Source organism: Collinsella sp. CLA-ER-H9, assembly GCF_040092295.1.
Lineage (GTDB): Bacteria > Actinomycetota > Coriobacteriia > Coriobacteriales > Coriobacteriaceae > Collinsella.
The window spans coordinates 57672-170123 of record NZ_JBBNLV010000004.1 but is presented as its reverse complement, the minus strand read 5'-3'; the positions used below and the strand labels follow the sequence as shown (position 1 = coordinate 170123).

Annotated in this window: 94 protein-coding genes and 4 tRNA genes (1 of these 98 cut by a window edge); 41 read left to right on the top strand and 57 right to left on the bottom strand. The window is 60.2% G+C overall.

What is annotated here, in order from left to right:
• From AAAX73_RS04490 to AAAX73_RS04470, 5 genes are all read right to left on the bottom strand, one after another.
• Window positions 1-1413, bottom strand: a 1413-nt coding sequence (locus tag AAAX73_RS04490; RefSeq protein WP_349125151.1) for a GH25 family lysozyme, incomplete at its 3' end; no start/stop codon positions are given.
• Between the two features lie 226 nt (window positions 1414-1639).
• Window positions 1640-4774, bottom strand: coding sequence for an NlpC/P60 family protein (locus tag AAAX73_RS04485; RefSeq protein ID WP_349125150.1), 3135 nt, complete (start codon window positions 4772-4774; stop codon window positions 1640-1642).
• A gap of 12 nt (window positions 4775-4786) precedes the next feature.
• Window positions 4787-7924 (bottom strand): C39 family peptidase, encoded by a 3138-nt coding sequence (locus AAAX73_RS04480; RefSeq protein WP_349125149.1) that lies wholly within the window; start codon window positions 7922-7924, stop codon window positions 4787-4789.
• 151 nt (window positions 7925-8075) lie between these two features.
• A complete protein-coding gene (locus AAAX73_RS04475; protein ID WP_349125148.1) occupies window positions 8076-8765 on the bottom strand; it encodes a hypothetical protein in 690 nt (229 codons plus the stop codon).
• Window positions 8762-10057 carry an AAA family ATPase gene (locus AAAX73_RS04470; RefSeq protein WP_349125147.1) on the bottom strand — a complete coding sequence of 432 codons (1296 nt, stop codon included), beginning with the start codon at window positions 10055-10057 and terminating at the stop codon, window positions 8762-8764. The genes AAAX73_RS04475 and AAAX73_RS04470 overlap by 4 nt, the downstream gene beginning before the upstream one ends.
• A gap of 253 nt (window positions 10058-10310) precedes the next feature.
• On the opposite strand from AAAX73_RS04470, the gene AAAX73_RS04465 reads away from it, so the two are divergent.
• Window positions 10311-11411 carry a glycosyltransferase gene (locus AAAX73_RS04465; RefSeq protein ID WP_349125146.1) on the top strand — a complete coding sequence of 367 codons (1101 nt, stop codon included), beginning with the start codon at window positions 10311-10313 and terminating at the stop codon, window positions 11409-11411.
• Window positions 11412-11415: 4 nt separating this feature from the next.
• Window positions 11416-12561: an acyltransferase family protein gene (locus AAAX73_RS04460; protein ID WP_349125145.1), complete on the top strand. Its 1146-nt coding sequence runs from the start codon at window positions 11416-11418 to the stop codon at window positions 12559-12561.
• On the opposite strand, the gene AAAX73_RS04455 is transcribed toward AAAX73_RS04460, so the two are convergent.
• On the bottom strand, window positions 12558-13724 hold the full coding sequence (locus AAAX73_RS04455) for a hypothetical protein (protein WP_349125144.1): 1167 nt from the start codon (window positions 13722-13724) through the stop codon (window positions 12558-12560). The two genes, AAAX73_RS04460 and AAAX73_RS04455, sit on opposite strands and share 4 nt — an antisense overlap.
• 405 nt (window positions 13725-14129) lie before the next feature.
• On the opposite strand from AAAX73_RS04455, the gene AAAX73_RS04450 reads away from it, so the two are divergent.
• Window positions 14130-15149, top strand: coding sequence for a glycosyltransferase (locus AAAX73_RS04450; protein WP_349125143.1), 1020 nt, complete (start codon window positions 14130-14132; stop codon window positions 15147-15149).
• A gap of 9 nt (window positions 15150-15158) precedes the next feature.
• Here AAAX73_RS04450 and AAAX73_RS04445 read toward each other — a convergent pair whose 3' ends face one another.
• The 5 genes from AAAX73_RS04445 to AAAX73_RS04425 all read right to left on the bottom strand — a co-directional run bounded on the left by AAAX73_RS04445 (window position 15159) and on the right by AAAX73_RS04425 (window position 20198).
• Complete coding sequence (locus tag AAAX73_RS04445; RefSeq protein WP_349125142.1) at window positions 15159-16955, bottom strand: AAA family ATPase; 1797 nt, start codon at window positions 16953-16955, stop codon at window positions 15159-15161.
• Window positions 16956-17157: 202 nt separating this feature from the next.
• Window positions 17158-18936 (bottom strand): hypothetical protein, encoded by a 1779-nt coding sequence (locus tag AAAX73_RS04440; protein WP_349125141.1) that lies wholly within the window; start codon window positions 18934-18936, stop codon window positions 17158-17160.
• Between the two features lie 128 nt (window positions 18937-19064).
• Window positions 19065-19484, bottom strand: coding sequence for an HI0074 family nucleotidyltransferase substrate-binding subunit (locus tag AAAX73_RS04435; RefSeq protein WP_118079706.1), 420 nt, complete (start codon window positions 19482-19484; stop codon window positions 19065-19067).
• Window positions 19471-19758 carry a nucleotidyltransferase domain-containing protein gene (locus tag AAAX73_RS04430; protein WP_118079703.1) on the bottom strand — a complete coding sequence of 96 codons (288 nt, stop codon included), beginning with the start codon at window positions 19756-19758 and terminating at the stop codon, window positions 19471-19473. Before AAAX73_RS04430 ends, AAAX73_RS04435 begins: the two co-directional genes overlap by 14 nt.
• Window positions 19759-19766: 8 nt before the next feature.
• On the bottom strand, window positions 19767-20198 hold the full coding sequence (locus AAAX73_RS04425; RefSeq protein ID WP_118079701.1) for an Rrf2 family transcriptional regulator: 432 nt from the start codon (window positions 20196-20198) through the stop codon (window positions 19767-19769).
• A gap of 222 nt (window positions 20199-20420) precedes the next feature.
• On the opposite strand from AAAX73_RS04425, the gene sufC reads away from it, so the two are divergent.
• Genes sufC through sufU form a run of 5 tightly spaced genes read left to right on the top strand, consistent with a single transcriptional unit; the run spans window position 20421 to window position 25666 of the window.
• Window positions 20421-21221 (top strand): Fe-S cluster assembly ATPase SufC, encoded by an 801-nt coding sequence (gene sufC, locus AAAX73_RS04420; protein WP_006235561.1) that lies wholly within the window; start codon window positions 20421-20423, stop codon window positions 21219-21221.
• Between the two features lie 12 nt (window positions 21222-21233).
• Window positions 21234-22646: a Fe-S cluster assembly protein SufB gene (gene sufB, locus AAAX73_RS04415; RefSeq protein WP_117640948.1), complete on the top strand. Its 1413-nt coding sequence runs from the start codon at window positions 21234-21236 to the stop codon at window positions 22644-22646.
• Complete coding sequence (locus tag AAAX73_RS04410; RefSeq protein ID WP_349125140.1) at window positions 22646-23917, top strand: SufD family Fe-S cluster assembly protein; 1272 nt, start codon at window positions 22646-22648, stop codon at window positions 23915-23917. The genes sufB and AAAX73_RS04410 overlap by 1 nt, the downstream gene beginning before the upstream one ends.
• On the top strand, window positions 23914-25239 hold the full coding sequence (locus AAAX73_RS04405) for a SufS family cysteine desulfurase (RefSeq protein WP_349125139.1): 1326 nt from the start codon (window positions 23914-23916) through the stop codon (window positions 25237-25239). Before AAAX73_RS04410 ends, AAAX73_RS04405 begins: the two co-directional genes overlap by 4 nt.
• Window positions 25232-25666, top strand: coding sequence for a Fe-S cluster assembly sulfur transfer protein SufU (gene sufU, locus AAAX73_RS04400; protein WP_117821356.1), 435 nt, complete (start codon window positions 25232-25234; stop codon window positions 25664-25666). Before AAAX73_RS04405 ends, sufU begins: the two co-directional genes overlap by 8 nt.
• 76 nt (window positions 25667-25742) lie before the next feature.
• Here sufU and AAAX73_RS04395 read toward each other — a convergent pair whose 3' ends face one another.
• A complete protein-coding gene (locus AAAX73_RS04395; protein ID WP_349125138.1) occupies window positions 25743-26552 on the bottom strand; it encodes a transposase in 810 nt (269 codons plus the stop codon).
• Between the two features lie 403 nt (window positions 26553-26955).
• On the opposite strand from AAAX73_RS04395, the gene AAAX73_RS04390 reads away from it, so the two are divergent.
• From AAAX73_RS04390 to dinD, 4 genes are all read left to right on the top strand, one after another.
• Window positions 26956-27690 (top strand): nitrogen-fixing protein NifU, encoded by a 735-nt coding sequence (locus tag AAAX73_RS04390; protein WP_006235554.1) that lies wholly within the window; start codon window positions 26956-26958, stop codon window positions 27688-27690.
• 18 nt (window positions 27691-27708) lie between these two features.
• Window positions 27709-28713: a GGGtGRT protein gene (locus AAAX73_RS04385; protein WP_022094815.1), complete on the top strand. Its 1005-nt coding sequence runs from the start codon at window positions 27709-27711 to the stop codon at window positions 28711-28713.
• Window positions 28714-28964: 251 nt separating this feature from the next.
• The gene (locus AAAX73_RS04380) at window positions 28965-30491 is read left to right on the top strand and encodes an FAD-binding protein (RefSeq protein ID WP_349125137.1); all 1527 of its coding nucleotides are present in this window, start codon (window positions 28965-28967) and stop codon (window positions 30489-30491) included.
• A 161-nt stretch (window positions 30492-30652) separates the two neighbouring features.
• Window positions 30653-31513: a DNA damage-inducible protein D gene (dinD, locus tag AAAX73_RS04375; RefSeq protein ID WP_118079689.1), complete on the top strand. Its 861-nt coding sequence runs from the start codon at window positions 30653-30655 to the stop codon at window positions 31511-31513.
• 193 nt (window positions 31514-31706) lie between these two features.
• Here the strand turns inward: dinD and AAAX73_RS04370 are convergent.
• The 3 genes from AAAX73_RS04370 to AAAX73_RS04360 form a co-directional block, all read right to left on the bottom strand.
• Window positions 31707-31782 (bottom strand) — tRNA-Lys (locus AAAX73_RS04370).
• 42 nt (window positions 31783-31824) lie between these two features.
• Window positions 31825-31900 (bottom strand) — tRNA-Lys (locus tag AAAX73_RS04365).
• Window positions 31901-31922: 22 nt separating this feature from the next.
• A tRNA-His gene (locus AAAX73_RS04360) sits at window positions 31923-31999 on the bottom strand.
• A gap of 165 nt (window positions 32000-32164) precedes the next feature.
• Between AAAX73_RS04360 and AAAX73_RS04355 the strand changes: the two genes are divergently transcribed.
• Window positions 32165-33346: an aminotransferase class I/II-fold pyridoxal phosphate-dependent enzyme gene (locus AAAX73_RS04355; protein WP_349125136.1), complete on the top strand. Its 1182-nt coding sequence runs from the start codon at window positions 32165-32167 to the stop codon at window positions 33344-33346.
• 141 nt (window positions 33347-33487) lie between these two features.
• Entirely contained in the window at window positions 33488-34378 is an 891-nt protein-coding gene (locus tag AAAX73_RS04350) for an ROK family protein (RefSeq protein ID WP_349125135.1), read from the top strand.
• Window positions 34379-34491: 113 nt separating this feature from the next.
• On the opposite strand, the gene AAAX73_RS04345 is transcribed toward AAAX73_RS04350, so the two are convergent.
• The 4 genes from AAAX73_RS04345 to argS all read right to left on the bottom strand — a co-directional run bounded on the left by AAAX73_RS04345 (window position 34492) and on the right by argS (window position 42026).
• Window positions 34492-34941, bottom strand: coding sequence for a VanZ family protein (locus tag AAAX73_RS04345; RefSeq protein WP_118079683.1), 450 nt, complete (start codon window positions 34939-34941; stop codon window positions 34492-34494).
• Between the two features lie 7 nt (window positions 34942-34948).
• Window positions 34949-36400: a hypothetical protein gene (locus AAAX73_RS04340; RefSeq protein ID WP_349125134.1), complete on the bottom strand. Its 1452-nt coding sequence runs from the start codon at window positions 36398-36400 to the stop codon at window positions 34949-34951.
• Window positions 36401-36715: 315 nt separating this feature from the next.
• On the bottom strand, window positions 36716-39259 hold the full coding sequence (rho, locus tag AAAX73_RS04335) for a transcription termination factor Rho (protein WP_349125133.1): 2544 nt from the start codon (window positions 39257-39259) through the stop codon (window positions 36716-36718).
• 913 nt (window positions 39260-40172) lie between these two features.
• On the bottom strand, window positions 40173-42026 hold the full coding sequence (gene argS / locus AAAX73_RS04330; RefSeq protein ID WP_118079679.1) for an arginine--tRNA ligase: 1854 nt from the start codon (window positions 42024-42026) through the stop codon (window positions 40173-40175).
• A 342-nt stretch (window positions 42027-42368) separates the two neighbouring features.
• Between argS and AAAX73_RS04325 the strand changes: the two genes are divergently transcribed.
• Together AAAX73_RS04325 and AAAX73_RS04320 are read left to right on the top strand one after the other, a co-directional pair.
• Window positions 42369-42854 (top strand): CarD family transcriptional regulator, encoded by a 486-nt coding sequence (locus AAAX73_RS04325; protein WP_006235480.1) that lies wholly within the window; start codon window positions 42369-42371, stop codon window positions 42852-42854.
• A 116-nt stretch (window positions 42855-42970) separates the two neighbouring features.
• Window positions 42971-43570: an HD domain-containing protein gene (locus AAAX73_RS04320; protein WP_349125132.1), complete on the top strand. Its 600-nt coding sequence runs from the start codon at window positions 42971-42973 to the stop codon at window positions 43568-43570.
• A gap of 71 nt (window positions 43571-43641) precedes the next feature.
• Here the strand turns inward: AAAX73_RS04320 and AAAX73_RS04315 are convergent, their stop codons facing one another.
• On the bottom strand, window positions 43642-44928 hold the full coding sequence (locus AAAX73_RS04315; RefSeq protein ID WP_349125131.1) for a glutamate-5-semialdehyde dehydrogenase: 1287 nt from the start codon (window positions 44926-44928) through the stop codon (window positions 43642-43644).
• A gap of 113 nt (window positions 44929-45041) precedes the next feature.
• On the opposite strand from AAAX73_RS04315, the gene AAAX73_RS04310 reads away from it, so the two are divergent.
• Both AAAX73_RS04310 and AAAX73_RS04305 read left to right on the top strand, forming a co-directional pair.
• On the top strand, window positions 45042-46013 hold the full coding sequence (locus AAAX73_RS04310) for an alpha/beta fold hydrolase (protein ID WP_349125130.1): 972 nt from the start codon (window positions 45042-45044) through the stop codon (window positions 46011-46013).
• A 36-nt stretch (window positions 46014-46049) separates the two neighbouring features.
• A complete protein-coding gene (locus tag AAAX73_RS04305) occupies window positions 46050-46460 on the top strand; it encodes a hypothetical protein (RefSeq protein WP_349125129.1) in 411 nt (136 codons plus the stop codon).
• 287 nt (window positions 46461-46747) lie between these two features.
• Here AAAX73_RS04305 and proB read toward each other — a convergent pair whose 3' ends face one another.
• From proB to AAAX73_RS04280, 5 genes are all read right to left on the bottom strand, one after another.
• Complete coding sequence (proB, locus tag AAAX73_RS04300; protein WP_349125128.1) at window positions 46748-47875, bottom strand: glutamate 5-kinase; 1128 nt, start codon at window positions 47873-47875, stop codon at window positions 46748-46750.
• A gap of 68 nt (window positions 47876-47943) precedes the next feature.
• The gene (locus AAAX73_RS04295; RefSeq protein ID WP_349125127.1) at window positions 47944-49449 is read right to left on the bottom strand and encodes a nicotinate phosphoribosyltransferase; all 1506 of its coding nucleotides are present in this window, start codon (window positions 49447-49449) and stop codon (window positions 47944-47946) included.
• Between the two features lie 82 nt (window positions 49450-49531).
• Entirely contained in the window at window positions 49532-49990 is a 459-nt protein-coding gene (locus AAAX73_RS04290) for a hypothetical protein (RefSeq protein WP_349125126.1), read from the bottom strand.
• Window positions 49991-50055: 65 nt separating this feature from the next.
• Window positions 50056-50128 (bottom strand) — tRNA-Ala (locus AAAX73_RS04285).
• Between the two features lie 151 nt (window positions 50129-50279).
• A complete protein-coding gene (locus AAAX73_RS04280) occupies window positions 50280-51218 on the bottom strand; it encodes a radical SAM protein (RefSeq protein WP_349125125.1) in 939 nt (312 codons plus the stop codon).
• A 527-nt stretch (window positions 51219-51745) separates the two neighbouring features.
• Between AAAX73_RS04280 and AAAX73_RS04275 the strand changes: the two genes are divergently transcribed.
• Window positions 51746-52945, top strand: coding sequence for an MraY family glycosyltransferase (locus tag AAAX73_RS04275; protein WP_349125124.1), 1200 nt, complete (start codon window positions 51746-51748; stop codon window positions 52943-52945).
• A 156-nt stretch (window positions 52946-53101) separates the two neighbouring features.
• Window positions 53102-54151, top strand: coding sequence for a tryptophan--tRNA ligase (trpS, locus tag AAAX73_RS04270; protein ID WP_118079659.1), 1050 nt, complete (start codon window positions 53102-53104; stop codon window positions 54149-54151).
• 393 nt (window positions 54152-54544) lie between these two features.
• On the opposite strand, the gene AAAX73_RS04265 is transcribed toward trpS, so the two are convergent.
• The 6 genes from AAAX73_RS04265 to AAAX73_RS04240 form a co-directional block, all read right to left on the bottom strand.
• On the bottom strand, window positions 54545-54865 hold the full coding sequence (locus AAAX73_RS04265; protein WP_349125123.1) for an MGMT family protein: 321 nt from the start codon (window positions 54863-54865) through the stop codon (window positions 54545-54547).
• Window positions 54866-55002: 137 nt separating this feature from the next.
• Window positions 55003-55857 (bottom strand): DegV family protein, encoded by an 855-nt coding sequence (locus tag AAAX73_RS04260; protein WP_349125122.1) that lies wholly within the window; start codon window positions 55855-55857, stop codon window positions 55003-55005.
• Between the two features lie 119 nt (window positions 55858-55976).
• A complete protein-coding gene (locus AAAX73_RS04255) occupies window positions 55977-56426 on the bottom strand; it encodes a MarR family transcriptional regulator (RefSeq protein WP_118079653.1) in 450 nt (149 codons plus the stop codon).
• 173 nt (window positions 56427-56599) lie between these two features.
• On the bottom strand, window positions 56600-57319 hold the full coding sequence (locus AAAX73_RS04250) for a phenylalanine--tRNA ligase beta subunit-related protein (protein WP_349125121.1): 720 nt from the start codon (window positions 57317-57319) through the stop codon (window positions 56600-56602).
• 227 nt (window positions 57320-57546) lie between these two features.
• Complete coding sequence (gene pckA, locus AAAX73_RS04245) at window positions 57547-59217, bottom strand: phosphoenolpyruvate carboxykinase (ATP) (protein ID WP_349125120.1); 1671 nt, start codon at window positions 59215-59217, stop codon at window positions 57547-57549.
• 275 nt (window positions 59218-59492) lie between these two features.
• A complete protein-coding gene (locus AAAX73_RS04240) occupies window positions 59493-61064 on the bottom strand; it encodes an L-lactate permease (protein WP_349125119.1) in 1572 nt (523 codons plus the stop codon).
• A gap of 179 nt (window positions 61065-61243) precedes the next feature.
• Between AAAX73_RS04240 and AAAX73_RS04235 the strand changes: the two genes are divergently transcribed.
• Entirely contained in the window at window positions 61244-62818 is a 1575-nt protein-coding gene (locus AAAX73_RS04235) for a lipopolysaccharide biosynthesis protein (RefSeq protein ID WP_349125118.1), read from the top strand.
• A 317-nt stretch (window positions 62819-63135) separates the two neighbouring features.
• Here the strand turns inward: AAAX73_RS04235 and AAAX73_RS04230 are convergent, their stop codons facing one another.
• Window positions 63136-63975, bottom strand: coding sequence for a metallophosphoesterase (locus AAAX73_RS04230; protein ID WP_349125117.1), 840 nt, complete (start codon window positions 63973-63975; stop codon window positions 63136-63138).
• A gap of 321 nt (window positions 63976-64296) precedes the next feature.
• Between AAAX73_RS04230 and AAAX73_RS04225 the strand changes: the two genes are divergently transcribed.
• Entirely contained in the window at window positions 64297-65898 is a 1602-nt protein-coding gene (locus tag AAAX73_RS04225) for a potassium/proton antiporter (protein ID WP_349125116.1), read from the top strand.
• A gap of 115 nt (window positions 65899-66013) precedes the next feature.
• Here the strand turns inward: AAAX73_RS04225 and AAAX73_RS04220 are convergent, their stop codons facing one another.
• Entirely contained in the window at window positions 66014-66220 is a 207-nt protein-coding gene (locus AAAX73_RS04220) for a hypothetical protein (protein WP_349125115.1), read from the bottom strand.
• Between the two features lie 115 nt (window positions 66221-66335).
• Here AAAX73_RS04220 and AAAX73_RS04215 point away from each other — a divergent pair, with 115 nt between their 5' ends.
• The 4 genes from AAAX73_RS04215 (at window position 66336) to AAAX73_RS04200 (ending at window position 70926) form a co-directional block, all read left to right on the top strand.
• Window positions 66336-66692: a nucleotide pyrophosphohydrolase gene (locus AAAX73_RS04215; protein WP_349125114.1), complete on the top strand. Its 357-nt coding sequence runs from the start codon at window positions 66336-66338 to the stop codon at window positions 66690-66692.
• Window positions 66685-68427 carry a DNA/RNA helicase domain-containing protein gene (locus tag AAAX73_RS04210; RefSeq protein WP_349125113.1) on the top strand — a complete coding sequence of 581 codons (1743 nt, stop codon included), beginning with the start codon at window positions 66685-66687 and terminating at the stop codon, window positions 68425-68427. The genes AAAX73_RS04215 and AAAX73_RS04210 overlap by 8 nt, the downstream gene beginning before the upstream one ends.
• A 141-nt stretch (window positions 68428-68568) precedes the next feature.
• Complete coding sequence (gene serC / locus AAAX73_RS04205) at window positions 68569-69693, top strand: 3-phosphoserine/phosphohydroxythreonine transaminase (protein ID WP_349125112.1); 1125 nt, start codon at window positions 68569-68571, stop codon at window positions 69691-69693.
• 69 nt (window positions 69694-69762) lie between these two features.
• Window positions 69763-70926, top strand: coding sequence for a phosphoglycerate dehydrogenase (locus AAAX73_RS04200; protein ID WP_006235446.1), 1164 nt, complete (start codon window positions 69763-69765; stop codon window positions 70924-70926).
• Window positions 70927-71275: 349 nt separating this feature from the next.
• On the opposite strand, the gene AAAX73_RS04195 is transcribed toward AAAX73_RS04200, so the two are convergent.
• A complete protein-coding gene (locus tag AAAX73_RS04195; RefSeq protein WP_349125111.1) occupies window positions 71276-72082 on the bottom strand; it encodes a hypothetical protein in 807 nt (268 codons plus the stop codon).
• 396 nt (window positions 72083-72478) lie between these two features.
• Between AAAX73_RS04195 and AAAX73_RS04190 the strand changes: the two genes are divergently transcribed.
• Both AAAX73_RS04190 and AAAX73_RS04185 read left to right on the top strand, forming a co-directional pair.
• Window positions 72479-72919, top strand: a complete 441-nt coding sequence (locus AAAX73_RS04190) for a hypothetical protein (RefSeq protein WP_349125110.1) — start codon at window positions 72479-72481, stop codon at window positions 72917-72919.
• 79 nt (window positions 72920-72998) lie between these two features.
• The gene (locus tag AAAX73_RS04185; protein WP_349125109.1) at window positions 72999-73679 is read left to right on the top strand and encodes a DUF1015 family protein; all 681 of its coding nucleotides are present in this window, start codon (window positions 72999-73001) and stop codon (window positions 73677-73679) included.
• 127 nt (window positions 73680-73806) lie between these two features.
• On the opposite strand, the gene AAAX73_RS04180 is transcribed toward AAAX73_RS04185, so the two are convergent.
• From AAAX73_RS04180 to AAAX73_RS04170, 3 genes are all read right to left on the bottom strand, one after another.
• Window positions 73807-74442, bottom strand: coding sequence for a histidine phosphatase family protein (locus tag AAAX73_RS04180; RefSeq protein ID WP_349125108.1), 636 nt, complete (start codon window positions 74440-74442; stop codon window positions 73807-73809).
• A gap of 17 nt (window positions 74443-74459) precedes the next feature.
• The gene (locus AAAX73_RS04175; protein WP_349125107.1) at window positions 74460-75002 is read right to left on the bottom strand and encodes a histidine phosphatase family protein; all 543 of its coding nucleotides are present in this window, start codon (window positions 75000-75002) and stop codon (window positions 74460-74462) included.
• Window positions 75003-75084: 82 nt separating this feature from the next.
• On the bottom strand, window positions 75085-75756 hold the full coding sequence (locus AAAX73_RS04170; RefSeq protein ID WP_349125106.1) for a nitroreductase family protein: 672 nt from the start codon (window positions 75754-75756) through the stop codon (window positions 75085-75087).
• Between the two features lie 263 nt (window positions 75757-76019).
• Here AAAX73_RS04170 and AAAX73_RS04165 point away from each other — a divergent pair, with 263 nt between their 5' ends.
• Together AAAX73_RS04165 and AAAX73_RS04160 are read left to right on the top strand one after the other, a co-directional pair.
• Window positions 76020-76622: a DUF308 domain-containing protein gene (locus tag AAAX73_RS04165; RefSeq protein ID WP_117770193.1), complete on the top strand. Its 603-nt coding sequence runs from the start codon at window positions 76020-76022 to the stop codon at window positions 76620-76622.
• Entirely contained in the window at window positions 76623-77105 is a 483-nt protein-coding gene (locus AAAX73_RS04160) for a DUF188 domain-containing protein (protein WP_329738982.1), read from the top strand.
• A 168-nt stretch (window positions 77106-77273) separates the two neighbouring features.
• On the opposite strand, the gene AAAX73_RS04155 is transcribed toward AAAX73_RS04160, so the two are convergent.
• Complete coding sequence (locus AAAX73_RS04155; protein WP_349125105.1) at window positions 77274-78362, bottom strand: putative manganese transporter; 1089 nt, start codon at window positions 78360-78362, stop codon at window positions 77274-77276.
• Window positions 78363-78533: 171 nt separating this feature from the next.
• On the opposite strand from AAAX73_RS04155, the gene AAAX73_RS04150 reads away from it, so the two are divergent.
• The 4 genes from AAAX73_RS04150 to AAAX73_RS04135 all read left to right on the top strand — a co-directional run bounded on the left by AAAX73_RS04150 (window position 78534) and on the right by AAAX73_RS04135 (window position 82519).
• Window positions 78534-79502 carry a 3'-5' exonuclease gene (locus AAAX73_RS04150; protein WP_329738984.1) on the top strand — a complete coding sequence of 323 codons (969 nt, stop codon included), beginning with the start codon at window positions 78534-78536 and terminating at the stop codon, window positions 79500-79502.
• Between the two features lie 336 nt (window positions 79503-79838).
• On the top strand, window positions 79839-80186 hold the full coding sequence (locus tag AAAX73_RS04145; RefSeq protein ID WP_349125155.1) for a metalloregulator ArsR/SmtB family transcription factor: 348 nt from the start codon (window positions 79839-79841) through the stop codon (window positions 80184-80186).
• A 63-nt stretch (window positions 80187-80249) separates the two neighbouring features.
• Complete coding sequence (locus AAAX73_RS04140; protein ID WP_225093724.1) at window positions 80250-80468, top strand: heavy metal-associated domain-containing protein; 219 nt, start codon at window positions 80250-80252, stop codon at window positions 80466-80468.
• A 98-nt stretch (window positions 80469-80566) separates the two neighbouring features.
• Window positions 80567-82519: a heavy metal translocating P-type ATPase gene (locus AAAX73_RS04135; RefSeq protein ID WP_349125104.1), complete on the top strand. Its 1953-nt coding sequence runs from the start codon at window positions 80567-80569 to the stop codon at window positions 82517-82519.
• A gap of 279 nt (window positions 82520-82798) precedes the next feature.
• Here the strand turns inward: AAAX73_RS04135 and AAAX73_RS04130 are convergent, their stop codons facing one another.
• From AAAX73_RS04130 to AAAX73_RS04090, 9 genes are all read right to left on the bottom strand, one after another.
• A complete protein-coding gene (locus tag AAAX73_RS04130) occupies window positions 82799-83188 on the bottom strand; it encodes a metal-dependent transcriptional regulator (protein ID WP_349125103.1) in 390 nt (129 codons plus the stop codon).
• A 213-nt stretch (window positions 83189-83401) separates the two neighbouring features.
• The gene (locus AAAX73_RS04125) at window positions 83402-84172 is read right to left on the bottom strand and encodes a Cof-type HAD-IIB family hydrolase (protein WP_349125102.1); all 771 of its coding nucleotides are present in this window, start codon (window positions 84170-84172) and stop codon (window positions 83402-83404) included.
• A gap of 6 nt (window positions 84173-84178) precedes the next feature.
• A complete protein-coding gene (locus tag AAAX73_RS04120) occupies window positions 84179-86038 on the bottom strand; it encodes an ABC-F family ATP-binding cassette domain-containing protein (protein ID WP_349125101.1) in 1860 nt (619 codons plus the stop codon).
• A gap of 205 nt (window positions 86039-86243) precedes the next feature.
• Complete coding sequence (gene pstB / locus AAAX73_RS04115; RefSeq protein ID WP_349125100.1) at window positions 86244-87116, bottom strand: phosphate ABC transporter ATP-binding protein PstB; 873 nt, start codon at window positions 87114-87116, stop codon at window positions 86244-86246.
• Window positions 87113-88039: a phosphate ABC transporter permease PstA gene (gene pstA / locus AAAX73_RS04110; protein ID WP_349125099.1), complete on the bottom strand. Its 927-nt coding sequence runs from the start codon at window positions 88037-88039 to the stop codon at window positions 87113-87115. The genes pstB and pstA overlap by 4 nt, the downstream gene beginning before the upstream one ends.
• Window positions 88032-88940 carry a phosphate ABC transporter permease subunit PstC gene (pstC, locus tag AAAX73_RS04105; RefSeq protein WP_022094994.1) on the bottom strand — a complete coding sequence of 303 codons (909 nt, stop codon included), beginning with the start codon at window positions 88938-88940 and terminating at the stop codon, window positions 88032-88034. Before pstC ends, pstA begins: the two co-directional genes overlap by 8 nt.
• Before the next feature lie 24 nt (window positions 88941-88964).
• Entirely contained in the window at window positions 88965-89903 is a 939-nt protein-coding gene (locus AAAX73_RS04100) for a phosphate ABC transporter substrate-binding protein (protein WP_118079605.1), read from the bottom strand.
• 293 nt (window positions 89904-90196) lie between these two features.
• On the bottom strand, window positions 90197-91633 hold the full coding sequence (locus AAAX73_RS04095) for a M20 family metallopeptidase (RefSeq protein ID WP_349125098.1): 1437 nt from the start codon (window positions 91631-91633) through the stop codon (window positions 90197-90199).
• Between the two features lie 54 nt (window positions 91634-91687).
• Window positions 91688-92350 (bottom strand): HAD hydrolase-like protein, encoded by a 663-nt coding sequence (locus AAAX73_RS04090; protein ID WP_349125097.1) that lies wholly within the window; start codon window positions 92348-92350, stop codon window positions 91688-91690.
• Window positions 92351-92506: 156 nt separating this feature from the next.
• Here AAAX73_RS04090 and AAAX73_RS04085 point away from each other — a divergent pair, with 156 nt between their 5' ends.
• On the top strand, window positions 92507-93367 hold the full coding sequence (locus AAAX73_RS04085) for a DegV family protein (protein WP_349125096.1): 861 nt from the start codon (window positions 92507-92509) through the stop codon (window positions 93365-93367).
• Window positions 93368-93974: 607 nt separating this feature from the next.
• On the top strand, window positions 93975-96959 hold the full coding sequence (locus AAAX73_RS04080) for a DEAD/DEAH box helicase family protein (protein WP_349125095.1): 2985 nt from the start codon (window positions 93975-93977) through the stop codon (window positions 96957-96959).
• 64 nt (window positions 96960-97023) lie between these two features.
• On the opposite strand, the gene AAAX73_RS04075 is transcribed toward AAAX73_RS04080, so the two are convergent.
• The 5 genes from AAAX73_RS04075 to AAAX73_RS04055 all read right to left on the bottom strand — a co-directional run bounded on the left by AAAX73_RS04075 (window position 97024) and on the right by AAAX73_RS04055 (window position 100890).
• Window positions 97024-97332, bottom strand: a complete 309-nt coding sequence (locus AAAX73_RS04075; protein ID WP_118079595.1) for a type II toxin-antitoxin system YafQ family toxin — start codon at window positions 97330-97332, stop codon at window positions 97024-97026.
• 2 nt (window positions 97333-97334) lie between these two features.
• The gene (locus tag AAAX73_RS04070; RefSeq protein WP_117637361.1) at window positions 97335-97634 is read right to left on the bottom strand and encodes a type II toxin-antitoxin system RelB/DinJ family antitoxin; all 300 of its coding nucleotides are present in this window, start codon (window positions 97632-97634) and stop codon (window positions 97335-97337) included.
• A 113-nt stretch (window positions 97635-97747) separates the two neighbouring features.
• Window positions 97748-98506, bottom strand: a complete 759-nt coding sequence (locus AAAX73_RS04065; RefSeq protein WP_118079593.1) for a TIGR00730 family Rossman fold protein — start codon at window positions 98504-98506, stop codon at window positions 97748-97750.
• A gap of 133 nt (window positions 98507-98639) precedes the next feature.
• Complete coding sequence (gene tgt / locus AAAX73_RS04060; RefSeq protein ID WP_055285790.1) at window positions 98640-99779, bottom strand: tRNA guanosine(34) transglycosylase Tgt; 1140 nt, start codon at window positions 99777-99779, stop codon at window positions 98640-98642.
• A gap of 310 nt (window positions 99780-100089) precedes the next feature.
• Window positions 100090-100890, bottom strand: a complete 801-nt coding sequence (locus AAAX73_RS04055; protein WP_349125094.1) for an SDR family oxidoreductase — start codon at window positions 100888-100890, stop codon at window positions 100090-100092.
• Between the two features lie 294 nt (window positions 100891-101184).
• Here AAAX73_RS04055 and AAAX73_RS04050 point away from each other — a divergent pair, with 294 nt between their 5' ends.
• A complete protein-coding gene (locus tag AAAX73_RS04050) occupies window positions 101185-102948 on the top strand; it encodes a hypothetical protein (RefSeq protein ID WP_118079589.1) in 1764 nt (587 codons plus the stop codon).
• Window positions 102949-103306: 358 nt separating this feature from the next.
• On the opposite strand, the gene queA is transcribed toward AAAX73_RS04050, so the two are convergent.
• The 3 genes from queA to AAAX73_RS04035 form a co-directional block, all read right to left on the bottom strand.
• Window positions 103307-104518: a tRNA preQ1(34) S-adenosylmethionine ribosyltransferase-isomerase QueA gene (gene queA, locus AAAX73_RS04045; RefSeq protein WP_349125154.1), complete on the bottom strand. Its 1212-nt coding sequence runs from the start codon at window positions 104516-104518 to the stop codon at window positions 103307-103309.
• Between the two features lie 70 nt (window positions 104519-104588).
• A complete protein-coding gene (locus AAAX73_RS04040; RefSeq protein WP_349125093.1) occupies window positions 104589-105164 on the bottom strand; it encodes an epoxyqueuosine reductase QueH in 576 nt (191 codons plus the stop codon).
• A gap of 35 nt (window positions 105165-105199) precedes the next feature.
• Complete coding sequence (locus tag AAAX73_RS04035; protein ID WP_349125092.1) at window positions 105200-105769, bottom strand: DUF3267 domain-containing protein; 570 nt, start codon at window positions 105767-105769, stop codon at window positions 105200-105202.
• A 132-nt stretch (window positions 105770-105901) separates the two neighbouring features.
• Between AAAX73_RS04035 and AAAX73_RS04030 the strand changes: the two genes are divergently transcribed.
• The gene (locus AAAX73_RS04030; RefSeq protein WP_349125091.1) at window positions 105902-108052 is read left to right on the top strand and encodes a class I tRNA ligase family protein; all 2151 of its coding nucleotides are present in this window, start codon (window positions 105902-105904) and stop codon (window positions 108050-108052) included.
• A gap of 150 nt (window positions 108053-108202) precedes the next feature.
• Window positions 108203-109306, top strand: coding sequence for an RsmB/NOP family class I SAM-dependent RNA methyltransferase (locus AAAX73_RS04025; RefSeq protein ID WP_349125090.1), 1104 nt, complete (start codon window positions 108203-108205; stop codon window positions 109304-109306).
• 21 nt (window positions 109307-109327) lie between these two features.
• On the opposite strand, the gene AAAX73_RS04020 is transcribed toward AAAX73_RS04025, so the two are convergent.
• Complete coding sequence (locus AAAX73_RS04020; RefSeq protein WP_349125089.1) at window positions 109328-109498, bottom strand: hypothetical protein; 171 nt, start codon at window positions 109496-109498, stop codon at window positions 109328-109330.
• Window positions 109499-109690: 192 nt separating this feature from the next.
• On the opposite strand from AAAX73_RS04020, the gene AAAX73_RS04015 reads away from it, so the two are divergent.
• Window positions 109691-110782 (top strand): hypothetical protein, encoded by a 1092-nt coding sequence (locus AAAX73_RS04015; RefSeq protein ID WP_349125088.1) that lies wholly within the window; start codon window positions 109691-109693, stop codon window positions 110780-110782.
• Window positions 110783-110890: 108 nt separating this feature from the next.
• Here AAAX73_RS04015 and AAAX73_RS04010 read toward each other — a convergent pair whose 3' ends face one another.
• Window positions 110891-111781, bottom strand: coding sequence for a DegV family protein (locus tag AAAX73_RS04010; RefSeq protein ID WP_349125087.1), 891 nt, complete (start codon window positions 111779-111781; stop codon window positions 110891-110893).
• 319 nt (window positions 111782-112100) lie between these two features.
• On the opposite strand from AAAX73_RS04010, the gene AAAX73_RS04005 reads away from it, so the two are divergent.
• Window positions 112101-112452, top strand: partial view of a fructose-1,6-bisphosphatase gene (locus AAAX73_RS04005; protein ID WP_349125086.1) — the start only. The gene runs 1565 nt beyond the window's last position; the window shows 352 of its 1917 coding nt (coding positions 1-352); it begins with the start codon at window positions 112101-112103; its stop codon lies beyond the right edge, outside the window.

Here is a 112452-nt window from a genome sequence, read left to right as displayed (position 1 = left end):
GGCGTCGCCCTTCTTGACGAGCCTGATCTGGACGGCCTCGACGCTCCTGCCGAAGCCCGTGGTGCCGGCCTCCTCGCCGTCCTTTGCCCAGGACATCCAGCCGATGTTGGAGGCGTGGACGCGGTAGTAGACGTCGTAGTCCTTCGCGAGGGAGCCCGTGAGCCTCAGGCGCACGGCCTCGACGGCGCGGCCCTGTCCGGTGGTGCCGCCCTCGGACGCCGAGGGGGTGTCCCATCCCTGCCAGCCGATGCCCGAGACATGGGCGTCGATCTGGACAGAACCATCTTCCTCGGGATTCAGAATACTGACTTTAAGATCTTCCACGGCCTTCGACTGTCCCGTTGTGCCCGCAGTTGATCCATCTCTTTTACTGCTCATCCAGCCTATATTAGAAACATGTGCTTCATATTGGATATGCATCTTACCGTCATCAACGTTGAGAAAAGACCCATTAAAGCAGTAGTTCATGTCGCAGCGTCCGTTAACGCCCGGGACATTACCGCTGCTTGAGTACTGCCAGAAACTGTAGCTACCGGCATAGTCACAACGCCAATTGTACTGAGCGACCCAATGGTCATAACCGCTCAGCGACGGAGAGTTCAGATAGTTGTTAAACCAGTTAAGGTTTGCATAAATGCCAGATTTAAAGCCAACGGCCTCCATACGGTTACAAAAAGTCTGCGCAATCTGAGCGAGCTTATCTTTGCTGAAATTCGGATCCTGCAAGATATAGTTATCCTCAAGATCGTAATAAACGGGAAGCGACGGATGATGGCCACCGAGCCAAGCAAGCGTTCGATCGGCTTCTATATTTGCATCCGCTACAGAACGAGCATAGGAGTAATAGTAGACACCGTAAGGAATCCCGAGACGTTCGCATTCGGTAGCGTTTCGTTCAAACGTTAAATCGGGTTTGCCGTAAACAGGGCCGACCTTGAGAATGGCAAATTCTATTCCAGCGGCTTTAGCCTGATTCCAGTCAATCGTCCCCTGAAAGTTGCTGACATCGATACCACGTGCAACGGCACCATTGGGCAAAGCTTCGTCAGCCAAAGACTGTGCATCGATGCCATCGGAGACAGCATCGATAAGCAAGCCGTTCTCGTAACGCCAGGAATTCGGCTCCAAAGAGTCAGCTTCAGGAAAATCCGCCTGTGTGAAATCATCCGCCGAGGCCTCGCCAGCAGAATCGTCAACGTCCGACTCATCAGTCCCGATTCCAGACTGATCATCAGAAACTGAGCCTGAGTCCCCATCTGGACGAGCGGCGTCCGCATCGTCACCATACCATTCGGTTACACCCTGAGAACCCGAAGCGTCGCCCTGCCCATCCTGAGAACTTTCACCTTGAAATCCGCAGTCGTTCGATGATTGCTGTACCGACTGTGAAGAAGCGACGGATTGGGCAGACAACGCGTATGCATAGTAAGGCTGAATGATTTGCGACCAAGCTATTAAAAGCGTTCAAACCAAAGCTGCAGACGCTTTGAGACGATTCATATATCCCCCGAGACATTGACTACTTTCGAAGACACCAAGTTATATTACCGCACTTCTAAACAAGCATTTAAGGCTTAAGGCGCAACGGTAGCATTCAGACAAAAAGAGGCGCTCCCGTTACGGAGCGCCTCAATTGGCTCTATGCAAAAGGCCTTGCGGCACCGATTACACGACCAGGAGCATAGACTGAGCGCTCGGTGACTCCAATTCCCGGCCACGAATCGATAATTCGACCGTTTCCGATGTAGATTCCAATATGACCCTGGTAGTAGACCACATCTCCCCTCTGCATAGCAGAGGTGCTAACCGGCATAAATGTGTTGTTGCGATACCAATTCATGGAGTTATAGGTTTGCTCGGGCAACCAACGATGGTTATAGGGGTTATACCAAGCCATATCCATGCCGGTCGCATACAGACATTGCAGCACCAAGCCCGAGCAATCAACTGCATCCCCCGGCCAAGAAGACCAAGGCTCGATATAACGAGTTCCAATGTATTCACGAGCACGCTGAATGAATGCATTGATGCAGTCCTGGCGCGAAGCGTTATAGGGAATGCGGGAAGGCGTGACGTATGTAAAGTATCCGGTGCAATATGAGGGAAGCTGCACGCTGCTGCAATTAACCTTTGGGTAGGATCCGGGAGTCTGGTAGCCCATATAACGATAGGTCTCAAAATACGAATCAAACGTAGACCCCGGTGCGGAAGCGCCCTTGGGGACAATCTTTACCTGTAAGGCCTGAACAGGAATGCCAAGCTTCGTGGTACCCGCCGGTGATCCATTTTTGGTCCAGCCAAGCCAACCATAATTTGACACATGAACGCGATACCAGACATCAAAGTAATTGGAAACATCGCCGGTCAAGCTGATCTTTACGGCTTGAATTTGCTCCCCTTGACCAATGGTCCCTGATGCAGCCCCATCAGAAACAGCAGATTGCCAGCCGATATTGGATACGTGGGCAGAATACGAAATGCCGCCACTTATAGAGCTATCAGAAAGCGACAGCTGCATGGCCTCCATGGCGCGATTCTGCCCAACCGTGCCAGCAACACCATCATTATCAACAACCGTTTGCCAACCAAGCCCAGAGCAGTTTGCCTTAACGGAAAGCCCAGGGAGCTGAATCAAAGCCGCCTGATCTTGGGCGGGCGCGTCAGAAGAGCCCTTGGCAACTAACTTAATTTGAATTGCCTCAGCCTGCTTAGCCAAGCCTACGGTGCCGGCTGCAGCGTCATTCTTAGCCCAACCAAGCCAACCATAGTCTGCAGCATGAATGCGATAATAGATATCGTATTTTGAGGCATCGTTGCCAGTCAGCCTTAGCTTGACTGCCTGAATTGCGAGATTCCTGCCAACAGTGCCAGCATAGTCGGCACCCGAAACGTATGGCTGCCAGCCAATATTCGCAACATGTGCCGACACTTCGACGGAGGCATCGATGCCCTGCGTTGCGACATACAACGCCTGCAGGGAGCGGGCCTTTCCAGTCTGACCGGCAGTTTCACCATTGCCAACAGGAGCCAGCCAGCCCGCAGAAGCAACGTGCGCTTGAGAAACAAGACCGACTCCAGACGCCTCGATAAACGCATTGTCAGTGGAGCCGGGCGAAGACTGACCCTTATTAACAAGAGCTATGTCAATGCCACATAAGCCGGAAGTTCCGCCGGAAACACCACAAGGTTGACCATTTGAGGTCCATCCGGTCCAGCCATTGCTAGAATCGTAAACCCTATACCAGATGTCGTAATTGGCAGCAAGCTGACCGCTCAATGACATTTTTATCGCTTTTATGGGCGCCCCAGATACTGCCTTGGCAGGGCCGCCATCCGATGAGGAAGAACCCCAGCCCGAATACCCGTCCATAACGGCATAGGAAATAGAGCCGTCATCAGTCTGTCCCGCAACGCTTAAGGCGATAGAGTTCAACAGCTTGGAGTCTTTGCCTCCAATTGAAGCCTTTTGACCAGAGGAAGAACCTAACGTTTGCCCAGAAATAGCCGATCCGGAGACCGTAACAGCATCAAGATCTCCGATAAAAACCTTATCCGAAGAGCCGGGCGCAGATCCGCCCTTCTCTACAAGAACCACTTTGACCGCCTCGATGGCCTTGCCCTTGCCGGCAGAGCCAACAGCTGCGCCATTGCATGCCCAATCAAGCCAGCCTATGCCCGAGACATGGGCGCAATACCAAACGTCATATTTTTCAGACGCCTCACCAGTCAAGCGAATCTGAACGGCCTCAAGGCGTTGCGCCTTACCAGTCGTACCGCAACGACCTTCGGACCACTTCTGCCATCCAATATTCGACACATGGCCACGAAGTTCAATAGCACCCGAATGACCATACCAGTCAAGCTGGGCCTCAAGAGCCTCCATAGGAAGGGCCCTGCCGGTCGTTCCTGCAATAGCCCCGTTCCCCACGGGGGACATCCATCCTATGTTAGCCGTATGCGAGCGGATAGAAATCGAAGCGGGATCATCAACACGGTTCTTGAAGGGCGTGGCGGTGTCGCCCGGGGCGGGGTCGCCCTTGGGCAGGACCGCGACCTGGACGGCCTGGGCGGCGCGGCCGTAGCCCGCCGATCCGGCCTCTGCGCCGTCGCACGCCCAGCCCAGCCAGCCGAACTCGGCGGAGTGGACGCGGTACCAGACGGTGTAGCGGGCAGACAGCCCGTCGGACAGCCTGACCCTCAGGGCCTCGACGGCGCGGGACTGGCCGGTCGTGCCGGCGGTGCCGCCGTTGCCGACGGCGGGCTGCCAGCCGATGCCGGCGACGTGGGCCTCGACGGACAGGGCATTTGCAACCTGCTCTTGAGAGGAAGGCCCGTCCACTTCAAGTGAGATTTTAAGTGCCTCGAGATTCAAGCCCCTGCCTGTCGTTCCGGCAACCTTGCCCGAACCAACTGGGTTCATCCAGCCAATATTCTGCACATGGGCAGAAACGCTTACGTTTTTGACGGTCAGCAGATTGCTTTCGGCTGAATCGGCAGCAATGGCTCCACTAGCCTCTTCGGAGGAAGCTAACTGCACGTTTTGGGACTCAATATTCTCGGGAGTACCATCCGATTTTTGTTCCTCGGACACCAAGCCGTCTTGCGTGGCAGCCGAACCATCAAGGACGGAGTCATTTGAGCTAGCAAATCCGTTAATTGAATAATCAGCATATGCAGCGGTCACAGCCCATGTTTGGCTCACGAGCAACACGGCAGCCATGAGAATAGAAACGGACACATCAAAGAGACGTCTCACGATTCCACCTTCCTTCATCTATTAACGGACCTACTTAAGGACAACCGCTTGGGCTCCTCGTTGCGAGTATAGCGAAGCGATGCGTTCAGCAGAGTTAGAGACATAGCCGGAGAGCGAATCGGCAATGTAAACGGTACCCAGGGAACGATTAAAGCCTCTTAAAACAACGGTATGAGAGTTGGTATACGTACGATAAATCCTTCCGCCGTATCCCTGAGTCGCATAGCATCGACCCAAATTCTGCATGCCTATCGTCGACCAGATAATAACGGGATGTCCGGCTTCCAAATAGGAATAAAGATCATAGAAACCAGTGCCCGTGACGTCATACGCCCGCAAGCTGCTTCCACGACTAATCAAAAAAGAATTAGCCGTGTTGGTCAATCCAGGAGCGGATATGCAGTTTCCGTTCGAAGCGCTATGCGGATTACCCCAAAACGCCGTCACAAAATCCCAGCTGCTCTTAGGCATATACGCATCTGCAATGACGGTTTTACCCAGCCCAAATCCGTAATAGTTGAGCGCATTGGTCAATGCAACGGACTCGCAACCAGTAGGAAGCTCGGGATTCTGCATTGTGCAAGGAACGTTGAGGACAACCGAATTCGGGTGCAAGGGGCGATCCCTGTACGCGCCCTCCGTGGGACCCGGCGCCGCCGAGCCCTTCGCGAGGATGCGGACCTGGAGCGCCTCGACGCGGTAGCCGATGCCGGTCGTGCCGGCGCGGGCCCCGTCGCTGGCCCACCCGAGCCAGCCGTAGTCCTGCACGTAGGCGCGGTACCACACGTCGTAGTACTCGGAGAGGCCGCCGGTCAGGCGCATCTTGACGCACTCGACCGCCCTGCCCTGCCCGGTGGTGCCGGCCACGGCGCCGTCAGAGACCTCGTCCTGCCAGCCGATGCCGGAGACGTGGGCGCTGTAGGACAGGCCGCCGGAGACCGGCGAGGAGACCTCGGCCGAGATCGCCTCCACGGCGCGGGCCTGGCCGGTGGTGCCGGCGGTGCCGCCGTTGCCGACGGCGGCCTGCCAGCCGACGCCCGAGACGTGGGCCCTGAGGCTGAGCGAGGGGACGGAGAGCTCGGCGGGGGCGCCCGACGATGGGGCGTCGCCGCCCTTCTCGACGAGGACGACCTGGAGCGCCTCGGCCTGGACGCCGAGGCCCTCGGTGCCCGCGGCCTCGCCGTCCTTGGCCCAGCCGAGCCAGCCGTAGCCCGCCGCGTGGACGCGGTACCAGACGTCATAGGAATCGGAGACGGGGCCGGAGAGGGACACCCTCACGGCCTGGACGGCGCGGCCCTGCCCCACCGTGCCGGCGTAGGAGGGGGCGGAGGCGGCGTCCTGCCAGCCGATGCCGGCCACATGGGCCGCGACGGAGACGGAGCTCCCCTCGCCCGCCCCCTCGAGGGAGGCGCGCACCGCCTGGAGCGCGAGGCCCCTGCCGGTCGTGCCGACGTCCTCGCCGCCGCCCACCGCCTGCAGCCAGCCGCGCTCCGCGACATGGCCCTGCAGGACGAGCGCCGGGCCGGAGGCGGCGCCGGAGACGAAGGCCCCCTCGGTCGGGCCGGGGGCGGCGCCGCCCTTCGCGACGAGGGCGACCTGGACCGCGGTGAGGCCCGAGGCGCCCGACTCGACGCCGGAGGGCTCGCCGGAGCTCGCCCAGCCGGTCCAGCCGCGCGCGGAGTCGAAGGAACGGTACCAGACGTCGTAGCGCTCGGCGAGGCCGCCGGACAGCCCGAAGCGGACGGCCTTGAGCTGGAACCCGCCGCCCGCGGCGGCGAGCTGCGCCCCGTCGGAGCTGGACTCCCCCTGCCAGCCGGAGCCGAGCAGGAGGCCGCGGTAGCCGACCGACCCGTCGGACTCGAGGTTGTCGACAACGGCGGCGACGGAGCCCAGCACGGGTCCCTTCTCGGAGCCGAGCGTCAGGACCCCGCCGGAGAACGACGAGCCCGCCGGCGAGCCGGAGACGGAGAGGGCCGAGCCGGACAGGCGCTCGCCGGCGCCGCGGAAGGCGCCGCCGGCCGGTCCCGGCGCGGCGCCGCCCTTGGGGACGAGCACGACCTGGACGGCCTGGACGGCCTTCGACAGGCCCACCGTGCCCGCGGACGCGCCGTCCTTGGCCCAGCCGAGCCAGCCGTAGTCGGAGCAGTGCACGCGGTACCAGACATCGTAGGACGAGGCGGCCTCGCCGGAGAGCCTGAACTGGAGCGCCTCGACCGCCAGGGAGCGCCCGGTGGTGCCGGCGGCGCCCGAGGTCCAGCCCTGCCAGCCGACGTTCGAGACGTGGGCCCTCACCTCGAGAGAGGAGGAGCCGTGCCCGTACCAGGACACGGAGCCCGAGAGGGCCTCGAGGGCGCGGCCCTGCCCGGTGGTGCCGGCCACGGCGCCGTCCGAGACGGCGCCCTGCCAGCCGATGCCGGCGACGTGGGCGCGGTAGGAGACCGAGGGGGGCTCGGAGGACCTGTCGACGAAGGGCGTGGACGTGTCGCCCGGGGCGGGGTCGCCCTTGGGCAGGACCTCGACCTGGACGGCCTGGACGGCGCGGCCGTAGCCCGCCGAGCCGGCGTCGGCGCCGTCGCACGCCCAGCCGAGCCACCCGAACTCGGCGGAGTGGACGCGGTACCAGACGGTGTAGCGGGCAGACAGCCCGTCGGACAGCCTGAACCTCAGGGCCTCGACGGCGCGGGACCGGCCGGTGGTGCCGGCGGTGCCGCCGTTGCCGACGGCGGCCTGCCAGCCGACGTTGGAGACGTGGGCCTCGACGGATATGGCGTCGGCGCCGAGGGGCTCGCCGGTCGACGCGTCGGACAGGACGAGGCGCAGCGCCTCGAGGGGGAGCCCCCTGCCGGTCGTGCCGGCGACCCCGCCGCCGGCGACGGCGCCCATCCAGCCGATATTGGAGACGTGGGCGGAATAAGACAGCGAGACGGGCGCGGCCTCCTCGGCCCGGGCGGGCTCCGCCTGGCCCCCGTCGGCCTGGTCCGGCTCGGCCTGCGCGGCCTCGGCCTGGGCGCCGGAACCCTCGTCGCCGGGCTGCGCCTCGGCGGGGAGCGGCTGCGCGTCCCCCGCCGCGGCGGGGGTGGCGTAGGCCGCGGGCCCGCACAGGGCCAGGGCGGCCGCGAGCGCGAGCGCGGCGGCGGCCCCGGAAACTCGTTTCACGGAGCGTCTCATGGAAAATCCCCCTAATCTAGCAACGGTTTAGAGTCTACTAGATTGGGGGGACGGGGGCCAAGCCCGTACAGGCCGACAAACTATCAAATCAAATTGCTAATTGGGGAAATCTAATCCACATCGTGAGCAGCAACGGCTAAACCCCGAAAGGCTAATCTGAGTCAAATTTAGAGACAAGCTTTCTAGCCACGAAAAGCTTGGCTCCCAAATACTCGTCCTTCATATCCGTTTGGCTTTCAAATTTCTTAAGGATTTTCAGACAAATCATCTTCTTAGCGCTGCGATTGTCCTCAATCCGCCTACGCTTGATTGTGCTGGCCACAACCTTTTCAATTGTCCTCATGGACTCAAAGCGATCAGCACAAAGGTTGGTGTGGGAATTATTGAGACCAAGCGTTATCTGAATATCGTGCTGAACGGATTCATCTTTAGCATCAATACGCCCGTCGCGGTGGTAATAAATAGTTTCAAGTGTATGGCGCCTGGTCGGATCAACCGTCATTGATGCATTGCCACGTTGCTTGTCGCACGTCTTCCCACCCCTGCCGTCGCAGACAGCGACCATATTACGATATGAAAGGCTCAGCTCTCCATCTGCCGCAGAATCAGTAGGGTGCTGAGGGATTAGATGCTCGATCGTAGCCGGATGCCCATCCGTACCGATCCTGCACATACAGTAGGCGCAAAGATGCCCCTGTTCGGCAAGCAACGCCTCAAGAAGCTTGCGCTTTGACTCCCCTCGAAGTGATTCGTAACAAAAAGTTGCATCCGGAGTATTGCGGATGATCCTCTTCGCCTCAGCAAGTGCCGCAGGCTCGCATCCCTTTACGATTGGAATCACGACAGCAGCTCCTCAAGTTCAAGGGTTGTCCTTGCTGCAACCACATCCGGGTCGTCCGCCCCAACGAATGCCTCAAGTTTCTCGAGCCCTACCCTAGCGTCGGCGTGGCGCCCCTCGTCTACGGCACGGTTAAATGCATCGAACAACTGGACCGCTTCCTCGGGACGCGAGGAAGCATCTAAAACAGTGTTGAGAATGTCTCCCGCATCACGTCCGCGTGTCTCCGTCGCAGGAACCGACACGGCCTCGCCGTCAAGGACGCGAATGTTGCCGCGAGGCACTGATGCCACAACGACCGGCGAATGCGTGGTCACGATAAACTGCACGTTGGGGAAGATGCGAACGAGGTCCTCCAGAATTCGTGCCTGCCAACGAGGGTGCAAATGAAGATCGATCTCGTCAATCATTACCACGCCCGGCGTCTCGAGCACACGATCTCCTAGTGCGGGATTCAGCATCGCCATGCGATATGCGATGTCCGCAAATAGGCTCAACGTGCCACGATATCCGTCGCTCATTGAATGAATCCTATCGCGATGGTAACTACCATCGGCAGTGCTATATGTAAACACCAGCTGGCCGAGTTCGGCATCAAAATCGACCATCGCATCCACGGTAGAAGCAGCGGCATCAAAACATGAGGCCAGTGCCTTTTTAACCGCAGAGAACAGTGCGCTGTCACGCCTATTCTGCCACTCCCAAATGGATTGAGATTTAAACCATGCATTCATACGTGCATCGTTCGAAGATGCCTGTAGGGCACCTTCGTACCCACGCGTCCTGTTGGGCAACGATTGGTCTTTAGGTTCAGTCCGCATCCACAATCGATCGGTCCTATAACGAGCAAGAATGGGAAGGACAACCGTCTCGCCACTGCGGACAAGTTTTTGCAGCCGAGCGCCGGCATCCACCACAGCCGCAGCATCTGCAATAGTAGTGCGGCCCTTGGCAGTATTAAGCGAACGCGACCAGTGCACGTTCTTGCCAAGAACAATTCCGTCAGCACCTATCGTCACCGGGTACCGCGACTGAACGTCAAACATGTCTCCTTGCTTAATAACGGCACCGCGGGCATCGTCAGGCGTAATGCCAGGTGCTTTCGCATTCTCAATCTTTTGGAATAAAGTGCCCAGAGCAATGCTTGCGGCATCAATAAGAGTACTTTTTCCCACACCGTTATCGCCAACCAAAACCGTTAGTTGACGCTCAAAACTAACTGAGATGGATTCAAACTTGCGAAAGTTGCAAACTTCGAGCTTGTTAATCAAGTAGCTATTATTAGCAAACCCCACAACAGTCTCCTCAAATTGCATATCAACAGGAAAATCGATACGTTTATTACCTTATAAAGAATTCTATTCCGATGCAATCAAATCAAGTTGGACGAATATCCCGCTAAGACGTAACGCAGCCGTTAGAGCTCTTTCAAGAAATCATCATGCATTGATTAGCAACCCTTACCGTTGCCTTCACCCAAATGCAACTAAAACCGTTGCAAACGCAATTAGGTATAATTCTTCCAAATCGCCTAGAGAAAGTGTTTGAATGCTGACCGTAATCGTGCCTACTTACAATGCCGAGCCGTATCTTTCTCAGGCTATAGGCAGCCTATTAAACGAAAACAAAATCAACCTGGAGATCCTCGCCATCAACGACGGATCCACCGACAACTCGCTCGCCGTTATGCAAGATTTCGCTGCGCGCGACTCACGCGTTCGAGTGATCGATAAGGCAAACCAGGGTTACGGCGCAACCTGCAATCTGGGCATTCGCGAGGCAAAGGGCGACTGGATTGCCATCCTCGAGCCCGATGACTGGATCGAGCCCGGAATGTACTCCGACATGCTTGCCTTTGCCAAGCGCGAATTTGGCGATCCGAACAAGCTCGATATTATTGAGACCCCGTATTGGATCATTCGCAACCCCGATACCCCCCAAGAGGTCAAACTTCACTGCGCATATCGCGGTCGCATTAAACCGCCTCGGCAACCGTTCACCATTCACGACGCTCCACACCTGCTGGCCCATCATCCGTCCATTTGGTCGGCAATCTATCGTCGCGACTTCCTGTTGCAAAACAATATCTGGTTTAAGGAAATCCCCGGTGCGGGCTGGGCCGATAATCCATTCCTTGTCGAAACGCTCTGCCAGGCAAAGGCGATCGCTTACTGGCCCAAGCCGTATTACTGCTACCGCGAGGAAACACCCGAAAAGGCAGCCACTCTGGCCAAGCGCGACCCCTTGATGCCGTTTAATCGCTGGAACGACATGGTCGATATTCTTGAGCGGCTCAACGTCACCGACCCCGCCGTTTGGACACCGCAAATCACACGCGGCTTCACCTATATGGGCATCATGATCGAGCACACCGGAATTGAGGGGCACCCCGAAATCGAGCGGGCGATCCACAGGATGTTCGAACGCATGCCGCAAGAGCTGGTATTTGCCAATCCTCGCGTTACTCCCGCGGCCAAAAAGCTCTATGCCGAGTATATGGGCATCGCCGACCCTAAAATCAGCTACTGCGCATACGCCAAGGACCTCGTGGGCGAGGGCTTGTATAACGTATGGAATAAGGGGCCCAAGCAAACTCTAAAAATGATCGCATCGCACTTTGGTTCATACAACGCGCGCGCTGGAAAATAGTCTGATGGGCAGAAAGGCAAGCAGAAATACCTCCATCGAAGCGCTGCGCTTATTCGCGGTCGCCGGGATTGCCATATTCCACACGTTTCAGTGGACCTTCCAGGCGACCTGCGTCGGCTTGCCGGATTACGCGACTCTCGCCCTCTTCCCTTACTCCGGCGCGCTCGGCTTTATCAACCTGCTGGGCTGTTGGGCCAACGAGGTCTTCTTTATGATCTCGGGCTACTTCCTTATCCCTTCGGCGGTTCGTTCCCTCCAAAACGGTTCATCCGCGCTGGACCTCGCTAGTAAATCGTTTACGCGGTTAAAGAAGATCGTCTTGCCCACGCTCTTTTATTGCGCCACCTGCCTTTTTGTTTCGATGTACGTGTATCCCCTACCAGAAATCTCGCTGCATGAGATTGGCTGGCTCACGTTGGGCATCGAGTTTATCTGGGTCTACGCGGCATCAGTATTGCTCGTCCCAGTGATTGCGTTGATGCGGCAGCGAATCGGCAGCAAAAGAGCCCCGTTTGTCGTAGCACTTCTTGTGCTCGCAACATTTGGAATCAACTGCTACATCGCGGCGACGGCAAACGAAGCGGCCGGTATCATTTTGTGGCGCAAACTCATGAGCGCCGTTACCTACCTGGTCGCGTTTATTGCAGCTGGAGAAATGCGCTTTGTCCTCGAATGCCACGGCAACGCATCCGGCGCTCAAAAATCCAAGATCGTACTCATCGGACTCGTTGCCGCCACCATCGCGCTCGAGCTTCTGCTATCGGCAAACAGCCAGTACAACACGCTCTGGAAGCTCTCCTACAAGTCCACTTCCGTCATATCCTTTATCTTGGCCGCCGCATCCGTTGCCGCCGCAGCACTCCATCAGCCGCGCCACAAAGTCACTGCTGCAGACGAGACAATCATATCTCTCGCCGCAGGAACGCTCGCTTTCTACACCGTGCAGTCGTTTACCTGCAACGTCTGGCGACCCATCTTCGACAATGCAATCTACACCATGGCAACAGGCATCCAAACGGGAACGCCCCGTCCAGCCGCCGCCATTTTGCTCGGAATCCTTATGAGCCTTTGCCTCGCGCTTTCCCTGCTCCTCGTGGACATCGTGCGCAGGGCCGTAGTCGAGGCCATCAAGGCCCGTATGAACGGCTAAGCGACCTTCTGACTCCTCAGACCACGAAGCGCGCTTACACCCGAAACAAATAAAATCGCAAAGACAATCGCCCAATTCTTGCAGCCAAATACCGGAATATGAACGATCGCATGGTCATGCATAACAACAAAATAACCCAGAACAACAACCAAGGGCAGCGCCATGAGCAGCGACTGGATCAACACCTTTCGACGACGACCGCCTTGTGCGCCGCCCCGTATCGAGCAAACGAGCACGGCAACCCAAATCGCCAATACGGCAGCAAGCGAAACAAGGCAAACGACGTTCGAGATCATCGCATAACCGGCAGTTGAGCAAATGGCGAACAGCTGCGGGCTCATGCAATAAAACTCCTTCAAAATCTGAGGCCAGTCAGCCTGGGGCAACAGTGACGAAGTCCCATGCGCAGACCAAAGGCCCATCTCGCCCAGAACGTTCGAAAAGACCTCGTCCCAGCCCAGCACAAATACCGCGACAACCCATTTCATCGCCCAGGTAAACACAAACGAAAGCCCAAACCCAAAGAGCGCCTGCAGCATCGTGACGACGCAACGCTTGGGGCGCTCACCCTTGGGGAGCGCAATGAAGGCGAAAAAGCAATGCAGGGCGACAACTGCGGCAGGAATCGTTAAAAAGTCAAGAAACGAAAACACGGCGCCCGTCGCTATCGACCAAAGGACAAGGCGGCTTGTGAAAACCCGTGCGTTCGGGGCCGAGCCCAAACGAAGGCTCATGCAAGACATCATGATGAGCGCCACAAAGAACGAGATGCACAGCAGCAGATCACCGATAAAATTGAAAAACAGATTGGTCGAGAACAGCAGGATTGCAAGGAAACCCAACGTCACTGGCTTTGAAAACCGCTTCCGCAAGGCAACGTAAGCGCAAGCGGAGCCGACAATCGCCAGAGCGGCCGCAGGCACCACGACAACGTCGATACCGCCAATAAACAGGCAGGCATTCGTAAGTAGCTGCCATCCATGCCAATACCGGTAGTACTGCTGATGCGTAATCCCACCGGCTTTCGTAACGTCATCAATCTCGGCAACAGTCATCGTCTTAAACGGAGAACCTTGGTCCTTTTGCTGTGCGACTTCAATGATAAAGCGATTGTTATCAAAGCAAACAGGACCAGCTGCAACACGGTGGTCGTAGACATACATGTCAGACAACAGGGCAGAGGACTCCGAACCCTGCACATGCGACTCGATGACGGGCCTCGGCAGACAATTTGCCGCGGTATTGCTCAGGACAAATGCGGCCTGAAGAACCAAAAACAGCAACATGACCTTGACGGGAAGGCTATCGGCAAAGGAAGCTAAACGAGTTTTATTCACAGGGCATCCAAACACAAAGATCGCGTCCACAGGAATCGGCTCCTATGTAATACCACAATGCGCGGTTGCAATCTCGCCACACGTCAACCAGGCTTGTAGCAAACGTTCTTGGTGATTAGCGGAACATTACTCGCGAGCGCCCGCCTACGCTTACAATAGTCGTGTCCCATGGGACACGTTGTTTATTCCGCAGGGCCGATATACTGCCCACGCGAAAGGATATTCTCGTTCATGACTTCCACCCTTCCCGCTCCCATCGATAAGCTCGCCATCGTTGTCGTTACGTACAAGCGCCAGGAGCTCTTGGCCAACCTGTTCGAATCTATGACCGAGCTCACGGCCGCGCCCTGGCGCATCGTGATTGTCGACAATGAGAATTCGCGCGAGACCGAAGCCATGTGCGTCGCATTCAACGAGCGCCTCGCCAAGCTGTGGGGCATCGACACCGACCAGCCCGACGCAAAGGGTGGCACCGACCGCGTCATCTACGCCCCGCAGCTCGAAAACGGCGGCGGTGCGGGCGGCTTTTCCGCCGGCACCAAATGCGCCTATGACCTAGGCGCACAGTGGTTCTGGGTGATGGACGACGACGTGCTCGTCATCCCCGAGGGCATTGAGCGCCTGGCCAAGTGGACCGACCGCTACGACGTTATCCAGGGTTCGCGCCTGGACTTCGACGGCGGTGCCTTCTTTTGGCAGTACCAGCTCATCCTTTCGCTTGGTATCCCCAACCCCATCGCTAAGTGGGACCTGGGCCCCGAGGGCTACCGCGCCATGAACCAGCTGTGCTTTGAAGGCGGCCTGTTCTCGCGCCGCGTAGTCGACAAGATCGGCCTGCCCGATGCACGCTTTTTCATCTACGGCGACGATGCCTGCTACGGCTATGTTGCGAGCCAGCACTTCCCCGCCGCCGTGGTTGCCGACGTGGTGCTCAGGCGCGCCCGCGCCGTCTCTAACTGGGACATCGCCGGCAAACGCCAGCTCAACTCCACGAGCGACACCAACCGCTACTACATCATGCGCAATCGCGGCTTTTTGGCCCGCTACATGCAGATCTACGGTGACTACCACCCCATCCTGTTCCGTCTGGGCAATGCCGCGACCTTCTGCAAGGAGTTCATTCGTCTGGCAGCGGTCGATAAGTGCTTTAAGACCGGCATCCCGGCGCTGCGCCGTGGCATGAAAGATGCTCGCAAGATTATCAAGGATCCCGACTGGGAGCCCATGCCGCCCATGAAGGACGCAGAGTAGCTGACACCCCTACAGCCGCTGGCACACCGCTGCCACACGACACCCGTCAAACCCGAATCCCCAGCGCATGCGGCCCACACCGGGTCGCGGTACGCGAATCTTGTCGATACCGTCGCGCTCTATGTCGAGCAGCGCCTGAACGGCCAGTAGCTCTAGGCCCAGCGCGTTCACACCGGGGTCAAACATCATATTGACCGTTATCAGCGGACGCTCGTCGAGCATGCCGATCGTGTCTGCCACGTCAAACACGGTGCCCGTAGGAAATACCTGGATGTCCCAGCGATCCGCGCCACGCTTTCGCCTCGAGGCAGGATTGGCATAGCCCGGCAATCCAAAGCAGAGTCCCTGCAAGAGCAGGTGATATGGCAGCTGCGCATCTGGGTTGTTCGCACCGATTCCCGCATCTCCCAGGATGCGTTCTAACGCCCGCTTCACCGCATCCTCATCCCCACGGCACAACCCGTCGCGAAACGCATCAACGTCTCGAGTGTCTTCGGCAGCACACTCAAACCACTCAATAATTACCAGACGCAAGGCTTGGCGAAGCTCATTATTGGGCAACCGCAGAGCACGGAGGCGATTGCCATGTTCCGGCTCCTCAGTCATATCCGTCGTCAGGAAACCGGACAGATACAGCGCCGTCCACAGGCCATCATCAGACGAGGCCTCTGGCCCCGCAGCGCCCAAACAAAGCGGGACCTCAACGCATCCATGGGCCTCGAGCAAATTGAACAGAGCCGAAAGGCAATCAAGATTCCAGTCACAAACTACCCTACTTAGGCAATCGGCATACCCATACAGGTCGGCACGCACAGGCGCCGTGCAGCCTCGGTCCAGAAAACCGATCACACGCGCCGGACTCGAGCAATAGGTCCTGCCAAACCGATATCCCTCGAGCCATTCACGCGCCTCATCCAGGTATTCCTCGCGTCCGGCATGACTCAACAGAGCCTCGACCTCGGTATCCGAAAAGCCGAACCAACGGTCGCACCACGTCGAAAGGGGCGTCGAAAGACGATACGAGCAGCTGCGCGAAGAAAGCGCCTCCTCGGCAGGACCGGGACGCTCCCCCATCAGACACGTCAACCGTAGCGAATGGCCCGCGGTGGCAATGGCGTCGAACAGCACGCGATCGAGCAGCTCCGCCGGACCGGCGCCGGAAGCGTCCCTCGCGCTCGCACTGGGCGACCACGCCGCGTCGTACCCATCAACGAGCAATACAACCTGCTCATCGCAGGCCATCTCCAGCAGCTCAATGAGTACACCGAGCACCGAGTCAACCTCGTCCGCGCTCGCCACGCCACGCGCAACGCGTTCGATGTGACGTACCTTGTCTCGTGCTAAATCCGGAGCTTCCAAGAGTGGCATCAAGCGAGCGCATTCGCCCGAAAGAGCATCACGCACGACGCCGACAACAGAGGCACCACGCCTCGCAGCGCCAGAAAAGTCCAGCGATATCACCGGATAGCAAGCGTACTCGTTCCTATAGCGCCCGCCGTCCGCATCCCAAATCTGGGAACCAGCAAACAGGCCCCGATCGACCTGCCCGACCACGGGACGCTCCAGAAAAGCCTTGAGCATCGACAAGTTCATGCTCTTGCCAAAACCCTCGGGTCGGCAGCACGCCATAACGGGCGCTTCGCAATCCAGCACATCGGCAATAAGCATCGTCTTGTCGACCAGTGTGCAGCAACCAAGAGCCTCCGCATAGTCGTGCATGCTGATGGGCAAAACCGCATCGTCGGTACAGCCGATTAGACGCACGCCAAAGTCGGCAGCACAACCATTATTTGCCTGTTCAGACATCGCAACGTTCCCCTTAAATCGCAGCATGATGCCAATTGTAATGACCGCCTCGCGCGTACCGACGACGCCGCGCGAACATATCGGGCAACGGTAGCAACAAGAGGTATGAGGGGGCATAACTAATCGTTGCACAACAAAACGGGGCCCGATGCATTCGCACCGGACCCCGTCCCAACTCTTTAGTTATCTAGCAACCAAGAGGCTACTCCTCCGAGCCGTCCTCCCCAGAAGCCTTCTTCTGCTGATCGAGCTTATGCTTACCACTTACGATAGACGTAGCGCCCAGTGTGGCCAAGCTTGCACTGGCAAGGCTCGCCATAACGATAAGGTCGCCCGTCTTGGGCATGTTACCGCCAGATGACTTGGTCGTTGTAGTCGTCGTGGTTGTAGTGGTCACCGTCTTGGAGTCATTTTGCTCTTGGGCCTGGTTGTCAGCACCGCTCTTGTCGTCGTCTTCGGGCTGTTTCTTTTCGCCCTCGGTCTTGCTCTCGTCCTTCTTCTGAGCAGATTTGTCGTCCTTCTCCTCAGAGCTAGAACCCTTATCAGATTCGGTCTTCTCGGAAGCCTTGTCCTTGGAGTCGCCCTTTGCGGCCTCGGTCTTTTCCGTGGAAACCTGATCAGAGTTGTCCTTGTTCTGGGTCGAGCCGTTATTGACGCCAGCCATCAGCGAAGAACCCAGCGTAGAACCAAGCTGCTCGGAGAAAGAGGGCTTCTTGTCCGGCGAAGCAACGGGAGCGTCCGGCGCTTTATTCGAGTCGCCCTTGGAAGCATCGGAATCAGGGGTTGCGTCAGAGCCGGAGCCGTTGTTAGAGCCGGTGTCAACGAACGAATCGCTCGAGCCGGTGGATGAGTTAGAGGTGTCAGCGTCGGTCGAACCAGAAGCGTCGCTGTCCGTATTGCCGACAGAGCTTGAAGACGAATCGCCCGCAGCAGAGCCGTTCGAATTGGAGCCGTTCGAGGTAGAGCCGTCGTTGGTAGTGCCACCAGCAGAGCCATTACCGTCAGCATCGGTCGAGGGCGCATCCATCCTGTCATCGTTGGCATCGTCACTCGAGTCGTCATTCGAATCAGGTGTCGGCGAGGGCGCCGGTGTGGGCTCGGGCTGCACGGGCGTCGCGGCGGCAGCCTCGTCCTCAGCGATATAAACCAAGCAGTCCTTTAGCTCGTTGCGGTAGCGGTTCTTCCAGCCTTCATGATACTGGGGCTGGCTCGAATACTTGGTCGCCACGTTGTTGACCACGCTATTGGAGAGCGCCGTCACAAACTCGCGGTCGGACATATCGTTGGAAAGATTTGCCCAACGGAAGAAATCCCTGCAACCACCGGTGCCGCACATATTGGTGATGCTCCACACCATGCCCTTGACGCAATCGGCGCGGCCGGAGATGTCAATGCCAAGAGCGCTCTTGAGCCACGCCTCGGTCACCGCATAGTACGAGTTGTACGCATAAGCGTCCTGAAGCGCCGAGAACTCGACAGGATCGGTGTTATAAGCGCCCTGGAAGGCCTCCTGCGCAATACGGCCCAGCTCGGTAAGTTGGCCCTTCTCGTACATGGCATTGCTCGCGTTGGAAATCTCGCCGCCGAGATCAATCGCATCCTTGAGCATGCTGTACTTGGCAGAATCGTAGTTGTAAACCTGCTTCATAAACGGAATGAGCGACCAGCGGCGATCAAACTGATAGTAACCCAGTGCGTTATAGCCGTCACCATACGAAAATCCCTGGTTGTAGTTACCATGGCTCTCGTACTTGGTAAAGTACTTCATCTCGGGAGTCACGTTGACAAACGAAACGCCCTGGACCGACCTCAGCACGCCCGAGAAGGACTGCTGGGTGTAGAGACCCTTATCGATATCGGTGGCATCCGAGGCAACGCCCGGCGTGGGCTCCTCGGCAGCGGCGGGTGCCGGCGCGGAAACGGCGCCAAACGAAAGCGCCAACGTCAGGCCCGCGACAATCGCGGAATGCTTGGGCTGCATAAGATCCTCCCTGCATTGGTGTAGTTAAAGTGCAGTTTGCAAAGATGAATCTAAGTATCCCAGCTCGCCCGTTGTTGCACAACAACCCCTCGGTAAACGGCAACAACCCTCCGCGAAATCTTAAGGAATTAAACAAACTGGTCGTCAGGCGCCAACAGAAGCTCGCCGTAACGCTCCATCAGCCCGTCCCTCAACTGGCAGAAAGCAGGGATATAGACGTCCAAGATGCGCTGAATCAAATCTTGAGCGAGCTTGTTGTCGTAGATATGGACGTTCGTATTGCGGTCTCTGAGCATATCTAGCCAGGCTGCCTCATCAATAAAGTCGTAGAATCGGTAGGACTCCTTCAAGATGGCACGAGGAGACCCCGACGCGGCAAGCGTGGCACCCTCATACTCGAGCAGACGCTTAAGGAGCTTCCAGCTCAGTTCAAATTGAAGATTGAACTTATTAATCAATCCACTCTGAACAAAATCATTGTTGAGATCCTGATTGGGCGCATCCTCAAGATTCGCCAAGGCGCTGGCAAAGTTCTCATATTTTTTCATACAGAATCACACCATCCCTGGCAATTTCATCGAGCAATTGCTGCGATAAGGACTCATCGAGATTGACGACATCTACATCTAAAAGAGTATCAAGACGCTCCTCGATCAAATATGAGAAACGGCCGAAATCCCGGCAACCTGCTACGGCGATGTCAATATCGCTCTTAGGCAAGTTGTTGCCTCGAGCGCGAGACCCAAACAGCACAACTTTCTCGGCGTCACATTCCCGAGCAAAATCTTCGATTTGCTTGTACACCTTGTCGAGAGATGCCATTTGCAGCCCTACAGCTTAATCTCAAAGTTGATCTCGGGGACGGCGGCTAGGTCGGCCAGGGTCACGCCGTCGACATACTTTTCGATCACGTCGTCCAGACCGCGCCAGAACTTGACCGTTGAGCACAGATCACTACGGGTGCAGCTGTTGTCGATGCCGTCGCACGCCACCGGAGCCGTGCTGCCCTCGACGGCGCGCAGGATGTCGCCGGCACGCACCTCGGCGGGGTCCTTGGCCATCATGTAGCCGCCGCCCTTGCCGCGCACGCTCTTAAGCAGGCCCGACTTCATAAGCGGACGAACCAGCTGCTCCAAGTACTTTTGCGAGATATGCTCGCGGTCGGCGACCTCGCGCAGGGCAATCTTGCCTTCGGCGTCGCCCAACGCCGCGATATAGATCATCAGCCGGAGGGCATAGCGGCCCTTAGAAGAAATGAGCATACCTACCCTCTCATCGTTGCCGGGACAAAATACCAGGCCTATTTGTCCCAAATCTTATGCACGCGGGGCAAACAAACCTGATTATTATGTCCCACATCTAAAAAGTCGAGTGGATTAGTCGGGTTTTCCCTTGACTAACGCCGAACCCATAGTAACTTTATTCCGAGAAGATTCCTAGGGTTTAGTACACCTATGAGTACACCATATACAGAGAGGGACAGCATGAGCGCAAATCCGCTGCTTTCCATCGAAGGTCTGACCGCCTCCGTGGACGAGAAGACCATCCTCCACAACGTCAACCTCAACGTCGCCGCCGGCGAGACCCACGTGCTGATGGGACCCAACGGCGCCGGCAAGTCCACCCTCGGCCACCTGGTCATGGGCGACCCTGTCTATACCGTCAACGACGGCCGCATCGTCTTTGACGGCCAGGACATCACCGAGCTCACCACCGATAAGCGCTCGCGCGCCGGCCTGTTCCTGAGCTTCCAGGCCCCGGTCGAGATCCCGGGCGTGCCGCTGTCGAGCTTTTTGCGTGCCAGCATCGCCGGCCGCCCCGGCCTGGAGATGAAGGGCAAGGAGTTCCGCCGGCGCGTCAAGGAGCTCGCGGCAGAGCTCAACATGGACACCGCCTACCTCAACCGCGAGCTGGGCGTGGGCTTCTCGGGCGGCGAGAAAAAGAAGGTCGAGATGCTCCAGCTCCTGCTGCTGCAGCCCAAGCTCGCCATCCTGGACGAGACCGACTCGGGTCTGGACGTCGACGCCCTGTCCACCGTCAGCCACGGCATGGACGCCTACCGCAAGAGCTGCGACGGCTCCATGCTCATCATCACGCACAACACGCGCATCCTGGAGCACCTGGATGTCGACCGCGTCCACGTTATGGTCAAGGGCCACATCGTGCGCGAGGACGACGCCTCGCTTATCCCCTGGATCGACAAGAACGGCTTTGAGACCTTCGAGCGCGAGGCCGCCGAGCAGCGCGCCCAGGCCGAGGCCGCCGCTGCCGAGCAGCAGGCGTAAAGGGGCGACGCAATGACCAAGAACCGCACCGAAGTCGCGGACATCGACCGCAGCCTCTACGACTTCACCTATGGCGAGGAGGGATTCGAGCGCCTCGACGCCGGCATAACGCCCGACATCGTGCGCGAGATCAGCGCCAAGAAGGACGAGCCGCAGTGGATGCTCGACCTGCGCCTCAAGTCCCTCGAGATCTTCAACCGCTTCCCCGACCCGACGTGGGGCCCCTCCATCGAGGGCCTGGACATGGACAACATCGTCACCTACGTCAAGCCCAACACCGACCAAAAGCACGACTGGGAGTCGGTGCCCGACGACATCAAGAACACCTTTGAGCGCCTGGGCATCCCCGATGCCGAGCGTAGCTACCTGGCGGGCGTCGGCGCGCAGTACGACTCCGAACTCGTCTACCACAACATGCAGGACACGGCGTCCAAGATGGGCATCGTCTACTCCGGCATCGAGGAGGCCCTGCACGACCCGCAGTGGGAGCCGCTCATCCACGAGAAGTTTATGACGCTCATCCCGCCCACCGACCACAAGTTTGCGGCCCTGCACGGCGCCGTGTGGTCGGGCGGCTCGTTTGTCTACGTGCCCAAGGGCACCAAGCTCGATTTTCCGCTGCAGAGCTACTTCCGCCTCAACGCCAAGGGCGCCGGCCAGTTTGAGCACACGCTCATCATCGTCGAGGACGATGCCGACCTGCACTTTATCGAGGGCTGCTCCGCACCCAAGTACAACGTGGCCAACCTCCACGCCGGCGCTGTCGAGCTCTTTGTGGGCAAGCGCGCGCACCTGCGCTACTCGACCATCGAGAACTGGTCCAAGAACATGTACAACCTCAACACCAAGCGTGCGCGCGTGGACGAGGACGGCGACATCGAGTGGATCAGCGGCTCCTTCGGCAGCCACGTGGGCTACCTCTACCCCATGAGCGTGCTCAACGGTCGCCGCGCCCGCTCGAGCTTTACCGGCATCACCTTTGCCGGCGCCGGCCAGAACCTCGATACCGGCTGCAAGGTCGTACTCAACGCGCCCGATACCTCGGCAACCGTCGAGACCAAGGGCATCTCCAAGAGCGGCGGCATCCAGACCTTCCGCAGCTCCATCGTGGCCACGCCCAAGGCCGAGGGTTCCAAGGCAACCGTGAGCTGCCAGTCGCTGATGCTCGACGACCAAAGCCGCTCCGATACCATCCCCGCCATGGACATCCGCGCCAAGAATGTCGACATCGGCCACGAGGCCACCATCGGCCGCATCGGCGACGATAAGGTGTTCTACCTGATGAGCCGCGGCATCTCGGAGGAAGAGGCCCGCACCATGATCGTCAACGGCTTTGCCAACCCGGTCTCCAAGGAGTTGCCGCTGGAGTACGCCGTCGAGATGAACAACCTGATCAAGCTCGAGATGGAAGGAGCGATCGGATAATGAAACAGACCACGAACACCGCCGCCACCACGCTCGAGCAGGTTAATGCGATGCCTGCCGCCACTTGGGGTTGGCTGCGCATGAACCAGACCAAGCTTGAGCTTTCGGACGAGCTTACCGTCGCTCCTGCCGAGGCCGTCGAGGTCGAGGGGCTGGACGAGCAGTTCCGCGGCACTGCCGACGCCTTCGACGCCACCATGGACGCCATGGCCGAGCGCTTCCCCGAGCGCCGCGCCTCCGCCCCCGGCGACGCTGCCGACCGCGCCCGCATCACACCAGAGACCGAGCTCGACGTGCCCGCCACCTCTGTCTACCAGGCCGGCGCCATCAAGCTCGAAGAGGAGCTCTCCCCTGCCGAGGCCTTCGAGACCGGCATGGGCGAGGCCGCCTACACCTACCTGGCCGACCACGCCACCAAGCGCATCGTCATCGACGTGCCCGCATACCAGCACGCCACGGTCACCGTGCGTGTGAGTGGCGTCGACGCTGCCGCGGCCATCGCCGCTATCGATGTCGTCGCCCGCCCACAGGCGACGCTCGACCTGCACATCGCTTTGGATTCCCCCGTTGCCGGCGAGGGTGTCGTGGGCTCCGTGCTGCGGGTGTGCGCTCACGAGTACGCCACCGTCAACGTGACTTGCACGCAGACGCTCGACGACAGCTGGATCGCACTCGATGACACCGGTCTGTTCCTAGACGAGGGCGCGCGCGTCAACGTGCAGCACACCGTCCTGGGTGCCGGCGCCAGCGCCACCGGCCTTGCCGGCGACCTGCTGGGCGACACCGCCAAGGTGACCATCGATACCGATTACCTGGGCGCCCGCGAACAGGTGCGTGACTTTAACTACGAGCTGCGCCACCGCGGTCGCAAGACCGAGTGCGAGATCGACGCCAACGGCGTGCTGACTGGCATGTCCAAGAAGGTCTACCGCGGCACCATCGACCTCGTGCACGGCTGCAAAGGTGCCGTCGGCACCGAGCGCGAGACGGTGCTCTTGGCCAACAAGGGCGTCGACAACAAGACCGTCCCCGTCATCCTCTGCGACGAGGACGACGTCGCCGGCAACCACGGCGCCACCATCGGTCACGTCCGTGACGAGCAGCTGTTCTATCTCGCCTGCCGCGGCCTTGACCAAAACGCCGCCGAGGACCTGTTCATCCGCGCCAAGCTGGAGGACGCCGCGCTTTCCGCCACTGACGAGCGCACCCGCGCTGCCGTCGTCCGCTTGGGCAATAACCTGATCGACAACTTTGAGGAGGAGCTCGCATGATCGACACCGAGCACGTTAAATGCGACACCTGTACTGCCCCCGAGCCCATGGAGCTCGACGCCAGCGACGAGGCCTCGCGCGGCTGGCCTACCGTCGACATCGAGACCAATCCCTACAAGGCGCAGTTCCCGCTGTTCCAGCAGCACCCCGAGATCGCCTTCCTCGATAGTGCCGCCACCGCGCAGCGTCCCGCCTGCGTGCTCGACGCCGAACGCGACTTCTACCAGCGCATGAATGCCAACCCTCTGCGCGGCCTGTACTCACTGTCCGTCGAGGCCACCGAGGCCATCGCGAAGGTGCGCCAGCAGATCGCCGACCTCATCGGCGCCCCCCAGGCCAACGAGGTCGTCTTCACCCGCAACACGAGCGAGTCGCTCAACCTGGTCGCCAAGAGCTTTGCGCCTACGGTGCTCAAGCCGGGCGACGAGGTCGTCATCACCATCATGGAGCACCACTCCAACCTGATTCCGTGGCAGCAGGTCTGCCGCGATACCGGCGCCAAGCTCGTCTACCTCTACCCCACCAAGACCGGCCAGCTCACGACCGAGGAGGTTCTGTCCAAGGTGGGCCCCAAGACCAAGATCTTGGCCGTGGGTCAGGTCTCTAACGTCCTGGGCGTTGAGAACCCGGTCAAGAACCTCGGCAAGCTCGTGCACAAGTACGGTGGCTATCTGGTCGTCGATGGTGCACAGTCGCTGCCGCACATGCCGGTCAACGTGGCCGATCTGGGCGCCGACTTCTTTGCCTTTAGCGCGCACAAGGCCATGGGCCCCATGGGCATCGGCGTGCTGTGGGGCAAGATGGACCTGCTCAACGCCATGCCGCCCATGCTCACCGGCGGCGAGATGATCGACTCGGTCACCGAGCAGGACGCCGTCTGGGCGCCCGTCCCCGAGAAGTTCGAGGCCGGCACGCAGGACGCCGCCGGCATCTTCGCCACGGGCGCGGCGCTTGACTACCTGGTCAACACGGTAGGCTACGAAAATATCCAGACCCGTGAGAAGGCACTCGTCCACTACCTGATGGGCGAGCTCATGCAGCTCGACTTTGTCCAGATCATCGGCTCCATCTATTGGGACAACCACCACGGCGTCGTCAGCTTTAACGTCAAGGGCATCCACCCGCACGATGTCGCGAGCATCATGGACATGGACGGCGTTTGCATCCGCGCCGGTCACCACTGCGCGCAGCCGCTGCTCACCTGGCTGGGCGTCGAGAACCTTGCCTGCTGCCGAGCCAGTGTAGCCTTCTACAACGACAAGGCCGATATCGACAAGTTCATCGCCGGCCTGCATCACGTTTGGAGCACGTTCAATGGGTAACCTCTACACCTCCACCACGTTTATGGAGCACAACTCGCACCCCGACTACAAGTACGAGATGGATGCCCCCACGCACGAGCACGACGGCATCAACCCCAGCTGCGGCGACGAGCTCACCTTGCAGCTGCGTGTCGAGAACGGCGTGATCGAGGAGGCCTCCTTTACCGGTCACGGCTGCGCCATCAGCCAGGCCAGCGCCGACATCATGGCCGACCTCATCACCGGCGAGACGGTCGAGGAAGCACGTCGCTTGGCAGGGCTCTTCCTCGCCATGATTCGCGGCGAGCAGCTCTCCGAGGAGGACCTGGAAGACCTGGACGAGGCCGCCCAGCTCCAGGACATCTCGCACATGCCCGCCCGCGTCAAATGCGCCGAGCTCGCCTGGCGCACCCTCGACGGTATGCTCACGGGACAAAATAATCAGTAATAGTTGTCTCAAATCTGAAGAATTCTGTTGGCCGAATCGCTTAACTTTCGCGATTCGGCCATTTTCTTTTCTGCCTTTATTTCGAGCTCTCGGCCTGCGCGTCCACCTGCGCATAAGCGCGCACAATACGAGAAACCGTACTTTTGCCAATCCCGGTATAGTGCTCAATCTGACGCACCGTAAATCCGGCATCGCGCAATCCAACGATAACGGCATCGCGCCGCGCCGGCGGTGCGGCTTTAACCCCGTGGAGCGGAGCCCCGAGGCTCTTCGCCAACCTGTCGGCAAAGGCGTGGCGTTCCCACTCCGTCTCTTTCATATCGCACAGCGCTGGCTCGCCGCCGCCGGACATCGCTAGCGAATAGGCAATAAAGCCCTCGGCAGAACCAAAAAGCTCAAGCACGCAAGAAGGATCGGAAAATCCCCTCGTGACATCGGCCGCATCGCTGTCGTAAGCGCGCAGATGCTCCGCAAAGCTGCTCCAGGGATAACGCTCGATTAGGCTAATGCCCTCCTCCTGCGGATCGGCGTGTACGGAGCGAATAGCCTCCATCACCTGCCAGTCGGTATCGAGCGAGCGGCGCTCAAAACGCTCACGAAATAGGCAGCCCGCGCGCCCAGCGCGCTTATTGAACCGACGAGCATACGTCAACAGCAGCCGCTGCATAGCAGCGCTCATTTCGTCCTCGTAATCCAAAAGCACCAGATCCACGTAGTCGCTCATGAGACACCACGCCACAATCGTCACCTGGGCATCGCGGCAGCAGTCGCGCATCAGTTCCAAAAACTCCCACCGGTCCTCGTCGCTCTTAAAGATCAACTGCCCGCCCATACCGCGGGCACAAACATGGTAAAAACCGGTGATCGTTTTCCAAACGCGCTGCATGGCGCTCCCTTCGCCGGGATCTGCTTACCATCCAATACATCACGATTGAAGCGTGCCATCAAAACATTCACGCAAAATGGCACCCGTCGACGGTAAAAGGCGGCAATCCGATGGCGAACGGCAATATAGCCACAGGTCAGGCAACGCTGTCTTGCCAAAAGCTAATCAAAACCTTAATAAAAACTAACACCCTACAAAATGTCGCTTGACCGCAAATAGTCTGGTTAAATCGCTTCAATTGAAAGTTCCGCGCTTCTCGCTACGAAAACTGAGCCGTTCGCCGAATATTCCGTGCATTTCGCGGTATTATAGGGGCTGCATGTCATGTCCCTTTCGAAGGGTCGCCCGGCAATCGCCAGCCACGACCCCCAGACGGGACGCCAACACGATAGAGAGGAGAGGCATGCAGTACTCACAGGAAGTGGAGAACATGTGCCCCGTTGCCAAGGGTGCATACCACGGCCCCGCACCCATCCCCGAGGAGGGCAAGTGGGTCCAGGCTAAGGAGATTTCCGACATCTCCGGTCTTACGCACGGTGTGGGTTGGTGCGCACCTCAGCAGGGCGCCTGCAAGCTCACGCTGAACGTCAAGGACGGCATCATCGAGGAGGCCCTCGTTGAGACCATCGGCTGCTCGGGCATGACCCACTCTGCCGCCATGGCTTCCGAGATCCTTCCCGGTAAGACCATCCTCGAGGCCCTCAACACCGACCTCGTCTGCGACGCCATCAACGTTGCTATGCGCGAGATCTTCCTGCAGATCGTTTACGGCCGCAGCCAGACCGCGTTCTCCGAGGGCGGCCTGCCCGTGGGCGCCTCCCTCGACGACCTCGGCAAGGGCCTTCGCTCTCAGGTCGGCACCATGTTCGGCACCAAGGCCAAGGGCGCTCGTTACCTCGAGCTCGCTCAGGGCTACGTCACCCGCATGGCTCTCAACGACAAGAACGAGATCATCGCATTCGAGTTCCTGAACCTCGGTAAGTTCACCGACGCCGTCAAGGCCGGCAAGACCCCCGAGGAGGCCATCGCTGGCGCTATGGGCCACTATGGTCAGTGGGAGAACGCTGCCAAGTACATCGACCCGCGCACCGACGAGGAGACTCACTCCGTCGCCAGCGTGTTCCCGGTTCACGAGTAGAAAGGGAGGGAAATAACTATGACTGTTACGTTCGAAGGTTACGAGCGCCGCGCTGACAAGATCAACAAGTGCCTCGCCGACAACGGCATCGCCTCCCTCGAGGAAGCTCTGCAGATCTGCACCGACAAGGGCTTCAACCCGCGTGAGATCGTCAACAACACCCAGTCCATCGCCTTCCAGAACGCCGAGTGGGCCTACACCCTCGGCTGCGCTCTCGCTGTCAAGCGTGGCGCCAAGACTGCTTCTGAGGCTGCCGCCATCATCGGCGAGGGCATCCAGGCTTTCACCGTTCCCGGCTCCGTCGCCGAGGACCGCAAGGTCGGTCTGGGCCACGGTAACCTGGGCGCCATGCTGCTCTCCGACGACACCGAGTGCTTCGCCTTCCTGGCTGGCCATGAGTCCTTCGCTGCCGCCGAGGGCGCTATCGGCCTGGCTCTGAACGCCAACAAGGCTCGTAAGAAGCCGCTGCGCGTTATCCTCAACGGTCTGGGCAAGGACGCCGCTCAGATCATCGCCCGCATCAACGGCTTCACCTACGTGAAGACCCAGTTCGACTACTTCACGGGCGAGCTCAAGGTCGTCGAGACCATCCCCTACTCCGATGGTCCCCGCGCCGCCGTCAACTGCTACGGCGCCGACGACGTCCGCGAGGGCGTTGCCATCATGTGGCACGAGAACGTCGACATCTCGATCACCGGCAACTCCACCAACCCCACGCGCTTCCAGCACCCCGTCGCTGGCACCTACAAGAAGGAGCGCCTCGAGGCTGGCAAGAAGTACTTCTCCGTCGCTTCTGGTGGCGGCACTGGCCGTACCCTGCACCCGGACAACATGGGCGCCGGCCCTGCCTCTTACGGCATGACCGACACCATGGGCCGTATGCACTCCGACGCCCAGTTCGCCGGTTCTTCCTCCGTGCCTGCGCACGTCGACATGATGGGTCTCATCGGCATGGGCAACAACCCCATGGTCGGTGCCACCGTCGCCTGCGCTGTCGCCGTCGAGGAGGCCCTCAAGGCCTAATCGCGCCCGCGCGATGCTCATATAGTTGAGCTTTAGAGCCGCTACCCACCCGGGTAGTGGCTCTTTTTTGTTGCCATAAAACGTTCGAGATCCGATATATCAGTTCTGATGGAACATGAAGTGTGAGGAGAAGGAGCCGCCAAGTGGCTTCAACGTCCACGTGCCATATTTGCCCTTTGCCGATTTATCCAATCTTTGCGATATCTTTGCCGATCACCCATGCGACAATGCGCGGACGAGAAAGGAATCCCATGGAATCAACTGATGTACTGGTAATCGGATCGGGCATCGCGGGCCTTTGCGCCGCCATAGAAGCAGCACGCGCGGGCGCGACCGTTGCCATCGCATGCGCCGGCAAGACCATGAGCGGATCGAGCTTCTTCCCGGGCACCTGGGGCCTCGGCCTTATTGGCCCCGTCGACAAAGACGACGAGCAAGACCTCATCGACACCATCCAAACCGTCGGCGGCGGCGCTGCCGACCCCGAACTCGTCCAGACGTTCGTCCACGGCATTCCCCAAGCGATTGACTGGCTCGAACAGGATGTGGGCGTAGAACTCCAGCGTCCGCAAAGCACCGAGAGCGCCCAGCAAAAGCAATTTATCCCCTGCTTTGACCATAAGACACGCATGTGGCGCGGTCTGACCCGCAAGCCTCTTGAAGACGCGTGTGCGGCCCAGATCAAGTCTCTTGGCATTCGTCTGCTCCCCCGCCACGAGCTCATCGATCTTGTTGAGGACACAACCGGAAAGATTACCGGCGCCGTGCTCTACAACCAAACAGACGAGCGCATCGTGACCTTTACAACAAAGGCCACTATCATCGCTGCGGGCGGCACGGGCGGCCTGTTCGAGCGCAGCCTCACTTCGGCCGATGTACTCAGCTCATCACAGGCCATCGCACTGGCGCACGGCGCATCCCTTACCAATATAGAGTTCATTCAGATGATGCCCGGTTTCATTGAACCTAAGCGCAACCTGGTCTTTAACGAAAAGACCTGGCGCTACGTCACGTTCGACCAACCGGTCGACATTGCCAACGAAAAGTTAGACGATCTGCTTGAGCAACGCTCAGGATATGGCCCCTTCACTTCGCGCTTGGCTTCTCGCGCCATCGATCTTGCCATCGATCAAGCAGGTGCCGAAGGCCTAGCGCTCCACTACGACTTCCCTCGCGAGAATATTCCCGAGTTCGTGCAGACCTTTGCCACCTGGCTGCAAGACGAGCATGGTATCGCGCCGAGCGACGAGATGCGCGTGGCGATGTATGCCCACGCCGCCAACGGCGGTATCAAGATCGACAAGACCGCGTACACGGGCATTGAGGGCCTCTACGCCTGTGGCGAGGCAACAGGCGGCATGCACGGCGCCGACCGCATCGGAGGCCTGTCGAGCGCCAATGGCATCGTATTCGGGCGTATCGCTGGCGCATCAGCGGCTCGAGCAGCACTGGACGCTCCCGAGGCTGACGCACCGGTGGATGTCGCCCTCCCCGAGCATGGCATCGCTACAGCAGTCGCCGAGCGCCTAACCCGCTGCCTCAAGCACACAATGAGCGCCTACTGCATGATCAACAGGACCGATGCGGGTCTATCCAAGGCGCTGCAGGAGCTTGAAAGCCTGCAAGATGAAGCCACGACTCTAAATAAGCCGCGTGCCAACGACAGCGAAATCGCTGCCCTCGCGCGCCTACAGTCGCAAATTCAGCTGGCTGCGGAGATGGTCAAAGCCATGCGCAAACGAACCGAAAGCCTAGGTTCGCACTATCGAGCGAATTAAACTGGACGCCTATCTAACGCAGAACACAACTAATCGATATCCATGGGTCCCGTGAGCTCGAAGTGACACGGGGCCCATTCGTGTCCGCACGACAGCGTATCCTTATTCTGAATACAGAGCGGGCAAAGCCCGCATGGACAATAGGCCAGCGAGGAGGAGATATGGATAGTAGAGATATCGAGAAGTGGCGTGTCGAACTTGATAGCTACGCCAATGTGGAAGACGGGGTTGAGTATTGGCTCGCACGCGATTTAATGGAACCCATGGGATACACTCGATGGGAGAACTTCGCCGAAGTTGTTAAGAGGGCAAAAGTCTCGTGCGAAACAAACAAAACTCCAGTTGATTCCCATTTTCGTGACACCACGAAAATGGTAACTGCCGGTGTCGCCGCTCGCGCGGTTAAAGACTACAAACTTACGCGCTATGCATGCTATTTAATCGCCCAGAACGGAGATTCAAACAAGCCAGAGATCGCACTCGCCCAGGCATACTTTGCCGTGCAGACGCGCCGCCAAGAGCTCATAGAGCAGCGCTTCGCAGAGATTCAGCGCTTGCAGGCGCGCCACTCGCTATCCGATTCAGAGAAACAGCTCTCGGGTATTGCGTTCAAACGCGGCGTGGACTCCAAAGGATTCGCGATCATCAAGTCGAAGGGCGATGAAGCGTTATTCGGCGGCAGAAGCACGGCGGAAATGAAGCAGCAGCTCGGCGTACCCAAGAGCGCGGCATTGGCGGACAGGTTAGCCGATGTCCTCATCAAAGCAAAGGACCTTACGAACTCGATGACTGCTTTCAACGCAGAGGAACACGACCTGTACGGTCTGGACCAGATCAAGCAAGAGCACGTCGAGAACAACACAAGCGTGCGTGGCAGCCTCATCGACCGCGGAATTGTCCCCGAAAATCTACCACCTGCCGAGGACACAAAGAAGCTCGAGCGTCGCGTGAAGGCAGACGAGAAGAAACTCAAGGAGGGTACTGACGGCTTTGCCGATCCACAGGGTAGACTCGATTTGTAAATATTCCGGGTTACTTTGGTGGGCCGTCAGGGGGTCAGCTTGTTGCGCAGGCGGCCGCTGCGGCGCCAAGGCGCCTTGCGCGCTGCGCTGGCAAACGCTTACGCGTTTTCTAAGCTCCGCGCCCTTTCGGGTTCGACCCCATGTGAGGTCAACAAAAAAGACGGCCAACTTTCGTTGACCGTCTTACATGCTTTGGTGGGCCGTCAGGGGGTCGAACCCTGGACCTTGGGATTAAGAGTCCCCTGCTCTACCAACTGAGCTAACGACCCAAAGCTAAAGTCCGTTGTCCGGACTTTAGAGGAGATATCGTGTGGTGGGCCGTCAGGGGGTCGAACCCTGGACCTTGGGATTAAGAGTCCCCTGCTCTACCAACTGAGCTAACGACCCGATATCAACACGAAGCAAGAACTGGGGTGGGTAAAGGGACTCGAACCCTCGACCTACGGGACCACAACCCGTCGCTCTAGCCAACTGAGCTACACCCACCGTGTCCTGTGCGCTTCGCGCTCGACTATTATTGCAAGGAACGCCATGCGATGCAAGCCCCAATTTTCAAGAATTTTGAAAAGAGCTTTTTGGATCCATTTCGGGCAAATCCTACCGGTTCCATAGGAGTAAACTTGCCCCACCCCGATGTTCGAAAGGACAAGCATGAAAGAACTCTCCAATCGCACGGCAACATTCACCGATTCAGTCATCCGCCGCATGACACGCATCTCCAATAAGTACGACGCCGTCAACCTCTCGCAGGGCTTCCCTGACTTCGATCCCCCGGCGCAGCTGCTCAACAGCCTGAGCGCCATCGCCAGCGACCCCAAGCCGCTCTATCACCAGTACTCCATCACCTGGGGCTCCCAGGCCATGCGCGAGGCGCTCGCTGCCAAGCAGGAGCACTTTATGGGCATGCCGGTTGACCCCAACCAGAACATCGTGGTCACCTGTGGCTCCACCGAGGCCATGATGGCCGCCATGATGACGGTTACGAACCCCGGCGACAAGGTCGTCATCTTCTCGCCGTTCTACGAGAACTACGGCGCCGATACCATCCTCTCAGGTGCCGAGCCCATCTATGTGCCGCTCAACCCGCCCACGTTCGACTTCGATCGCGAGGTCCTCGAGGCGGCCTTCCGTGATAACGATCCCAAGGCGATTGTCCTGTGCAACCCTTCCAACCCTTGCGGCAAGGTCTTTACGCGCGAGGAGCTCACCTTTATCGCCGACCTCTGCAAAAAGTACGACGCCTACTGCATCACCGACGAGGTGTACGAGCACATCGTCTACGCGCCCCACGAGCACGTCTATATGGCCACGCTGCCCGGCATGTTCGAGCGCACTATCAGCTGCAGCTCGCTGTCTAAGACGTACTCCATCACCGGCTGGCGTCTGGGCTACACCATTGCCCCGACCCAGATCACCGAGCGCATCAAGAAGGTCCACGACTTTCTCACCGTGGGTGCCGCCGCTCCCCTGCAGGAAGCCGTCGTCACCGCCCTCAAATTCGACGACAGCTATTACCAGGAGGTCCTCGACCTCTACGCCGCCAAGCGCGACCTGTTCTGCCAGGGACTCGACAGCATCGGTCTTGAGCACAACGTGCCACAGGGCGCCTACTACGTCATGATGGACATCTCTGAGTTTGGATATGATAGCGACCTCAAATTCTGCGAGGACCTCGCGTCTAAGGTGGGCGTGGGCGCCGTACCCGGCTCGAGCTTCTTCCGCGAGCCCGTCAACCATCTGATTCGTTTCCACTTTGCCAAGCGAGACGAGACACTTAACGCGGCGCTGGAGAACCTCAAGTCGCTGCGTGATAAAATCAAGCCGCGCGGGTAAGGACGGCCCAGCAACTAAAGCAACCAAAGAAGCCTCGCACCGCCCGCCGCGTTGCGAGGCTTCTTTTTATAGCGCTTTCTTAAATGGTTTAGAGCTCTATACTTTAGTCACGGAGCAACTCGTCCCAGAGAGAGGAATACTATGGCAGAGCAGCAGCTTATCGGAGCGCTCGAGGCTGGCGGCACCAAGATGGTCTGCGCCACGGGCTATGCAGACGGTACGGTCCTGGAGCGCGAGCAGATTGCGACCACGACCCCGCAGGAGACCGTTGAGGCCGTCAACGCATGGTTTGCCGACAAGGGCATCGCCGCGCTGGGCATTGGCGCCTTTGGCCCCACGGCAGTCAACCCTGCCTCGCCCCAATACGGCAAGATCCTGGAGACGCCCAAAACGGCATGGCGCTACTTTGATCTGCTGGGCACCATTCAAAACGAGCTCAATATTCCCTGTGGCTACGACACCGACGTCAACGTCGCCTGCTTGGGCGAGGTCACCTTCGGTTGCGCCCAGGGCCTCACCGACGTGGTCTACCTGACCATCGGCACCGGCGTGGGCGCCGGCGTGCTCTCGGGCGGCCAGCTCGTGCACGGTATGATGCATCCCGAAGCCGGCCATATCCTGGTCACGCGCGATCCGCGCGACACCATCGGCGAGCATAGCGCCTGCCCCTTCCACGACAACTGCCTCGAGGGCCTCATCGCCGGCCCCGGCGTTAAAAAGCGCTGGAATGGCAAGAGCGCCGGAGACATGGCCGAAGATCCGGAGGCCATGGACCTGCTCGCAGGCTACCTGGCACAGGCGCTCATGACCTACACGCTGTGCTACGCGCCGCAAAAGATCATCATCGGCGGCGGCGTGGCCGACCACACCCCCATCGTGCCGCTCGCACGCAAAAAGTGCGCCGAGATGCTCAACGGCTATATCGTCACGCCCGAGGTCAACGACATCGAAACCTACATTGTCAATAACAGCCTTGAGGGCAAGCAGGGCATCATGGGTTGTCTGGCCCTTGGCGCCCAGGCGCTCCAGTAAAGGACACATCAACGGGGCACGGCGTAGCCAAACTCGTAAAACGCCCGGACAACGCCGTCACGCCCCGCAGGAGCCCTCAAACGCATAAGGCCGCCTAGGACCAAGCAAACGTCCTAGGCGGCCTTTTTGGTGTAAATCAGCGACCGTAAGAGATATCGGAGCACGACGCCTGTCGTCGCCCCGCAGCAGTCGATCATCACATCGGTAATCATGCCGGCGCGACCGGGCACAAAAAGCTGGATCGTCTCGTCGATAGAGGGAACAAGCAGCAAGAACACCGCCGTGGGCAGCAACACATCAAACGTGCGCCGGCCTTCGAGGTCAAAGGCGTGCGTCGCCAAGATGCCAAGCACCATGTACTCGGTAAAATGAGCGCACTTGCGCACGACGAAGTTGGTCACCCACTCGTATGGAAGCCCCAGGGCCTGCAAAAAGCCGCGAATGGATTCCATGATCGACAAGCTCAACGAACCAGACCCCGTACCGGGAACCAGCGAATTGCCCCAAATGACGAGCACCATGGCGCAGGCGGCAAGCGCCCATTTTCGATCGAGCTTAACCATGAGGCAATTATGCCTCCGCGCGCAGCGGTGTAAAGCTGGCGGTACCGCCCTCGATAACGCTCAGATAGGCACGGCCCGTGCGCTTGACGGCCGCAGACTGTAGACGGTTGATCTCTTCCTCGAGAATCTGATTGACGCGCTCATGGCGACGGTTTTCCATAACGCCGGCAGCGATAGCCTCGGCACGCTCGATACCCTCGCGCGAGATACGCGCGGTATCCTCGGGAAGCACGGAACTGTGGCGACCGACATAGACGGGAGCAGCCGAGACAGGTGAGGCTGCAGGCGTGGGCACCGCCACGGGGGCGGGCTCGGCAGCCTCGGCCATGATCGCCATAGCGGCGGCCCACATGTCCTCGTGGCCCGAATAATCGGCCATGGGGATATCTTCCTCAAGAGAGGCATCGGGGAGACTGCCGGTATCCACGCGATCCTGGGCATCGATAGACGCAGTGATGGCGGCAGGCTCGTCCAGATCGGAGAGATCAACACCCTTGGCATCGGAAATGATGGGCATGCTGGCGAGCTTGGCGTTGTACGGCGCCGCCTCCGCGGCCTGCATTTGGGCCGAAGCGCCCCAAAGCGAGCTTTCGGCAGCTCGGCGAGCGGCAATGGTTTCCTCGTCGACAGCCAGGGGCTCATCGGCAAAGGGGTCGGCGACAGGAGCCGCCTGAGCTGCGCTCTGTTGGCCGGCCGAAGCAGCCGACGCGGCAGAGGCGTACGCAGCCGACGACGCGCCGTTATAGGCGGCATTGTTGGCTGCGTTGGCTACAAGCGCCACGAAGGCTGCGGTGCTGCCCGCAGGGGCTGCATGAGAGCCCGAGACGGCGCGTGCGGCAGCGGCAATGTCATCGCGATTGTAAGAACCGGTCTTTCCACCGTTGGTGAGCTCATCGATTGCGACCTGGTAGACATCGCGCGAACGCACGGGATCGCAGCTGACCGGGGAATCGTCATCGAGCATGCTGTCGATCATAGACCAGGCCTCGGCCTCATCCATGGCGTTAGCCGCGCGCGCGATAGTGGGAACGCCATCGTCGGCGTGACGGCGCTGGAACGCACCGGTCAGGCCGGAGAGAAATGCGGAAGAAGGCTGTGCGGCATTGGCCTGATCAGCCGGAGCCGCAGGCTGAGGCGCCGCCCCCTGCTGCTGTGCGGGAATCGAGGCGGTCTTGAACTCGTTGTGGGTCCGGCCAAACTGAGCGGCGCCGCCCACGGCATCGGGCTCAAACAGGCGGCCATCGTGCTCGGCACGATACTCGGAGATGCCCAGCGAGGCTGCGTAGATGCCCACGCCCGCCACCGCACCAACGGCGAAGGGAACCGCGCCCGCGACAACCGTCTCGTTGACCGACGAGAACGGCAACGTCGCGGCATACATCACCACGGGGGCGGCAAGGCCGATCCCGCAGGAAAGTCCGGCAAGGACTGCTCGTTGTGTTGCATCAGAAGAAGCCATGAGCTCTCCCCATCTTCCAGCACCCAAATCGCATCATTTAGTTGGCTGCGCGAGAGAAGATGAAGCGGGACATGCGTCCCAAAGCAACGGTATATAGTTCGTTTCATCTGCGTTTTCCGTCGCGAAGCTTAAAAGTTATTATGCGAAACCGACCCTCCGATTGCAAGCGATGAGGCCGGATTATGGCTCGAAAACTGCTGCTTGTCGGTCATAAGGTCAAAAAATGTTGCCGAGTGGCGCCGTAAAGAAAGGGCCGGGGCATAAACCCCGGCCCGATTGCCCGTTCTTATGGCGATATAGCGTGCGGCTTTTGGTCTAAAACGTCTGCTCGTAGTCGCTGTGCTTTTTGGCCGAACGCACCAGGAACTCCTGGTTGGTGTTGGTGCCCTTAAGACCCTTAATAAACGACGCCGCCGCGCGCTCGGTGTTGTTCATACCGGCGAGAATGCGACGCAGGCCGAAGACAAACGGGCGCATCTGCTCGTCGACCAGCAGGTCCTCGTTGCGCGTACCGGAGGCAACGGGGTCGATGGCCGGGAAGATGCGGCGATCGGCAAGATCGCGGTCGAGCTTGAGCTCCATGTTGCCGGTGCCCTTGAACTCCTCAAAGATGACCTCATCCATCTTGGAGCCGGTGTCGATAAGGGCGGAGGCGAGGATGGTGAGCGAGCCGCCGTTTTCGATATTGCGGGCTGCACCCAGGAAACGCTTGGGCGGATAGAGAGCTGCCGAATCGACGCCGCCCGAAAGGATACGACCCGAGGCGGGTGCCGCCAGGTTGTAGGCGCGGGCAAGACGCGTGATGGAGTCGAGCACCACCACGACATCGCCGCCCAGCTCCACAATGCGCTTGGCGCGTTCGATGACGAGCTCGGCCACGCGGGTGTGGTTCTCGGCAGGCATATCGAAGGTCGAGGCCACGACCTCGCCCTTGATGGAGCGCTGCATATCGGTGACCTCTTCGGGGCGCTCGTCGACGAGTAGGCAGATGAGGTGCACCTCGGGGTTGTTGATCGAGATGGACTGGCAGATCTTCTTAAGGATCGTTGTCTTGCCGGCCTTGGGCGGCGACACGATCAGGCCACGCTGGCCCTTGCCGATCGGTGACACGATATCGATAGCGCGACCGGTAATGGAGTCCTTGCCGTGCTCCATACGCAGCGGCTCGTTGGGATAGACCGGGGTAAGGTCGCCGAACTTGGGGCGGTTGCGGATCTGCTCGGGATCCATGCCGTTAACGGTCGTGATCTTGGCGAGGCCGGCTCGCTTGTCGCCGCCGCGCGAGGGACGCAGCGAACCCTCGATGACATCGCCCGTGCGCAGGCGTGCGGAGCGGATGAGGTAAGCGGGGACGAAGGCGTCTTCGTTGGACTTCATGTAACCGTGGGCATGGATGATGCCGGAGCCGTCCGGGCGAATCTGCAGGATGCCCTTAATATCGCGGAAGCCCTCGGCCTTCGCGGCGGTCGTGTAGATCTCCTCGACAAGCTCGGCCTTCTTCTTGCCGGTCGTCTCGATCTCGAACTCTTTTGCCTTCTCGCGCAGCTCGGCGACCTTCATGGCCGCAAGCTCCTCGCGCGAAAGCGTGGGCTCGGTGGGGGCGGCGTTGCGCTCCTTGTTGCGCTGCTTGCGGTCGCGCTGACGGCTGCGGCGGTCGTTGTTGCGATCGTCCTTGCGGTCGTTGCGCTCGTCGTTGCGCTTGTGCTGACGGCGGCCGGGACGGACACCCGCTTCGGCCTCGGCGCCCCCGTCAGCCGCGGCTGCGGGCGTATCGGTGCCGGACGGGGCCTCGCCCTCTGCCTTGGCATCGGCGTTGGCATGGGCGCTGGGATCGGCGTCGCCCTGCTGCTCGGCAACCTTGGCCCTTGCGGACTTCTTGCGCGTACGCTTGGGCTTCTCAGTTGCCGGCTGATCGGCGCTCTCGGCCTCGGAAGCGGCATCGGCGGTTACCTCCGAGGACTTATCGTCGACGGGCTTGGCCTCAGCCTTGACCTTCGCCTTCGTCGAGCGCTTTGCCGCGGTGCGACGGCTGCGGCCGGGACGGACATCGACGGGCTCGGCATCGGCAGATGCGGGAGCCTCGGTGGACGGAGCGTCCTGGACCAGGGCATCGACCGTGGCCGTAGGCTCGGCCGTCACCGCTGCGCCCTGGGCAGCAGCTGCTGCGGCAGCGGCTTTCTCGGCCTCAACATACGCCTTGGGCTTGCGGCCGCGACGATGCGGGCGCAGAGCCGGATCAACGACGGGAACCTCGTTGACCTCAGCGTGCACGACGGGCTCAGCGGAGGAAGCGCCCTCCCCTGCCGCAGAACGAGCCGGAGCTTCAGCGACCTCAGGAGTCAGCTGCTCGACGGGCTGCTGCGTCTTGGCTGCCGCACGGCGATGCGTGCGCGGTGCCGGCTTCTCGGCCGACTGTTCGGCAGCAGGAGCCTCGGGGGCGACCGGCGCAGCGAACTCAGTCAATGCCGCGGCCTCGCGCTCGGCAGCGCGACGGCGGGCACGCACAACCTGGGCCTCGCTAATCTGCGCCAGTGCACGGGCCTGCGCGACCTCATCGGAAATGGGGGCCGAAGCATCGGTGGCAACGGGGCGCTTCGCGCGCGTGGTGCGCGTCGTACGACGCTTGGGCTTTTCGGCATCCTCGCCGTCCGCAGCAGGCTTGGCCAAACGACGCGTGCGCTTAGGCTTAGCGGGAGCAGCCTCCTCGCTAGCAACGGGCGTGGTGGGCGCGGCGGCCTTAAGCGCCTCGGGAGCCGAGACCTGCGCCGGCGCGGAAAGCACGGCCTGGTCCGACGTAACCGGTGCAGCGGGAGCCGTTTGCGTCGTCGTTATTTCGTTTTCTTGTTGTTGATCAGACACAGTGTTTGCTCAACTTTCTTTTCAAGCCCTGTGATCACATGCTCCCTGCATAAACCTTCAGGGCGGCTAAACAGTCTAGCTCCGTCAAATACCGACGGACATCATTGATCTGTATAGAGATGATTGCGTTATATACGCAGCGTTAGTGTAACACAACCGCAACCACCTGCAACTTAGTCATCGGGGACGTTCTTAAACGACTAGTCAAAAGGGATGCTCTTTACAAAGTTCCGGCGTACACCATCGCCACATCATAAACCGCGGTGAAATAGTTCCCAAATCCCGGCCGGCACCTCTCAAGCAGGAACCATTCCACCGCAACTCATAAGAAGAAGGCAGATCAAGCCTCGAGCATCGAGAAAACGGAACAGCTAAGGGACAAGGGCATCGGCCCCAAGATCGATGTGCCACGAATCGCGCCCATCTACTACGTTTGCCCCCGCACCCCTGACCATACTCACTATTTTTCGAAAGTCGCAGACCTGCTACCTGCGGTTTTAATATTGCGATTTTCGGCGTGGTTCGGGGTACGCACTTAAACGTAGTAGATGCCCCCGATTCTTGGCAGAAGGTATCCCACCGCTCCTCCACGGGACAAAAATGATCCGTTTTCCTCCGTCCCCTAGGGTCATTTTCAAAACTATGGCTGTTTACTACGATGAATCGCTCAACCACGACCACGCCAAAAACCGAAATAATAAAACCCCAGCTAGATGGCTTGCACTTTTCGGTGAAAAGCCCGTGTGATTGGAATCCCTCGATTCATCGTAGTAAACCGGTATAGTTGCGATTTGGTAGCATTTTCCAGCAAGCCAAATTGTCTCGCTAAACGCAAAAAGCCCGACCTCCGCATGGGGAGATCGGGCTTTCGAGGCTCAGTCAAACCAAACCAACGCAGTCAAACGACCAGCGCTTACATCTGCTCGGGGGCAGAAACGCCAACGAGGGTAAGCACCAGGGCGAGCGTCACACGGACGGCGTCGCAGGCGGCCAGACGGGCGCGCGAGAGCTCAGGGTCGACGGGACGGCCCTCGCTCGGAAGGACCTGGCAGGCGGCGTAGAAGCTGTGGAAGTCGCCAGCGAGCTCCTCGGCAAAGTGCGTCAGGCGGAACGGGGCGCGATCGCGAGCACAGCTACCGATGAGGTCGGTGAGCTCGTTGAGCTTACGCGAAAGGGCAAGCTCGGTCGGGTCGGTCAGCAGCGAGTAATCGACGTTCTCGCCAATAGCCTTCTCGGCGACGGCCTTCATGCCCATCTCGGCGGCCTGCTCGGCGGTAACGTCGGCGGCACGACGCAGGATGGAGCACACGCGAGCGTGAGCGTACTGCACGTAGTACACCGGGTTGGAGTTGTCGCGCTTCTTGACGGCCTCAATGTCGAAGTCGACCATCTGGTTGGAGCTCTTGGAGATGAGCGTGTAGCGAGCGGCGTCGGAGCCGACCTCGTCGACGAGTTCCTGCAGGGTCACCATGGTGCCCTTGCGCTTGGACATGCGGACGGGCTTGCCGTTGCGCAGCAGGTTGACGAGCTGGCCCAGCAGAACCTCAAACTTGCCGGGATAGCCAAGAGCGTCACAGACGCAGCGGACGCGCTCGATGTAGCCGTGGTGGTCGGCGCCCCAGATGTCGATGACGTGGTCGACGCGCTGGAACTTATCCCAGTGATAGGCAACGTCGGAGGCGAAGTAGGTGTACTCGCCATCGGACTTGATCAGGACGCGGTCCTTGTCGTCGCCCAGGTCGGTGGAGCGGAACCACAGGGCACCGTCCTTGGTGTAGAGGTAGCCCATCTTGTCGAGCTTCTCAAAAGCGCGGTCGACGGCGGAGGTGCCGGCGGTCTCGCCCTCGGTGTCCTTCACGTACAGAGAGCGCTCGGAGAACCAACGATCAAAGTCGCAGTTAACGGCGTGGCAAAGGTCGCGCATGTTGTCGACCATCTTTACGTAGCCGCGCTCGCGGAAGCTCTCCATGCGCTCCTGCGGATCGGCGTTGACCCACTTATCGCCGTCGGTGCGCCAGAACTCGGCAGCCTCGTCGATGATGTAGTCGCCGCCGTAGGAGTCCTTGCCCAGAGTCTCGGCAAAGTTGTCCTGATACGGATGGGTCTCGGGATGCTCGTCGCTCTCGTCGGCAACAAAGGCGTCGCGGTCGGCGATCAGAAGCTTGTGAGCCTCGTCGATATCCACGCCCTGCTTGGCGATGATGTCGGCAAGCTGCATATAGCGCGTGCTGATGGAGTTACCGAAGGTGTTCATCTGAGAGCCGTGGTCGTTGATGTAGAACTCACGCTGGATGTCGTAACCGGCGTGGTCCATCACACGACAAAGGGAGTCGCCCAGAGCGGCCCAGCGACCATGACCGATGTGCATGGGGCCGACGGGGTTGGCGGAGACGAACTCGACCTGGGTCTTCAGGCCGCCACCGACGTTGGACTTAGCGAAGTCCATACCCTTCTCGCGGGCCTCGCCAAAGATGGCGTTCTTGACAGCGACGGAGAGGTAGAAGTTGATGAAGCCAGGACCGGCGATCTCGACCTTCTCGATCGCGGGGTCCTCGGGCATATGGGCGACGACGGCCTCGGCGATCTTGCGCGGGGCGCAATGAGCCAGCTTGGCAGACTTCAGGGCCATGGTGGAGGTCCACTCGCCATGAGAAGTATCAGCCGGTCGCTCGATAGCGCAATCGTCAAGTTCAAATGCGGAAAGGTCGCCGGCCTCCTGGGCCGCAGCAAGCGCAGCGCGTACCAGCTCTTCAATCTTCTCGGGCATAGATCCTCCTTGTGTTAAAGCCCCCGAGCTCTTGGTCACTCGTAGGGCAAAAGCCAGAGTTTGTAGCACTCTATCACAAGCGGTAGCTACTGTCGCAGGGTAAAGCTAATAGATATTGCATATGCACAAAAATGACTACCGCTCTTGCGCGGCGGTACAAAGTTGGCGGTTTGCCTGCAGATTATGCAGGCGTTGAAAATGCATAAAGGTGTGAATGAGCTGCGTCTGTTATCGAATACTCTTACCTATCGGAGTTGTGTGCTTTTCCTGCATAAAGTGATGGTTTGCGCACGTCAGCGTGGTATTCTTAACATACGTAAATTCGTATAAGTTGGAGGTAGCATGTTCTCAATCGGTCAACACGTCATTCATCCGGGTCAGGGAGTCTGCACCGTCGTCGGCTTTAGGGACGACACACCGCAGCCCATGTTGTTGCTCGAGACCAAACAGGGACATGCGCAGACGATTCTCATGTACCCCGTGGCGCAGGCCGACCGTCTGCATGCCGCTATCTCCCAGCAAGATGCAGAGCACCTGCTGAGCCACTACGATGAGCTGGAGTGCGACACCTTTACCGAGCGCAATAGCTCGCTCGAGGAGACGCACTTTAAGCAGCAGCTCAAGCTGGGCGCGCCCGAGACGGTTCGCGTGGCAAAAACCATGATGCACCGTATTCGCCAGGCCGAGGAAGCAGATAAAAAGCCCAGCTCCTACTACATGCGCGTACTCAAGGAAGCCAAGCGCCGCTCCATCGAGGAGTTCGCCGTGGCCCTGGGCGTCACCGAAGAGGCCGCCGAAGCCCGCCTAGCCCAAGCCGCCCTCAACTAACCTGCCCACGCCAAAACCACCACAAAGGGGACAGGCACCTTTGTGGTGGTTTTTTCGTTCTAGTCGTTCTAGTAGTATTCATTCTTAGCGATACCTACGAACACAAGGAGTCTTTTATGGCAGAGCTGCTTTCCGCCGGAATCACCCGCGACCGTGCGTTCGAATTGCTCAACGAGCACAACAAAGACCCGTTCCACATCACCCACGGCGAAACGGTCGAGGGCACCATGCGCTACTTTGCGCGCGAGTTCGACCCCGAGAACGAGGAGTTTTGGGGCATCGTCGGCCTGCTACACGACCTGGATTGGGAGGAACATGAGGACGACCCCATGAACCACACCATCTATGCGGCCGAGATCCTCGAGGGCGAGGGCGCCTCTCCCGAACTCATTCGCGCTATTCAGACGCACACGTCCGATTTCAATACCTCACTGCCCAAGCCCGAGCTGCAGATGGAAAAGATCTTGTTTGCCTGCGACGAGCTCACCGGCCTGATCGGTGCTGCCGTGATCATGCGTCCGAGCAAGAGCGTCATGGACTTTACGACTAAGTCGCTCAAGAAAAAGTTCAAGGACAAGCGCTTTGCCGCCGGCTGCTCGCGCGACGTGATTTCGCAGGGCGCTGAGATGCTGGGTTGGGAGCTCCCCGAGCTCTTCGACCGTACCATCGCGGCCATGCAGTCCTTCGCGCCCGATCGCGATACCTCCCAGGCCTAACCGCCCACGCCACCTATAACCACCACAAAGGGGACAGGCACCTTTGTGGTGGTTTTTCGTTTACGAGAGGTCTAGGGGCGGACCTGACCGGTGCCGCGGAGCTTGTATTTATAGGTGGTGAGGGCCTCGGCGGCAAAGGGGCCGCGGGCATGGAGTTTTTGGGTCGAGATGCCAATCTCGGCGCCCAGGCCAAACTCGCCGCCGTCGGTAAAGCGCGTGCTGGCGTTGGCATACACGGCCGAGGCATCGATCTCATCCAGGAAGCGCTCGCAAGCGTCCACGTCCTCGGCAACGATGGCCTCGGAATGCATGGTGCCATAGCGGTTGATGTGCGCGATGGCCTCGTCCTCGTTCGCCACGACCTTCACGCTCATCTCGAGCGCCAGATACTCGCGGCCCCAGTCCTCCTCAGTCGCGGCAACATAGTCGTCGCCCTCGGCAAGACCGGCATCGGCGCATACGGCGCACGTGGCCTCGTCACCGTGAATCAGCACACCGTGGTCGTGCAGCACGGCCACGGCCGCCGGCAAAAACGAATCTGCCACGGCGCGGTCGAGCAGCAGCGACTCGGCGGCATTACACACACCCACGCGCTGGGTCTTGGCATTGACGATAATGTTGAGCGCCTTGTCAAAGTCGGCGGATTCATGCACGTAGATGTGGCAGTTACCCGTGCCCGTCTCGATAACCGGAACGAGCGACTCGCGCACGCAGCGCTGGATCAGGCCCGCACCGCCACGCGGAATGAGCACATCGACGATGCCACGAAGCTTCATGAGCTCGCCGGTTGCCTCGCGGTCGGTAGACTCGATCATCGAGACGGCTTCGCGCGGGAAACCCTGGGCCTCAAGCGCATCGGCCAGCAGCTCGGCAATCATGGCGCACGAGTGATACGCCAGCGAACCGCCGCGCAGAATGCAGGCGTTGCCGGTGCGGATGCAGATGCCCGCGGCGTCGGCCGTCACGTTGGGGCGCGCCTCGTAAACCATGGCAACCAGACCCAGCGGCACGCTCACGCGGGTCAGGTCCACGCCGCTTGCAAGCACGCGGTGGTCGAGCACGCGACCGACGGGATCGGGCAACTCGGCGAGCTTCTCCAAACCGGCGGCCATTCCCTCGACGCGCTCGGGCGTTAACAGCAGGCGGTCGAGAAGCCCCGCCGAGATGCCCGCATCGCGCGCGGCGGCCATATCGAGCTCGTTGGCGGCAATGATGGAATCGGCGCCATCGCGAAGCGCCGCGGCCATGGCGCGCACGGCCTCCTGGCGTTGGACATCACTCGCCGTGGCAAGCGCGCCCGAAGCGGCCTTGGCCTCGACGGCAAGATCGTGGACATACGTGGCTATATCGACCGACATGGACGGCCCTTTCTCTTAGATGTTTGCCAACCATGGTAGCCGATTTGCACGCATCCTCGCCGACGGCGGTAGAATTGGTCAACCCGAAACACCGCAACGAATGGAAGCATCACATGGCGCTCATCACTTCGTACCACGTCCCCGGCCTCTACGTCGAGGACCACAGCATCGACGTCCCCCTCGACTGGCGCGGCCTGGAGCCCATGCTTTTGGCCGTCGGCAGCTCCATGCGCCGCGGCGCAATGCCGGCGCCCATCGCCGGTGCACCCGAAAGCATCAAGCTCTTCTACCGCGTGGTTTGCGCGCCCGACCGCATTAACGACGACTTGCCGCTCCTCCTCTTTTTGCAGGGCGGCCCCGGCGGCGAGAGCCCGCGTCCGCTGTCGCCCACAAGCGATGGCTGGATCGAGGAGGCCGTCAAGCACTTCCGCGTCGTCCTGCCCGACCAGCGCGGTACCGGACGCAGCAGCTGTGTAGACGGGCGCACGATTGCCGCCTTGGGCGATCGTGCCGAGGCAGCAGGAGCCGATGCGGCCCGCTCACAGGCGGACTTTCTCAAACGCCACCTCGCCAGCTCCATCGTGCGCGATTTTGAGTACCTGCGCCTGGTGGGTTTTGGCGGCAAGCCCTGGGTCACACTCGGGCAGAGCTACGGCGGTTTTTTGACGTTGAGCTATCTGTCGCTCTTTCCCGAGGGCGTGGCGGCAAGCTTTACCTGCGGCGGCATTCCGCACGTGCCGGCGAGCGCCAGCGAGGTCTACGCGCACACCTTCCCGCGCATGGCGGCCAAGACGCAGCAGTACTATGACCGTTACCCTGCCGATGTCGAGCGCGTGGCTGCCCTGGCAGATGCGATCGAGGAGCAAAAGCCCGCACTGCCCGACGGCTCGCCGATGACGGTCGAGCGCCTGCAGCTTATGGGCAGCGACTTTGGCATGAAGCCGAGCTTTGAGCGCATGCACTGGATTATCGATCACGCGTTTGTTGATGGCGATGGTACGCTGAGCTGCGGCTCCTCGGTATCCGACAGCTTTTTGATGCGCGCCTTCGAGCGCACCAACACGCGTACAAACCCGCTGTACTAGACGCTGCAGGAGTTCATCTACGCCGATGGCGACACCATGCCCATCCGCTGGGCCGCGGCAGAAGAGAAGGCGCATCGCGCCGAGTTCGACACCCTCGCGCGCCCGCTCATGTTTACCGGCGAGGCCATGTTCCCGTGGATGTTTGAGCAGATGCCCGAGCTCAAGCCCTTCAAGCCCGCCATGGATCTGCTGATGGAAGACACCAGCTGGGACAAGATCTACGACCCGCAGCGCCTGGCCTGCAACGAAGTACCACTCCAGGCTGCGGTGTACTTCGACGACATGTACGTGGATTCGGGCCTGCAGCTCGATACGCTCAGCCGCATTGGCAACTCGCATGCCTGGGTGACCAACGAGTTTGAGCACGATGGCCTGCACGGCAGCGCGGTGTTCAAGCACCTCTTCGACGAAGCCCTCAACCGCGGAGACCTGCGCCGAATCTTCTAGCAAAGGAGTGTCCCCAACTGCCGGCACAAAAGGAACGTCCCCAGGTGCCGGACAAGTACCGGCAATGACGATGCCGCAGGAAGAGGACGGAAAGCGAAAACGCCCCTAAGCGAGCAAGGTGACGTGAAAGAGGAGGGCATTGCCCTTTTGGTCATGCCCGACGATTGAACGTCAGATTGCCGCTTAGGGGCGTTTGCAGCGTCAATTGGTTAGGCGAAGACCTGATGGTCATGCCTCACCTTTTGAATGACAAATTGTCGCTCTGGGCGGCGCACAGCGTCGACCCGTTAGGCGAAGACGATCAAATTATCTCGATGAATCGCGGGCTTTTCGGCCAGGTCTGCCAGCAGGCGGTTGCCGGCAATCTGGTCCTGGCGACGTCCTGCTGCAAGCTCCAGCACGTCCGAATCGGCCTCGGCAATACCACGCGCGACAACCATGCCGCTCGGGTCGCAAACGTCAAGCACATCGCCCTCGCCAAACGTGCCATCGACCTCGCGAATACCCACCGCGAGCAAGGACGAGCCACGGCTGACCAGCGCCTTCGCGGCGCCGTCATCGACCGTCACCGAGCCATGCGCCTTGTCGCCCAGCGCGATCCACAGCTTGCGGGGCGCAATGTCCAGACGCTCCGCCGGTGGATCGAACAGCGTGCCCACACTCTCGCCGCGAGCAAGGCGCACGAGCGCATCGGGCTCCTCGCCCGAGCAAATCACGCTCTGAATGCCCGCGGTCATCAGAATGCGGCTTGCGCGGATCTTGGTAATCATGCCGCCCGTGCCCACCGATGTGGAAGAATCGCCCGCCGAGGCGATGATCTTGGCATCGATCTTATGCACGACCGGGACAAACTCGGCCGTGGGGTCCTCATGCGGATTGGCGGTATAGAGGCCATCGATGTCCGAGAGCGTCACGCACAGATCGGCAGAAACCAGGCAGCTCACAAGCGCCGCCAGCGTGTCGTTGTCGCCAAACTTGATCTCATCGACGGTAACGGTATCGTTCTCGTTGACGACCGGCACCACGTCAAGCTCCACAAGGCGCAGCAGGGCGTCGCGCGCATGCAGGTAGGATGTGCGGCGGGCCGTGTCGTGGCGTGTGAGCAGCACGAGCGAGGTGAGCAGGTCGCGCGCATGAAACTCCTCGTCGTAGGCCGACGAGATGATACACTGACCGGCCGAGGCGCAGGCCTGCAGGCTCGGCAGGTCGCCGACCGGCTTGCGGTCGAAGCCCAGCACGGGATAGCCACAGGCGATAGCGCCCGAGCTCACCACGACCAGACGCCAGCCGAGCTTGCGCAGGGCTGCGGCCTGGTCGGCAAGCCCGCCGATAAAGGCGCGGTTGACCTTGCCGTCGGCACCCACCACCGTGGACGAACCGATCTTTACCACCATCGTTTTATAAGAAGTCGTCATACGTCAAACCAATCGAATGTTGAGCAGGCGGGCGAGAAAATGATCCGTTTTCCTCCGTCCCCTTCGGATCATTTTGCCCAGGGGAAGGCCGAAGCCGCGGCCATGTTCTTGCGCACGAGCTCGTCGCGCACCTGTGCCAGGCCCTGCTCCATGCCCACCACATAAGTCTGCGGGTACAGGAAGCGCTTGTAGACCGGATCCAGATGGTCCAGTGCCCAGGTGCAACGCTCGCGTGCGTCCTCAATGCTCTCGCGCGGGGCAACGGCACTGCCATCGCGCACGATCGGCGCCAGCAGCTCGCGATACTCAAGCTCGGAAACGTCGGTCACCAGGGCGGCATCGTTCACGGCCACGAGGGTATTGCCACGCGCGGCGCCCTCCCCCGCCAGATGATCCTCGTCATAGATCATGTCGCAGATCGGGCCGCCAAAGCCGTCGTAATAGCGGCGCACGCGCTGCACGCCCGGGATCGTGCGCTTGTAGGGCTGCTCGGAGAGCTTGACCACCGGCGTCCACGGGTCAGTCTCGCTCGCACGGCGGGCGGAAAGCTTGTACACGCCGCCCAGCGCCGGCTGGTCATAGCAGGTCGCGAGCTTGGTGCCCACGCCAAAGCTATCGATAGGCGCACCCTGGTCGAGCAGTGACTGAATCGTGTACTCGTCAAGATCGTTGGAAACCGAGATCCCCACATAGGGCAGGCCCTCGGCATCAAAACGGCCGCGCACATACTTGGAGAGCTTGGCGAGGTCGCCCGAGTCAATGCGAATAGCCGACAGGCGCTCGCCCACCGCCTCCATCTCCTTGGCAACCGTAATGGCATGCTCGCAGCCCTCACGCACATCGTAGGTGTCGATGAGCAGCGTACAGTTCTTGGGGCTCGACTTGGCAAAGGCGCGGAAGGCCTCGAGCTCGGAATCGAAGCTCATCACCCAGCTGTGCGCATGCGTGCCAAAGACGGGAATACCGTAGCGGCGACCGGCGAGCACATTGGACGTAGAGGAACAGCCGGCCACATAGCTCGCGCGCGCGACGGCCAGGCCGCCATCGGGACCCTGGGCGCGGCGCAGGCCAAACTCGGCCACGGGACGGCCGTCCGCCGCCAACACCACGCGCGCAGTCTTGGTGGCGACAAGTGTCTGGAAGCCGACGATGTTGAGCAGCGCCGTCTCGAGCAGCTGGCACTCCAACGCGGGGCCGGTGACGCGCACCATGGGCTCGCGCGGAAAGACGAGCTCGCCCTCGGGGACGGCGTCGATGTTTACATGCGCACGAAAATCGCGCAGGTAGTCGAGGAATCCAGGCTTGAACATCGCGCCGCCGGCCGGGGCCTGGAGCGAGGCGAGGTAGTCGATGTCCTCGGGCGTAAAGCGCAGGTTCTCGACCAGCTCGGGCAGCTCGGCGGTACCGCACATGACGGCGTAGGCGCTACCAAAGGGATGGTCGCGGTAAAACGCAGTAAAACAACCCTGCTCATTGGCCTTGCCGCTCTCCCACAGGCCCTGGGCCATAGTGAGCTCGTACAGATCGGTGAGCATTGCAATGTCGGTGGGATGCGAGATGTCGGTCAAAGCCATGGGGCGACCTTTCGGATGCGTTGTGCAGAAGTTGAGGGTTGGACGAGGCGGACGTGCGGGCATGGAGCCCGGCGCGAACAGGTTAGTGCAGGCCCATGCTGCCCGTGATCGTGTAGACCATAAAGACAATAAACGCGATGAGGGCGAGCACGATGATGATTTTTTGAGCCGGAGCCATGCCGGGGATCTCATTCTCGCCCGTAGGCTCCTTGGAGGTGACCATGCGCTGGGCAAAGGTCATCTCATCACGGCTCGGCTTGGGCTCAGCGGGCTTGGGGTGAGCCACCTTTTTGGGTTGAGATTTGGGTGCGGCAGGCGAAGGCTTCGCGGCGGCGGGCTTGGGTGCGGGCACGGGCGCCGGTGCGGATGCGGCCTTCGCGGCGGTCTCCTCGGCCTTGGCGAGCTCGGCGCGCAGGGCAGCCAGCTCCTCACGCTCGCGACGGGCCTCTTCCTGGGCCTCGCGGCGGGCCTTCTCGGCGCGGAGCTCTTCCAACTCGGCGCGCTCCTCGTCGGACAATGGTTGGGACTCAAGCTCGGCCATGGTACCGCCCTTTCTTTTTAAAAAAAGCCGCCGACACAATGTCAGCGGCTTATCAAATCCAAGGGTGGAGACGAAGGGAGTCGAACCCTCGGCCTCTGCCATGCGACGGCAGCGCTCTCCCAACTGAGCTACGTCCCCAGGACAAGTTGATATTTTACCTACGGCTCGCCAACTGTCAACGCCCAATAACCAGTCTTTTTGAGACGGGGCCATTTTGACTACCTTTCGAGCAAACAATCCTCTCGATGATTTTTTAATCCCCGTCCCAGAAAAATCATCGGCGAACGCGCTACTTTGCGCTGGTGAGGACGCCGGTGGTGTCGAACGCTGGGGTAAAGCTCTCGTCTACCGCGCCGCCCTCTTGCCAGAACATCGTCGTAAAGCCCAGGTCGTCGGCATGGTCGAGCACCTGCTCGTATTCCTCGCGCGTCACGGCACGCGCCAGGTCGCCGCCCTGCTCGCGCATGAGCGCATTAGGCGTGTACTGGTTCATGACCGAGATCGGCACATCGCCCACCGTCTGCCACACCAGGTCCAGCACGCGACACGAATCGTCTGTATGTCCCGGCAGTACCAGGTGACGCACGATCATGCCGCGCTTCATGAGCCCGTCCTCGTCCACCAGCTCTCCCCCGCGGCGTTCGATCTCGCGTGCCATTTGCGCCAAGCCCGACACGGCCACACGCGGGTAGTCCTTAATGTGGGAGAGCGACTGCGCAAGCCCCGCATCGGCATATTTAAAGTCGGTAAGCCACACGTCGACCAAATCGCCGAGCGCCGCCACGGCACTCGCGCGCTCATAACCGCTCGTGTTGTAGACGATTGGGATGGACAGCCCGCGCGCCCGTGCCGCGGCAATCGCAGCCGGCAGCAGGTGCGCGTAGTGTGTCGCCGTCACCAGGTTAATATTGTTCGCACCCTGGTCCTGCAGCTCCAACATAATCTCGACCAGGCGCTCGGGCGAAATCTCAAGCCCAAAATTGCCCGTCGAGATCTCGTGGTTCTGACAATAGACGCATTTGAGCGAGCAGCCGCTAAAGAAGATCGTGCCCGAACCGGCCTCGCCCGAGATAGGCGGCTCCTCCCACATATGAAGCGCCGCGCGGGCCACCTTGAGCGTGTCGTTAGCACCGCATACGCCGTGCGCACCCTCATCGCGCGCCGCACCGCAACGTCGCGGACACAAATGGCAGGCGGGCGAAAAAAGTTCGGTCAACGACGTCGGCATAAAAACATGCTCCAAAACAACGATTCAGCAGCTCAAACGCAAAAGGGCCAACCACACAGACGGCTCGAGCCCAAGGCGCCGTAATCGTCCGACACGATTTTTGTAATGTCAAGACTGGAATCCACAAAGTGCGGCTTTATGATGTAGGTATTCCGCCCCCCGCGGAGCAACTGGGTGAACCGTCGCGTTTATTTAGGGAGCCCACACAGTCGTACCTAGTACAGGTATCCTTCGTTGTTAAGGACGCTGGAACAGTCGATGAGGGCACCCACCTGTTTTAGGTGGGTTCATTTTCGTAACGTGGGGGGTGGTTTTCTTTTGCCGAAACTCGCCATTGCAAATCTCGCCCAGATTCCCAAAAGGCACCAGACTGAATCCCACCATCACTCGAATATCTGGTAAGCACGTGATTATCGCCCCGTGCAATTCCTCACACCCTCCTTGGTCGAGTATCATGGGTCAGCTATACCCTTTGCGGCATGGCATCCTTTGACCTTTTCCTTCGACGCTTGGCGGTTTATCGATTCATGGCTTCCTCCACGAGCTTCATACCGTACCTTTGCGTGGCGGTCGCGGCTTTTATCACGACCTTCCTTGCGGTGCCCCTGGTCAAGCGCCTGGCAATCAAGCTCGACGCCGTCGACTATCCTTCCAAGCGCCGTATCAACACGAAACCCATCCCGCGCATGGGTGGCACGGCAGTCTTTTTGGGCCTCGTCGTCGCTTGCATCGTGCAGATCCTAGGTACCTGGTACCTGGGCTGGCCGCCCGTTTTGGTGCCCCACCCCCGTCTGCACATCAGCTACCCCATACTTGCGCTTTCTTTTACCGTTATCTTTGCGACCGGTGCGATCGACGACGTCCTCCAGCTCAAGCCCAAGCAAAAGCTGGCCGGCCAGGTCCTCGCCGCGCTTATCGCCTGCGTGGGCGGCCTAAAAATCGGCGTCATCATCAACCCGCTTGCCCCCGGCGAGATTATGCTCGGCTGGCTCGCCTACCCCATCACCGTAGTCTACCTGGTGGCGTTCACCAACATCATCAACCTCATTGACGGCCTTGACGGCCTGGCGACGGGTATCTGTGGCATCGCATCGTTCACGATGTTCTCGATGGCCGTTCTCTCGGGCCGCATCGATGCCGCCGCGCTCTCCATCGCGTTGTTTGGCGCCTGCTTGGCCTTTTTGCGCTACAACTTCAACCCCGCGAGTATCTTCTTGGGCGACTCGGGTTCGCTGCTGCTGGGCTTTGCGCTGGGTTCCATCTCGCTGCTCAACGTGAGCCGCACCGCCGCGCTCACCTCGCTCATCATCCCGCTCATCGTGGCGGGCGTGCCTATCATCGATACGTTTAGCGCCATTGTGCGCCGCAAGCGCGCCCACATTAGCATTGGGCAGGCCGACAAGGGCCACATCCACCACCGCCTCATTCAAGAGGGCTACAACCAAAAGCAGGCCGTACTGCTCATCTATGCGTGGTGCATTATGCTTTCGGCCGGCGCCGCCGCCATCAATCAGGTCGAAGTGCCCACGCGCGTGCTCATCTTTACCGTGCTCGCCATTGGCTCGGCGGCCTTCGCCAAGCACCTGCACCTGTTTGAGCCCGTGCTGCGCCACCATTACAACAAGCGCACGCACGAGGACGAGCTGGTAACCCCCGACGACCCCGCCTTTAAGCAGGAGGAGCAGGCAGCCGAGGAATGTAAGGAAGAGCGCCACCACAAGCTCTAGGGTAAGCTGCCGAGGATGTGCCCGGGCGCCGCTGACCATGCGCAGCCCCGTGCCCATCGTGCAAGCCACCTCTCCCCCGCCCCTCGCTTACTTACGCCCCGACCCTCCAATAAACGCGTTATCATCTTGACCCATGAACATACGTTAGGAGCAATCATGCCAAACGAGAACAGCTACGAAGTCGCGCTGCAAAAGAGCAACGCCATTCGCGAGGGCCTGGCCAAGACACCCGAGAAGTTCACCATGCTTACCGGTGACCGCCCCACCGGGCGCCTGCACCTGGGTCATTACTTCGGCACCCTCAAGGGCCGTGTTGAACTGCAGAACATGGGCGCCAAGACCAACGTGCTCATCGCCGACTACCAGGTCATCACCGACCGCGACACCACCGAGCATATCCAGGACAACGTGTACAACATGGTCATGGACTACCTTGCCTGCGGTATCGACCCCGACAAGACCATGATCTACGCGCACTCCGCCGTGCCCGCCGCAAACCAGCTCATGCTGCCGTTCCTGTCGCTGGTGTCCGAGGCCGAGCTGGCGCGCAACCCCACGGTTAAGGCCGAGATGGAGGCCTCGGGCCACGAGCTCACCGGCCTTTTGCTCACCTACCCGGTGCACCAGGCCTGCGACATCCTGTTCTGCAAGGGCAATGTGGTGCCCGTCGGCCGCGACCAGCTGCCGCACATCGAGCTCACCCGCACCATCGCCCGCCGCTTTAACAACCGCTACGGCAAGGTGTTCCCCGAGGTCGACGCGCTGCTGTCCGAGACCCCGCTGCTGCCCGGCCTGGACGGTCGCAAGATGAGCAAGAGCTACGGCAACGCCATCAACATCTCGATGACCGCCGAGGAGACGGCCAAGCGCATCAAGAAGAGCCAGACCGATTCCGAGCGCATGATCACGTTCGATCCCGAGAACCGTCCCGGCGTGTCCGGCCTGCTTTCGACGGCCGCCATCTGCACCGGCCGTTCCGAGGTCGAGATTGCCGAGGAGATTGGCATGGGCGGCTCCGGCCAGCTCAAGAAGTACGTGACCGAGGCCGTCAACGAGTACTTCGCGCCGATCCGCGAGCGTCGCCAGCGCTACGAGAACGATCTGGACTATGTGAAGGACGTGTTGCACGAGGGCAACCGTCGCGCCAACGAGATCGCCGAGCAGACCCTGGCCGAGGTTCGGGACGCCATGGGCATGGTGTACTAGACCGATCTGCTGGCTTAAGCTTTCGATTGCTATAGGGCGGACGCTACGGCGTCCGCCTTTTTTGTTGCCCGACCGGTTCGGCTCCGGCCACCGCACTCCCCCGATAAACAGGAACGGGCCCGCCGGCAGTCAGTTGCCAGCGGGCCCGTTCCCGAAGTACACCGTTGAATCGCACAGAGGGGAGGAATGCGAATCAAACTCAACAGGGCAGGCTTTTTCATCGCCTAATGCCTGCTCCGTTGCTGAATACAATATAGTTCACCGTGGTTTACTTTTTTGCGTCAATATGCGCCGCCACACCTTCTCCATAAGTTAGCCCCGGTAAACCTGCAACGGAAAACCACCACAAGGGGGACAGGCACCTTTGTGGTGGTTTTGGCCACGGCAGAACTGTTAGAGTCCAGCTGGACAGCGACAGGCGGCCAAGTCGACGTGCATGGGATCGATAAACGCCACGCCCTCCCCCATTAAGAGCTCGCGCTGAGCATCGGGACCGCCAAAGGCAAAGCCCCCACAGATACGGCCGTCGGCAAACACCACGCGATGACAGGGAATTTGACCAGGGCGTGGGTTGCTATGCAGCGCATACCCCACATAGCGTGCACTTCGCGCGCGACCGGCGAGCAGCGCCACCTGACCGTACGTGGCGACCATCCCCTCGGGGATCTGCTCGACCACCTCATACACCTGCTCAAAAAAGCCCTCAGACGCCATCGCTCGCTCCCTTCTCCGCATTAACAGCATAAAGAAATGATCCCTTGGGGACGGAGGAAAACGGATCATTCGCGGCCTCCGTGCGGTCGATGATCCGTTTTCCTCCGTCCCCAAGGGATCATTTGCTGGCAGGTTGGTTAGTTGGCGGGCTGGAAGAAGGCTACGGCTACGGCACCGGGGCCTACGTGGGTGCCGATGGTGGCACCGATGGTGTGAACGGGCAGCTCGCCCTCGGTGTGGCCAGCCCACAGTGCCGCGCTGTCCTCGATATACTTCTTGAGCACCGCATCCGAAAGGCCCGTATAGCCGAGCGCCAGCGGCATGGAAAAGTCGATGCCGCCCGCCTTTTCGACCTTTTGGTTCAGCAGGTTGCGGCCGTTCTTGGAACCGCGTGCCTTGCCCAGCTGCACGATTAGACCGTCCTCGACAGCTACCACAGGCTTTACGTTGAGCAGCGTACCCACGGCGCCGGCAGCAGCAGACAGGCGACCGCCGCGCACCAGGTACTCCAGCGTCTCGAGCAGGCCAATAACCACCACGCGGTCGCGCACGGCCTCGACCGCCGCCGCGATCTGGGCCGCGCTACGGCCCTCGTCCACCAAGCGCAGCGCATACTCAACCAGGATGCGTTCACCCAGGGTGACGTTGTTGCTATCAACCACGTACACATCGCCGCCCGGCGCCTCGGCTAGTGCGGTACGGGCGCTCTGATTGGTGCCCGAGAGCTTAGCGCCCACGGTAATAATCACAGCCTCATCGCCGGCTTCGCGAACCTCGGCGATAGCCTGCGAAAACGCGTACGGGTTGACCTGACCGGTCTTGGGCAGCTCATCGCGCTCCACGAGCATCTCGTAAAAGCGCTGGTGATCGATGTCGATGCCATCCATGAACACATCGGTTCCAAAGGTGACGGACAGCGGCAAAACGGCCAGTGCCGGATGCTCGGCCGGCGACATATCGCTTGCGGAATCGGTAATAATGCGGACGGACATAGCGAATCCTTTCTTGCGCGGACCTCGCGCAGGGAATTTTGACAGCAATGCCCCGGCACGGTATACGCGCTTAAACGGGACGATGCAGTTGTTAATGGGAAGCAAATGCCCAGGCGGCCCTACAGCTCGCGCAAGGTGTTGAGAATCGTACGCAGCGACGCATACATCTGCTCACGCTGCTCCACGCCCATGGCCTTGCCGGTGGTGTCGAGCACTTCACGAATAATGCAATCGGCCTCGTTCATGCTCTCGCCGCCCAACGTGGTCAGGCGAACCGGGGCGCGATACTTAACGGCGGCATCGCCCGAATCGTCGACTTCGACGTAGCCGCCCTCCTCCAGATGCGCCAGCGTGCGCGAGACGGCAGCGCGGGTCACGCCAGCCATGCGGGCGAGGTCGGCACCAGTCAGGCCGTCCTTGCTGCGCTCAAGATAGTACAGGCACATGATGTCGGAGCCCTTAAGGCCCAGCCTTGCGCCCTCAGATGTCTTAATGCGCTGGATCTCCTTGTAGAGTCCGCTGATCAGTCCGACAAAGTCCTCGAAACGTGTCTCGTCGCTCTGCTGCATGGGAGACGACCGCCTTTCGCTTGCATAATGCTAACGGGTAAACATCTTAACCGTACCCAGCGGCCGCCAGCACTGCGCGCCCTATTTGTTAACTCATCAACATAAAAACCACCACAAAGGGGACAGGCACCTTTGTGGTGGTTTTGACCGGCGAGTATGATTTGCAAAAGTTGCTACAGCTCCACGCGGGGATTGTCGCGGGTCACAAGCATCTTAACGACAACCGTCGCCCCCAGATAGCGCTCAAGCAGCTCGGCTAAGCGATCGATGGCGGCCTGACAGTCCCCCATGCGCTCGGGCTCTACGCACTCAATCGCCAAAAACGCGTCGGCCGAATCGTCGGATAGAGCCGTTCGAACGCCGTCGCGCCAGTTCCAGCAGCGGCACACGGCGCCCGCATCGTCAATGTAGGCGAGCTCGCCGGGCAGCGTCGGGTCGTCCGCTTCCTCGCCAAGCGGCAGGAACGCATCCCCGCCGTCGGTCACCTTCAAGCGAAGGTCCCCCTCAATCGCATGCAGATCCTCGCCTCCCACGGGCAGTGCATAGGACAGCGACACCGTGTTATAGATATCCACCGCGGGCGTAATGTGGCCCACCGGCTTGCCCTTGAGCACGCGCTTGAGCAGGTTCTCGATTGAACAGCGCGCGCCCTTTTTGGTCTTGAACAGACGATAGGCCTCGCGCCATGCCTTGACCGGTGCGTTCTCGCTGATTGTATCGCTGGTCAGATGACGCTCCGCATCGATATTGGCACGGTCGAGCAGCGCCGCTATCGCGTCCACATCCTCTTGAGGTATCTGGGCCGCGGGCTTCATACCCTCCACGACCACAACACCGACCGCCGCCTGAGGAAACAGCTCCCAAAATGAATCCTCGGCAATAAAGCTCTTCATACATGCTCCCTTCACGATTCGCGCCCGAGCGAGGGCACCCAAACAAAAAGCGCCCTTACGGCGGCCACCTTCAAAGTCCTACGGTGCCGCCACAAGAGCGCTTACGCTGCCCCCATCCGGAGAAGGGGGCGATATGTCAGGCGTATTGTAACCCGAGTCATCCGCGCGAGCAAAACCACCACAAAGGTGCCTGTCCCCTTTATGGTGGTTTTGGGTCTGAGGCGACGCTAGCGGCGGAGTCCCAGCAGGCCGCGGCCGCGATGACGGGCGTCGGCGGGCACTTGAGCGTGCGGGCCGGCGGCCTTGACGGACTCGGGCAGGTGCGAGTACTTCTTCTCGAAGTTCTCCTCAAACATCACCGCCAGGTTGTGCGCTGCCTCGTCGTAGCGAGCGGTGCTCTGCCAGTACTGGCGCGGCACCAGGATGCCATCGGGCACACCGTGGCACGTAGTGGGAATGTCAACGTTAAAAATATCGTCGTGCACAAACTCGCTGTCCTCGATGGTACCGTCGAGGGCGCGGGCCACCAGGGCGCGCGTGTAGGCAAGCTCGATGCGATGGCCCACGCCATAACCGCCGCCAATCCAGCCGGTGTTGACCAGATAGACGCGCGTGCGACCGTCGGCGATACGCTCACCGAGCATCTTGGCATAGACCATGGGGTCGAGCGGCATAAACGGCTCTCCGAACAGCGAGGAGAACGTGGGCGTGGGCTCGGTGACGCCGACCTCGGTGCCGGGGATCTTGGCCGTAAAGCCCGTCACAAAGTGATACATGGCGGCGTCGGCCGTCAGGCGCGAGATGGGCGGCAGCACGCCAAAGGCATCACATGTCAAAAACAGCACAACGCTCGGGGTGGTGCCCATGCCCTTGGTCCACGCGTTGGGAATGTGCTCGACGGGATAGGCCACGCGCGTATTGTGCGTGATCGAGATGTCATCATAGTTAGGCTTGCGATTCTCATCGAGCACCACGTTTTCGCAGATGGCGCCAAAGCGAACAGCGTTGAAGATCTCGGGCTCGTGGAACGCATCCAAGCCCTCGCACTTGGCGTAGCAGCCGCCCTCGACGTTAAAGATGCCCATGTCGGACCAGCCGTGCTCGTCGTCGCCGATCAGCAGGCGCGTGGGGTTGGCCGAAAGCGTGGTCTTACCCGTGCCGGAGAGGCCAAAGAACACCGCGGTCTCATGCGTGACGGGATCCATGCTGGCCGAGCAGTGCATGGGCAGCACGTCGTCCTCGACAGGCAGCAGGTAGTTCATAACGCTGAAGATGGACTTTTTGATTTCGCCGGAGTAACCGGTGCCGGCAACCAGAATCACGCGCTCCTGGAAGTTGATGACCACGGCAGCGCTGGAGTTGAGGCCCTTGATGGCGGGGTCGCACTGGTAGCCAGGTGCCGCGAGCACGCAAAAGTCCGGCTCGCCGGTGCGCGCAATTTCGCGGGCAAGCGGACGAGCGAGCATTTGCTTAATAAAGAGCGCCTGGCTGGCACGCTCGCAGGCGACGAGCAGGCGACGCGTGTGGTTGCGGTCGGCGCCCGCCATGCCGCGCGTGACAAACACGTCGCGCTCGTTGAGGTAGTCGACGATACCGGCCTTGATGGTCTCGTAGCTCTCAATCGAAAGCGGTCGGTTGACGGCGCCCCAGGCGATCTTGTCGTGAACATCGGGGGTGTCAACGATAAAACGATCGTTGGGTGAACGGCCGGTGCGCTCCCCCGTCTCGATCACCAGCGCGCCGTTGGATGCCATGCGGCCTTCTTCGCGGCGGATAGCGTACTCGACGAGCTCCGCGGCGGGTAGATCAACCAGCAGGCGGGGCTGATTATCGGCGGGATCTTCGACCAGCGTAATACCAAAGTTGGACAGAACTTCTGCAGGGGTAACACCAGGCATGGGGCCTCCTTTAAAAACGCGACACGCGGACGCAGCGCGCACTTTACTCACGTAAAGCCCGTTGTACCCGATATGCAAAAACGTTTTTGCGGCAACGGCGAAGCGCCCGCCCAACGGTCAAAAATCACAGGCAAGCGGCCTGGTCATTGGGGACGTTCTTAATCGACTAATCGTTGGGGACACTTATGGACCAGTCGTTGGGGACACTCTTAAACAGGCAACAACCAAGGAGTGTCCCTAGATGCCGGCACTTAGGGACGTTCCCAAAGTGCCGACTACAGCGGCAGGCCTTGGCCGAGCATGGCGATGACGCTCATGAGGATCAGCATGCCGGCGGCGTAGGGCAGCACTGCGCCCAGGAGCTCGGCGTCCTTACCGCGCACGTGCACGGCAGCGAGGCCAATCGCGAGCGTCTGCGGCGAGACCATCTTACCGGCGGCGACACCCAGGGCGTTCAACGCAACCATCCAGTAGTCGCTCACGCCCAGCGCCGAAGCGGCCTGGCTCTGAATGGGACCAAACAGCATGCCCGACGATGTGCCCGAACCGGTCACGAACGCACCGACGGCACCGATCCACGGGGCCAGAATCGGGTACAGACCACCGGCGACGGCAATGCAGAACGCACTGATCGAAGAGATCATGCCCGCATAGCCCATCACCTTGGCACAGCCCAGCACCGAAAGCATCGTGATTACCGTCGGCATCATCTGCTTCACAGTCGCGGCCAGCACCTCGCCCATCATGCGCGGCGAAGCCCCCTGAATGGCGCCGCCGATAAACGCGGCCAGGAAGATCCAAACACCCGGCGTGTTAATCCACGAAAACGTGAGCGTGCCGGGGTTCTCGCCGCAATACACCTGCACGTGACTCGCAAAGGGCGCAAGCGCGGCATGCACGGCGGGCACCAGGTTGGACGTACCCAACAGCAGTACAAAAATCAGGATGAAACACGACCAGGCAGAAAGCGCCGACTTAGCGGTGAGCTGCTCACCGGCCTCGATATTCATGTGAAAGCGCGCGTCCAGGTGACCGGACTTCTCGGCGCGCATGGCAAGCGCGGCGGTCAGCGCGAGCGACACGATGGAGCCCACGACCACGGCAAGCTCGGGGCCCACAAACATAGCGACGACCAGGGCAGCGCCGACAAAGGACGCGCCAGAGAGCAGCGCGATACCGGCCACGCCGTGCAGGCGCTCGCCTACGCTCGCAACATCGCCTTGATCGTCGGTCACGCGGCCCGCAACCAACACGATGAGCAGCGGCATCACCACAAAGAACGGTGCGAGCTGCACCAGCTGAACGGTCGCCAGGTGCAGGGAATCCAGACCCACCAGGTCGGCAACGGACACCGTGGGGATGCCGATGGAGCCGTAGGGCGTGGGCACGCCGTTGGCCAGCAGGCAGATCAGCACGGCAGGCACGGCCTCAAAACCAAGGCCCGCGAGCATGCCGGCGGGAATGGCGACAGCGGTACCAAAGCCAGCCATGCCCTCCATAAAGCCGCCGAAGCACCACGCCACGAGCAGCGCCAGCAGACGGCGATCGCTGCTGATGGAGGTGATCATGCTGCCGATCACGTCCATGGCGCCCGTGCGAACGCAGAGGTTATACGTAAAGACGGCGGCGATAATCACCAACACGATGGGCCACAGCGCCATCAAAAAGCCCTCGAGCGAGGCCGTGGCTATCTGCGCCACCGGCAAATGCCACCACGCAAAGGCGAGCACGCACGAAAGAACAAACGAACCAATCGCGGCTTTCCAGGCCGGCCATTTAAAGCACAGCAGCATCACGACAAGCCAGATGATAGGCACAAGAGCCAGCAAAAATGCGGCGACGTCCATGGGTAAAAGCTCCTTGGTACCGCGAGGGCGGCATCGGGGGTGTCATAAAACTTGAACAGGATAACGCACGCTTACCGACAATTTTCTGCCGCCTGCCGAAATATTGAACAATCCGTTCAAAAACACGAGCAAACACCGCCGCGTCTATACTAGAGCGCAGCAATAGAAAGGACTCCGCCTTGAGCATCACGCCCCTCGATAGCATCCGCCGCGCCATCGCCCGCCGCAACGGCGTCACCGACCCCACCGTATCGGGCGGGGCGCACGGGCAGGGCGGACGCATCGAGAACGGCCTGTTCCCCGCATCGCACACCGCCGAGGAGCTCGCACGAATCCAAGAGCTAAGCCAGCGTAACGCCGGCGGTCCCGACAGCAACCAGGCCACACGCCGTCGCCGCGAGCGCGATCGCCAGCCCGGCCCCATCCACCGCATGGTCAATGCCTGGTGGAACCGCCTGCTCGGAGCCGTCTACGGCGGCGGCTTCTCCACGCAAGAAGCCGAGTACGAAGATCATGCCACCCGTCGCGACTACCTTTGGAATACCCTGGGCACCGCCGTATGGGGCATGGCGTTTCCTCTGCTCACCATCGTGTCCACGCAGCTCGTGGGCGCCGAGGAAGCCGGCAAGTTCTCCATTGCGTTTGTCACCGGCACACTCATCATGATCGCGTGCAACTACGGCGTGCGCAATTTCCAGGTCTCGGACATCGACGAGAAGACGTCCTTTGCCTCTTACCAGCTCAATCGCTGGCTTTGCGGAGCGCTCGCCCTAGGCTGCGGCCTCATGTACAGCAGCGCCCGCGGCTACGATGCGCAGATGGCCACGATCGGCCTGGGCGTCTACCTGTATAAAGTGATCGACGGCGTGGCGGACGTGTACGAGGGCCGCCTACAGCAGGCCGATAAACTCTACCTGGCCGGCATGAGCCAAACGCTACGCTCCGCCGGCGTCATCGCGGTCTTTAGCGTGGCGCTGTTCCTTACGCGCAGCATGCCCATCGCGGCGATGGCCATGGGTGTCACAGCCATCGCCTCGCTCGTGCTGGTCACCGCGCCGCTCGCCCTGCTCGAGACCGAAAAATCACGCCGCGTGAGCCTGCGCGAGGTCGGCCACCTGTTTGTCCAGTGCGCTCCGCTCTTTGGCGCGCTCTTTTTGTTCAACCTTATCGAGAGCATGCCCAAGTTTGTTATGGAAGGCACGCTGGCCTACAAATACCAGCTGTACTTTAATGCCCTGTTCTTTCCGGCGCAGGCTATTTTGCTGAGCATCGGATTTGTCTATAAACCGCAGCTTTTGCGTCTGTCGAGCATTTGGGCGAACCCGCGCAAACGCCGCCGTTTTGACTTGATTATTATTGCCGTTATGGCGCTGATCGTGGCCATCACCGGCGTATGCGCCGCATTTATGGCCGGCCCCGGCATTCCCCTCATGAGCTTTATGTACGGCCTCAACTTTGAGCGCTACCGCACATTGGCGCTGCTGATGGTCGTCGCCGGCGGCGTAACCGCGGCCATCGATTTTATCTACGCCATCATCACAGTGCTGCGCCACGCTGGAGACGTCACCAAGATCTACCTGACCTGCTTTGCCGTGAGCGTAGTGCTCCCGGTGATCCTGATCAACCTGCTGGGCCTGATGGGTGCCGTCGTGAGCTACCTGGCTATCATGGTCCTACTGCTGGTGCTGTTGATTGTCGAATACGCCCACATTCGCCAACGCATAGAACGCGACCGCAACCCGTACGGCGCCTAATTAGCTGCCCCGGTCACCGGAATTTGCGATGGAATCTCCCCGACTGGGGTCTCGTTGCGAACAATATGCATCACGCAAAACTAAGTGAGTAGACTTTTACCGAATCCCCGACCACGCCAGCAAAGCACAAGTCTGTGACCTGCAGTTTTATTGAGGCAAATAAGTTGGGTGCTCGGCATTTCCAAAAAAGTCTACTCACTTAGCCAGCGGGCAGCCAAATGATTATTTAATCCCCGTCCCAGAAAAATCAATTAGCGGGCAGAAGGGCAAAAGTAGTCAAAAAGGCCCCGTCCCAAATTAGCTACCCTTTGCAGCGATTATTCGCCCGGGTTGATGTTCGCATAAAACTCCGCCCCGTCGTCCAGGCGCAGGATGCCCACGCGGCCGAACTCGGAACCGGTGGCCGCCGCACAGTCGATATCGATGCGATCGGGCACGCCGGCGGTATCCTCGCCACCCAAGCGCACCATCCGCCCGCGGCCCGACTCCTCATCGAGCCCTGCCAGGCCGCCAACCTCGCAATAACGCCCCAGCGACACCGTGGGCGTGTGGCCGCTCACCACGACCGGGCCCTTGCCCTCGGCAGAAAGCAGCCCCGTCGGGGCATCCCAGTAGCCGTGACGAATCCACAGCAAGTCATCGGACGACTGCACGGCGAGCATTTGCTGCAGCAGCTCGCTATCGGCATCGACCGCTCCCCTGCCGTCGCCGCAATCGACACCATGCTCAAGCAAAAACGCACGCGCCGCCTCGGTCTGAACGCCGGCGTGCACCAGCAGATACGGTCGCTCGGCAGTCTCGACCACCGCGTAGAGCGGCAGGGCGGCAGCCCAGCGCACCAGCCCCTCGTATGCCTCAAATTCCATTTCGTTGAGCTGCTGACGCGTGGTCCAACCGCCATTGATATCCCAGGTCTCGGCATCGAGCGGGTCCTGGCCAATGATCGCGTCGAGCATGATCTGCTCGTGGTTGCCCTTAAGCACGCGAGCGTTGGGCAGCGACCGTACCAAGTTAATGACGCCGACCGGATCGGGACCGCGGTCGATCATGTCGCCTAGCACGTACAGCGTGTCGTCGGACGTCAGCGAGATCTTGGAAAGGGCCTCGTCCAGCGCGCGCACGTGCCCGTGAGCATCAGATGTCACATAGATCGCCATGGAACGCCTTTCCCTGCATTACGGCCGAAGCCCGATGCCACGACTAAAACTTCAAGTTGAACTTAAACGTTACCCATTGTACTCCGTTGCAATAAAGCTGGAAAGTGCCACCGCTGCCAACGGTCACAAGCGGCCGCCCGCACGCCCCGAAAACACCGCGCCACCAGCACCAACGCCCCAACCAGCACCGCCCGCGCCCCCCGCCTCGTGTCGATAATGCGAACGCCCGCGGCTCGGCCCCATAAACCCACCATCTTTGGGTACAAATAACCGCAGACAACTGACCGTGCCACGCCAACCACCCAGGAGCGGACACTACCCATGAACCAGATACTTCTCTTTATCGGCCTCGTCATCATTTTGTGTCTGACCATCAAACCCGTCGGCAAAAAGCTCCCCTTCCCTACCCTGCTCATCTTTATCGCGCTCGGCATGCTGCTGGGCGTCAACGGGCCGGCGCACATCGACTTTAGCGACTACGCGCTTACCGAAACCGTCTGCAGTACGGCGCTGCTGTTCATCATGTTCTACGGCGGCTTTAACACCAACATCGACCGCGCCAAGCCCGTCGCCGCGCCCGCGGTACTGCTGAGCACGCTCGGCGTTATCGCCACCGCCGGCATCACGGGCGCCTTTGCGCATTTTGCACTAGGCTTCGACTGGATCGGCGGCCTGCTGCTGGGCTCGGTCGTGGCGTCGACCGATGCGGCGAGCGTCTTTAGCGTGCTGCGCGAGCACAACCTTTCGCTAAAGGGCGCGACTGACTCGCTGCTCGAGGTCGAATCGGGCTCCAACGACCCCGTCGCCTACATGCTTACCGCGGTGCTCGCGACCCTCGCGGCGGGCGGCGACATCGACATTCCCGTGCTGTTGGCCAAGCAGATCACCCTGGGCGTGGGACTGGGCCTTGCCATCGGCTGGACATCCAGCCGCCTGATTGAACGCGCGCACGCAACGGCCGAGGGCGCGCAGACCATCTTTTTGTTCGCCGTGGCGATCGTTGCCTACGCGCTGCCGAGCCACCTGGGCGGCAACGGCTTTTTGGCCGTATACCTGGCAGGCATTGTGCTGGGTGCAAGCGACATCACCGGCAAGGTCGAGATGGCCCACTTCTTTGATACCCTCACCGAAATGGCCGAGATGACCATCTTCTTTTTGCTGGGCCTGCTCGTCACGCCCGCGCGCCTGCCGCAAATGCTGTTGCCGGGCCTGGCGCTCATGGCGTTTATGCTCTTCGTGAGCCGCCCCATCGCCGTCGGCCTGCTGTTGGCGCCCTTTAAGACCAATCCTCGCCAAGTCGCGCTCGTAAGCTGGGCGGGTCTGCGCGGCGCGGCTTCGGTCGTATTCAGCCTCTTTGCCGTGGTGGTCGGTGTTCCCGGTGGGCACGATCTGTTTGACCTGGTGTTTGTGATTGCCGTGTCGAGCATTGTGGTGCAGGGATCGCTGCTGCCGGCGGTGGCGAAAAAGCTCGACATGATCGACGCGGAAGGCGACGTGCGCCGTACGTTTAACGACTACCGCGACGAGGACGGCATGTCGTTTGTCAAGCTCAAGGTGGGCGCGGGTCATCCGTTTGCCGGTCGCTCGCTTGCGGACATTGGCAGCGTCACCGACATGCTCGTGGTCCTGGTGCTGCGTGACGGCGCACACCCCGTGCTGCCCAACGGCGATACCATAATTGAGGAAGGAGACCTTCTGGTGATGGCCGCGCCGACGTTTGAAGAGCGTGCCGAGGTTACGCTGCGTGAGGTCACCGTGACGCCCCACGGTCGCCTGGCCGGCCAGCGTCTTCGCGATGTGCCGCAAGGCAAGCACCCCTTTATCGTGGTGATGCTCAAACGCGACGGCCAAACCATCATCCCCGACGGCAATACCCTCATATACGCCGGCGACGAAGCCGTCATCGCCACGCTAGCGTCGTAGCCATCCCCACCCATAACTTGCGGTGAAATAGGGACTGAATAGGCCTTCTAGCAGCCTAAACAGTCCCTATTTCACCGCAAGTTATTGAGGGGATGGGGTTGAGGGGTGGCTATGGCTACCAGCCGTCGTCCGTATCATCGCCTGTGGCGAAGGCACGGAGGTCGAGGCCTTCGCGTTCGGCTCGGGCTAGGAGCTCTTGGGGCGACTCGTCCTCGATATCCATCACGTCGAGCATGGCGGCCGGAAAGCCCACGCCCGCCGCAGACCCCACGCGGTCGAGCAGGCTCTCGCGCAGCTGACCTACGTCAACTTCGATCTTCATGGTGAAACCTCCTACCGGCCAATCGCGACCGAACAAACCGCACACCCCAAATGATGTGCAATAAATACCAGATACGGCCATAATAAAACAATGAACATCAGGGAGGTTGCGGACGATGGATAAGCTCGATGCCATGACGAAACAAGTCAGGGACTTTTGTGATGCACGCGACTGGCGCAAATATCACACGCCAAAAGAGCTTGCCATAGGCATGGCAACTGAGCCCTCCGAGCTCCTTCAGCTCTTTCGTTTTGTGAGCGACGAGCGCATTGCAGAAATGTTCGAAGACACCGAGCAACGCCAAGCTATCGAAGACGAAGTCGCCGACACGCTTCTTTTCCTTCTGCGTTTCTCAGATTTAAATGAAATCGACCTGCCAGCGGCGCTTTCGTCCAAGCTCAAGCGCAATGGCGAGCGCTACCCCGTCGATGCATCATCTAACGAATACAGAAAGGCGGACCATCATGAGTAATGAGTTCGCCCTTCGGCAATACACGCTTCCCCTACCCCAGCCCTTTGAGACAAGCGAATCGCTTCAGGACTTTGGCACGCCAAAGCCCGGGACCCATCATGACGAGAGCTGGCCCGTCCTTTACATTCTTACCAACAGCAAAAACAAGACGGCATACATCGGCCAAACAACCAATTACCAGCGCCGTATGAAACAACACGCTGCAAACGTGGACAAGGACTTCGACCGGACCCTTCTGATCGACAATCCCACCTTCAACCAATCCGCAACGTTCGAGTTCGAGAATCGACTTATTGAGCTGTTCTGTGCCGACGAAAAATACCAGGTCACCAATGCCAACAACGGCTATGCCCAATTCGATTATTTTGAGCGGCCTCAGTATCGCCAGAGGTTCCGAGACCTCTGGACAAAGCTTCGCGAAGAAAACTACGCGATTCATCCGATTGAAGAGCTCGAGAACTCCGATCTGTTCAAGTTCTCGCCTTTCAAGACGCTTACGCCCGACCAATACGAAACGATCGAGACGATTTTTAAACGTCTCGAACAGGAGCATGAAGACGTAAAACATGGCGGCTCAAAAAGAGAACGTATAACCGTCGTGAATGGCGCGCCGGGAACAGGTAAAACAATCCTCGCCATCAGTCTCATGTTCAAAATCAAAAATGAGCCCAACCTTTCCGGCCTGCGAGTCGGTTTTGTCACCCCCATGGATTCCCTGAAAAAGACCCTCAGGAAACTCACGCACTTCCTTCCAGGGTTAAAGCCTGGCGATATCTTGAGCCCCAGTGACGTAACCAAAAATGATCGTTATGACATCCTACTTGTCGATGAAGCACATCGACTGGGTAATTATCTAAGCATGGGCTCCGGCATCAAGGCCTTCTATAGCACTTGTGATCGTCTTGACCTTCCGCACACAAGCAACCAAGTTGACTGGATATTCAAATGCTGCGACAAGGCATATCTGTTTTATGACCCCAAGCAGCAAGTCAGGGCATCCGGCCTCAATCGAGACGGTCTTGAGCGGCGACTTAACCAACTCGAAGAAGAGGGCATTGAAACTGAAGAGTTCAGCCTAAGCACGCAAATGCGAGTACGCGGCGGCGATGAGTATCTCGACTTTGTATATGATCTACTCGATAACAAAGCGTATATGCATGCCGGCATGAAATTCAAGGATCTCTTTTCATCGGAGCCTTACGATTCGCGAGCCGGGGATCCGGACAGCGATATCCCCAGATACCAGTTTGGAATCGTCGACCGATTTGAGGATTTCTGTTCCCTGCAGCAAGCCAAGGAAGAAGAAGTTGGTCTATCCCGCATGACGGCAGGCTTTGCGTGGAAGTGGGAAACCAAGACCAATAAAGATACGTTCGATATCGTCATCGAGGGCATTCATAAACGCTGGAATTCAACTCAAAAGGATTGGGTCAACTCTGCCAACGCCGTCAATGAGGTTGGTTGCATTCACACAGTGCAGGGCTACGACCTCAATTACGGATTCGTAATTCTGGGTCCCGACATTTACTACAACACCGATAAAGGAGCTGTCTGCGTTAACAAGGCGAATTTCAAAGATGCCGTCGCAAAGAAAAAGGCAAGCGACGACGACCTACGAAAGATCATCGTCAACGCCTACTATGTCCTCATGACGCGTGGCATGCTGGGAACGTTTCTTTATGTATGCGACCCGGCACTCAAGGAGTATTTGTCACGGTATATCCCGGTGATATAGACCTAACGACCGCCCTCCCCCATGTAACCATCCTGTAAATCATAGCGGCGCACTCGAGTTTTACCGTGATACGGTCGCGCCTGGCGCTCCACTGTGCTAAAGTATCCCGAACGTTCAAACGACTACGAGGGGAACTAGAAGATGGCACGTGTGCACAACTTCTCAGCTGGCCCGGCCGCGCTGCCCACAAGCGTGCTCGCCGAGATCGCCGACGAGATGATGGACTACCGCGGTTGCGGCATGTCCGTGCTCGAGATGAGCCATCGATCTAGCATGTACCAGCAGATCATCGACGACGCCGAGGCAACCCTGCGCCGCCTGCTGAGCATCCCCGACAACTACCGTGTCCTGTTTTTGCAGGGCGGCGCCACGCTGCAGTTTGCGGGCATCCCCATGAACCTCATGCGCCGCGGCCGCGCCGGCTACGTCGTGACCGGCAACTTCGCCAACAAGGCGTACAAGGAGGCCGCCAAGTACGGCGAGGCCGTGCTGCTCGCGAGCTCCGAGGACACCAACTTCGACCGCATTCCCAACATGGCCAATATCAACGCGCGCATTGCCGCCGAGGCCGCGAGCGATGGGCTCGACTACGTCTACACCTGCCAGAACAACACCATCTTTGGCACCATGTACCACGAGCTACCCGCTTGCGGCGATGTGCCGCTGGTCGCCGATGTCTCGAGTTGCTTTCTGTCGCAGCCGCTCGACCTCGAGCGCTACGGGCTCATTTACGCCGGCGCGCAGAAAAACGCCGGCACCGCGGGCGTCACCGTGGTTATCGCGCGCGACGACCTGATCGCCGAAGGCCCCGCCTTTGCGCAAACGCCGCAGTACATGGACCTTAAGACCCAGGCCGCCAAAGGCTCCATGCTCAACACGCCCAACACCTTTGGCATCTACGTGTGCGGCAAGGTGTTCCATTGGGTGGAGGAGACCGGCGGACTTGCCGCCATGGCCGAGCGTAACTGGGCCAAGGCCAACCTGCTCTATGACCTGCTCGAGCACAGCGAGCTGTTCCATGGCACCGCGCAGGCCGACAGCCGCTCCATCGCCAACGTCACCTTCCGCACCGGCGACGCCGAGCTCGATACGGCCTTTGTCACAGGCGCGACCGAACACCAGATTCAAAACGTCAAGGGCCATCGCCTGGTGGGCGGCATGCGCGCCAGCGTCTACAACGCCGTCACCATGGAGGACGTGCAGGCGCTGGCCACGTACATGAAGGACTTCGAGGCGCAGCATAGTTTGAGTCCGCGATCTAACTAGCCCGCAACGCGCGGGCCGACCAGCCACTTCAAACCACCTGTTTAAACCAAACCTGCTAAGGAGTTTTCCATGCGCAAGATCAAAACCATCGACGACATCACCAAGGACGGCAAGGTCGAGTTTGGCGAGGGCTACGAGTTTGTGAGCACCGCCGAGGAGGCCGACGCTATCCTGATGCGCTCCACCGACCTGCACGGCTACGAGCTGCCCGAGGGCATCCGCGCCATCGCCCGCTGCGGCGCCGGCGTCAACAACATCCCCGTCGAGGAGTACGCCAAAAAGGGCGTCGTCGTCTTTAACTCCCCCGGTGCCAACAGTAACGCCGTCAAGGAGCTCGTCCTGGGCATGCTGGTGCTTTCGAGCCGAGGCGTGGTGCAGTCGATGAATTGGGTGCGCGACAACGCCGACGACCCCGAGATTCAGGTCGACGCCGAAAAGGCCAAGAAGGCCTTTGTGGGCCGCGAGCTCAAGGGCAAGCGCATCGGCGTTATCGGTCTGGGCAACGTGGGCTCCAAGGTCGCCAACGCCTGCGTCGACCTGGGCATGGACGTCTACGGCTACGATCCGTTCATTTCCGTCGAGCACGCATGGGTGCTGAGCCGCGAGGTGCAGCGCGTCGGCACGCTCGAGGACCTCTGCCGCGGCTGCGACTACCTCACCGTGCACGTGCCCAGCAAGGCCGACACCATCGGCATGATCAGCACCGAGCAGATTAACCTGCTGGCGCCCGACGCCGTGCTCATCAACTACGCGCGCGAAACCATCATTGACGAGGACGCCGTCGACGCTGCCCTGCGTGAGGGCAAGCTGAGCTGGTTTAGCTGCGACTTTGCCACGCCCAAGACCGTCAAGATGCCCAACACGTTTATCACCACGCACTCGGGCGCCGGCACTGGCGAGGCCGAGGCCAACTGCGCCGACATGGCCATCAGCGAGCTCAAGGATTACCTGGAGAACGGCAACATCGCGCACAGCGTCAACTACCCCGCCTGCAGCATGGGCAAGGCGCGCGCCGCGAGCCGCATCGCCTGCCTGCACGCCAACGTGCCCAACATGATCGGCCAGATCACCGCAATCCTGGCCAAGGACAACGCCAACGTGCAGCGTATGACCAACGAGTCCGCCGGCGAGAACGCCTACACCATGTTCGACACCGACGAGCACCTGGACAGCAGCACCATCGAGGCGCTCAAGCAAATTCCGTCGATGTATCGCGTGCGCGTGATCAAATAGCGCCGGCGCCAAGCCTGCCAGGCAGACCATGAAGCCCATTCGGCCCCCGTTTTCACGAAACGGGGGCCGATTTCGTTGCTCCGGCTGGTTTTGAAAATGCTACCCATAATAAGTTTTTTCGGATAATCGACAGTGAGGCCCTAGTCGCTAAGCACAACTGCTTTTACAAACAGCTTTATCAGGGGTTTTAGTAGGTAAAAATCGATCTCTATATGCCAAACTAAAGTTGACTGTCCATTTTCCGAAATAACTTGCTCTAGGTAGCACTTTTCAAGCCAATTCCAAGGAGCAATTGAAGGCTATTCGCAACTAAAACCCTAGCTTCCGCGACCGTTTTCCACCCGCGCGGCTACATTCCCGCCCAATCGATAAAAATCTCCTCACGAAGTCGCCGTTCGAGCTCTTGCTGCCGCGGCGTCTTGTCTTTCAGTGGCACATCGAGATAGGACATGATGAGTTCCGTCACCACGCGGAAGGCATCGGAGTCGACCAGCTGACCATAGGTCATCAGAACGACGGGATATCCCATCGTCTGCAGGGCCGTCGTTCGATCGGAGTCCGAGATCTTGGATTCTATGGATCCGTGAATGGCTTTACCCTGGCATTCAACCAGACACTCTCGGCTGCCATCCTTATTTGACAGCAAGATATCGGCGTAGCGCCTATCAAGCCCCGAAATCAGGCGGGCGCTGCGCGTCATGCGAATCTCGACGTTATTGGTAAGGCGCAGCCCTTCGCCGCCGCGCAGCCTCGAAAGGCCAAACAGCATCGAAGCTTGGACCTCAAGCGGCGATGCCACAACCCCCGTAATGCATTTCGCGGCACGTGTGAATGATTTAGCACCGCGGAGTCCCTGGATCTTATTGGCGAACTCCGTAAGGTCAGAGAGCTCGATCAAGGGAGGTCGTTTCCACAAGTCCGTTGGATTCCCCGAGGCATCCTTTACGTTTTCCCAGCCCGACCGTGCGTCACCCCACCGGCTCCCATATGCCTGCTCAAGCGCCAACTTTACTTGAGGTGCAATCTTGCACACGGCAAAGGTGCCGCACATCTCAAACATGCACATGATCAGACGCTCGTTTGAAACCGAGGAAGCCAGGGTCAGCAGGGTAAAGAGCGGGGACGCGACATCAAGGCCAAACTCCGTCTGCTGCACGGAGCCAAACGGCCTCTCCCCGTTCCAAACATGTCTGACAATGCGACCGCCCTTACGTCCGCAGCCGCCCTGCGCCAACACATGTAACGGAGTGCGCAGGAAATGCTTGACGAGTGGATGTTCACAAAGGCGCTCCCTGCGCGGATCGTCCGCAGAATCGGGCAGGTCCGGCATTATCGCCAAGACCTGTGGGGGTATCCGGTGATACCGAAAGGCAGATATGTCGCACAGCATGTCGTCCATGGAGAGTACGTACCCACTGCGTCGTTTGTAAACCCGCCCGGACGGCAAACGCGATGGCTCGGCCTGCGAACGGTAAATGCTGCTACGTGCACGTCGCGAATCTGCAGGTGACTTACAATCGGTTTGCAAAGCAAACTGATTCTGAGGTTTCATATGGTTGGTGATGACGAGGGCGGCTATCGCCCCTTTGTCGTGCCCGACCACGCCAAGGTCTGGGTCGACATGCGCCTGACGCCGCCGACCGATACGGCCGCCGCGATCAACATGGTCGAGCAGGCCACTGCCACCGCCGAGGCCGCGGTTCCCGGTTGCCATGGCAGTTTCGCCGTGACGGGCGATCGCCCCGCCATCGAGCGCGACCCGAACTCTCCCCTTCTAGCTGCGCTCAAGCGCGCCGCCGATGACGTGACAGACGCGGACGTGCCCGCCAGCTTCTTTACCGGCTGCACCGATACCGCCGTCATTGCCGGCAAGACGGGTAACCGCAATTGCATGAGCTACGGCCCCGGCTCGTTGGTGCTCGCGCATAAGCCCAACGAGCCGGGGCCATGCCGATATCGTTCGCTGCCAGAACGTGCTCATCGCGCTTGTTGACAACACGCTCTGGGACGCAAGCGTCCAAGTTGGGGCATAATAAGCCGCGAACAAACCGACTCGCGCGTTAGGACCGCCCATGAAAGCACTTCCGTTTCCCTGCATCCGCCCAGCTCAGGACCGCGTGCTCGAAGCGCTGCCGCAGATGGGCGGTATCCTGAGCAGCAACGACGCCCTGCGCGACGCCATCGCCGACGGGCTTATGCTCAAAGATCCGGGCGCGGCGTATTACGCGTACGAATGCTCCGGAGAGCCGGGGCGCGTGACGGGCGTTGTGGCGATTTGCCCGGTCGGCGTACTGGCGGGCGACGGCGCGACCCCCGCAGGTGCCACCGCAGCCGCCCGCGCAATCGCCGAGCTTAAGGTCCAGCCGCGCCCTGTGTCGCTTACCTACGAGGCGTCGCCCGTCATGGATATCATCCTGGGCGCCGCCAAAGAGGGTGCGTCGCTCTATGCCGTCACCGACCCCGCCGGCATTACGCACCGCGTGTGGGAGGTCAAGCGCGAGGACGCCGTTGCCGCCATCCGAGCCATGCTCGACCAGGCACCAGAGCCAGCGCCGGCTGACGACCCCACCTATGCCGCCGCGCTGACAGGGGCGGCGCAGCTCCTGGCGGACGAGGCCCGCACAGCCGGCACCTACACGGGCAAAGAGCCGTTCAACTTTACCGTTGCCGCGTTATTCCCCGCCGCACAGGTCGCCGGCGGCGCGCCGCAGGTTCCGACGGGTCTGCTCACCCACCAGATCGCACGGTTCTAACAGGGTCTAAACGCCCAGCACAAAGACTCGGCAGCTCAACAAACAAGGGGCGGGGATACATGCGCATGCATCCCCGCCCCTTTCACATCGAGCAATGATGTCGGCAATCCACGTCGCCACGCCCAGGCTACCCGCGCTGCGGACCCGCTGCCGCCACCAGCGGCTCAAGACCCAGCTCGCGCGCATAATCTTCCTGCGTAAAGACTTCGACCAAGTCAAACGTATCGGTCACATCGTCAAATGCAAAATGCAGCACCGAGCAGTTGCCCGGCACACGGTCGCGCTCGTCTGCCGCCGCGCCCTTCACGTAATCCATAAACTCCTTGATAGCCGAGCCATGGCTTACCGCGAGCACGCACGAATGATCCGGGCGTCGCATAAGATCGGTCAACGTCGCCACCATGCGCTCGCGCACCTGCATCTGCCCCTCGCCGCCGAACTGGCGGTAAAAGTCACGCCACGGACGCCCAGGCATCAGCATCACGCGCTCGGCCTCGAAGTCACCAAAGAACCACTCACGCAGGCCATCAAGGCGCTCGTAGGCAAGGCCCGGCCACAGGTTGGCGATAGTCTGCTCGGTGCGATGCAGCGTCGAGGTGTAGGCGTGGTCGGGCTCGATGCCACGCGCTCGCAAGAACATGCCAGCGCGCGCCGCCTGCTCGCAGCCCAACTGCGTGAGCGGCGAATCACTCCAGCCCTGAATAATGCGCTTGAGGTTAAATATCGTCTGTCCATGACGGACCAGATACAGGTCTTTATTCATAGGGGTCCTTTCGTTCGTTACCAGTCAAGGAGCGAAAACGCCCCGTCGCAATAGCCAAAATGAAGCACGGCACCGTTGTCGGGCTGTCCTCCCCCGCCGGCCACATACTCAAGAAACTCCTGACAGGCAGAGCCGTGGGAAACGGCCAACACGCAGTCGTGCCGAGGCCGGGCCATAATACGAGACAGCGCCGCGACCATACGTGCGCGAAGCTCACTTTCCGACTCGCCACCAAAGGCCACCGGATAATCGCCCCAGGGTTGCGCCGGCATCTCGCGGTTTGATGTGCCCTCCAGCGAGCCCAGGCGCCACTCGCGCAGGTCGTCGACCGGCTCTATGGGAAGGCCCTCACCAACAATAAGCTCGGCCGTGTGGCGTGCCCGACCCAACGGAGACGAATACGCATGGTCAAAGGAGATGCCACGCGCCTCAAACGCCGCGCGCGTCGCCAGTGCCTGCTCGCGCCCGCGCGCCGTAAGCGGCGAATCGTGCCAGCCCTGCAAAATGTTCTGCACATTGAGCTCGGTCTGCCCATGCCGCACCAAATACAGATCGGCCACATGCCCTCCCCTCGTACCACCACAAAGGGGACGGGCACCTTTGTGGTGGTTTACCGCCGGATCACGCCGCGGCGACGCTCAACTACACCAGTACGTCGGCGAGTAGACGCTTGGGTACGTGGTGTACCTGTGCCTCGTCACGCCAGTAATTAATAGAGCCGTCGGGGTTGGAATCAATTGCATCGATCACCTGTGTCTCGGCGGGAACGCCAAAGACCATGATCAGCTTGACCTCGTACTTGTCGCCGTCAAGTCCCATGACATCAATCGCACGAGGCGGAAAAGCCTTGAACATGCACGCCGCCACCTCGGGCGTAGCGCTGCGGGCGGCGAGCATCATCGTCTGCGCGGCGATACCAGCGTCTGCCTCGGTAATTGGCGCGGCAGGCATGCCCGGAGCGGGACGCTCGGCAAGGATCGCGATATAGCCGGTCGGGCGCTCGCCCTCGACAGGACCCGACCAATCCTTGAGCGCACCAGCCCATGCGAGCTTTTCAAATAAGCTCGAACACTCCTCGGCGTCGCTCACCACATGAAAGCGTAGGCGCTGAGCATTGGCGCCGCAGGGAGCCAGGTGCGCCAGCTCTGCCAGCTCGAGCAAAAACTCGCGCGGCACGCGCATGGACTCGTCAAAGCGACGGCATGTGCGAGCACGACGGACCAGCGCGTCAAACGATTCCAGACCGAGCTTTTCGCAGCCCTGCTTTGCCATCGATTCGACACTCGACGGTGCCTCGGGAACTGCTTCGTTCATAGGAACCCCCCAATACAAGCCAATTGTTCTTAGGAAAATCTAACCTAAAACGCAGGCAATAACGAACAGAGCCGCAATGTTCTACACCTGTTGAATAGAAAAACGCGACATGGGGAACAACGAGAACAAATCGGGACCTTTGGGTTACACTTCGCCCTCCCCGACCCATACGCCGGTGCCTTTAGGCGATACTTGTTGTAGCAACTGCGGCATACGCCGCAAAAACAACAATGACGGCAAACGCCGCGCGGAAAGGAGACCTCATGGGCATCTTTAAGAACGACGACCAGCAGTCGAACCTGTTTGGATTTGACGAGAAAAGCATGGCAGGCAAGGCAATCAAGGCCGTGCGCTGGATCTACGCCGTCACGGGCGTCATCGCGCTGCTTGCCGGCATCGCGCTGCTGTTTGCGCCCGCCAAGTCCCTCGTCTTTTTGACGACCGTCCTGGGCTTCTACTTTGTGATCACGGCTGGCGTCAGGCTGTTCACCGCCATTTTTGAGCCGCTACTGCCCGCCGGCTGGCGCGTGACGAGCATCATCTCCAACCTGCTCATCATCCTGGGCGGCGTCATAATCCTGCGCAATCAGGCCTTCTCGACCGCGACGCTCACCACGCTCGTGGTGGTCGTGGCTGGCTTTGGCTGGATCGTCGAAGGTGTCATGTCCATTCTGGAGTCCGAGCTTTCGTCCAACCGCGCCCTCGCCATCCTGAGCGGCGCGCTCTCCATCATCGCCGGCATGTTCGTGTTTATCTATCCACTGTGGTCGGCAAAGATGCTCGTCATCTTTAGCGGCGCCGCGCTCCTGGTGTTTGGGGTGACGCTGATTATTCGCGCTATCCGCTTTGGCAAGCTGGTGCGCTAGATGCCGCGAACGCTGTTTATTGATGCTGACGCCTGCCCGGTCACGCGTGAGTCGATCGACTGCGCGCGGCGGGCGGGCGTCGCCGTGGTGATTGCCGGCAACAGCACGCAGAACCTGGAGCGGCACATTCGCCGCGACGATCCACGTGATGCCGAGCACGCGCGACGCGGCTTTTGGGTCACCACGCTCGATGTGAGCGTGGGCGCCGATAGTGCCGACTTTGCCATTGTCGAACGTCTGCAGGCGGGCGACGTGGTCGTGACGCAGGACATTGGCCTGGCGAGCATGGTGCTCGGCCGCGATGCCTCCGCCATCGGCGTGCGCGGGCGCGTGTACGACAAGGCGACCATCGACATGCAGCTGTTTATTCGTCACGAAGAAAAGAAGGTGCGCCGCGCTGGCGGTCGCACCCGCGGGCCAGCAGCCTTCACCAGCGAAGACCGCGCCCGCTTTAAGCGCAACCTCACCGAGCTGCTGCGCTAACCAAGGTAGATTTTTGGGACATGCCCGGAAATCTGCCTTTTTGTTTTGGACGGTGTGAGCGCTCAGGATCCGTGGCTCAACAAAAAAACGGGCTTCAAAATGCCATGCGTCGCCGCATTGTGCAGACGCCGTGCATGGCTATTTTGAAGCCCGTTTTGTTAGGCCTACTTAGAGGCCGAAGGCAGATAGGGCGAGGCCCCAGCCCACGCCGATGACGTACATCATGACCAGGAACACGGCATTTTCGCGAGCGCTGCGGTTGGTGCGGAACAGGACCAGGTAGCCCACGCCGGCGGAAATGAGCGTGCCGGCGAGCATCGGTGCCAGTTGCAGTGCGCCTTCCAGATACAGCTGCGTAATGACCACGCTCGCCGAGCAGTTGGGGATCAGGCCGACAAGCGCCGAACCCAGGACGGCGAGCGTCTCGTTGCCACGCAGGAACTGCTCGATCGCAGATTCGCCAAAGGTCTCGAGCACGGCGACCAGAATCAGCGTCACTAGGAAAATGAATACCGATACCTGCACGGTATGCGAGATGGCGCTGCGGATAATCGACAGGACGGGCGCACCTTCGTGTGAGTGAGAGTGACCATGGCCATGATGGTGTTCATGCTCGCCCTCATGACCGTGATCGTGGACATGTCCATGTTCGTGCTCGTCCTCGTCTTCATCACAACCGCAATGGTCGCGCTCGCACAGCTCATGGATGTGATCGGCACTCACGCCAGCCTCGGCCACCTCGTCGATGATGTCACCGCCGCTGTGATCGTCATGCGCGCAGTTAACGTGCGCCGGATTGACAGCGGTTCCCAACACGGTACGGCGAATCGCCACATGCGCACGGGCGTTGCGACGCAGGCCGCGAATGGCAGCATCCACGATAAAGCCCGTGACCAGCGCGATCAGCGCCTTCGAAGCCAAAAGCATCGCCATAGTCTGCACGGGAACCTGCTCGGCAAGTAGCAGCGGCAGCATCTCGTCGGAGGTCGAGAGAAACACCGCCACCAGGGTGCCCAGCGTCACGACGCGACCGGCGTATAGCGTTGCCGCCATGGCCGAAAAGCCGCACTGCGGCACCATGCCCAGCAACGAGCCAACCACGGGGCCAGCGGCGCCGGCACGCTTAATGGCGCCGTTAACGCGGTCGCCCGCAACATGCTCAAGCGTCTCGAGGACCAGATATGTCACCAACAAGAACGGCACCAGCGAGAGCGTGTCCTTGCCGGCGTCGAGCAGAATATCAATCAGCAAATCCATGACGGATGGAACCTTTCGTGTCTTTCGGCAGCATTGTAAAAGTCCTAGCGGTCAACTAGGGTATTGTAATTGTCCTAGGCGTGATGCCAATAGTTGCCCATGGTAAACTATCATCTCGCCATAACTCGACAAACCCGAGCCGCGCGACGCGGCCCGTCCAAGGAGCAGCATATGAACGTTTCGCAAGCACTCGAATACGAGCGCCAGCCGTTTATCCCCATGTTTATCTACGGCGACCACGGCGCCATGGAATCCGAGCGTCAGAAAGGCGAAGAGGCCCTCAAGGTGCTCGAGACTGAGTACTTTACCGCCGAGGACGACCCCGGCTTCGACTTTGCCACCGTGCGCGACCTAGCCGACCGCAACCGCGACCTGTGCGACCAGATTGGCGAGGCGCGCCTGCGCAACGTGACGCCCGCGACGCTTTCGCGCGGCCTGTCCGACGCCGACACCTGCGCTGCCATCGGCAAGATGCAAAAGCGCACCGCCGCGTCCGTCATGCGCGAGATCCGCGGCGACCGCGACGCGCTCGGCGTCGCCTACGCCCGCAAGCCCATTCAGGGCACGGTGCTCGGCATCGACATCGAGACCACCGGCCGCGCACCCGAGCGCGGCTATATCATCAACGTGGGCTGGGAGATCATGGACCTCACCAGCGACGCCGTCCCGCACGACGCCGAGGCGCACTACTGCGGCCTGCCCGATATCTACCGCGGCGAGGATGTGCCGTTGTCGAATATCCACCACATCACCTGGGACGACATCGACGGCAAAACGCCCTTCCGCGAGAACAAAGAGCTGCAAAAGCAGCTGCTCAAGCTTATGAAGAAGTACCCGTACATGGCGCACAACGCCGCCTTTGAAGACAGCTGGTTCAAGATCCACTTGGACGGTTACGCCGAGGCACGCCGCGCGGGTAAGATCATCGTCATCGACTCGCGCCAGATCTGCCGCAGCCTGGACGCCGATGTGCGCTCGCTCCCCCGCGAGTCCGCGCCCGCCGCGCTCGAGAACTGGGCGCGCCGCCGTGGCACCCTCGCCGCCGACGCCAACGAGCAGCACCTGGGCCTCGACGACACCGACCTCATGCTCCGTACCGTCCAGGCCGAGTTCAACCTCAAGAACCTATTTGCCAAGTAGATTGCCAAGCAGAGGCGCCATTCGCGAGCGATACTCGTCGGGCCATAACGCCCCGCGCAAAAGCGACACGCCGAGGCGTCCCTCTCAAGCAACGCAATGCGGGCCGATAACCAAGTGGATATCGGCCCGTTTTTGCACGTCGCTAAGGTACCCACGTTGGCATCAGCGGCCTTATTCGCGCCCACCGATGCCCTTAGCCGCCTTTGGGAGCATTCGATAGCAAAATATTTCACGAATTATATTGACATATGAACATGCGCTCATATACTCGAAAGTAAGTTATATGAGCGCATGTTCATATGAAAGGATATTGCAATGAGCGAACAAGCTGATGAAATGAAGTCCGGCATCGACACCAGCATCGTGCCCGACGTCCCCACCACTTGCTCGCCCGAGGACCTTCCCGACGAGGAGCTGCTGTACGACCTTGCCGACCTGTTCAAGGTCTTTAGCGACACCACGCGTATCAAGATCCTCTATGCCCTCATGGGTCGCGAGCTCTGCGTGGCCGACATCGCCGAAGCGACCGCGACCTCGCAGTCTGCGGTGTCGCACCAGCTGCGCACGCTCAAGCAGTCGCACCTGGTTAAATTCCGACGCGACGGGCGCAACATCCTCTACTCGCTTGCCGACGACCATGTCTACACCATGCTCAACCAAGGCATGAGCCACATCTGCGAATAGCGACCAACCACGGTACCAGCGCGGCCTGCACCCAAGCCGCAAAAACGGGGAAAGGAACCCACCATGAAAAAGCAGTTCAAGCTCGACGAGATCGACTGCGCCAACTGCGCGCGTAAGCTTCAGGACGAGCTGGCCAAGCTCGATGGCGTCAAGTCCGTTTCGGTCAACTTTATGACCCAGAAGTTAACGCTCGAGGCCGATGACGCCGAGTTCGACGAGGTCCTCGACCGCGTCGTGGAGTTTACCGCCGACGCCGAGCCGGACTGCGAGATCATTCTCTAGCCCAGATTACGCCAACCTGCAAGGTCGCGCTTGCCGCGGCCTTTGCTCGCGAAATTATATGAGCGAGTGTTCATACATTCAAATGGGAGGATTGAATCATGGCAACCGCCGATCCCAAGAAGAAAAAGAAGAAGCGTAAGAAGAAAGAGTCCCTTGAGCATAAGCGCAACCGTATCCTGGTAGCGCTAGGCATTTTTGCCGTTGTTTATGCCCTCGACGAGCTCGGAGCTCTCACTATCGCATTTGGGGAGCCCGGCAACGTCTACGCCAGTTTCGTGCTGTTCCTCGTGCCGTTTTTAATTGCCGGCTACGACGTGCTCCAAAAGGCATACAACAACATCCGCCGCGGCAAGGCCTTCGACGAAAGCTTCCTCATGGCCGTCGCGACCATCGGCGCGTTTGCCATGGTGCTCTTCCCCGATACCGATCCGCACATGGCCGAAGGCGCCGCTGTCATGCTGTTCTACCAGGTCGGCGAGCTGTTCCAGGCATACGCCGTGGGCAAGAGCCGCAAGTCGATCAGCGCCATGATGGACATCGCACCCGATTATGCCAACGTCGAGCAACTCGACGGCACACTCGAGCAGGTCTTTCCCGATGACATCGCCGTCGGCACCGTCATCGTCGTCAAGCCCGGCGAGCGCGTGCCCATCGACGGCGTCATCGTCGAAGGCGAGACGCAGCTCGATACCGCCGCCCTTACCGGCGAGTCGGTCCCCCGCCCGGCCAAAACCGGAGACGATATCATCAGCGGCTGCATCAACATGACGGGTCTCATCCACGTGCGCACCACCAAGCCATTTGGCGAGTCCACCGTCGCGCGCGTCCTGGAGCTCGTAGAAAACGCCAGCGAAAAGAAGGCGCGTACCGAGAACTTCATCACGCGCTTCGCCCGCGTCTACACGCCCGCCGTCACCGGCGCGGCCGCGGTACTCGCGCTCGGCGGCGGCTTGGTCACCGGCGCCTGGTCCGACTGGATCCTGCGCGGCCTGACCTTCCTGGTCGTCAGCTGCCCGTGCGCGCTCGTGATCAGCGTCCCGCTCAGCTTCTTTGGTGGCATCGGCGGCGCGTCCAAGCTGGGAGTTCTCATCAAGGGCTCCAACTACCTCGAGACGCTCGCCGATGTGGATACCGTCGTCTTTGACAAGACCGGCACGCTCACCAACGGCACGTTTTCGGTCGTGGCGGTACACCCCGAGACCGGCTATACCGAGCAGTCACTGCTTGAGGTCGCGGCCCTTGCCGAGTCGTTTTCCGATCACCCCATCGCGCAGTCGGTACGCACCGCCTTCCAGGGCGAGCTCGATCCCAAACGCGTAAGCGACTCCACCAATGACGCGGGCCATGGCGTGACGGCGAATATCGACGGCAAGCGCGTCATCGTCGGCAATGCCAAGATGCTTGCTGCGGCCGGTATCGACGCCCCCAATTGCGAGGTCGTCGGTACGATCCTCCATGTACTGGTCGATGACACGTACGCCGGCCATATCGTAATTGCCGACACCATAAAGGCCGATGCCAAGCAGGCGATTCGCGACTTGCACACTGCCGGCGTCAAACGCACCGTCATGCTCACGGGCGACCGTGAGGAGGTTGCAGCGTCTGTGGCCAAGCAGCTGGGGCTCGACGAGTTCCACGCGCAGCTCATGCCAGGCGATAAGGTCGAGCGCGTCGAGGCATTGCTGGCAGTCGAATCGAGCAAGGGCAAGCTCGCCTTTGTCGGTGACGGAATCAACGACGCACCCGTGCTCACGCGCGCCGACGTCGGAATCGCCATGGGCGCCATGGGCTCGGACGCCGCAATTGAAGCTGCCGACGTGGTGCTGATGGACGACAAGCCGTCCAACATCTCCCGCGCGATCCGCGTGGCGCGCAAGACCATGACGATTGTTTGGCAGAACATCATCTTTGCGCTGGGCATTAAGCTGCTGATCCTGGTGCTCGCGGCGCTCGGCATCGCCAACATGTGGCTTGCCGTCTTTGGCGACGTGGGCGTGGCGATCATCGCCATCCTGAACGCCATGCGCGCGATGGGTGTCAAGAACCTGTAGCACTCGTGGTCCCTCCGGCCGGGGCCGGGTTTGGTTTTGAAAACGTCCTCGCGCATGAGGCCCGTCTTTCCTGCTCCTACGGAGCAACGGAAAGACGGGCCTCGCGCTGCGGAGTGTTTTCAAAACCAAACCCGGCCCCGGCCTGCGGTGACGTTGCTGGTGGTTCTTGGGCATCGCTTGCTGGCGGGGTTCCTTGTCTGAGTTGGACTTAGTTGGTGGGGCTACTGGTCCCGGTCGCTGGTTCGCGCTTTGCGCGAACTCCGCGCTACTGGGGATCAATTAGGCTTCCGTTGCTGGGCCCGCCACATCTTCCCGCCCCAACATCGATCTTAGCTTCTCAAAGCTCTCCTCGCTCAGGCAATGCTCCATGTGGCAGCCCTCTTGCGAGGCAACCTCGGGCGCTACACCTGCGTCCTCTAGCAGCCCCACAAAAAAGCAATGGCGCTCCCACATTTGACGGGCAACCTCAATACCGCGTTCCGTCAGATGAACATCTCGTTTTCCCATTTCGACATAGCCGTTGCTTTCCAGCGTCACCATGGCTTTAGAGACACTTGCCTTGGTTACGCCCAGGTATTCGGCGACGTCAATTGACCGAACGATGCCCTGGCGCTCCGAGAGCACATAAATAGATTCGAGATAGTCTTCTCCAGATTCACGCAGGGCCATGGGCCGCCTTTCGCGATGGCTTCTAGTTAGCCTTTGGATACTTTTGCTTGAATTACTTTACCGCAAAAGTTGCCCATGTCTTACTACATTGTCTAAAAAGTTAACCGTGTTTCACAAAATGCGCGGAGCAAGCAGGGCGACACGACACGCAACGCGCAGGGAGTGTCCCCAGCTGCCGGCAGAAAAGGAGCGTCCCCAAGTGCCGAGCCGCAGCTATAACAGGCCAAAGTGCTTCGCGGCGTTGTAGATGCCGTCATCGTCCACGGCGGTCGTTACGTAGGTCGCCGCGGCCTTCACGGCATCCTGCGCGTTGCCCATGGCCACACTTGTGCCCACGGCCGAGAACATCGACAGGTCGTTCTCGCCGTCGCCAAAGGCAATCGCTTCACTCGCGTCGATGCCCAGGCGCTCCAGCGTCGCCGCCACGCCCAGGTCCTTGCCGCCGTTGGCCGGAATAATGTCGCAGAACAGGTCGCACCAGCGCGTGGTTGTAGAATGCGACAGGACATCGGTAACTATGCCCTGGTCGACCGGGTCCACAAAGGCGCAGAACTGGTAAACCGGCGCGTCGAAAGCATGCTCAAAAGGCTCCTCGTGATACGAGATTCCGGCATTGTCGGCAGCCGCCACCACGCGCTTGGACAGGCGGTTCACAAACGAGTTCTCGCCCTGCATGCACAGCGAGTCGTAGCGCCCCTGCGCTACCTGGTCAACAATCACCGCAACGTCGTCCGGATCGATCGGGCAGCTGCGATAAACGCCCTTGGCATCAAAACAGTGCTGGCCCGAAAGCGTAATGTACGCATCCCATCCCAAGTCGAACAGCCAATCCGGCATCTGGTAGGTCGGGCGGCCCGTGGCGATCACGCACGCAATCCCCTGCTCGCGAAAGCTGTCGAGTACCTGCTGCGCCGACGCCGGAATCTGGTGGGTCTTAAAGCTCAGCAGCGTGCCGTCGATATCGAAAAACGCGGCCTTAATCATCCTCGCCTACTCCTCGCCCTCGAGCTTCTCGCTCGCCTCGAGCCACGCCATCTCCAGCTCGTCCATGGCGGCGTGGGCCTCGTCGATCTTTGCCTGCTGCTCGCCCAGCGCCGTGTAGTTGGTGGGGTCGACCTGTGCCATCGCGGCCTCGGCCTCCTCCACGCGAGCGCGCTGCGTCTCCATTTTGCGCTCGAGCGAGCTCACCTCGCGGCGGAGCTTCTGGCGTTCGGCGTTGGAAAGGCCATTGGGCTGGCCACTCGATTTGGGCTTTTCGGCCGCAGCCGCCGCGGCACCGGTGTCAAACGTGCCGGTCTTGGCACTCGGCGCACCCACGGGCTCGCCCTCGGCGGTGGCGTTGCACAGGCGCAGGTACTGGTCGACGCCGCCGGGCATATGCGTCAGGTGGCCGTCGAGCAGCGCCCACTGCTGGTCGGTCACGCGCTCCATCAAGAAGCGGTCGTGCGTCACCAGGATCAGCGTGCCGGGCCAGCCGTCGAGCAGGTCCTCGACAATCGCGAGCATGTCGGTATCCAGGTCGTTACCGGGCTCGTCCAGGATAAGCACGTTGGGCTCGTCCAGAATCGTCAGCAACAGCGACAGGCGACGGCGCTGGCCGCCCGAAAGATCGCCGATGCGGCTCCAGAGCTGCTGTGTCGTAAAGCCCAGGCGCTCGCAGAGCTTCTCGGGCGAAGTCTCCTTGCCGTCGATGACGTAATACTTCTTATAGTTGCCGAGCACCTCGCGGATCGTGTCGCCCATGTAGGGTTCGAGCTCCTCGAGCTGCTGCGACAGCACGCCAAAGCGTACTGTCTGGCCAATCTTCACACGGCCGCGCGTGGGTTCAATCTTGCCCTGGATCACGTCGAGCAGCGTCGACTTGCCAGCGCCATTTTCGCCCAAAAGGCCATAGCGGTCGCCCGCGCCGATGAGCCAGGTCACGTCGGAGAGCACCTGCTTGGGCGTGCCATCGGTATCCGCATAGCCGGCGTCCACGTCGACCACGTCGATAACCTGCTTGCCCAGGCGACTCACCGCCAGGCGCTTGAGCTCCAGCTCGTCGCGCACAGGCGGTACGTCGGCGATAAGCTCGCGAGCGGCATCCACGCGAAACTTGGGCTTGGTGGAGCGCGCCTGGGCACCGCGGCTCAGCCACGCGAGCTCCTTGCGCGCCATGTTGCGACGACGCTCCTCGGTGACGGCGGCCATGCGGTCGCGCTCCACGCGCTGTAGGATATATGCGGAGTAGCCACCCTCGAAGGGATCAACCCGGCCGTCGTGGACCTCCCACATGCTGGTGCAGACCTCGTCCAGGAACCAGCGGTCGTGCGTGACCACGAGCATGGCGCCCTGGCCGCGCTGCCAGCGGGCCTTTAAGTGACGCGCGAGCCAGTTGATGGTGCGCATGTCCAGGTGGTTGGTGGGCTCGTCGAGCATAAGCACGTCGTAGTCGCCGATCAGCAGGCGCGCAAGGTCCACGCGACGGCGCTGGCCGCCCGAGAGCTCGCCCACCGTGCCCTCCCAGGGCACATCGCTAATAAGACCGGCCAAGATCTGGCGCGTACGCGGGCTCGAGGCCCACTCGTACTCGGGCGTGTCACCGACGACGGCATGGTGCACGGTATCGGTATCGACCAGGTTGTCCTTTTGGCCGAGCAATCCGATCGTGGTGTCGCGGCGGTGCGTCACGCGGCCGTCGTCGGGCTCCAACGTGCCGGCGAGCACGCTCAGCAGCGTCGACTTGCCGTCGCCGTTTTTACCGACAATGCCAATGCGGTCGCCCTCGTCCACGCCGAGCGTCACGTTATCGAAAATATGCTTGGTGGGGAACTCTAGGCTGACGGAATCGCATCCCAAAAGAATCGCCATATGCCCTGCTCCTTCGTAGAAATTCAACGTTGTCCATGATAGCAGCGAGCCCCACCCCAAACCACCACGAAGGTGCCTGTCCCCTTTGTGGTGGTCGTTTCGGTCGCGGAGCAAAAAGGCGGGCCATCTCACGCAAGAGATGACCCGCCTCTCCAATCAGTCCCGCGGCAACCGCGGCCGCCGCGGGCCTCAAGCATGTCCCGGACTAGGAGAACATGCCGGTGAGGTAATCATTCAGCCGCTTATCCTTGGGCCGTTGGAAAATCTCGTCGGTCTCGTCGTACTCGACCATATCGCCCATGTAGAAGAACGCCGTGCGGTTGGACACGCGCGACGCCTGCTCCATGTTGTGCGTCACGATGACGATGGCACGGTCGGCAACGATCGACGACATCAGGTCCTCGATCGCCAACGTCGAGATGGGGTCGAGCGCCGAGCAGGGCTCGTCGAACAGGATCACGTCGGGGTTGAGCGCCAGCGTGCGCGCAATGCACAGACGCTGCTGCTGGCCGCCCGAAAGCGCGTAGGCACTCTTGTCGAGCTTGTCCTTGACCTCGTCCCACAGCGCGGCACCGCGCAGACTTTCCTCGACCATGCGGTCGAGCTCGTCACGGTCGGTGATGCCGTGGCGCTTGGGCGCAAAGGTGATGTTGTCGCGAATGGACTTGCGGAAGGGGTTTGGCTGCTGGAACACCATGCCGATGGAGCGACGCAGCTCGTACGTGTTCTCGGTCTTGGTGTTCACGTTGCGCCCGCGGTAGTTGATCTCGCCCTCCACGCGACAGCGGCGAATCTCGCGATTCATCAGGTTGAGGCTACGCAAGAAGGTCGACTTGCCGCAGCCCGAAGGCCCGATGAGCGCCGTGATCTCGCCCTTGTGAAAGTCGAGCGACGTGTCGTGCAGGGCATGGTAGTCGCCGTAGTACACGTTAACGTCCTTGGTGGAGAGCACGACCTCGTCGCTCACAGCCCTACCGCTCACGCGAACGTGCTTCTCGCTCTCCCTCACGCTCGACAGAAAATCCTGGGTCTCGGACGACACCGCTTCGGTTGCGGGCGTTGCATTCATCTCGCTCATTCGGCCGTCATCTTCCTTGCCAGTTGCTTGCCCACGATACGGGCGACTACGTTAAACAGCAGCACGCAAATCATCAGCAGTGCAGCGGTGCCCCAAACGATCTGCTGAGCCTCGGGGCTGCCCTCGCCATAGATCTTGTAGATGTGCACGGCGAGCGACTCGCCGGGACGGAACACGTTCCAGGCGCAGGTGGGGCTCGACAGGTTAAAGCTCAAGAAGTTCAGACGCACCGGCGAGCTCATGCCCGAGGTAAAGAGCAGTGCCGCGGCCTCGCCAAACACACGGCCGGCCGAAAGCACAATGCCGGTCACGATGGCGGGCATGGCCTCGGGAATCAGGATGTGCAGCGTGGCCTCCCAGCGGGTAAGGCCCATGGCCAGGCATGCATCGCGCTGGGCCTGTGGCACGTCCTCGAGCGCCTGCTGGATCACGCGCACCAGGATGGGGATATTGAACATGGTGAGCGCGACGGCGCCGGAGATGATGGAGTACTTCCAGCCCAGCTGCACTGAGAACACCAGGAATCCGAACATGCCGACGACGATGGAAGGCAGCGAGGACAGCGTCTCGATGGCGGTGGAGGCGATGCCGCGGATGGGCCCATTCGGCGCGTACTCAACCAGAAAGACCGCGCCGCCCAGACTGATGGGCACCGAGATGGCTAGGGTGATCAGCAGCAGATAGAACGAGTCGAACAGCTGATAGAGCACGCCGCCCTGGGTCCCGTTGGCGCGCGACGGCTGCGTGAGAAAGCCCGGCTGGAACAGTGTCGAGATGCCCTCGAACAGGATATAGGTCACCATGGAGACGACGATGAGCATGACGATGGCGGCGATCGCCGTCAGCACGCCCGTGGCGATGCGGTCCTGCTTTTGGACGCGCCCGAACCTCGCCTCGTCGATATGGATGCGCGTACTAGCCACGAGCCTTCGCCCCCTTGCGGCCGATAAGGTGGATGATCAGGATGAAGATGAGGCTCATGCCCATCAGCAGCAGACCGAGCGCCCACAGAACATCATCCTGGGCCGAACCCTCGGCATAGACCGCCATAGACGTGGTAAGCGTGGTGGTGATGGTGGACGCCGGCGACAGCAGCGACGTCGGCATGGCCTCGATGCCGCCGATAACCATGCGCACGGCGAGCGTCTCGCCAAAGGCGCGGGTCATGCCCAGGATGACCGCGGTCATGAGCGACGGCATGGCGGACTTGAGCACCACGTGCCAGATGGTCTGCCAGCGAGTGTAGCCCAGCGCAAGCGAGCCCTGACGGTAGCTGTCGGGCACGGCGCGCAGGCCATCGACCGAAAGCGTGGTCATCGTCGGCAGGATCATGACGGCCAGCACGATGGCGCCGGGCAAGATGCCCAAGCCCGTACTCACGTGGAAAACGCTCTTCATAAGGCCGACGACCACGTGAAAGCCGATGAGGCCAAAGACGACCGAGGGAATGCCGGTCAAAAGCTCAATAAGCGGCTGAAAGATCTTGGAACCAAACTTAGGTCGAATCTCGACCGCAAAGATGGCAGAGCCGATGGCGATGGGCAGCGCGATGAGCGTGGAGAGCACCATGACCGCAAACGAGGTGACGATCAGGGGCAGGGCGCCGGTATAGGGCAGGCCGTTTTTAGCCGTGTTGGCCAGGTCCCACTTGGTGCCGGTAAAGAACTCGACGACCGAAACGCCGTCCTTGAGAAAAGCCGAGAGGCCCTTTTGGGCGACCATAAAGATGAGCGCGGCAACGACAAGCGTCACGAGCGCTACGCACGCACCCGTGACGCCCAGGCCCACGTTCTCAAGGTCGCGCTTTGGCAGTTGCTTTGCCATTGCAAACCTTTCCGGGGCGATTACTTATTTAGCAGAAACCTTGCCGCTGGCGTCCTTGACGACCTTCATGGCAGAGACGGGGATGAAGCCCTGCTCCTCGACGAGCTTGCCCTGGACGTCGTCGGAAAGCATGAACTCCAGGAAGGCCTTGGTGGCCTCGTCGGCGTCCTTAGCGCAGTACATGTGCTCGGTAGCCCAGATCTTAAAGGAGTCGTCGGTGACGTTTGCGCTCTTGGGCTCCACGCCCTCGACCTTGATGGCGTTGAACTTTGAGTCATCGAAGTGCGAGAAGTCCAGGTAGGAGATGGCGTTGTCGGTGCTGCCCATCTGAGTCTGGACATCGCCGGACTTGTCGAGCTCGGCGTCGCCCTTAAAGTCGACGGCCTCGTCGCCAAAGACGGCTGCCTCGAAGGTGGCTCGGGTACCGGAGCCGGCCTTGCGGTTGAGCACGACGATGGTGGCGTCGTCGCCGCCGACCTCCTTCCAGTTGGTGATCTGGCCGGAGAAGATGCCCTTGAGCTGCTCAAGGGACAGGTCGTCGACCGTCACGTTCTTGGAGACGACGGGACCCATGCCCACAACGGCGACCTCGTGGTCGACGAGGTTCTTGACCTGGTCGGCCTCGAGCTTGGTCTCGGCGAAGACGTCGGAGTTACCGATGGTAACGGTACCGGCGGCGACAGCGGTCAGGCCCTTGCCCGAACCGTTGCCCGAGCCGGAGACGGAGACGTCCGGGTTGGCATCCATGAACTTCTCGGCAGCGGCCTCGACGAGAGCCTGGAACGAAGAGGCACCGTCGTAGGTCACCTCGCCGGAGACGGACTCGGCAGCAGCGGCGCTACCCTTGTCGGCAGCGTTGGAAGCGCCTGCGCCACCGCAGCCAACGAGGCCGAGGCCGACGATGCTGGCAAGACCACCAGCGAGGCCGAGGAACTGACGACGAGAATAAGCCTGATCGAGCATGATCTTCCTTTCATACATGCGAATCGCGGGCACCCTGCCCGCTTTGCTGTTTGGAAAGATACGGCCCCGACCGGGCAGCGCTCGCGCCAACTGCGGTTTCTTACGGGCATCTGATAGACCCTTACCGCAAGCGCGGCTCGGCTTTACAAACGAATAACAAATTCACCACCAAGCATGACCCGCCTTTTACACCAATAAAAACGAAGTTGCGGTGAAATAATTCCTGTTTGGCCATCAAATGGCCCATTCTAGGAACTATTCCACCGCAACTTAGATTAGGAAACCGCGTAACCTTAAAGCTCCAGTTCGTTTAGACGAAGGATTGCCACGATATAGATCTTGAGTGCTTGCTTGAGCTGCTCCTCGTTGGCGCACTCGTTGGGGCCGTGCATCTGGCCGCCCCATGCGGGCAGCTCCAGGCCGGTCTCCTCTGGGCCAAACGAGACGGCGCGGGCAAAGTTGCGCGCATACGTGCCGCCGCCCATGGCAAAGGGCTCGGCATGCTTGCCCGTGAACTCGTTATAGGTATCGATAAGCGCCTTCACGGCCGGATCGTCGGCAGAGACCGAGAACGGCACCTTTGCACGACCCACACGACACGTCACGCCAAAGCGCCCCACGAGCGGGTCGAGCTGCTCGCGGATGGTATCGGCACTCGTGCTGTCGGGGAAGCGCACGTCGATGACCTGCTCAATATGGCCATCCGCCACGCGAATGACGCCAGCGTTGCAGGTAAGCGGGCCAAACGCCGGACTCGTCGCATCGATACCCAGGCCGCGGCCATAGGCATCCGCATGCACAAAGGCCAGGAACTTGACGAACTCGTGCTCGGCAGGCGTCAGCAGGCGCTCATCGCGTGCACCAAACGCGTCCTCGGCCTCGCGCAGATACGACACGATCAGGCCGACGGCGTTGATGGTGCCCTCAGGCATCGAAGCGTGGCCGCCAATACCGTGGGCGAAAATCTGCGCATGCCCGTTATCAAGCGCCGTGATCTCCAGGCGGTCGACGTTCTCAACGGGCGCCGGCAGCTCATCGGCGGCAATTGCAAGCTCGCAGATGGACTGCGACGGAATGGCATTGCTCGCCTCGGAGCCGCTCCACGACACGATGCGCCCGCCGTCGATCTTGGGGCTCACGAACGTCGCCCCAAACTGGCCCTTCTCGGCATTGCAGACCGGGAACTCGGCATCGGGCGTAAACAGAAAGTCAGGATTCGCGTAGTTCTCCAGATAATGGTGAACGTCGGACATGCCCACTTCCTCATCGCAGCCCAGCAGCGCGCGGAAGGTGTAGCGCGGAACGATGCCGTGCTTGAGCAGGTAGGCGCCGGCGTAGAGCGACAGCACGGCCGGACCCTTGTCGTCGATCACGCCGCGGCCGAGCAGCCAGCCCTCGCGACGCTCCATCGCAAACGGGTCGGTGTTCCAGCCGGGGCCTGCGGGCACCACGTCCACATGACAGATAGTCGCAAGCTGCTTATCGCCGCGGCCCGGGATATCGGCAATGCCCACATAACCCTCGTCATCGCTCGTCTGGTAGCCGAGCTTTTGCGCGATGCCGAGCGCGCAATCGAGCGCATCACGAACCGGGCGGCCAAACGGCGCACCGGGCTCTGCATCAGCAGAAACTGCCACGGACGGATAACTCACCAGCTGCTCGATATCGGCGACGACATCCTCCCAGACCTCGTCGACATACTCGGCAACGCTCTGCTCCACCTGATTCATGGACGACCTCCTTAGCAATGAGCGGCGAGCGTGCCCGCCCCTCACATCACGTCATTAGATAGCGAAAAGTTTAGCAAGCTCGGCCACCGAGTGCACCACCGCATCGGCGCCCGCTGCCTCGTGCTCCCCCGGCGCCGCCGCACCCGAATAAATGCCGATGCACGGCACGCTCATCGCGTGCGCGCCTTCCACGTCGTTAAAGCGATCGCCGATCATCACGGCATCGCCCGCCGTCGCGCCGAGCGCCGCCAGGGCATCGCGAACCGAATCGGCCTTGGTCTCGCGCCCCTGCGACGGATTCATGCCGACCACCGCCTCAAACTGAGAAAGCCCGAGCTCACGTACCATATCGATGCACTTTGCCTCCATGCGCGACGTCGCCACGGCCATACGCTTGCCCCGGGCGGCCAACCCATCCAGAAACTCGGGGACCCCGTCGAACACGGGATACTCCTCCGGTCCCAGCTCATCAAAAAAAGCACGGTACTCGTCGGCCACCACAAGCGACTCCTCGCGGGAAAAGCCGTAAAAGTCGTGAAAGCTCTTCCACAGGGGCGGCCCGATCATGCGGCGCAGATCACCCATCTGCGCCTCCGAAAACCCGCGCGCAGCCAGCGTCTTGCACGTCGAGGTCATCACCGCCCGGCCCGTATCTGCCACCGTGCCGTCAAAATCGAACAGCACGACCGGCCGTTTGCCTATCTCCAACGCCCCCATCGGCATTCCTCTTCCCCAGTTGACGATTTCCACACCGACACTTCAAACTGTTGACTATTCAACAATTGAACCTAGTAATGTGGAACGACTCTACTATACTTGTCGCACTTTGCTCTCAGAAGGCGGCGCGCAAGCGCTCCAACGAAAGGTGCAATTATGTCTTTTGCCATCATAACCGACTCCACGTCGGACATCTCCCCCGCCCGCGCCCAAGAGCTCGGCATTTACGTGATTCCGCTGCATGTGATTATCGAGGGCGAGGATCTGCTCGACCAGGTGCAGATTACCGCCGGGGAGTACGTCGCGCGCATGGCCGGCTCCGAGCAGCTGCCGCACACCTCGCAGCCGAGCGCCGGCGAGTTCAAGGCGCTCTTTGACCGCGTGCTCGCCGACGGCCATGATAGTGCCATCTTTATCTCGCTGTGCAGCGAGTGGTCTGCCTGCTACGCCAACGCCAGCCTGACGGCCGAAACGCACGAGCTCGACGTGCGCTGCATCGATTCGCGCACCGGTTCGGGCGCCGAGGGTTTGCTGGTGGAGTACGCGCTGGCCATGCGCGAGGACGGCCGCAGCCTGGACGAGACCGAGGCGCAGATCCGTGCGACGCTGCCCGACGCCCATCTGCTGCTGATTCCGCGCACACTCGAGAACCTGGTCAAGAACGGCCGCGCGCCCAAGCTCGCTGGCCAGCTGACGCAGATGCTCAACATTCGTCTGGCCGTTTCGCCGGAGTGGAAATCGGGCGAGATCAAGGCCATCAAAAAGGGCCGCGGCGCCAAGCGCATCGTCGCCAACACCATGGCAGATTGCCTCGCGTTTTTGGACGAGCACCCGGGCTCAAGCGTGCGCGTGCTCACGACCGGCGCCGCCGAGGAGCAGGAACTTGTCAACGAGGCGCTCGCGGGCCAAGACTACGTAGACGCCGGCACCGGCCCCATCGGCTGCACCATCGCCACCCACGTAGGCGTCGACGCCATCGCCATCAGCTACTGCCCCCGCTACCAGCCCATCCACTAGGGGCACCTTTACCACTTGCGGTGGAATAGGGACTGTTTTTTGGCGTATGGCCACAAATCAATCCCTATTTCACCGCAACTTCTTTTGCTGAGCCATCCATATACAAGATATGCTGACGATCGGCGCATTCCCAGCTGTTTAGGGGAGCTTCGACTAGCCCCTAGCGGTACCCGGTGGGCAAAAAATGGCAAATATGAGTACTGTCATAAATTTAGTAACAGCAAAATTTCGCTGAAATTGCCCGCTCCCACCGATTTCAAGCTCCATAAAGCCCCGAATCGTCGTGTTTAGGGGGGGTGAATATACTATAACTCAGTCAATTGGTCTTAGATGCTTCTCAAATGATATGAGACTAACCGGGCAACAGTACTCATATTTGCCATTTTTTGCCCACCGGGTCTGAATGAGGTCCGCTCTTTACGCCTCCGGCTACCCATATGACCGCAAACCCTGATTATCAAGGGCCGTCGCGCGCCTTGGCATCGACCGAAAGCCGCTCGCAGAATAATCCCTTGCCATTAGCAAACTTGAATCGAAATTACATATCCCAAAAAGCCGTAATGCCGTACCCTCGTCTCAACAACTCCAATACAAGGACGGCATTCAAATGGGCAACGCCATGCATCAATACGCCCTCTTTGGGACCGCACAATTTAAATACGATCAGACGATCACACATATATCGGACCAACACCGACAAATCGTCATTTGCAACAACGGTTCAGACGTACGCTACGCAACGCTAGAAGAGTGGGAAGAAGCTGGCGCTTTGTTCGATGAACGAGCACAAATCGAGGGCATCGTCACCAGCGCGAGCCCAGCACGCGATAAACTCGAGCTCTTTCGCAGTCTCTTTACCGGGCGCAAAGATGTTTACGCTCATGGATATCGCAGAAAGGACGGGGGCATTGGCTATACGCCTGCTTGTGCTAATGAGTGGGAGCCAGGAATTTGCCCCAAAGCAGCCCATCAAAGAGTTAAATGTGTAGAATGCAGCAATCGCGTCTTCCCGGAATTAAGCGATGCCGCAATCATTGCTCACTTTAAAGGCAACGATGACCGGTTCCGCGATGTCCTCGGGCAATATGTTCTCGATAGGAACTGCAACACGAAAGTTCTCGTCATCGATTTTGACAAAGCGGACTGGAAAGAGGCAACAAATGCCGTACGGCTTGTTGCAATACGACGGGGCATTAACGCCGCCGTTGAGCGCTCAAGGTCCGGCAACGGCGCCCACATCTGGTTTTTCTTCCTCGAGCCAATCAGCGCAAAGGCTACCCGAGAGTTTGGAAGTTGCCTCATAACCGAAGCTGCGGCGCATAATAAGACAATCACGTTCGAGGCCTTTGATCGAATGCTACCCGCTCAGGCCACTATTCCCGATGGAGGCTTCGGAAACCTCATCGCACTCCCCTTTCAAGGCAAGGCGCAACGTGAAGGAAACAGTGTATTTGTAGACGAACAATTCAAGCCCTTTCCCGACCAATGGCTCTATCTATCACAAGTCCAGCTGATTCCGCGCTCGACGGTGCAAGATCTGATTGAGGCCCCTGGAAACAACCCACACGGACCAGCAACAACTACGGTGGCAAACAAGGGCAAACGGTATGCCCAAAGACCACGAAAGCGACTACCACTCACATCGCGGGACTTTCCCTCATCGCTGCCCGTTATTCAAGCCGATATGCTGTACATCCCCGAGAAGTCTCTGAGTCCAGCAGCTCAAATGGAAATCCGCGGACTTGCGACATTTGCCAATCCGGCATTCTATCGCGCGCAGTCCATGCATCAATCAGTATTCGGCAAACCGCGACTCATAGACCTTAGCGAACTGAGAGATGGTCATGTTGCAATTCCCCGGGGCTGCAAAACTCAACTTGAGCGGCTAGTTCAAGAGACCGGCGTTACCGCCCACTATTCAGACGAGCGCAAATCGGGCAATCCGATTGTTATGGCATTTAAAGGAGTCCTTCGCCCTGAGCAGCAAATCGCCGCTGATCAGATGCTCATATACGAAGACGGAATCATGTCCGCGCCGACAGGCTTCGGTAAAACAGTCGTCGGAGCTTATCTTATTGCATCCATTGGTCTTCCAACGCTCGTCATCGTTCCCAAAACCGCACTCATAACCCAATGGAAATCCCAGCTCGAGCGATTTATCGACATTACGGACAACAGGGAGCCCGTCCGAACCCCAAAAGGACGAATCAGCAAAAGGCAGCCTCCGGTCATCGGACAAATAGGAGGAGGCAAAATGGCCGTAAGCGGCCTCGTCGACATCGCTTCGTTCCAGTCGTTATCTGGCAAAGACCGTCAAACCGGAGAGCCGATAGTTAAGGGCCTTGTTCGTAATTACGGCCTCATTATCTGCGACGAATGCCACCATGCCGCCGCACCACAGCTCGAGCTTATTCTCAAGTCCGCCCCGGCCAAATACGTATACGGCCTTTCTGCGACGCCCGAACGATCCGACGGCCTTACGCGGGCGCTCTCCATGCTCTGCGGCCCGCTCCGTTATGTTATCGATCCAAAAGCGCAAGCGATTCAGCAGGGCATCCAGCGCATCGTACGGCCTCGTTTTACTGGAATTCGACTACCCGCCTACGAGCCAGGTGCAAGCTTCAATCAGATTCTCGACCTGCTGTGCACGCATGCAGCTAGAAACGAATTGATTGTCAACGACGCTATTGAAGCTGCGTCAAACGGCCGGCATCCGCTCGTGCTGACTAAAAGGAAAAAGCATGCCGAGGAGCTGTTCGGGATGCTCAAAAACCAAGGACACGAACCCGTTCTCCTGACCGGGGAAATCGACGCCAAAGAAAGAAAAACGATACTGAGCAGTCTTCCCCGCTTCGAGCATGAACATCGAATCATCGTCGCCACCGAAAGCCTTTTGGGCGAGGGCTTCGATCTGTCCTACCTTGACACTCTACTCATTGCCACGCCGATATCGTGGGACGGCAGCATCACGCAGCAGGCAGGCAGGCTCCATAGAAGCCACGAGGGCAAGCGACGGGTTGAGATATTCGACTACGTTGATTTATCTATACCCATGCTCGCCCGCATGTACCAGAAGAGACTCAAGACCTACGCCAAGCTCGGGTACGAAGTCTACGTGACCGGAGGCATCGAGCAGTCCGATCAAAACATTCTCATAGAACCGGCTAATGCCGTAGAGACTCTGGTTGAAGACATCGTTGGCGCCGCTAAGAGCATCTTCATTGCCGCGCCCTACGCATCCGCCGCCTGCCTCGCAAAGCTCGGCGATGCAATCAAAGGTGCCACTGCCCGAGGGATTGCTCTTGAGTTTTTCATTGCCTCGACTCCGCGCGAAGATGCAAGCGAGACTTTGGCAAAAATGAACGTCGAGCATGCCATTAGAGCAGAAGGACGTTTGTGTGCAGCGATAATTGACGAAGAAACTATCTGGTACGGAACGATCCCGCTACTAGCTTTCCCCAAGAAAGAAGACTGCAGCATCAGGTTCAAAAACAGCGAGATCGCAGCGGAGCTCTTAGACGAAATCAACCACAAGGGAAAGCCAGATGCCACGTCAACAGGCAGGACATCCCCACCACTTGCGGTGGAATAGGGACTGTTTTTGGCTTATCAGCCGCAAATCAATCCCTATTCCACCGCAACTTAGAAATCGGCAATCAGCCCTGCGGGCCCCGGAACAGTTCCTCATGCGAGCCCATTCTGACCAGTCGGATCACAGGATTAGTCTTATGCGGCAAGTACAGAACGACCACATCGACCAACCCATCGGATAGATGGAAATCGATGTGGCCGTTGTAATTGCCGCCCGGGTTTGAAAGCTCATGGGCGCCATATTCCGCGGGAAGCGAGCCGCGAGCTGCAAGCTCTGCGACTGCCGCCTTAAACTCGGTTTTTAGCTGCGGATGGATGCGCGTCGTCCGTTTGTAATCCGCCTTAAACTGAGCCTCGACTTTAATCTCAAACATCGCTAGTCCTCATCGAGGAACGATATAAGCTCATCAGCGTTATTGAATGACGGGCTGTCGTCTGGCAGAATCCCCAACTCATGAGCCTCGGCAATCACCATGGCGCGCCTCGTCGCCTCGTTGGGAACTTCGGGCCGACCCACAATCTCAAACGGAATCTTTCGCTGATTTACCAGCTGCCGAACAGCAAGGTTGAGATACGAATTGAGACTCAGGCCAACTGTATCCAAGAACTCAGTCGCCTGTTCCTTGAGCCCCTCTTCGATGCGAACCGTCGTAGGCTTAACCGTTGCAGTAGACATACGCGACCTCCTCGCTCTCGTCTTTTGCATCAGTATACCCAGTTTAGAAGGCAGACTGATGTTAAATAGCATCAGTCTGCCTTCTCATCACTACAACGACAGGCGCGCTCGCCCTACATCAGCCCGCTCAGGGCGATATCGACGGCCTCGTTGAGGTCGTCGGTAATGTGCACCAGCTCCGGATCGAGCGGGCTAATCATACCGGCGTCCATCACCGGGCCGTTGAGCCAGTCGAACAGGCCCTGCCAGTACTCGGTGCCCACCAAAACGAGCGGCATACGCTTGACCTTGTGCGTCTGCACCAGCGTGAGCACCTCGAACATCTCGTCGAGCGTGCCAAAGCCGCCGGGAAACACGATGGCGCCCGAGCTGTATTTGACGAACATGGTCTTGCGCACAAAGAAGTAACGAAAATCCATGCCGAGGTTCACGTATTTGTTGAGCCCGTGTTCGTGCGGAAGCTCGATACCCAAGCCGACCGACTTGCCGTTCACGCTCGCCGCTCCCCTGTTGGCCGCCTCCATGACGCCGGGGCCACCGCCGGTGATAACCGCCACGCCGCGTTGGGCGATTTTGCGACCGACCGTGCGAGCCGCCTTGTAGAGCGGATCTGTCTTGGGCGTGCGGGCACTGCCGAAGATGGTCACCGCAGGACCAAGCTCGGCAAGCGCGCCAAAGCCATCGACGAACTCTGCCTGAATGCGCAGCACGCGCCAGGGGTCGGTGTGCAACCAGTCGGTCGAGTCCTCGGGTGCCAGCAGGTTGGCGTAGGTGTTGTCCTTGGGAATCATGGGGCCGCGCATGACCACGGGACCGCGCCGGTACGTCTCGTCGTAAGCCGGCTCGCCCTCGACGTTCTCATTCTTAATCATGGGCACTCCTATCGAAAATAGAAACGGGCGGGGTCGACGCCATGCGTCAAACACCCGCCCGAACATCAACTATTCGGTATGGTACCCACGATGCATCAAGTGCTTGCAAGGCATCGGTCAGCGGTCGCGGCTCTTAGTAATCCACCGCCGCAGGACTGTTCATCCAGTCGCTCACAAACGCGCCGTAGCGGCCCTCGATAATGGCCTGACGGGCACGCTGCATAAGGTTGAGCAGGTAGTAAATGTTGTGCATCGACAGCAGAATACCGCCGAGCATCTCCTTCTGCGTGACCATGTGACGGATGAGCGCACGGCTGTAGCCGCCCGTGCACACCGGGCAGGTGCAGGTGGGGTCGATGGGGCCGTCGTCGTGCGCAAAGCGCGCGTTGCGGAAGTTAAGGCGACCTTCACTGGAGAACGCCGTACCCATGCGGCCGGTGCGCGTCGGCAGCACGCAGTCGAACATGTCGATGCCCACGCCAACGCCGCGCACGAGCGTGGTAGGGTTGCCGACGCCCATGAGGTAGCGCGGCTTGTGCTTAGGCATGTACTCGGAAACCAGCGGTGCCAGCGTCTCGAACATGGTCTCGTGGTCTTCGCCCACCGAATAGCCGCCGATGCCGTAACCCGGGAAGTCGCCGCACTCCTCCAGATGGCGCAGCGAGCGCAGGCGCAGGTCCAGGTGCATGCCGCCTTGGACGATGCCAAAGAGCGCCTGGTCATCGCGGGTATGCGCCTTATAGCAGCGCTCGGCCCACATACTCGACAGCTCAACGGCGCGCTCGACGTAGGCGCGCGTGGCGGGATAGCCCGGGCACTGGTCGAGCTGCATGCAGATATCGGAGCCGAGCTTCATGGCGATTTCCATGTTGTCCTCGGGCGTCCAGAACACGTGGCGGCCGTCGTAGTCGTTGACGATAAAGCGCACGCCCTCGTCGGTGAGCTTGACGGCGTCGTTGTGGCTGAACACCTGGAAGCCGCCCGAATCGGTAAGAATGGGGCCGTGCCAGTTCATAAACTTGTGCAGGCCGCCCAGCTCGGCAATGGTGTCCTCGCCGGGACGCATGGACAGGTGATAGGTGTTGGCAAGCACGATCTGGGCGCCGAGCTGTTTGACGGTCTCGGTAGGAATACCCTTGACGTTTGCCTTGGTGCCCACGGGCATAAAGATTGGCGTCTCGATATCGCCGTGCGGGGTGTGCAGTACGCCGGCACGCGCGTGCGTCGTCGGGTCCTCGGCGATCAGGTCGAATTTAAAAAGGCTCTGGTCCATAAACTGGAACTCCTTGGTTGCGGTTCATACGCAAACCATTATACGGGCAACCCGCAAGGAGCACCGACTCGACAGAAACTGGCGCATTAAACGACTAGTCATTTAAAAACGTCGCCAACGACTACGTCCAACAGCTAAGGTAACGCCGATGCCTTGTCAACGACAGCGAAAACCCGCCAGAGCGAGCAAGGTGCCTTGAAACAAGGCGGCATTGACCTTCTGGTCATGCCGCCGAAGTTGAAAGACAGATTGCCGCTCTGGCGGGTTTGCAGCGTCAACTGGTTACGCGGTTCGTAGAACCGCGTAACTGTTAGGGCCGCTGGCCCATGCCACCCTCGAGGGTGACGGTCTCACCGTTCATGTACTTAAAGTCGGGGCCGCAGAGCTGAACGACCACGCGGCCGATCTCCTTCTCGACGTCGCCGTAATGACCCGCCGGCGGCATATGGACGTTGGCCTTGAACGCCTCGGGATAGGCATCCTGGAAGTTCTCGAGCGCAGCGGTCCAAGCAAGCGGGCACACGATGTTGACGTTGATGCCGTCCTTGCCCCACTCGTTGGCGGCAACGCGGGTCAAGCCGCGGATGCCTTCCTTGGCGGCGGCGTAGCTGCACTGGCCGTAGTTGCCAAACAGACCGGCGCCCGAGGCAAAGTTGACCACGGAACCCTTGGTCTCCTTCAGGTGCGGATAGGCCTTCTGCATGTACAGATAGGTGGCATACAGGCCGGAGTAAATGGCCAGGTTAAACTGGTCCATGGTGTGATCGGCAATGGTCACGCCCGAAGCGCTGGCCTGGGCATTGTTGACGACGGCGTCGATGCGGCCGAACTCCTCGATGGCCTTGTCGATGACGTTCTGGACGACGGCCTCGTTGTCCTGACCAGCCGAGACATCGGCCTGAACAGGCAGAACCTTGACGCCGTAGTCGGCCTTGAGGGACTCCTTGGCAGCCTCGAGCTTGGCAACGTTGCGGCCGGTAATGACGAGGTTTGCGCCCTCCTTGGCAAAAGCGATATCGATGCCGTAACCGATGGAGCCAGCGGAACCGTCCTTGAGCGTGGCCTTGCCGCCGCCGGTGACGATCACGGTCTTACCAGTGAAAAGTCCCATACAAAGTCCTTTCGAATCGCGACGGGCACACCCGCCGACTGCGCGTATCCAACTTCACGCGCCAAAAGCTGAAATGCAACTTTAGCGTGTTCAAGTGAAAAATAAAGACCGCAGCAGGCGAACGGCGCAACGTCATTCGGCGAAGGGAATGTCAAGCGTAAACTGACTTTAGAGGATGAATTTTTGCTATCCAAGCGAGTCATCGAACACGTTTTGAAACTTTGCTGCGGGGCGCGGGATGTCGGCGCGAGACTTTATCATAGGGTGACAAACAACGATGAGGAGCACATGCCTATGACAGACGAGCTGGACCCCCAGACTCAACAGCATATTGATGATTCAGCAGACGTCGCCGCAGATACTGACGCTGCGACCTGCAATGATACCGACGTCGACGACGCCACTCTAGATAACGGCGCTGCGACGGAAATCCCTACGGCCGAAGATGCCGGCGAGCAAAACGACGATTCGGCCGCTCAGGACGACGCCCCCGAAAAGGACGCCGCCCCGCAAGCAGAAGGCCCTATCGAGGTGTCTTCGGAAGAAGAGCTCGATGCCGTCATGGACTCCATGATGGATGCCGTCAAAGCGATGAAAAACGCCGTGGCCGACGCCGATATTGACGCCGAAGAAGAGGAGGCCGCCGAGGCCGCCTCGACCTTCGTGCCCGGCGAGACCCCCGTTGCCGACCAAGGCAGCACCCTGCCCTCGTTCCTGCAGCTTGAGCACCCCACCATTGGTGCCGATGCAGTCGACCCGCACGCTGCCGGCTTTTCCGTAGTCGAGGGCGGCACCGGCAGCATCGCCACGCCGCAGACGCCCGATGCGGGCACGGCGAACGCCGCTCACCCGACCGCCCTGCACACCCCAGCAGCCAGCCGCGATCTGGGAGGCGCCGTCTCAAACACCGCCAGCGCCGTGGGCGCCTTTATCGCCCAGGGTGCCTCGGCCATGCGCGAGATGAACGCCGCAAAGAAGGCACTCGCGGACGCCCGTGCCCACCTGGCCGAACTTGAGCAGCGCATCGCCGATCAAGGCGAGGAGCTCAAGACACGCCAGGACATCGCAGGCCGCTACGACCAAATCGTCGCCGAGCAGCGCCAGACTATCGACACGGCACAAAAGGCCGCCGCGGCGGCAGAAATCGGCCGCGATACCCATGCTGCCAAGGCAACAGAGCTCAAGGCGCAGCTCGAGCAAATAAAAGAAGAGGACGATGCCACCGAGCGGCGTCTCAAAGCCGCACTCGATGCCGTGGAGGCGCGCGAAGCCAGCTCGCGCGAGACCGGTAACCGCCTCGTTCGCCGCCTCGAGGATTCCAAGCGCATCCGCGACAAGGTGCAGGCCGAGCGCGACGCCGGCGTTGCCGCAGCGCAGCAAACCGTCGATGCCACGCGCGCTCAACTCGAAACGCTGCGCCGCGAGTATGCCGAGCTGCAGCGCAATCCTTCGGCGAATCCCGCCAATTACACGGTGCGCACCAGCGAGCTTTCGATGCAGATCTCCGACACGGCCGATGCCCTGCGCAAAGCCGAGGAAGATGTCCCGCACATCACCGCCGATCTTGAGCACTCACTCGCGGCCGCCGAGCACGCCGTCGAGCAGGCACAAGCCCCCATCGCTGACGCCAGGCGTGCCCATCAGGCCGTGACGGCCGAGGCCGATGCCGCGCGCGACGAGCTGCAGACCGCAAAAGCCGCCGCCGCAACGCGCCAACGCGAACTGCGCGAGAAGATCGCCGTCGAGGACAAGGCGCGTCGAGAGCAGGAGCAGGCTATTGCCAATGCCCAGGCGGATGTAGCGCATGCGCAGTCGATCATCGAGCAGGCGACCGAGGTGCACGACCATCCCGAGATTACCGAATCGCTCGCAGGCTCCTTGGCCCGCGATAAGGCCGAGCACGCCGAAACCGAGCGCGAAGTGGCTCAACTCGAAGCCGCCGAGGACGACGTGCGCGAGCGTACCCGCGACTCACGCATCAAATTCACCGGAGCCATCGTCTGCATCATCGCCGTAATCCTCGTGATCGTCCTGATCGGGCTCTTCGCGAGCAAGTAAACTAGCTGCCAAAAAACACTCAAGGCAGTTGCGGTGAGATAGTTCCTGTTTAGCCTCAAAAAAGGCCAATTCAAGAACTATCTCACCGCAACTTATTAGATTGATGCAAGGTAGTCATTGGGGACGTTCTTAAACGACTAGTCAAACAAGAACGTCCCCAATGACTACACCTTTTGGCAGGTTGAACCACGGCAACGTCGATGTTTTGGCACCGACAGCGAAAACCCGCCAGAGCGAGCAAGGTGCCTTGAAACAAGGCGGCATTGACCTTCTGGTCATGCCCGACGATTGAACGTCAGATTGCCGCTTAGGGGCGTTTGCAGCGTAGACTAGTTACGCGGTTCGTAGAACCGCGTAACTAACAAATGAGCATGGCGTCGCCAAAGCTGAAGAAGCGGTAGCGCTCCTCGATGGCAGCGGCGTAGGCATCCATGATCTGGTCGCGGGAGGCAAGCGCACTCACGAGCATCATGAGCGTAGAGCGCGGCACGTGGAAGTTCGTGATCAGTGCGTCAACCACGTGATAGGTCGAGCCGGGCATGAGGTAGAGCTGCGTTGTCGCGTTCTCGCGCACCACGATGTCACCGCGGCCGAGCGTGTCAGCGCCGTCCTCGCGGCCCTCAAAATAGCGCGCCGTCACAGCCGGATCGGACACCGGCGCCTCCGCATCGAACGCACTCTCGAGCGAACGCACTGCGGTGGTGCCGACGGCGATTACGCGGTGCCCCTCGGCCTTCGCCTTATGCACGGCGTCGACAACTTCCTGCGACACGTGGTAGCGCTCGGTGTGCATGACGTGCTGCGTAGGGTCGTCCTCCTCAACCAAGCGGAAGGTGTCGATGCCCACCTCGAGCTCAACGGCGGCAAACTTCGCACCCTTGGCCTCGATAGCGGCCATGAGCTCGGGGGTAAAGTGTAGGCCCGCCGTGGGAGCGGCAGCCGAGTGCTCCTCCTTCATGGCGTAAACGGTCTGGTACTTCTCGGGATCTCCCTCGTAATCGGTAATGTAGGGCGGCAGCGGCACGTGGCCGGCAGCATGGATGGCCTCGTCGAGCGTGCGCGGGTCGCCGGCGGCATTGCACCCGGCCGGCTCAAAGCGCACCAGGCGGCCACCGCGGCTATCAGTGACAAAGTCGACAACCTCGGCTGTCAGCACCACGGGAGCCCCCTCGGGCGCATGGGCGCCACCGGCGCGATACTCAATCTGAGCACCGGGCTTCAGGCGCTTGCCCGGCTTGACCAGGCACTCCCAAACGTGACCCAGCGGGTCAACATCTTCGCGGCGCTTGAGCAGCAGCGTCTCGACCACGCCACCCGAGCCGGCTTTGCGACCGATCAGGCGGGCCGGCATCACGCGCGTCTTGTTGATGACGAGCACATCGCCTGGCTCGATATAGTCGATGATATCGCGGAAGATACGGTGCTCAACGGTACCGCCGTGCTCCAGCGGCGTTCCCGCCTGGGAGCCCTTGCGATCCACCACCAGCAGACGGCAGGAGTCACGCGGCTCAGCAGGCGCCTGGGCGATCAGTTCCTCAGGAAGGTTGTAGTCAAAATCATCGGTACGCATAGACACGTCGGATTCTCCTTATATAGCTAAAGTCCGCTCTACATCCTAGCAGGCTGACGTCCCAAATGAACTACTTTTTGGCGGCTTTGCGCTCGTCGCGGATGCGGGCTCGATCCATGGCCGCCTCGACGGCCGAGAACCGGCAGCCGCAGTAATTCTGTCGATACATGCCAAGCTCGCGCGAACGACGCGTGGCCTCGGGGTAATACGGGCGAAAATCGCGAATTACCGGAGTTAGACCGCGGGCGGCAGCCAGACGCTCCAACACATCATTGCAGGTTTCGAACAACTGATACGGCGAGACGGCGAGCGTCGTACCCACAAACTCAAACCCACGCTCCTGGGCCACACGACACGCCTCGGCCAGACGCAGGGCATAGCACGCGCGACAGCGACGAGGTCGATCGGCGCCCAGCGGGGCCACGCCGGCCTCCCAGCGCTCGCGGTCCTCCCCCGCCTCGATAAGCTCGATGTCGCCATCGGCACACCACCGGCGCAGCTCGTCCAAACGCCGCCGCCATTCATCGCGCGGCTGGATATTGGGATTGGTCCAGCAAATTGTGGGTTCAAACCCCTCCTCGCGCAGCAGGCGAACCGGCTCAAGCGAGCACGGCGCACAGCAAGCATGCAGCAGCAACGGCTTCATCAACATCCCCGTCCCAGAAAAATCATCCCAAAAGACTACCTTGCGAAAAAGCGCACGCCAAAAGATGTGTCCTCGCAGGCGACAATGCGGCGGTCGCGCAAAATGGCCCGCACGTAATACCAGTCGCCTACACAGCCCGACAAATGCAAGCCGGCCGCCAGGTAGCACAGCAGCGGATAGCCCGAGAACGCAAACCCCAGGACAAACGCCGCCGTCACAACAACCGTCGGCGCCAGGCAAACCGCCACGTACCGCCGGCGCGAATACACCACGCCTTCGGCGCAGGCGTAAATCATGCAGGTTTTGAGATTTGCCCCAAAGGTCACCTGCGCGCCCGCAGGCGCCAGCAGCTTAAAAAACACACCGTGCACCAGCTCGTGCACGGCAAATGACGCCGCCGAAACCGCAGCCAAGCCGACTATCCAGCCCAAGACGGCCGTCCAACCGCCCGCGTCCGCCGCATCCAAGTCCGAAGGCCCGCCCAGCAGCATAAACACCGGCACCAGGCACACGGCAAATACGCCAAGCACCGCCATCCCCCACACAAAGCAGGCGTGCAGAAAATCCTCGTCCTCAAACGCATGTATGTTGGAAATCTCATTCATAGCATCTTAGGATAGCGCCCCTGCCACGTACCCGTCCGCATGTGCGATAATGTCGAACGATATGCACGAATTGACCACCGCGTCGTCAGGCCTTGCGCCCGGCCGCGCTCTCACCATATGCGAAGGAGTCCCATGGCATCCAAATACTCCATGAACGACCGTCCCAGCTGGCCTCGCCGCGCCATCGTTACCGCCGGCGAGCCCTACGGCAACAAGGGCCTTCACTTTGGCCACGTTGGCGGCGTCTTTGTCCCGGCCGACTTCTTCGCCCGCTTCCTGCGCGACCGTCTGGGCCGCGAGAACGTCATCTTCACCTCGGGCACCGACTGCTACGGCTCGCCCATCATGGAGAGCTACCGCAAGCTCAAGGAGAACGAGGGCTACGACAAGTCCATCGGCGAGTATGTCGAGTCCAATCACTCCCGCCAGGCCGCGACCCTCAACAACTACAACATCAGCTGCGATATCTACGGCGGCTCGGGCCTTGAGCCGGCTGCGCAGATTCACAACGAGGTGACCGCCGAGATTATCGAGCGCCTGCACGAGCAGGGCACCATCTCCAAGCGCTCCACGCTGCAGTTCTACGATGCCAAGGCCGGCACGTTCCTCAACGGCCGTCAGGTGATCGGCCGCTGCCCCATTCAGGGCTGCAAGTCCGAGAAGGCGTACGCCGACGAGTGCGACCTGGGTCACCAGTTTGAGCCCGAGGAGCTCATCGCTCCCAAGAGCCAGCTCACCGGCGAGGTGCCCGAGCTGCGCCCGGTCGACAACCTCTACTTCGACCTGCCGGCCTACCTCGACTTTATGAAGACCTACACCGCCAAGCTCGCCCAGAACCCGCAGGTTCGCTCCGTGGTCTCCAAGACCATGGAGGAGTGGCTGCTGCCGGCACAGCTCTATATTCAGAACAAGTTCCGCGAGGCCTTCGACGCCGTCGAGGACCAGCTACCCGAGCACACCGTGCTGGAGCCCGAGGGCAACAAGAGCAGCTTTACCGTCACCTTCCCCAGCTGGAAGGAGCGCGACGACGCCCACGCGGTGCTCGCCAACGGCGGCGTGCGCTTCCGCAGCGGCAAGGCGCTCGTGCCCTTCCGCATCACCGGTAACATCGACTGGGGCGTTCCGGTGCCCGAAGTCGACGGCGTGAACGACGTCACCTGCTGGTGCTGGCCCGAGAGCCTGTGGGCGCCCATCAGCTACACCCGCACCGTACTCGCACGCGATGCCCGCGCCGCCGGCGTAACCGAGGGCGTCGCCGCCCAGGACGCCGCCCTCATGGGCGAGCCCGCCGCCGATTCCACGCAGGTCCCCGCGCCCACCTATCAGCACAGCTCACTCGACTGGCGCGACTGGTGGTGCTCGGACGACGCGCAGATCTACCAGTTCATCGGTCAGGACAACATCTACTTCTACTGCATCGCGCAGACCGCCATGTGGGAGGCCCTGGGTTGGGACCTTACGCAGAGCACCGTCAGCGCCTGTTATCACCTGCTCTACATGGGCAAAAAGGCCAGCTCGTCCTCGCAGACGCCTCCCCCGCCGGCAGACGACCTGCTCAACCACTACACCTGCGAGCAGATGCGCGCGCACTGGCTGTCGCTCGGCCTGTCCGAGAAGCCGGTGAGCTTTAGCCCCAAGGCATATGACACGCGCGTGACCGGCAAGGACAAGGACGGCAACGAGGTGCGCGCCTGCGACGACAAGCGCGTTATCGATCCAGCCCTTAAGGAGAGCGCCCTTTTGACCGGCGTGTTCAACCGCCTGGCCCGCAGCTGCTTCTACGGCGTCGCCGTCAAGGAGGGCGACGAGAACCCCTATCGCAACGGTTGCATTCCGGCCGGCGCCGCCTCTTCCGCTGTGGTCGAGGCTGCCGAGCAGGCCGCCCTTGCGTTTGAGCAGGCCATGTACAAGTTCGAGACGCACCGCGCGCTCGCCGTGTGCGACGATTACCTGCGCGCCGCCAACAAGCGCTGGAGCGATGCCTCCAAGGCCGCCAACAAGCTCGAGGGCGAGCCAGCCTACGCCGCCATGAAGCAGGCCCTGGTCGACGCCTTTACCGAGCTGCGTGTGGCGACCGTACTCATGCACGGCATCGTCCCAGCCGGCTGCGAGCTCATCTGCGAGTACTTCGACATCGACCCGGTCGCCTTCTTTAGCTGGGACAACATCTTTGCCTCCACGGACGAGTTTGTGGAGAGCCTAGGCGAGAAGCCCGGCGAGCACCGCGTAAAGCCGCTGCCCCCGCGCTTCGACTTCTTTAGCAAGCACGAGAGCCAGTACTAGGCAACCGCAACGCGCCCGGAAATGATTATTCTGAGACGGGGATTAAAAATCATTCCCGGGCGCGGCAAAGTAGTCTTTTTGGGACGGGGATCATTAAATGATTTTTTAATCCCCGTCCCAGAATAATCATTTAGGTGGAAGGAAAGACGGATGTCTAAGCCGCGTCGTCGCAAGCAAAAAAAGCAGGTTAAGCCCGAGCTCAAGCTCAGGCAGTTTGCCGCCACCGAGCTTTCCGACCAGCTTGCCGCCCAACACTCCGCCGCCGACCTGCCGCGCTTTATGGTCGACACGGTCGCCGGTGCCTATGCACCCGCCGATGCCGAGCTCATGATCGAGGGCTTCGGCGCCGCGGCCACACGCCCGGTCACGCTGCGCGCCAACACGCTCAAGGCAACCGCCGAGGACATTGCCGCGGCGCTCGATGCCGCCGGCATCGCCCACCGCTCCGTTGCCTGGTACCCGGATGCCTTCATCCTGCCCGAGGCCCAAGTTTCCGATCTGTGGGATCTCGACATCTACTGCGACGGCAAGATCTACCTGCAGAGCCTGTCGTCCATGATGCCGCCCTTAGTGCTGGGCGCACGTGCCGGCGAGGACATCCTGGACATGTGTGCGGCCCCCGGCGGCAAGACGACGCAGATTGCCGCCCTCACCCAGGGACAGGGACACCTCACCGCCTGCGAGATGAGCATTCCCCGCGCCGAAAAGCTCGAGGCCAACTTGGGCCGCCAGGGCGCAAAAAACGTGCCCGTCATGCGCATTGACGCACGCGAGCTTGACGAGTTCTTCCGCTTTGACCGTATCCTGCTCGACGCCCCCTGCACCGGCACGGGCACCGTCATCAGCGGCAACGAAAAGAGCTTGCGCGGCCTCACCGAGCAGCTGCTCGTCAAGTGCGCCCGCTCGCAGCGCGCGCTTCTGGACCGCGCCATGGGGGCCCTCAAACCGGGCGGCACGCTCGTCTATTCGACGTGTTCAATCTTGCCGCAGGAAAACGAGGATGCCCTGCAAGAGGCCCTCGACAAACATATGGACTGCGAGCTCATCCCCCTCGACGGCACGCCGAGCGAAAGCGAAGCGCGTCGCGCCCAGGATGCCGGCGACAAGCCGCATATCGAGTGCAACGCCCTTACCGAAGCCATTGCCGCGGGCCACGTCTCGGCCATTGCCAACGGCATGCCCGGCACGCTGACCATTCCGCCCAGTCGCGACTTTGAGGGCTTCTATATCGCCCTGGTCCGAAAACGCAGCTAGCGCACGGACCAACTCAACAAGCTATCGCCGTGCGCACTTGTCCTGCTGGTCACGGTGCTGCTTAAGTGCCTCGCGTTCCTTGCGCTCGGCCTTTTTACCCTTAATGGCCGTGACCACAAAGTAGATGACCGCGGCGGCAACGATTGCGCCCATGCATAGGCCAATCGAGCCCAACATTGCCGAGAATTCCATACCGTGTCACCTCTCTTTTGTATACGGGACTTTCAAGATAGCACCTCGATTCCCGCCACCACAGCTCCTTCACGTTCGCCGGCCCTTCGGTCTAACGGATGGCGTGGCGGGGAAAAATCAACTCGTCAAACAATTTAGCAATCGTAGCGCCGGTCGTACACTGCCGACCGCACAACATAGAAACGGACCGCTATGGATTCTCTCAACGACCTAAACGAGCGCGTCGACGCCTTTGTCGGCACCAGCTCCTTCGACACGCCGGTCACGGCAAACGACCAAGCCCCCATCGATGTTCCCGCCGAGGTTCACGAGGACATCGTCGCCTCGGTCGACTTCTCCGAAGTCGAGCTTGCAGACGAATTTACCGAGCCCCAGGTGGCCGTAACTCCCAACGGCCTTTTGCCCATGGAGCCGCTGCCCATCGACGGACGCCTGCGCAAGGCGGCCCTCCGCATGCCCGATGAAATCGAGGAGGCCAGCGGCTTTACGCTCTTTGGCCGCCGCATCAAATCGCTCATCTACACCACCGACGTTGCGGTTATCCGCAACTCCAATGCCGACGCCGTGTTTGCCGTCTACCCCTTCACGCCGCAGCCCGCCATTACGCAGGCGCTGCTGACCGTTGCCGAGTGCCCGGTCTTTGTGGGCGTTGGCGGCGGCACCACCACCGGTAAGCGCTCCGTGCAGATGGCGGCCGTCTCCGAGATGCAGGGTGCGGCGGGCTGCGTGGTCAACTCCCCCGCCACCGCCGAGATGGTCGAGCACATCACCAATCTGGCAGACATCCCCGTCATCGCCACGGTCGTTCGCTGCGACGACGATGCTCACGCCAAGGTGCGCGCCGGAGCCAAGATTCTCAACATCGCCGCCGGCAAGAACACGCCCCAGGTCCTGCGCGAGCTGCGCAAGCACTATCCCAACCTGCCGCTCATCGCACCGGGCGGCAAGACGCCCGAGAGCATCCGTGAGACCATCGCCGCCGGCGCCAACGCCATCATTTGGACGCCACCTTCGGCACAGCAGCTGCAGACCGACATGATGCAGCGCTATCGCAAGATGAAGGAAGACGCCACGCCTGTCATCTCGCGCGACGATGTGCCCATTATCGACCAGGTCGCCGCCGCCGAGGTCAGCCAGGTCGAGAACATGAATCCCGACGTGCCGATCCCCGACGAAGTCATCGAACGCGTCGCTTCGATCCACGATCATATCGAGGAGCGTCGCGCCAACCGCGGACTCAAGCCCTCGCTGCACGGTTTCTTCTTCCGCGGAAAGAAACACTAGCCGCAACAGCAAGGCCCGCCCCGCAAACAACGGGACGGGCCTTTTTCTGTTATCGAATGTCAGGGGGAGCAGGCGTAGCCGTTAAAGCTGTCAGCCAGCCCACGAACGCTAATCCATGCGTTTGTCGCCCATAAAGTAGACGGCCACCGTGCCAGGGCCAGTATGCGAGCCAATCAGAGCACCGATGCTATTAATCTCAATCTTGCCTTTGAGCTGCGGAACCTGTTCCTCTATCAGTGCCGCAACGGCCTCGGCGTCCTCACGGCACGCCGAGTGCGACATGATGCACTTGCCCGAATAGTTCGTGCCGTCCTGCAGATGCGCCATCACGGTCTTGGCCATCTCGGAGATCGCGCGCTTCTTGGTGCGAATCTTCTCACGCGGCGCCAGCTCACCTTCGCAATCGACCGTCATGAGCGGGCAAATCTTGAGCGCCGTGCCGATGATCGCGCTCGCGGCCGAAATGCGACCGCCGCGCAGGTAGCTCGACAGATCGGTCGAGAAGAACCAGTGGTGCAGGTTGAGTTTATGCTCCTCAATCCAAGCGGCCGTCTCGTCGAGTGAAGCCCCGCTATCGCGCACGTCGGCGGCATATTCCAGCAGCAGGCCAAAGCCCGAAGACGCCGCCAGCGAATCGATGACGCGCACCTTGCCGCCCTGGGGATAGCGATCCGCGAGCATCTGCGCCGCAACGCAGGCCGATCCATACGTGCCCGAAATACCCGACGACAACGTCAGATGCAGCACGTCTTTACCCTCGGCAACGAACGGCTCCCAAAACTCCTCGTACTCACCCACGCTCACCTGAGACGTCTTGGGCATGGCGCCCGCGGCAATCTGGGCAAAAAACTCATCCGGCGTAATCGATTGATACAGATCGTCCGTATAGACAACATCGTCGATCTCGTAATGAAAACACACGACAGGGATATTGCGCGATGCAAAGAACTCACGGGTTCGATCGGCGGCGGATTCACAGGTCAGGACAAAATCACTCATATGAGGCTCCTTACTCATTGCTGCGCAAATTATCGCACAGCAAGCGTGAATACGGTACAAATGTCCACTATTTACCAAATTGAACCAAAGGTAGTGAACATCTTTACCGTCATCATCTCTATCGATCCCGGAGGTATGCGCCTGCAAAAAACGACCCTACGTCTCCATTCAACCGCCATATCTACCTCAACTAAATCGATTTACCAAACCGTTCGACCAACAATTCGACCTCCCATCCCCAATCGAAACAAAAGCGGCGCATACTGATAAACGTTTGACGCTGTTTATCAGTTTTACTAACCACATCGGAAGGTGCTTCATGGTCGCATTCGATCGCAATCCGCAAGACTTCAAGTATCTGCGCCTGCTGTCGAGACAGTTCCCCACCGAGCAATCCGCGTTTACCGAGATCATCAATCTCTCGGCCATTCTCAACCTGCCCAAGGGCACCGAGCATTTTATGAGCGACGTGCATGGCGAGTACGAAGCCTTTATGCACATCCTCAACAACTGCTCGGGCGTCGTGCGCGAACATGTCGACGAAATTTTTGGCGACACGCTCTCCTTTGACGAAAAGGGCGAGCTGTGCACGCTCATCTACTATCCGCGCGAGAAGATCGATCTTGTCCGCAGCCGGCACGAGGACTCACCCACCTGGTACAAGACGATGC

What these genes read in the sequence shown, in the direction of transcription:
- AAAX73_RS04165 (WP_117770193.1), top strand. Translation starts at nt 76,020, where the DNA reads ATGGGCATCTTTAAGAACGACGACCAGCAGTCGAACCTGTTTGGATTT.
- AAAX73_RS04050 (WP_118079589.1), top strand. Translation starts at nt 101,185, where the DNA reads ATGACAGACGAGCTGGACCCCCAGACTCAACAGCATATTGATGATTCA.
- AAAX73_RS04320 (WP_349125132.1), top strand. Translation starts at nt 42,971, where the DNA reads ATGGCAGAGCTGCTTTCCGCCGGAATCACCCGCGACCGTGCGTTCGAA.
- AAAX73_RS04340 (WP_349125134.1), bottom strand. Translation starts at nt 36,400, where the DNA reads ATGGCTTCTTCTGATGCAACACAACGAGCAGTCCTTGCCGGACTTTCC.
- AAAX73_RS04150 (WP_329738984.1), top strand. Translation starts at nt 78,534, where the DNA reads ATGAACGTTTCGCAAGCACTCGAATACGAGCGCCAGCCGTTTATCCCC.
- AAAX73_RS04385 (WP_022094815.1), top strand. Translation starts at nt 27,709, where the DNA reads ATGACTGTTACGTTCGAAGGTTACGAGCGCCGCGCTGACAAGATCAAC.
- dinD (WP_118079689.1), top strand. Translation starts at nt 30,653, where the DNA reads ATGGATAGTAGAGATATCGAGAAGTGGCGTGTCGAACTTGATAGCTAC.
- AAAX73_RS04250 (WP_349125121.1), bottom strand. Translation starts at nt 57,319, where the DNA reads ATGAAGAGCTTTATTGCCGAGGATTCATTTTGGGAGCTGTTTCCTCAG.
- sufB (WP_117640948.1), top strand. Translation starts at nt 21,234, where the DNA reads ATGACCAAGAACCGCACCGAAGTCGCGGACATCGACCGCAGCCTCTAC.
- AAAX73_RS04025 (WP_349125090.1), top strand. Translation starts at nt 108,203, where the DNA reads ATGTCTAAGCCGCGTCGTCGCAAGCAAAAAAAGCAGGTTAAGCCCGAG.
- AAAX73_RS04055 (WP_349125094.1), bottom strand. Translation starts at nt 100,890, where the DNA reads ATGGGACTTTTCACTGGTAAGACCGTGATCGTCACCGGCGGCGGCAAG.
- AAAX73_RS04075 (WP_118079595.1), bottom strand. Translation starts at nt 97,332, where the DNA reads ATGTTTGAGATTAAAGTCGAGGCTCAGTTTAAGGCGGATTACAAACGG.
- AAAX73_RS04190 (WP_349125110.1), top strand. Translation starts at nt 72,479, where the DNA reads ATGGTTGGTGATGACGAGGGCGGCTATCGCCCCTTTGTCGTGCCCGAC.
- AAAX73_RS04215 (WP_349125114.1), top strand. Translation starts at nt 66,336, where the DNA reads ATGGATAAGCTCGATGCCATGACGAAACAAGTCAGGGACTTTTGTGAT.
- pstC (WP_022094994.1), bottom strand. Translation starts at nt 88,940, where the DNA reads ATGGCAAAGCAACTGCCAAAGCGCGACCTTGAGAACGTGGGCCTGGGC.
- AAAX73_RS04390 (WP_006235554.1), top strand. Translation starts at nt 26,956, where the DNA reads ATGCAGTACTCACAGGAAGTGGAGAACATGTGCCCCGTTGCCAAGGGT.
- AAAX73_RS04410 (WP_349125140.1), top strand. Translation starts at nt 22,646, where the DNA reads ATGAAACAGACCACGAACACCGCCGCCACCACGCTCGAGCAGGTTAAT.
- AAAX73_RS04145 (WP_349125155.1), top strand. Translation starts at nt 79,839, where the DNA reads ATGAAGTCCGGCATCGACACCAGCATCGTGCCCGACGTCCCCACCACT.
- AAAX73_RS04030 (WP_349125091.1), top strand. Translation starts at nt 105,902, where the DNA reads ATGGCATCCAAATACTCCATGAACGACCGTCCCAGCTGGCCTCGCCGC.
- AAAX73_RS04010 (WP_349125087.1), bottom strand. Translation starts at nt 111,781, where the DNA reads ATGAGTGATTTTGTCCTGACCTGTGAATCCGCCGCCGATCGAACCCGT.
- AAAX73_RS04465 (WP_349125146.1), top strand. Translation starts at nt 10,311, where the DNA reads ATGCTGACCGTAATCGTGCCTACTTACAATGCCGAGCCGTATCTTTCT.
- AAAX73_RS04085 (WP_349125096.1), top strand. Translation starts at nt 92,507, where the DNA reads ATGTCTTTTGCCATCATAACCGACTCCACGTCGGACATCTCCCCCGCC.
- AAAX73_RS04345 (WP_118079683.1), bottom strand. Translation starts at nt 34,941, where the DNA reads ATGGTTAAGCTCGATCGAAAATGGGCGCTTGCCGCCTGCGCCATGGTG.
- AAAX73_RS04430 (WP_118079703.1), bottom strand. Translation starts at nt 19,758, where the DNA reads ATGGCATCTCTCGACAAGGTGTACAAGCAAATCGAAGATTTTGCTCGG.
- AAAX73_RS04220 (WP_349125115.1), bottom strand. Translation starts at nt 66,220, where the DNA reads ATGAAGATCGAAGTTGACGTAGGTCAGCTGCGCGAGAGCCTGCTCGAC.
- AAAX73_RS04435 (WP_118079706.1), bottom strand. Translation starts at nt 19,484, where the DNA reads ATGAAAAAATATGAGAACTTTGCCAGCGCCTTGGCGAATCTTGAGGAT.
- AAAX73_RS04395 (WP_349125138.1), bottom strand. Translation starts at nt 26,552, where the DNA reads ATGCAGCGCGTTTGGAAAACGATCACCGGTTTTTACCATGTTTGTGCC.
- AAAX73_RS04090 (WP_349125097.1), bottom strand. Translation starts at nt 92,350, where the DNA reads ATGGGGGCGTTGGAGATAGGCAAACGGCCGGTCGTGCTGTTCGATTTT.
- AAAX73_RS04355 (WP_349125136.1), top strand. Translation starts at nt 32,165, where the DNA reads ATGAAAGAACTCTCCAATCGCACGGCAACATTCACCGATTCAGTCATC.
- sufC (WP_006235561.1), top strand. Translation starts at nt 20,421, where the DNA reads ATGAGCGCAAATCCGCTGCTTTCCATCGAAGGTCTGACCGCCTCCGTG.
- AAAX73_RS04460 (WP_349125145.1), top strand. Translation starts at nt 11,416, where the DNA reads ATGGGCAGAAAGGCAAGCAGAAATACCTCCATCGAAGCGCTGCGCTTA.
- tgt (WP_055285790.1), bottom strand. Translation starts at nt 99,779, where the DNA reads ATGGACCAGAGCCTTTTTAAATTCGACCTGATCGCCGAGGACCCGACG.
- AAAX73_RS04315 (WP_349125131.1), bottom strand. Translation starts at nt 44,928, where the DNA reads ATGTCGGTCGATATAGCCACGTATGTCCACGATCTTGCCGTCGAGGCC.
- AAAX73_RS04350 (WP_349125135.1), top strand. Translation starts at nt 33,488, where the DNA reads ATGGCAGAGCAGCAGCTTATCGGAGCGCTCGAGGCTGGCGGCACCAAG.
- proB (WP_349125128.1), bottom strand. Translation starts at nt 47,875, where the DNA reads ATGACGACTTCTTATAAAACGATGGTGGTAAAGATCGGTTCGTCCACG.
- AAAX73_RS04450 (WP_349125143.1), top strand. Translation starts at nt 14,130, where the DNA reads ATGACTTCCACCCTTCCCGCTCCCATCGATAAGCTCGCCATCGTTGTC.
- AAAX73_RS04200 (WP_006235446.1), top strand. Translation starts at nt 69,763, where the DNA reads ATGCGCAAGATCAAAACCATCGACGACATCACCAAGGACGGCAAGGTC.
- AAAX73_RS04185 (WP_349125109.1), top strand. Translation starts at nt 72,999, where the DNA reads ATGAAAGCACTTCCGTTTCCCTGCATCCGCCCAGCTCAGGACCGCGTG.
- AAAX73_RS04405 (WP_349125139.1), top strand. Translation starts at nt 23,914, where the DNA reads ATGATCGACACCGAGCACGTTAAATGCGACACCTGTACTGCCCCCGAG.
- AAAX73_RS04040 (WP_349125093.1), bottom strand. Translation starts at nt 105,164, where the DNA reads ATGAAGCCGTTGCTGCTGCATGCTTGCTGTGCGCCGTGCTCGCTTGAG.
- AAAX73_RS04225 (WP_349125116.1), top strand. Translation starts at nt 64,297, where the DNA reads ATGAACCAGATACTTCTCTTTATCGGCCTCGTCATCATTTTGTGTCTG.
- AAAX73_RS04425 (WP_118079701.1), bottom strand. Translation starts at nt 20,198, where the DNA reads ATGCTCATTTCTTCTAAGGGCCGCTATGCCCTCCGGCTGATGATCTAT.
- AAAX73_RS04440 (WP_349125141.1), bottom strand. Translation starts at nt 18,936, where the DNA reads ATGCAGCCCAAGCATTCCGCGATTGTCGCGGGCCTGACGTTGGCGCTT.
- AAAX73_RS04120 (WP_349125101.1), bottom strand. Translation starts at nt 86,038, where the DNA reads ATGGCGATTCTTTTGGGATGCGATTCCGTCAGCCTAGAGTTCCCCACC.
- AAAX73_RS04125 (WP_349125102.1), bottom strand. Translation starts at nt 84,172, where the DNA reads ATGATTAAGGCCGCGTTTTTCGATATCGACGGCACGCTGCTGAGCTTT.
- AAAX73_RS04255 (WP_118079653.1), bottom strand. Translation starts at nt 56,426, where the DNA reads ATGCAGCAGAGCGACGAGACACGTTTCGAGGACTTTGTCGGACTGATC.
- AAAX73_RS04280 (WP_349125125.1), bottom strand. Translation starts at nt 51,218, where the DNA reads ATGCCGACGTCGTTGACCGAACTTTTTTCGCCCGCCTGCCATTTGTGT.
- AAAX73_RS04485 (WP_349125150.1), bottom strand. Translation starts at nt 4,774, where the DNA reads ATGAAGGAAGGTGGAATCGTGAGACGTCTCTTTGATGTGTCCGTTTCT.
- queA (WP_349125154.1), bottom strand. Translation starts at nt 104,518, where the DNA reads ATGCGTACCGATGATTTTGACTACAACCTTCCTGAGGAACTGATCGCC.
- AAAX73_RS04210 (WP_349125113.1), top strand. Translation starts at nt 66,685, where the DNA reads ATGAGTAATGAGTTCGCCCTTCGGCAATACACGCTTCCCCTACCCCAG.
- AAAX73_RS04070 (WP_117637361.1), bottom strand. Translation starts at nt 97,634, where the DNA reads ATGTCTACTGCAACGGTTAAGCCTACGACGGTTCGCATCGAAGAGGGG.
- AAAX73_RS04140 (WP_225093724.1), top strand. Translation starts at nt 80,250, where the DNA reads ATGAAAAAGCAGTTCAAGCTCGACGAGATCGACTGCGCCAACTGCGCG.
- AAAX73_RS04035 (WP_349125092.1), bottom strand. Translation starts at nt 105,769, where the DNA reads ATGAATGAGATTTCCAACATACATGCGTTTGAGGACGAGGATTTTCTG.
- AAAX73_RS04295 (WP_349125127.1), bottom strand. Translation starts at nt 49,449, where the DNA reads ATGGCTTTGACCGACATCTCGCATCCCACCGACATTGCAATGCTCACC.
- AAAX73_RS04480 (WP_349125149.1), bottom strand. Translation starts at nt 7,924, where the DNA reads ATGAGACGCTCCGTGAAACGAGTTTCCGGGGCCGCCGCCGCGCTCGCG.
- serC (WP_349125112.1), top strand. Translation starts at nt 68,569, where the DNA reads ATGGCACGTGTGCACAACTTCTCAGCTGGCCCGGCCGCGCTGCCCACA.
- AAAX73_RS04325 (WP_006235480.1), top strand. Translation starts at nt 42,369, where the DNA reads ATGTTCTCAATCGGTCAACACGTCATTCATCCGGGTCAGGGAGTCTGC.
- AAAX73_RS04020 (WP_349125089.1), bottom strand. Translation starts at nt 109,498, where the DNA reads ATGGAATTCTCGGCAATGTTGGGCTCGATTGGCCTATGCATGGGCGCA.
- AAAX73_RS04160 (WP_329738982.1), top strand. Translation starts at nt 76,623, where the DNA reads ATGCCGCGAACGCTGTTTATTGATGCTGACGCCTGCCCGGTCACGCGT.
- AAAX73_RS04265 (WP_349125123.1), bottom strand. Translation starts at nt 54,865, where the DNA reads ATGGCGTCTGAGGGCTTTTTTGAGCAGGTGTATGAGGTGGTCGAGCAG.
- AAAX73_RS04130 (WP_349125103.1), bottom strand. Translation starts at nt 83,188, where the DNA reads ATGGCCCTGCGTGAATCTGGAGAAGACTATCTCGAATCTATTTATGTG.
- AAAX73_RS04275 (WP_349125124.1), top strand. Translation starts at nt 51,746, where the DNA reads ATGGCTTCCTCCACGAGCTTCATACCGTACCTTTGCGTGGCGGTCGCG.
- AAAX73_RS04305 (WP_349125129.1), top strand. Translation starts at nt 46,050, where the DNA reads ATGCCCATCCGCTGGGCCGCGGCAGAAGAGAAGGCGCATCGCGCCGAG.
- sufU (WP_117821356.1), top strand. Translation starts at nt 25,232, where the DNA reads ATGGGTAACCTCTACACCTCCACCACGTTTATGGAGCACAACTCGCAC.
- AAAX73_RS04310 (WP_349125130.1), top strand. Translation starts at nt 45,042, where the DNA reads ATGGCGCTCATCACTTCGTACCACGTCCCCGGCCTCTACGTCGAGGAC.
- pckA (WP_349125120.1), bottom strand. Translation starts at nt 59,217, where the DNA reads ATGCCTGGTGTTACCCCTGCAGAAGTTCTGTCCAACTTTGGTATTACG.
- argS (WP_118079679.1), bottom strand. Translation starts at nt 42,026, where the DNA reads ATGCCCGAGAAGATTGAAGAGCTGGTACGCGCTGCGCTTGCTGCGGCC.
- AAAX73_RS04240 (WP_349125119.1), bottom strand. Translation starts at nt 61,064, where the DNA reads ATGGACGTCGCCGCATTTTTGCTGGCTCTTGTGCCTATCATCTGGCTT.
- AAAX73_RS04445 (WP_349125142.1), bottom strand. Translation starts at nt 16,955, where the DNA reads ATGTCTGAACAGGCAAATAATGGTTGTGCTGCCGACTTTGGCGTGCGT.
- AAAX73_RS04155 (WP_349125105.1), bottom strand. Translation starts at nt 78,362, where the DNA reads ATGGATTTGCTGATTGATATTCTGCTCGACGCCGGCAAGGACACGCTC.
- AAAX73_RS04065 (WP_118079593.1), bottom strand. Translation starts at nt 98,506, where the DNA reads ATGATTAAGAATGAGAACGTCGAGGGCGAGCCGGCTTACGACGAGACG.
- AAAX73_RS04095 (WP_349125098.1), bottom strand. Translation starts at nt 91,633, where the DNA reads ATGAATCAGGTGGAGCAGAGCGTTGCCGAGTATGTCGACGAGGTCTGG.
- AAAX73_RS04290 (WP_349125126.1), bottom strand. Translation starts at nt 49,990, where the DNA reads ATGGCCGAGCTTGAGTCCCAACCATTGTCCGACGAGGAGCGCGCCGAG.
- AAAX73_RS04135 (WP_349125104.1), top strand. Translation starts at nt 80,567, where the DNA reads ATGGCAACCGCCGATCCCAAGAAGAAAAAGAAGAAGCGTAAGAAGAAA.
- AAAX73_RS04230 (WP_349125117.1), bottom strand. Translation starts at nt 63,975, where the DNA reads ATGGCGATCTATGTGACATCTGATGCTCACGGGCACGTGCGCGCGCTG.
- trpS (WP_118079659.1), top strand. Translation starts at nt 53,102, where the DNA reads ATGCCAAACGAGAACAGCTACGAAGTCGCGCTGCAAAAGAGCAACGCC.
- AAAX73_RS04180 (WP_349125108.1), bottom strand. Translation starts at nt 74,442, where the DNA reads ATGAATAAAGACCTGTATCTGGTCCGTCATGGACAGACGATATTTAAC.
- AAAX73_RS04380 (WP_349125137.1), top strand. Translation starts at nt 28,965, where the DNA reads ATGGAATCAACTGATGTACTGGTAATCGGATCGGGCATCGCGGGCCTT.
- AAAX73_RS04015 (WP_349125088.1), top strand. Translation starts at nt 109,691, where the DNA reads ATGGATTCTCTCAACGACCTAAACGAGCGCGTCGACGCCTTTGTCGGC.
- AAAX73_RS04455 (WP_349125144.1), bottom strand. Translation starts at nt 13,724, where the DNA reads ATGTATGTCTACGACCACCGTGTTGCAGCTGGTCCTGTTTGCTTTGAT.
- AAAX73_RS04170 (WP_349125106.1), bottom strand. Translation starts at nt 75,756, where the DNA reads ATGAACGAAGCAGTTCCCGAGGCACCGTCGAGTGTCGAATCGATGGCA.
- AAAX73_RS04080 (WP_349125095.1), top strand. Translation starts at nt 93,975, where the DNA reads ATGGGCAACGCCATGCATCAATACGCCCTCTTTGGGACCGCACAATTT.
- pstB (WP_349125100.1), bottom strand. Translation starts at nt 87,116, where the DNA reads ATGAGCGAGATGAATGCAACGCCCGCAACCGAAGCGGTGTCGTCCGAG.
- AAAX73_RS04260 (WP_349125122.1), bottom strand. Translation starts at nt 55,857, where the DNA reads ATGTCCGTCCGCATTATTACCGATTCCGCAAGCGATATGTCGCCGGCC.
- AAAX73_RS04100 (WP_118079605.1), bottom strand. Translation starts at nt 89,903, where the DNA reads ATGCTCGATCAGGCTTATTCTCGTCGTCAGTTCCTCGGCCTCGCTGGT.